Genomic DNA, 115343 nt, shown 5'->3' with positions numbered 1-115343 from the left:
GTGCCTCTCGGTGCTCCTCCTCGGCGTGTGCCCGCGGGGCCGGGCGAGGTGCCCGCCCCGGTTACCGAGCCTGCTCGATGCCCCGGCCCGCACCAAGGGCCGATGGGCGCCGCGCCCGGACCGAACGACCCGCCGCCGACCTGCCATAAGTCCCTTGACCGGGCGGGCTTGATCGTGATCACCGCCGGCCGGCCGGCGAGCGGGAACGACGTCCGTTCCTGTCCCCATCGTGGCCCCTCGCGCGGGGGCCTGCCAGGCCACGCGGTCCCCGGGCGGCGCGGCCGGCCCCGCCCGCGTGGCGCCCGCGGTGCCGCGTCCGGTGTGCGCAGGGGCGGCGGGGCGGGTGCCTCCCGGTGCGCGGAGTGCCGGCGCCGACACGGGGTAACCGGTCCGGGGAGGGCGGGCGGAGGCCCGTCGGCAGGAGGGGAAGCGCATGGCCATCGCCAAGACCGGAGTCCTGGTACTGGATTGCACGGAGCCCGCGCCACTGGCGGACTTCTACGCACAATTCCTCGGCGGAGAAGCACGGATCGGGAACACCCCGGACTACATCGAAGTCGTCGCGGGCGGCCGGGTCCACCTCGCGATCCGGCGCGACCCGGGCGCGGCGCCGGCGAGTTGGCCCCGCCCCGACGACTCACAGCAGGCGCATCTGCACTTCCTCGTCCCGCAGGACGATATGGACGAGGCCGAGCGCGAGGCCGTCGCCCTCGGCGCGCGGCCGCTGCAGACACGCGAGAACCGCGGGCCCTACGACGCCCGCCGCTACTCGGACCCCGCCGGCCACCCCTTTGTGCTGGCCGCGAGCGAGGGACATGCCATGGGGCAGGCGGTCTGAACCGCCGGACGGCCGCGGACCGCGACGGCCCGTAGCGGCACGAGAGCGCGTCCCCGCACCGGCACGGCCCGGCGGATCACCGTTTCGGTGAGCCGCCGGGCCGTGGCCGTATCGCCGGTCCGTCAGGTCAGACGGCGCGCTGCTCCTTGCGGCGGCGCAGCACCAGGATGGTGGCGGTGGCGCCGCCCGCCACCACGGCCGCGCCGATACCGATCGGCAGCAGCTCGGAGTCGGAGGAGTCGCTCGCCGCGGCCGTGGCCTGCATCGCGGGGCCCGGGTCGATCGTCGTGGCGACCGGTGCGACCTGCCGGATCGGGCCGACCGACTTGACCGAGCCGTTGGCGTTGAGGAGCACCTGCTTGTTGTTCGGGTGCCGGAAGTCGAACATGCCGTTCAGCGAGCCCGCCCGGGTGTCGAAGGACGCGTCGCCGATCCGGCCGGTGTGCCAGTTGTTCTCGATGAACTTGATGATCGAGGTCTGCTCGGTCCGGGTGTGGTCGATCTTGTTGACCTTGCTGTACGGGGAGATGACCAGCAGCGGCTGCCGGGTGCCGGGGCCGCAGCGGTCCTGGTAGCCACCGGCGGCCGCGGGGCCCGCCTGGCAGGCCGGGCTGTCGGTGGCCTTGCCGTTGGAGCCGGTGCTGGTGTCCTTGGAGCCGTTGCGCGGGGCGACGAAGGCGTGGTCGTACCAGCCGTCGGAGTCGTCATAGGCGATGACGACTGCGGTGTCCTTCCACTGCGGGGACTGCTGGATGTGGTTGATCTGGTTGACCAGGAAGTGCTGTTCGTCGATCGGGTCGGAGTAGGCGGCGTGCGCGTCCTGGTAGGCGGGGGCCTTGAGGAAGCTGACGGCCGGCAGCTTGCCCGCCTTGAGCACGGCGTCGAAGTCGCTCAGGTCGTAGTTGTGGTTGGCCTGTCCGGCGTGGCCGACCTCGTTGACGCTCTTCGGCGGCAGGTGGTGCGGGTTGGCCGTCGACTTGTAGTACTGGAACGGCGCGTGGTGCGGGCTGTAGTCGACGGACTGCGCTCCCCCGATGTTGGCGTGGGTGGTCCCGCCGCACTTGGCGTAGTGCCCCGAGTCGCCGTCCCACGCGGTGCTGGGCCGGAAGCCGCCCTGGAACCATCCCCAGCTGACGTGCCGGGCGTTGAGAAGGTCACCGATGTTGCGCCCCTGCATCGAGGCGAGCGCGTCCTTGCTGCTGTGGTCCTTGTTGGAGCAGTCGTCGTAGGCCGGGTCCGGGTCCTTGACCATCGTGCCGACGCCCTTGGCGTCCGGCGACTGCACGACGTGCGGATCGGCCGTGGCGGTCTGCTTGGGGTGCTCCGTGCCGGAGGCCGGGTCCGTGGAGATGATGCCGTGCGTCTGCCCGGAGACCAGGTTGATCGCGCCCGGCGAGGAGGGGCCGTAGACCGAGCTGAAGGAGCGGTCGTTGAGGGAGTAGTGCTGGGCGTAGTTCCACATGCCCGTGGCGGTGTTGCCGTCGTAGTAGTCCATCACCAGGCCGGGCTCGCCGTAGAGCCCGCCGGAGCACTTGCCGGAGTCGGTGTTCTCGACGAACTTGTCGGCCTTGCCGCCGTTGTACGCGTACTGCTCGGGCCCGTAGTCGTGGGTCTGGTCGCAGGTCACGGCCTGCTCGGGGGTGAGCCGCTTGGGGGCGTACTGGTTGGGGTTGTGCTTGAGCAGCCCCGCGGTGCGCAGGTTGTCGATGTCCCGGGGAGTGCGCGGCGAGGCGGTGAACTTGGTGCCGTCGGTGTTGGCGGCCTTCGGGTACGTCGCGAAGTAGTGGTCGAACGAGATGTTCTCGTCGAAGAGCACGACCACGTGCTTGATGGGGGTGGCCGTCCGGGAGGCGGCGGTCGGGTCGGCCGCCGCCCAGGCGGGCGCGCCCGCGCCCAGGGCCGCGAGGGCCGCGGCGCCCGTGAGGGCCCCCAGGCTCCGGATCGTTGCTCGTTTTCCCCTACTGGCCATGCTTTTTCACCCTCCGGGCAGGGACGTATCGGTGCTGTACGGCCGGATGTTCGGCCGGTCGGACGGCGGTGCGGCAGAGCCATGATGGCCCGGGAGTGAACACTGGGTCAGGTAACCCAGGCCAAAACTTGACCGGGTGTTGACCCTTCGGGCCAGGAGGCGGCCGCCGGTCATGTCAGCAGCGCCCGCCCGTACCAGTCCGTTTCCCCCTGGACGCCGGGCAGCGCGTAGAAGTATCCGCCCCCGAAGGGCTTGATGTAGTCCGTCAGCGGCTCGCCGGCCAGCCTGCGCTGCACGGTCTCGAACTGGCGGGCCAGATCCTGTTGGTAGCAGCAGAACAGCAGGCCCATGTCGAGGTTGCCGTTGCTGTCCGTCCCGTTGTCGTAGTTGTAGGCGCGGCGCAGGAGGCGCTGGCCGGCGGTGGCGGCGGTCCGCGGATTGGCCAGCCGGATGTGGCTGTCCAGGGGGATCACATCGCCCTTGGGGTCACCGGGGTAGTGCGGGGTGTCGTGTTCGGCGTCGCCGTCCAGGGGTGCCCCGGTCTCCCGGGCGCGGCCGAACATCCGCTCCTGTTCGGTCAGCGACACCCGGTCCCAGAACTCCACCAGCATGCGGATCAGCCGCACCACCTGGTAGCTGCCGCCGACCGCCCAGTCCGGCTCGCCCGCGCCCCGCCCCACCCACACCAGATGGTCCATCTCCCGGGCGGAGCGGGCATCCGGGTTGGCCGTGCCGTCCTTGAACCCCAGGAGGTTGCGGGGCGTCCCCGACGGCCGGGGCGGAGAGGTGAAGCCGTCCAGCCGCCAGCGCACCTGCATCCCGCCGCGGGTGTGCCGGGCGAGGTCCCGCAGGGCGTGCAGCACGGTGTCCGTGTCGTCCGCGCACAGCTGGAGGCTCAGGTCGCCGTGGCACCACTCGGCCCGCAGGTCGTCGTCGGGGAAGGAGGGCATGGTGGTCAGGCGGCGCGGTGCGTGGCCGTGCAGCCCGAACCGGTCGTCGAAGAGGGCCGCCCCCACGCCGACCGTCACCGACAGCGCGCCGGCGGGGACCTGCGGCCCCAGGAGACCCGAGTCGGCGGGCGGGCCGGTGATGCCGACCGGCGCCGGTGCTCCGCCGCCGGTCAGGAAGCGGGCGCGGGCCGTGACGGTCCGCAGCAGGTCGGCCAGTTCGTTGCGGTTCTCGGCGGTCACATCGAACGCCGTGAACGCCGTGACCCGGCGGGGCGGGGCGGTCACCGACGCCTGATGGGTGCCGTGGAACGGGACCGGGAGCGCGGCGTCCGACAGCAGCCCCGGGCCCGGCACGGGCAGCGCTACCGGCCCGCCGTCCGCCGGCCGGGCGTCGGCGGACGCGGTGCCGCCGGCCGCGAGACCGGCACCGGCCAGCGCCGCACCCCGCAGGAATCCCCGTCGACCGACACCGTTCATGCCCTTCACACCGTTCTCCGCGCGTCGCACAGCGTCGCCACCGACGCCAGCCGTTCCACCAGATCTCCGAACACCGCGTTGACGTGCTCCCGCCGGGCACGGTCCAGCCGGTCCGGCGGGGTCCACCGGCCGTCGTGCCGGAAGCCGTCGAGCAGACGACGGGTGCGGTCCAGGTCGTCGTCCAGCTTCCGCAGCCCGGGATAGCGGGTGACCAGCAGCGGGTGCAGCCGGCTGAGGACGGCGCGGGTGCCGTCGATGTTGGCGCGGGCGGTGGCGAGATTGCTGCCGCTGCCGTAGTCGGTCCGCCCGGTCAGCTCGAACTCGACGGTGTTCTCCAGGATTTCGTGCGCCCGCAGGCCGAGGTCCGCCGGGTCCATCCGCTCTTGCGCCCAGTCGTTGCGGAGCGTGCGGACGGTGGCGAGGAGGGCGGCGGCCGGTGCGCGCAGGGAGGCGGCCGGCGCTCCGTGCCACAGTCCGTATTCGATGCGGTGGAAGCCGGTGAACTCCGGGTCGCGGTCGCCGTGCGGCAGACCGGCGCCGGTACCGTTGATCTTCTGGTCCGCGTCGCCGAAGGTGCCGTACGCCGCGCCCAGCCGTTCGTAGGCGAGGTGCGCGGACAGCCAGGCGTTCCGGGCTCCCGCGAGGTCCCCGCGGGCCAGGGCGTCGCGCAGGGTCCCGGTCCGCCCCACGAGGTCGTCCAGGCCGCCCGCGACCCACTTCTGGTACTCCAGCGCCGGGGGAATCAGGTCGTGCTGGGTGAGCGGGGCCGCCGCCGGGCCCGATCGGCCGCCGCCGTCGATCCGGACCGTGGGCCCGGTGACCGCATCGGCGTCGTCCGGCAGGCACATGAAGGCGTAGGACCCCTGCCCCAGCGTGACCCGCAGCCGGCGGGTGGTCCCGGGGCCGATTCCCTCCGTCTCGCCGTAAACCGCCCCGTTCCGCGGGGACTTGAGATACACCTCGGCCGCGGTGCCGGAGGTGTTGTGCAGCTCGAAGACCTGCGTCCCGGGGCGGGGGTGTGCCCAGCCCCGGCCGCAACCGCTCGAGGAGACCTCGACGGCGGTGTGCGGCAGCCCGTCCGCCGCGGTCCGGGCGTCGCCCGCCGCGTCCCCCGGGCCGCCGGCCAGGACCGGCGTCACCAGCAGTCCGCCGGTGAGGAGCGCACCCCCGATGCCCCGCACGCGCGCGGACCGCAGCCATGCGGGGCCGGATCGTGGCACTCCCAGCCTCCCGGGGATCGTTCACAGCACGCGCTCGCGTACCTGACGCAGACGGATCAGGGCCACGGCCCCGGCGGGTCTCCTGCCGTGCCGATGGCAACGCTGCACATGCTATGCAGCGCACGCCGCCCGAACACCCATTCCCCCGAAGAGATGCCAGAACTTCCCCCGTGGTTCACCGGGCCGTCGCCGCACGCGGCCGCCCACGGGGGCGCCGGGCGTACGGACGAGCCGGGCGTATGGACGGGACGGGCGGTGCGGGCCGGGGAATCTGACCGGTCGCACGTCTCCCTACCACCCGATTGGCCCAATGCTCCGGCCATCCGGCCGGGGCGCTGAGCCGCCGGGAATGGCGGGACACGCCGCGTTTCCCGGCCCGCTGCGCCGATCGTGTGGAAAGGCCGCCCGGGGCATCCCTGTGTTTCGATCCTTGGGATGAACGGGCGCTTTTCCGCCCGCGGCCGTGTGCTGCCGTGCACAGGCGCCTTGTGCTGTCTGCGCAGACGGTGAATCCGCTCGTCCCCTTCTCACTTCGGGAGTTCGATATGGAATCCGGCGCCAAGGTCTGGAACTGCCCATTCGACTATGCCGAGGCCCTTGAATTCGACCCCACGCTCAAGCGCCTGCTGACCGAGGAACCGGTGGCCCGTATCCGGCTGCCGTACGGCGAGGGCGAGGCGTGGCTCGTCACCCGGTACGAGGACGTCCGCACGGTGACCACCGACCGGCGCTTCAGCCGCAGCGGTGTCATCGGCCGGGACTTCCCCCGTATGACGCCGGAGCCGATCGTCCAGGACGAGGCGATCAACGTGATGGACCCGCCGGCCAGCAGCCGCCTGCGGAGCCTGGTCTCCAAGGCCTTCGCGCCGCGCCAGGTGGAGCGCATGCGGACCCGCGCCCAGCACGTCGTGGACGAGCTGCTGGACCGGATGACCACGCACGGCTCGCCGGCGGACCTGATGGAGAGCCTGGCCTCTCCGCTGCCGCTGACCACGATCTGCGAGGTGCTGGACATCCCCGAGGCCGACCGCGGCCAGTTGCGCGCCCACGCCCGGACCATGATGAACGTCAGCCTCGACAACCGGGACAAGGCCGTGCGGGCCAAGGCCGATATGCGCGGCTACTTCAAGACGCTGACCGCGAAGCGTCGTCAGCACCCGGGAGACGACCTGATCAGCGCGCTGGCCACCGCGCGTGACGGCGACGAGATCCTGGGCGACCAGGAACTCACCGTCATGGCCATGGTGCTGCTCATCACCGGCCAGGACACCACCACGTATGAGATCGGCAACCTCGCCTACACGCTCCTGACCCGGCCCGCGGAACTGGCCATGCTGCGCTCCCGGCCCGAGATGCTGCCGCGGGCCATGGAGGAGATGCTGCGGTTCATTCCGTTCCGCAAGGGCGTCGGCATCCCCCGGGTCGCCACCGAGGACGTGGAACTGAGCGGGGTGACGATCCGTGCCGGGGACATCGTGCACGTCTCCTATCTGACGGCCAACCGGGATCCGCGGAAGTTCGACCGGCCCGACGAGCTGGATCTGGAACGTGACGGCAAGCCGTCCCACATGACCTTCGGCTGGGGCGGGCATCACTGCCTGGGCGCCCCGCTCGCCTTCACGGAGCTCGAAGTGGCCCTCACGGCCCTGCTGGAGCGCTTCCCCGAGCTGCGCCTGGCAAAGCCGGCCGAGGAAGTGCGCTGGAACACGACCTCGATCTGGCGCTATCCACTGGAGTTGCCGGTCGCCTGGTGACGGCGGCCGGCGCAGCGGAATGCAGATCTCACCCGGCTGGCGTACGGTTACTAGTCGGAAAGATGATCCATCTGCACGGGGAGAGGTCATTCTTCGACTGGCCCGCCAATTCCCTCAAAAGTCGTCAACCCCGGGCCTGTGAGCCCGCCAACGGTTCCCTTGCCCCTTCGATACGGGCATGGCGCCACAGCGGGTTCGCCGGCCGAATACGACTCGCATTCTGCGAGGGAATTCCGCAAAGGCGGTCCCTGGTCTGCAAGGAGTGCATCCCATGGCGGTTCTGTGCAAACCTGCAATCGCGGTCCCTGAATACGTCATCACCCAGGACGACACCCTCGAACTCGCACAACGGCTGCACAAGGATCATTCGCAGCTGAGACTCGTACTCCGGCTCATCGAGCACACCGGTGTCCTCAAACGGCATCTGATCCAGCCGATCGACAAGGTGCTCAAGCACCCGGGTCTCGACGCCCGCAACGCGGTGTACGAGCAGGAAGCCAAGGCCCGTGTCCCCGCCGTGGTGCGCTCGGCCCTCGACCAGGCCGAACTGGAGCCGCAACAGATCGACCTGATCGTCTACGTGTCGTGCACCGGCTTCATGATGCCGCCGCTGAGCGCATGGCTCATCAACACCCTGGGCTTCCGTCCGGAGACCCGGCAGATGCCGATCGCCCAACTCGGCTGTGCCGCGGGAGGCGCCGCGATCAACCGGGCGCACGACTACTGCACGGCCTACCCGGACGCGAATGTGCTGATCGTGGCGTGCGAATTCTGCTCGCTGTGCTACCAGCCCACGGATCTGGGAGTGGGATCGCTGTTGTCCAACGGGCTGTTCGGGGACGCGGTCGCCGCGGCCGTGGTGCGGGGCAACGGTGGCACCGGCGTCAGCCTGGAGCGCAACGGCTCGTACCTGATCCCGAACACCGAGGACTGGATCTCCTACGCCGTGCGCTCCACGGGGTTCCACTTCCAGCTGGACAAGCGCGTGCCCGGCACCATGAAGCCGCTCGCCCCGGCCCTGCGCGCCGTGGCGGAGCAGCACGAATGGAACGCGGGCGACCTGGACTTCTACATCGTCCATGCGGGCGGCCCGCGCATTCTGGACGACCTGTGCCACTTCCTGGACGTGCCGCCGGAGGCGTTCCGGTTCAGCCGCGCGACGCTCACCGAGTACGGCAACATCGCCAGCGCGGTGGTGCTCGACGCCCTGGGCCGGATGTTCGACGAGGCCTCGGCGCTCGACGGTCAGCGTGGTCTGCTGGCGGGCTTCGGGCCCGGCATCACCGCCGAGATCGCCCTCGGCACGTGGACCTCGGCCCCGGTGCCGGCCAGGTGAGCGCGGCGTCTCGGTGCGCCCGGTGGTGTCCCACCGGGCGCACCGAGACGGTCCGCGGCGCCCCGGGGGCCGCGCGCGGGGCCGCAGTGACGGCGGCCGGAAGCACACCAAAATTGGCACATACGTCTCTTTTGCGTTGAATGGGAATATCTTTACAGATATATCGGCACGCTTCATGCAGCGCCGGCGCCCGGTGGCGGGCGGAGCGGGCGCCCGCCCCACGGCGGAGCCCGTGCACCGCGCCCTTCTGCTGCCCCCTGATCACGGGCCGCTCCGGGAGTGGGCCGCAACGCGAGGAGAAGAAGACCATGGCACGTGCAGTGGGTATCGACCTCGGTACGACGAACTCGGTGGTCAGTGTGCTGGAGGGCGGCGAGCCCACGGTCATCACCAACGCCGAGGGCGCCCGGACCACCCCGTCGGTGGTGGGGTTCGCAAAGGGCGGGGATGTGCTGGTGGGCGAGGTCGCCAAGCGACAGGCCGTGACCAACGTGGACCGCACCGCGCGCTCGGTCAAGCGCCACATGGGCGAGGCCGACTGGCGCTTCCCTGAGCACGGCGACATCGACGGCAAGCGCTTCACCGCACAGGAGATCTCCGCGCGGGTACTGCAGAAGCTCAAGCGCGATGCCGAGGAGTACCTGGGCGAGGACGTGACGGATGCCGTCGTGACCGTTCCGGCGTACTTCAATGACGCCCAGCGCACCGCCACCAAGGAGGCCGGGGAGATCGCGGGCCTGAAGGTGCTGCGGATCGTCAACGAGCCGACCGCCGCCGCGCTGGCCTACGGACTCGACAAGGAGAACGACCAGACCATCCTGGTCTTCGACCTCGGTGGCGGCACCTTCGACGTCTCGCTGCTGGAGATCGGTGACGGGGTCGTCGAGGTGAAGGCCACCAACGGCGACACCCATCTGGGCGGCGACGACTGGGACCAGCGGATCGTCGACCACCTGACCAAGCAGTTCAAGAACGCGTACGGCATCGACCTGTCCAAGGACAAGATGGCCACCCAGCGGCTGCGGGAGGCCGCCGAGAAGGCGAAGATCGAGCTGTCCGCGGCGACCGAGACCACGATCAATCTGCCGTATCTGAGCGCCTCGGCCGACGGCCCGCTGCACCTGGACGAGAAGCTCACCCGGTCCCAGTTCGAGCAGCTCACCGCCGACCTGCTGGAGCGCTGCAAATCGCCGTTCCACAATGCGGTGCGGGACGCCGGGATCGAGGTCTCCGACGTCAATCACGTGATCCTGGTCGGCGGCTCGACGCGGATGCCCGCGGTGACCGAGCTGGTCAAGGAGCTGACCGGCAAGGACCCGCACAAGGGCGTCAACCCGGACGAGGTCGTCGCCCTCGGCGCCAGCCTCCAGGCCGGTGTCCTCAAGGGTGAGGTCAAGGACGTCCTCCTGCTGGACGTCACCCCGCTGTCCCTCGGTATCGAGACCAAGGGCGGCATCATGACCAAACTGCTGGAGCGCAACACCACGATCCCCACCAAGCGCTCCGAGATCTTCACGACGGCCGAGGACAACCAGCCGTCCGTGCAGATCCAGGTCTACCAGGGCGAGCGCGAGATCGCGGCGTACAACAAGAAGCTCGGGATGTTCCAGCTGACCGGTCTGCCGCCGGCCCCGCGCGGGGTCCCGCAGATCGAGGTCTCCTTCGACATCGACGCCAACGGCATCATGCACGTCACGGCCAAGGACCTGGGCACCGGCAAGGAGCAGAAGATGACGGTCACCGGCGGCTCCTCGCTGCCGAAGGACGACATCGACCGGATGGTCCGCGACGCCGAGCACCACGCCGAGGAGGACCGCCGCAGGCGGGAGACCGCGGAGACCCGCAACCAGGCCGAGCAGCTCGTCTACCAGACCGAGAAGTTCCTCAAGGACAACGAGGAGAAGGTCCCGGGCGAGATCAAGACCGAGGTCGAGGAGGCCGTCGGCGAGCTCAAGGAGAAGCTCAAGGGCGAGTCCGCCGAGGGCGACAACACCGCCGAGATCCGTACGGCCACCGAGAAGGTCGCCGCCGTCTCGCAGAAGCTGGGCCAGGCCATGTACGCCGACTCCCAGGCGCAGTCCCAGGCCTCCGGGCCGGCCGCCGACGGCTCCGGCGAGGGCGGCCCGGCGGCCGGCGGCGAGCAGGACGATGTCGTCGACGCGGAGATCGTGGACGACGACAAGCAGGAGGGAGGCACCCGATGAACCGCCCGCCCCATGTGCGTGGCCTCGGCCACCCACCGCTGGCGCTCGTCGGACACGGGCCGGAGGAAAGCCCCGGGCCGCTGCCACCCCCTACGGTTGAGGGGGAGGAAGCGTCCGGGCGGGAGTCCGGCCGCCCGTCCGGCGGCGACCGGGACGCCGAGCGGCCGGCACTGCCGGAGGCGGCGCTCCGCGCCGAACTCCGGGAGCGGACGGCCGATCTCCAGCGGCTGAAGGCGGAGTTCGACAACTACCGCAAGCGGGTCCACCGTGACCGCCAGGCCGTCGGGGAGATCGCCGTCGCCAATGTGCTGAGCCGTCTGCTTCCCGTGCTCGACTCCCTGGCCAAGGCCACCGAGCAGGGCGAGGTGACCGGCGGATTCCGGCGCATCGCCGAGTCGCTGCACACCGAACTGGCGGCGCTGGGCCTCCAGCCGGTGGGCACGGCGGGTGCCCCCTTCGACCCGCGGATCCACGAAGCCGTCACCTACACCCTCGACGAGCGGCTCGACCGTGCCCTGTGCACCGAGGTCCTGCGTCAGGGCTACCGGGTCGGCGACCAGCTGCTGCGCCCGGCGCAGGTGGCCGTCGCCGGGCGGCCCCCGGGGCGGCCCGCCGCCACCACAGGGGGCGGCAACCGCCCGGCACCGCACGGGCATTGCAACTGACGGCCCGTCACCCTACCCTTCCGGCACACCCCCACCGCACCGGGGCGCTCGTACGGTTCTCACCTCTACGACGCGTACGCGGTGCAGCGGGGCGGCACGCCGCGAGCCGCGTGCCGGAAGGACCGCCATGTCCGACGAGAGCGCTCGAAGAAACCCCCTCACCCGCCGTACGCTCCTTTCCGGGGCCGCCGCCGCGGGGTTCGCGGCGGCCGCGGGATTACGCCCCGCGTACCGCATTCCCGCGGGCGGCGCCGCGGCCACCCGCACCCCTCCGCCCGACTTTCCCGCCGGCATTCCGCTCGCCCAGCAGGCCTTCCGCAACTGGTCGCTGGAGATCGTGGTCGAGAACGTCTGGACCGCGTCGGCCCGTACGCCCGACGATGTCGTCACCCTCGCGAACTGGGCCCATCAGCACGGCTACCGGCTCCGGGCCCGCGGCAAGGGCCACACCTGGTCGCCGCTGGTGCTGCCCGCCGGGGCCGACACCAGCCGTACGGTCCTTGTCGACACCACCACCCACCTCACGGCGGTCAGTGTGCGCGGCGGCAGCCCCGGCAGCGTCACCGCGCAGACGGGGGCGACCCTCGACACCCTCCTCGCCCGCCTGGAGGAGTCGGGGCTCGGCCTGGCCACCACCACCGCGCCGGGCGATCTCACCCTCGGCGGGGTGCTCGCCATCGGCGGGCACGGCACCGGCGTGCCCACCGCCACCGAGAATCCGCCCGCGGGCTCCGGCTTCGGCACGCTGAGCGCTCTGGTCACCTCGCTCACCGCCGTGGTGTGGAGCGCGGCGGACAGCCGCTATGTCCTCAAGACCTTCGCCCGCAGCGACCCGGACATCCGCGCCTTCCTCGTGCACCTGGGGCGCGCCTTCGTCACCGAGGTGACGATGACCGCCGCGGCCAACACCCGTATCCGCTGCCAGAATTGGTACGACGTGAACGTGGCCACGGTCTTCGCGCCACCCGGCACCGGCGGGCGCACCCTCGGCTCCTACGTGGACCGCACCGGCCGCATCGAGGCCATCTGGTTCCCGTTCACCGATGTGCCGTGGCTGAAGGTGTGGAGCGTGGCACCGGACAAGCCGCTGTTCGCCAAGCAGCTCGACGGGCCCTACGCCTACACCTTCGCCAACCGCGTCACCGAGGACATGTCGAAGCTGCTCGGGCAGATCGCCGCGGGCGGGGGCGACAAGACGCCGGCGTTCACCAAGCTCGCCATGTCCATCGTGGGATCCGGGCTGATCGTCACCGGCACCTGGGACGTCTGGGGCTGGTCGAAGAACAGCCTGCTGTACGTCGAGCCGACGACGCTGCGGATCGTGGAGGCGGGCTGGGCGGTGCTGACGTCCCGGGCGAATGTGCAGCGGGTGGTGCACGAGTTCCACGCCCGCTACCAGAGCCTGCTCACCGCGTACCAGAGCCGCGGTTCCTACCCGGTCAACGGCCCGATCGAGCTGCGTATCACCGGGACGGACCCCATCGACGGACCTCTGCTGTCGCCGGCACGGGTACGCCCGGACCGTCCCGAGTGGGACACCGTGGTGTGGCTCGACTTCGCCACCTATCCCGGTACGCCCGGCGCCGGGCCCTTCTTCCGTGAGCTGGAGCAGTGGATCTGGCAGAACTACACCGGTTCCTATGCGACGGTGCGGCCCGAGTGGTCCAAGGGCTGGGCCTACACGGACGGCGGGCCGTGGACGGACGCCGCCGTGGTGGGCGGCACGGTGCCGGCCGCGTTCGAGGACTGGCGCACGGCCCGGGAGAAACTGAACTCCTACGATCCGGCGCGGGTGTTCTCCAACGCCTTCCTCGACACCCTGCTGCCCTGATGGCGGCTGCCGCTTCCTAGCCGGGGCGGAGGACGAGGGCGGCCCCGGGCCCGGCGGCGGTGCACGGGGCGAAGCCGGAGCCGATGGTGTCCAGGAGTCCGCGCAGCCACCGGGAGTCCTCCGTGGAGGCCGGGCACAGCCGCAGCCGGCGGGACTGCAGCGGGGTGATCCGCAGTTCGCGGAGCCCGCCGGTGTCCGCGTCCAGCGAGACGAGGTACAGCAGCCGCAGGTCGTCCCGGTAGTGCTCATAGCCGGTGATGCCCTCGTAGTCGTCGATGAGGTCGCCGCAGCCGTGGATCACCAGCTTGCCGCGGTAGGCCTCCAGGGCCCGGGGGTGGTGCGAGGAGTGCCCGTGGACGACGTCCACCCCGCCGTCGAGCAGAGCGTGTGCGAAGGCGACCTCGTCGCGGGGCACGTGATAGCCCCAGTTGGGGCCCCAATGGACCGAGGCCACCACGAGGTCGCCCGGCTGCTTGAGCTGCCGTATCCGGTCGTCGATACCGGATGCGGCGGCCCGCGAGGGCCCGGCCACGAAGGCGACGCCGGACCGGTCCCCGGTCGCGGCCCAGCTGCCGGGGATGCCGCTGGAGGGCATCCCGAAGGAGAAGACCAGGACCCGGTGGCCGCCCGCGACGGGGACGATCGCCGGGCGGCTCGCGGCCGCGGCGTCCGCGCCGGCGCCGGCCGTCCGCAGCCCCGCCTCCGCCAGCGTGGCGAGGGTCTCCGCCAGGCCGCGGCGGCCGAAGTCGAGGACGTGGTTGTTGGCGAGTACGCAGACGTCCGGGCGGGCGGCGGCCAGGCACGGGAGGTTCGCCGGGTTCATCCGGTAGTGGATCGCCTTGTCGGGGGCGAACCCGGAGTGCCGGGTGACGCCGGTTTCCAGGTTGAGCACCCGGGCGGCGGGCGCCGCCGCGTCGAGCAGGCGCAGCGCCTCGCCCCACGGCCAGGAGAAGGCGGCCGGTCGGGGCACGGGGCCGTTCGCCACCTCCGCCAGCGCGACATAGTCACGGGCGTCCCGGGTGTAGCCCTCGCGCAGCTCCGGGTCTCCGGGATGCGGCAGGATCTGGTCGACACCGCGGCCGAGCATGACGTCACCGCAGAGGAACAGCGTGAGCACGTCACCGCCCATTCCCCCAGGTTAGGCCCGCACGGGCGGGGTTTCCCGGCGGCCGGGCGGGCGCGTGGCCGGCTGCCCGGTGAAGTGGTGCACATACTCGTGGCGCAGCCGGAATCCGGCGGTCCAGGCGAGGAGCCGGCTGGGGCGGTGGTCGCGGGAGCAGGTCCAGCTCGGGGTGCGGCCGCGGGCGGCGATGTCCCGGCACAGGGCGGTCACACAGGCCAGGGCCAGGCCCCGGCGGCGGTGGTCGGGGGCGGTGAAGCAGGCGATGTCCTCGTAGGCGGTGCCGAGGACGTAGGTACAGGCGACGGCGAGCATCCCGTCCCGGTCGCGGGCCGCCCAGCCGAGCCGGGAGGCGGCGAGCGCGGCCGGGCCGCCCCAGGGGGCATGGATCCACGCCGCGTCCGCGGCGAGCTCGGTGAGCGCCGGTGCGTCCTCGGGCGCCAGCCTGCGCACCGTCACGCCGTGCGGCGGGCGCGGGGCCACCGCCGGGACCTGGTGGACGCAGAGCATCCGCTCCCACGGCAAGATCCGGCCGAAGGCGCTGCCCAGCGCCGGCAGGAAGCGGCCGGCCGCCCGCACGTAGTGGGCGTCGAAGACCGCGAGGGCACCGGGGGCCAGGGCGGCCGGGTCGCCGCGGAGCAGCGCATGGCCGGCGCAGGTCACGGCCACGGTGCGGGGCTCGACGGCGCGGTCGGCCCACCAGCGGCCGGTTCCGGTGGCCCGCACGTGCTCGGCCAGTGCGGCCGTCCCGGGGGCTCCGGCGGTGAACCAGCCGGTGAGCGCGGGGAGTTGGTCCGGGGCGAGTTCGATCACAGGGTTCCTCGGGTGTCGCGGGGCGGCCCGGACAAAACCTCCCCGCCGCTCGGTGAGCCGCCTGCCGCTCTCGGGGGTACCCGGGGGCGGCACCGGCCACCAGGACAGTACGGGAGGATCGGTACATTTCAGACGCTCTCCCTGGCGAGGAGGGGGCGGATACACCGAACGGACCCCACCACCCCCGGGGCGTACGGCCCGCTTCCCCGGACCCGCACTCCCCCAGCCCCGGGAGCCGGTCGTAGCCGCCCGGTCCCGCCCGGTGACCGGCGCAGCTCGGACCTGGACTCCGCTGTGCGGTGTGTCACAGTGGGAGGTGACTCGGCCGCGCGGTCGGTGTGTGCAAGAGAGGGCATGGTCATGTCCCTGGATTCGGACCGTCTTGACGCGGTCACCGCGCACCTCCGGTCCCCTCCTCTGCGACGCGAGGAGTACGAGGACCTCTTCGATCAGGCGCCGGTGATCTTCGCTGCGCTGGGCGGCCCGCAGCATCTGCTGGAGGCGGCCAATCCGGCGTTCTTCGAGGCGATCGGCGGCGACCGCAGCCGCACGGGTGCGCCGCTCGGGGAACTGATCCCGGAGCTGGCTTCGCAGGGCGTCCTCGACCGGCTCGACACGGTGTACCGCACCGGCGTCGTCCACCGGGCCCGCGCCGGACGGCTGGTGCTCGGTGCGCCGGGGGCGGAGCGGGAGGGGTTCTTCGACTTCACGTATGAGCCGCGCCGGGACGCGTCCGGCAGGGTCGACGGGGTGATCGTGATCGCGGTGGAGACCACGTCGCACCACCACGCCCAGCTTCTCGCCGCCGAGCAGCGGATCCTGCTGGAACGCATCGCGCGTGACGCCCCGCTGAGCGAGATCCTGACGGGCATGGCCCTGGCGATCGAGGAGCTGTCGCCGGACATGATCGTCTCGGTGCTGCTCGCCGACGCCGACGGCCGGCATCTGTGGCACGGCACCGGCCCGAGTCTGCCCGACTTCTTCAACGCGTCGGTCGACGGCATCGCCACCGGTGAGCGCGTGGGCTCGTGCGGTACGGCCGCCTACCTGCGCCGACCGGTGATCGTCACCGATATCGCCACCGATCCGCTGTGGGAGGACTACCGCGACCTGGCCTCGCGCGCCGGGGTGGCGGCGTGCTGGTCCACCCCGATCATGGGCGCGGACGGCCGGCTGCTGGGCACCTTCGCGATGTACCACCGCACCCCCAAGGCCCCCGACGAGAAGGACCTGTCCCTCAGCTCGGCGTTCGCCCGTACCGCCGCCCTGGCCATCGAACGCCATCAGGCCACGGAGGCCGGCCGCGCCGCCCAGGACCGGGAGAAGGAGGCCCGGGAGGACCTGGCCTTCGTGCTGGACGCCAGCACCGCCATCACCCGCGAGCCGCACTTCACCGACTGTCTGCAGTGCCTGGCCCGGCTGACCGTGCCGACGCTGGCGCCGCTGTGCACCGTCCATGTGGTGGAGGACGGCCGGACCCGGCGGATCGCGGTCGCCGCCGCCACTCAGGCCGACGAGGACTTCCTCGCCTCCCCCGGCGTACGCGACCGGGTCGACGAGGCGGTGGCGCACGTCCTGGCCTCCGGCAGCACGGAGACCGACGGCGCGGGCGCCGCACCGGCCGCCCGCTCCGGGCTGCCCGGCACCGCCGGGTACGTCTGCGTTCCGCTGGCCACCCGCGGCCGCACCTTCGGCGTGCTGACCCTGCTGGCCACCGGCCGGCCGCTGGACGACCACATCATCGCGCTCGCCGAGGAGCTGGCCAGCCGGGCCGCCGCCAGCGCCGACAACGCCCACCAGTTCTCCGACCGCGTCCAGCTCGCCCGCGAGCTGCAGGCCGGCCTGCTGCCGCCCGAGCTGCCCACGATCCCCGGGGTCGAGCTGGCGGCGTCCTACCACCCGGCCGGCGAAGGGCTCGATGTCGGCGGTGACTTCTACGATGTCTTCCCGCTGCCCGACGACCGCTGGGCGGTGATGATCGGCGATGTGCGCGGCCGTGGCGCGGCCGCCGCCACCACCACCGGGATGGTCCGCCACACCGCGCGCGCCGCCGCACGTCTGCTGCACGACCCGGCGGCCGTGGTCGGCGCCATCAACGACGCGCTGACCGGCAGTTCCATCAGCGCCGACGACTTCGTCTCGCTCGTCTACGGGGAACTGCTGCCCGGCACCTCCCCGCTCACGCTGGAGCTGCTGCGCGCCGGCCATGTCCCCCCGCTCGTCCGCCGCACCGACGGCACCGTGGAACAACTCGCGCAGTCGGGCCTGCTCCTGGGGGTCGCCCCGGAATTCGACGGCTCACCGTGCCGGGTGGAGCTGTATCCGGGCGACAGCCTGGTCCTGGTCACCGACGGCATCACCGAGGCACGCTCGGCCGACGGCGAGTTCTTCGACGAGCACCGGCTGGCCGAGGCCCTCCTGGGGTGCGGCTCCTCCTGCGCCGCCGGTCTCATCGCCGCGGTCAATGCCGCGGTGACCGCCTTCGCGGGCCCCTCCACCCCGGATGACCAGGCCGCTTTGATCCTCACCGCCGTCTGAGCCGGCCCCCGGCACCGGCCGGTGGACGGACCACCCGGCCGCTCCCCCTGCCACGGCGGGCGGAACGTGCCTATTTTGGCCTCATGGACCACGCGCCCCGAGACGACGTCAACGACGCCAACCCCCTGCGCCGGCTCACCCTTGACGAGCTGCGGCTGCGCACGAGCATGAAGTGGCGCACCTACCCGGACGACGTGCTGCCCCTGTGGGTGGCGGAGATGGATGTGCCGCTCGCCGCCCCGGTCGTACGGGCGGTCACCCAGGCGCTGGCGCGCGGCGACACCGGCTACCCGGCGGGGACGGCGTACGCCCGGGCCCTGGCGGACTTCGCCCGGCTGCGCTGGGGCTGGGACGGGCTCGACGTGGCGCGCACCGCGATCGTGCCCGATGTGATGCTGGGCGTCGTGGAGATGCTCAGGCTGGTCACCGGCCCGGGAGACCCGGTGGTGGTCAACTGCCCCGTCTATCCGCCGTTCTACCAGTTCGTGACGCACATGGACCGGCGCGTGGTGGAGGCGCCGCTGGGCGGGGACCTGCGGATCGACTTCGGCGTGCTGGAGGAGGCCTTCCGGCACGCCGTCGCGGACGAGGGCCGGGCCGCGTATCTGCTGTGCAGTCCGCACAATCCCACGGGCACGGTGCACAGCGCCGGGGAGCTGTCCGCGGTGGCGGCGCTGGCGGACCGCTACGGCGTGCGGGTCGTGGCCGATGAGATCCATGCGCCGGTGGTGGCCCTCGACGCCGCCTTCGTGCCCTATCTGAGCGTGCCCGGGGCGGAGCGCGGCCTCTCGCTGATGTCGGCGTCCAAGGCGTGGAACCTGGCCGGCCTCAAGGCCGCACTCGCCCTCGCCGGACCCGCCGCGGCCGGAGACCTGGCCCGCCTTCCGGAGGAGGTCAGCCACGGTCCCAGCCACGTCGGCGTGCTGGCCCACACCGCCGCGCTGCGGGAGGGCGGCGAGTGGCTCGACGCGGTGCGCGGCGGCCTCGACGACAACCGGCGGCTGCTCGCCTCCCTGCTGGCCGAGCGGCTGCCCCAGGTCCGCTACCGGCCGGCCGAGGGAACGTATCTCGCCTGGCTCGACTGCCGGCCGCTCGGCCTCGGCGACGACCCCGCCGCGGTCTTTCTGGAACGGGGCAGAGTGGCCTTCAGCCCCGGTACGCACTTCGGCACGGGCGGCGCCGGTCATCTGCGCCTCAACCTGGCGACCTCCCCCGAACTGCTCACCGAGGCCGTCCGGCGGATGGCTTCGGCGATCGGCTGACGGACCCCGCGACGCCTCCCGTTCCGCCACCGGCCGACGGCCCCTCCGGCACGCGTCGTACGGCGCGCCCCACCCGTCGACCGGCCACCGGGCGCGCCGCGGAACTCCCCGCCCCTCCCCGGCACTTGACAGTCCCACCCAGTGGGACACAGTCTCGTTCACCGGGTTGGTTGAACGCCGCAATTGCTGTCAGTGCGGTACAAGTCCCAGTGACAGGGCCGGAAGTGGCTGGCTAATGTCACCGGGCGAGTCTGCCGCGCAGCATGAACCGGAAGGGCCGAAGGCGACGATGAGCAAGGCAGTGACGCCGGAGTCCGGCCGGGCCTCCGACGGCGGCGTCGGCGCGGGCGAGCGGGCGGCCGGCACGCTGGACCGGGGGCTGGCGATCCTGACCCATGTGGCCCGCCACCGCGGCCTCTCGACCGCGGAGATCGCCCAGGCGCTCGGGCTGACCCGCAGTACGGCCTACCGGCTCGTCGACCGGCTGCAGCAGCAGGGCTGGCTGGCGCAGACACCGGCCACGACCCGGTGGCAGCTGGGGCCGGCCGCGGTACGGCTGGCGTCCGCGGCGGTGGCCTCGACCACCCTGCGGGACGCGGCCGCGCCCGCCCTGCGCAAACTCGGCGAACTCACCCAGGAAACCGTCAGCCTCAGTGTGCCCAACGGTCTGACCATGGTGTTCGTGCACCGTGAGCGCGGCACCCGGCCGGCCACGGTGACCGCGGAGCTGGGCGCGGCCCGCCCGCTGCACTCCACCTCACTGGGCCGCGCCTATCTGGCGGCGCTGCCGCAGCAGAAGCTGGAGGACACCCTGATCGAGCTGGTCCGTGACCCGCTGTCCCCGGTGACCGCGGCCACCGTCTCGGATCTGCATGCCGAGATAGAGCGCACCCGGGAGCGCGGCTGGTCCCAGGACCTGCGGGACTTCGACGAGTCGAGCTGCTGCTGCGGCGCCGCCGTCCACGACCACACCGGGATGCCGGTCGCCTGCGTCAGCGTGGCCGGGGTGGCCGAGCGCATGGGGCCGCTGATACCGGCGTACGGGCCGCTCGTGGCGCAGGTATGCCGTGAACTCTCCTACGATCTCGGCTATCTGCCGCCCGCTTCCTGATATCCCGGGCCGCCGGCCCCGGTGCCGTCGCACACCGCGCCCCGCACCGGGTTGACCAGGCACCCGATCCCCTCCACTTCCGACTCCAGCACATCTCCCGGCCGCAGCGCGCGCGGCGGCCGCATGAAGTCGCCGCAGCCGGCCGGGGTTCCGGTCAGCACCACGTCGCCCGCCCGCAGGGTGAAGAACCGGCTGAGGTAGGCGATCAGCGCGGGGATGCGGAAGACCATGTCGGCCGTCGTACCGTCCTGCACCGTCTCGCCGTTGACCCGGGTACGGATCCGCAATCGGTGCGGGTCGGGGATCTCGTCGGCGGTGACGACCACGGGCCCCAAGGGACAGAAGGTGTCCAGGCCCTTGCCCCGCAGCCACTGCCCGTCGCGCTCCTGCAGATCACGGGCGGAGACGTCGTTGGCGACGGTGTAGCCGAAGACGTACCGCAGCGCGTCCGCCTCGGACACGCAGTGGGCCTCGCCGCCGATGACGACCGCCAACTCGGTCTCCCAGTCGACGCGCTGGGTGAGTTCCGGGTCGAAGACGATCGCCTCGCCGCTGCCGATGACGCTGGAGGAGAGCTTGGGGAAGAGGACGGGCTCGGCGGGCCGGTCCCAGCCCATCTCCACGAGGGTCTGCGGGTAGTTCGGCCCGACGCCGTACAGCGCGCCCGGCCGGTAGGGCAGGGACGGCACCGGGTCCGTTCCTATGGGCAGTTCGCTCCACGACCAGGGCAGGACGCCGCCCTCGATGACCTCCGCCAGGGTGACGGAGGGCGGCGCCAGCCGCCAGGGATGCTGCGACGCGAGCCGGCCGACGAGCCTGCGGCGCCCCTGATGGGTGAGGGTGGCCAGATGCATGGGTGCGCTCCAGGAGGATAGGGCGCCCCGCGGCACGGCGGGGCGCTCTGCTCAGTGGGACGGAGTACCGGACAACGGGGCACCCGGGCCCGGGGCGGCCGGGGCCCCTGCCGCCGGGCAATTCCTCCGCGGCCGGCCGGGGAAGGCGCCGGTCGCGCCGCTCGTGCGGGGCGGGAGAACGCCCAGGACAACGGGCTTTCGGTCCTCGGGGCGGGCACCGCCCGGTCCGTCATACCGGCCCTCGCCGTGTGATCTTCCTTGCCATGGTCCCCTCCTTCAACACCGCGCCGGTTCCCACTGGTTGGGACGTGGGGGCACCTGGTGGGATGTGGTGTGCCGACGGTAAGCGAGACCCTGCGCCGACCGCAATGGCCGACTCCCTTTCGGGGGCGGGACGCCATGGCAGACGCAAGGCACGCCGGCCGCCCGGCGCCCCATGTGCCACTCCGCCGCCCGCGCCCGGCCGGCCACCACCGCGCGGCGGGCGGCCCTTTCCGTCCCCTGTCCGACAACCGTTTTGGACTGCGGGACGTTTCTCCATACGATCCGTCGATGATCACAAGAAAACGGCTGGCGGCCGGGGTGTGCGGCCTGCTCGCCGCGATGACCGTCATGCTTGCCCCCACACCTGCCAGCGCCGGCGAACCGGACGCGAAGGCCTCCCCCAAGGTCGAGTTGACGCTCGATGTCAGCGGCTCGATGCGGGCGCGCGACATCGACGGGCAGAGCCGGATGGCCGCGGCCAAGCAGGCGTTCGACGAGGTGCTGGACGCCGTGCCGGACGACGTCCAGCTCGGCATACGCACCCTCGGTGCCACCTATCGCGGCGAGGACCGGAAGGTCGGCTGCAAGGACACCCGGCAGCTCTACCCGGTCGGGCCGCTCGACCGGACCGAGGCGAAGACCGCGGTGGCGACGCTCAGCCCCACCGGCTGGACGCCCATCGGGCCCGCCCTGCTGGGTGCGGCCGACGACCTCAAGGGCGGTGACGCGAGCCGCAGGATCGTCCTCATCACGGACGGCGAGGACACCTGCGCCCCGCTCGACCCCTGCCAGGTGGCGCGGGACATCGCCGCCAAGGGCATCCATCTCACCGTCGACACCCTCGGGCTGCTGCCGGACGCCAAGACCCGCAACCAGCTGAGCTGCATCGCCGAGGCCACCGGCGGCACCTACACCTCGGTGGAGCACACCAAGCAACTGCGCGACCGTGTGCATCAGTTGGTGGACCGCGCGGCCCATCCGGTGGTCACACCCGTGGCGACCGAGGGGGCGGGGCAGTGCGCCGGCGCCCCCGAGCTCAAGCCCGGCCTCTACAGCGACCGCGAGAAGTTCGCCGAGCACCGCTGGTACCGGGTCGACGTCCGCCCCGGCCAGGAGCTGCGCGCCTCGGTGAGCATCGCCGCCGACCGGGCGGTCAACAACGACTACGGGGTCCTGCTGCGGGCCTCGACCGTGCACGGCCGGGAGGTCGTCCGCGGCGCGGAGGCGGGCGACGGCCGTACGGATGTGATCTCCTCCGGGCTGCGCTATCCGAAGGCACCGAGCGAGGCCACCGGCGACGACGCGCCCGCGACGGAGACCGTCTGTCTGCAGGTCAGCAACTCCTTCTCGGCCCCCGCTTCGGTCAAGACCGACCCCGGACTGCCGGTCGAGCTGACCGTCGATCTGGTGGACGGCCCCTCCGACGCCTCCGACGCCGCCTTCTTCGGGCTCGGCCACGGCTGGTGGCTGCTGATCACGCTGGCCCTGTCCGGGCTGGTGGCCGGTCTGCTGTGGGGCTGGATCTCCCGTTGGCGCGTCACCGTCTGGAGGACCAACTGATGCGTACCGTACGCACCCTGATGACCGCCGTGCTGGCGGGCGCCGCCCTGCTCGGCGCGGCGGGCACCGCCCTCGCCGACAGCCCGTCCCCCTCCGCGAGCAGCAGTGCGGACGGGGAGGCGGCCGCGCCGACCGAGGCCGGCACCTCCTTCCGTACGGCGACCGCCATCAGGCCGGACCAGCCGGCCACGGCCAGCGCCTCCACCGGCGACTACCTCTACTGGGTACTGCCCGTGGACGCGGGTCAGCGCGCCACCGTCAAGGCCAAGGTGACTCTGCCGCAGGCCGCCGCCCGGCACGGTGCGGCCACCTGGCAGCTCGACGTCTATGACGGGCTGCGCCGGCGCCAGGACTGCACCTACGGCGCCCGGACCAGGACCGCCGCACCGGACACCGGCTCCGTCGAGCTGTCCTGCACCCTGCGCACGGTCCGCGCCTGGGCGGAACCGTGGGCGAACGACCCGCTGCCGGGCAGCTACTACATACGGCTGACGGTCGTCGACCTGCCGAAGGACGACCTCGGTCTGCCGGTGCACGCCGAGGTCGACGCGACCACGGCCGACACCGGTGGCGCCCACGCGGTGGACGGCGCGCTCGCCGCGCCTCTGGTGCCCGGCGCCGCGACCGCCGCACCGCAGGACGAGGAGAGCCCGGCCGGACAGTCCGCGGCGGCGGCCGAGCCGGACGGCGGCTGGTCGTCCGGCTGGTGGTCCGACCGCTGGATCTGGACCGCGGTGGGCGGGCTGCTCGCGGCCCTCGCCGGGATCGGCGGCTATCAGCTGACGCGGGGCTCCGGCCGCCCGTCACGGATACCGCCGGGCGCCTGACCGAAAGGGGCGGCCGTGACACGGTCATGGCCGCCCCTCGTGCCGTCAGGGTTCAGCAGTCGCAGCAGCTGCAGCAGTCACAGCAGTCGCAGTTACAGTCGCAGTCGCAGCAGTCACAGTCCTGGCAGCACCCCTCGCGCTTCTTCCGCGACCACGGCCCCTCGTACTCCGCCGCGCAACAGAGCTTGCAGGTGCAGCACAGCCCGATGGCGACCGCACAGCCGGCGAGGAAGCCCCGGGGCTTCTTCGGCTGGTGCGGGAACTGCGGCATCCCGCCGCCCCCGCCGCCCGGGCCTCCCCCGTGGCCGCCGCCCGCACCACCGGGCGGCACCGGGCCGCCGCCGTGCACGTGCTGAGGGCCGTTCAGCTGCTGACCGTGGACGTAGGGGCCACCGGCGGCCGGTACCTGGCCGTACCCGGGCGGGCTGCCGTATCCGTTCCCGTACGGGTTCGGGCCCTGAGCGTTGTACGGCCCCGGCGCTCCGTGCCCCTGGTGGGCGCAGGACGCCGTCCCGAAGGCCCGGTCCACCGACCGGCGCAGCTCATGTACCAGCAGCGCGTGCACCAGCCGGGAGTCGCCGAACTCGACCTCGCGCAGCGCGAGTCGGATGCCGTGCAGCGCGTCGTCACACAGCTTGCGGGCGTGTGCGGGGGTGGCGCCGGTGGCGGTGAGCGGGTTCCAGGCGCCCTCGGCGGCGTCCGCCGCGCGGTCCTCCACGGCGTCGAGGAGGTGGGCCAGCCGTCCGAAGAGCCGGCCCGCCTCGGCCAGCGGGGCGGCATTGCCCGGCCGGCCCGCCAGCACCGCGGTGTGAGCGAACGCGGCCCCGGTGGCCGTCTCGGTCGGTTCGGTGATGACCGTCAGCGGGGTGCCGGGGCCGGCCAGTTCCTCGATGACCGGCTGCCGGTCGACGGCGTCGACGAGCAGCGTGGTGTCGAAGCCGAGGGCGGCACCGGTGCGCGCCCCGGCCCGGTCCCATCCCGCGGCGACCTTGCGGGCGGCGGCGGCCACCGGCCGGCGGCGCAACAGCCCGTTCCGGTCGGCGACATGGTCGCGGATCTTCGCCGAGGCGAGCACCAGGGACACCGACGCCGCCAGGCGGGCGCCCTCCCCCTTCGCCACCGCGGCGGTCCGCATCCCGCGCAGTGGGCAGGGCCCGGCGGTGCGGCGCCGTATCTGAGCGGAGCCGGACTGGGCATCCGTCAGCACGGAGACGATCAGCCCGTCATAGTTCGTGACGACCCGGGCGAACTGGCCGTGGTCGCCGCGCAGGGCGAGACAGAGCCCGCACAGATGAGCCGTCCACTCGGCCCTGAGCCCTTGGGACAGACGATGGGTGCAGGGCCTGACGATGCCGAACACGTGGAAACCCCCGTAAGACGTCGGCTGGAGCGGCCTGCGCCGGTGTGGCGGGCCTGGGTCGACAACGCAAGAGCGTAGCGAGTGCCCCGTTGACCTGGACACACACCCCTGATGTAGAGATCGGGCGCCAGCTGACGGATCGTCATGTCGGCAGCCATGAACCGGCGATGACGCGGTCGCTCCGCCCTGCCAGGGGAGGGCGCGGGCGGAGCGACCGCGGGGGCCCAGGTCCACAGGCAGGCCGGGCCGAGCCGGGAATCGGGGAAAATCCCTCGGCTCACCCCTGAGTACGGACCGTGCCGCGGGTTTGTTCACACGGGTTCCCGATCCGCCGGGGCCGGGGTGCGGGTCTCACTCCACGGCCGGTCCGGTGGCCCCCATTCCCGCATGGGGGCGCATCCGCACGGCGAGGAGGGCGACATCGTCCTCGGCATGCAGCCCGTCGAGGCGGAGCAGCACTTCGTCGAGCACCTGCGCCACGCCGGCCCCGGCGGGCAGCCGCATCCCGGCCAGCCGGGAGAGCGAGACGTCGATGTCCTCGCCGCGCCGCTCCACGAGGCCGTCGGTGAACATCACCAGGGTTTCCGCGGGGGTGAGGCGGCGGGTGAGGAGTTCGTAGCCGCCCACGCCGGTCCCCAGGGGCGGGCCCACGGGAACATGCAGGAGGTCGGTGGTGCCCGCGTGGCCGACGACCACCGGCGGGAGATGGCCCGCGCTGGCGAACGCGGCGCTCCTGCGGGCCGGGTCGAGCCGGGCCAGCAGACAGGTCGCCGGGCGGCGGCTCTCCTGCTCGGCCACGGTGCTGTCGAGCCGGCGCAGCACACGGTGCGGCGGCAGATCGGTCGAGGCGACATAGCCCAGATGGGAACGGTAGGCGTTCATGTCGACCGCGGCGTCGGGCCCGTGGCCCATGACGTCGCCGATGGCCAGCAGGGTGCGCCCGTAGTGGAGTCGTACCGTCTCGAACCAGTCGCCGCCGACCAGGGCGCTGGTGCCGGAGGGCAGATAGCGGGTGGCGAGTTCCAGATTGGGGTGGGGCCGGCCCGGCGCCGTGAGGAGCGCCCGCTGCAGATCCGTCGCCGTGCGCTGGACGACGGCGTGGTGGCGGGCGTGGGCGAGCCGGGCGGCCGCGAATCGCGCCACGGAGTGCACGGTGGCGCTCTCGTGTGCGGTGAATCCGCCGCCGGCGCGGAGCACGAGCAGCACGCCCTGGCGCCGGCCCTGTGCGGTGAGCGGCACGGACAGCGCCTGGACGGTCAGGCCGCCCGGCAGGACCGCCGACGCGGTGACCGGGTGTCCCTCGTCCAGCGCCCGCTGCGCGGGAGAGCCGCCGGACTCCCCGTCCTCGTCCGGGAAGCGGGCCCGGAGCACCTGGACCAGGCCCGCCGTCGCCACCCGGTGCAGTTCCGCCGGGGACGGGGGCCGCTTCCCGGTGCCGTCGTCGGAGAGCAGATCCACCGCGGCGGCGTCGCACAGATGCCGGCACAGGAAGCGGGACAGCTCGGTACAGGTGGTCTGCGCGTCCAGGGTGGTGCCGATCGCCTCGGCGGCTTCCTCCACCGTGTGCAGACGGGCCAGTACGCCCGCCGGATCGGCATCCAGGTCCGACTCCGAGCCGTCCCCGTTCGACACAGGCCACCTCCACGGCGCTGCGGCCCGCCGTGAGCGGGACGCTTCTCCTGCACCCATACCACCAGCTTCCCGGCGGCACGGCCCGCCACGGCGGGCGCGCCGGCCCCCGCGCGAGCCGAGCACCACGGGGCGGCCGAGCACCACGGGCAGACCGGCGGCGGCATGCGGCCCGTGGGAGCCGCCCCGCCGGTCCCCCGGGGCGGTCGTCAGCTGAGGACGCCCGTGCCCAGCAGGCCGAAGAGGAGGACGCCGACCAGGATCCGGTAGACGACGAAGGAGTTGAAGGAGTGCTTGGCCACGAACTTCAGCAGCCAGGAGATCGAGGCGTAGGCGACGACGAAGGAGACGACGGTGCCGATGGCCAGCGGGGCGACGGCGGCGCCGCTGCCGATGGCGTCCTTCAGCTCGTAGATGCCGGCACCGGTGAGGGCCGGGATGCCGAGGAAGAAGGACAGCCGGGTGGCCGCGACTCGTTCGAGGTCGAGGATGAGGGCGGTGGACATGGTCGCGCCGGAGCGGGAGAAGCCCGGGAAGAGAAGGGCGAGGATCTGCGAGCAGCCGACCCACATGGCGTCCTTCAGCGAGGTGTCGTCCTCGCCGCGCTTGTGCCGCCCCATCTGGTCCGCCGCCCACATCACCCCGCTGCCGATGATCAGTGAACCGGCGACCACCCACAGGGACGCGAGCGGGCCCTCGATCAGCGGCTTGGCGGCCAGGCCGACGACGACGATCGGGAGGGTGGCGTAGATCACCCACCAGGCGAACTTGTAGTCGTGGTGGTAGCGCTCCTCGCGGTTGCGCAGCCCCCGGAACCACGCGCCCACGATGCGCACGATGTCCTTGAAGAAGTAGACGAGTGCCGCGGCGATCGCGCCGACCTGGATGACGGCGGAGAAACCGACGACGGCCGTGTTGTCGACGGGGATGCCCATCAGACCCTCGGTGATCTTGAGGTGACCGGTCGAGGAGACCGGGAGGAACTCCGTCACCCCCTCGACGGCTCCGAGGACGACGGCCTGGCCGATGCTGATGGCGCTCATGTGATCCATTTCTGGGAACGGTGCGGACGGTGGACGCGGGTGCGCCGCGGTGAGCCGGGCGTGGGGCGGTGCGGCCGGGTGCGCGCCGGGTACCCGGTGGCATCGGCGTCGTCGGCGATGTTCCCGGCTGGGCCGGGGCGGGCACCGGGGATGTCTCCGGCGTCGCCTGCACACAGGTGTGTCCCGGCACACAGGTCGGTGAGCTGACTGTACTGGGGGTTGCCCCGTCCGGCCGAAAGCACCGGGTCCACGGGCCGCCGCGAAGCCGGTGCGGCGGAGCGGGAGCGGCGGCGCCACGGGCCGGCGGGCGGCTGCGGGGAGAGAAGGGTCACCACGGCGGGCCGGGGTGACGGGCGGCCGCCGGGGTCCGGTGCGGCGGCACGGCGGGCGGCCTGACCGGCGGCGGGCCGGGCGCGCGCAGCTGGGCACACAGCCATGCGGTCAGTCCCTCCCGTAGGGGGCCGGGGTGCGTCCCGCGCCCCGGACGTCTACAGTGCCACCCGGTGGTCTACAACACTGTAGACGAACAGTGCGGCGCACCCCGCCCCGGCCGGCACGGGCTCCTCGTGCTCGGCGGGCGCCACGGGCGGGGAGCCCCTCGGCACGGCGGGCCACCGGCCCCGCATGCTCACCTCCGGAGCACTTCACAGCAACGCCTCGTAGGGTGCCCCACCGTCCGCAACAGCCCACCGGAGGAGCCAGGATGCCGCTCACCATGATCAGTACGGCCATCGCCCCCACCACCACGGCGAGAAGGCCGCGACGGCCCACTGATCACTGGGAGGCCGTGTCGTGACCCTCGCTCCCCGCTCCCTTCCCGCACCGGGCGCCGGCCGCGCCGCGCCCGAACGGCCCGCCGTTCCCGCGCCCGCCACCGCCGGCGCCCCGGGCGACAAGGCGCCGCCCGCCCAGGAAAAGCCGCGTGACGCCTTTTTCGACAATGCGAAATATCTGGCCATCGTGCTGGTGGCCCTCGGCCATGCCTGGGAGCCGCTCTATGCCACCAGCCGGAGCGCGGCCGCGCTGTATATCTTCGTGTACGCCTTCCACATGCCCGCGTTCACCGTTATCTCCGGCTATTTCTCGCGCGGTTTCGATGTGCGCCGCGACCGGCTGCAACGGCTCATCACCGGCGTCGTCGTCCCCTATCTCCTTTTCCAGACGGCCTATGCGCTGTTCCGGTACGCGGCCGGCGACATCCCGAGCTTCTCGGTCAGCCTGGCCGACCCGTGGTTCCTCACCTGGTTCCTGGTCGCCCTGTTCATCTGGCGGCTCACCGCGCCGCTGTGGCGGATCGTGCGGTGGCCGGTGCCCCTGGCCCTCGCGATCGCCGCGGCGGCGTCCGTGTCGGACCTGGGCAGCGACCTGGACCTGCAACGGGTCCTGCAGTTCCTCCCGTTCTTCGTCCTCGGCATGCGCCTGAAGGCGGAGCACTTCCGCCGCCTCCGCTGCCGGCCGGCGCGCCTCGCCGCGGTGCCGGTCTTCGCGGGGGCGCTGGTCTTCGCGTACTGGGCCGTGCCGCGGATGAACGACGCGTGGTTCTACCACACCGACAGCGCACAGAACCTGGGCGTTCCGTGGTGGTGCGGCGTCCTGATGCAACTGGGCATGTTCGCCTGCTCGCTGGTGCTCACGGCCTGCTTCCTGGCCTGGGTGCCGGGCCGCCGGGCGTGGTGCACCGCACTGGGCGCCGGCACCCTCTACGGCTATCTGCTGCACGGCTTCCTCGCCAAGGGCTCGCGCTGGTGGAACTGGTACGACGCCGACTGGATCCACACGCCCTGGGGCGCCGTCGTCGTCACCCTTCTCGCCGGCGCGGTCGTGACGCTGCTGTGCACCCCACCGGTGCAGCGGGTCTTCCGCTTCGCCATGGAGCCGAAGATGCATTGGGCATTCCGGCCCGAACCCCGGCCCGGCGCGCGGGGCCGTACGACATGACCGACGGGAAGGACGCAGCTGAATGACGAGGACCGCTCCCCGCATCCTGGTCGTCGAGGACGACCACGGCCTGCGCGATGTGCTGGCCCGCGGACTGCGCGACGAGGAGTTCGACGTCGTGACCGCCGCCGACGGTGCGGCCGCGCTGCGCACCGTCGACGCGTCGGTGCACACGGTCGTGCTCGATGTCGGGCTGCCGGATTCCGACGGGCGCGACGTCTGCCAGGCGATGCGGGGAGCGGGTCTCACGGTGCCGGTGATCTTCCTTACCGCGCACGACAATCTCACCGACCGGCTCGCCGGTTTCGCCTCCGGAGGCGATGACTACCTCACGAAGCCGTTTCACCTCAGCGAGCTGGTGGCCCGCGTCCGGGCGGTGCTGCGCCGCGGGGGTGGCGACGCCGCCCTCGTCGCCGGCGACGGTGCGCTGCGGCTGGACCCCGTGCGGCACCACCTGACCGTGCACGGGGCGGCGGTCGCCCTGACGCCCACCGAATTCCGGCTGCTGGCCTGCCTCATGGCGGACCCCGGGGCCGTCGTCCGCCGCCGGGCCCTGCTGCGGGCGGGCTGGCCGGAGGGTGCCCAGGTCAGTGACAACACCCTGGACCAGTATCTGTGGCGGTTGCGCCGCAAGCTGCGCGCGGCGGACAGCCCGCAGGGCATCGATACGGTCCGCGGCATCGGCTACCGCTTCGCATGAGGCTCCCCCGGCGCACCCTGCGCGGCCGGCTGGCCCTGATGGCCCTGATCACCGGCGCGGTGTGGGTCGCCGTCCTGACGGCGGCCTTCAACCTGACGCTGGACAAGCGGCTGCACGAGCAGGCGAACGACGTGCTGCGCACCCGGGCGGAGGCCGTGGCGGGCACCGTGGAGGCCCGGCCGGCCGGACGGCTGGCGGTCCATGAGCCCGCCCGGGACCAGGCGCTGGACTCCGGGGTGTGGATCTACCAGGGCCGCCGGATCAGGGAGCAGCCGCCCGGCGCGCCCGGCGCGGTGTGGCGGCGGGCGGATCAACTGGCCGGCGGGCACGAGATGTTCACCGAGACCGGAGCCGGCGACGGGTCCGGCGCGACGCGGCTCTACGCCCTCCCCGTGGCGGCCGCCGACGGCCGCGGGCAGGCCGGCACCGTGGTCACCTCCGTCAGCCTGGAGCCCTACCGCAGCACGGCGGACACCGCCCTGGCCGGTTCCCTGACGCTGGCGGTGCTGCTGCTCGCCACCGTCTACCTCCTGACCCGGCTCGTGGTGCGGCGCGCCCTGCGGCCGGTCGCCGAGATGAGCGACCAGGCCACCCGCTGGAGCGAGGCCGGCGCCCCGGAGCGGTTCGGCGCGGCCGGCCGGCCGGCCGAACTCGCCTCGTTCGCCGCGAGCCTGGACGCCCTGCTGGACCGGCTGGCCGCGGTGCTGCGCCATGAACAGCACCAGGCCGCGGCGCTGTCCCATGAACTGCGCACCCCGCTGGCCCGGATCACCGCGGAAACCGACTGGCTGGCCAGGCGCCCGCGGACCGCGGCCGAGCAGGACACCGCGCACGAGGCCATCGCGCACGCCGCCACGACGATGCGGCAGATCTGTGACTCCCTGCTCTCCGAAGCCCGTACCCGCGGTGCGCAGACCCCCGGCAGCTGCCGCTACCCCGCGCTCGCGGAGGACCTCGCACGGCGCTTCGCGGAGGACCACCCCGACGCACCCGCCGTGGCGGTGACCGGCGATCCGGCGACCGCGGGCGTACCGGCGGCGGTGGCCGAGCGGATCCTGATGCCGCTGCTGGACAACGCCCGCCGGTACGCCGTGCACACGATCACCCTCCGCTGCACGGCCGGCACCGGCCGGGTCACGCTCCACGTCGGCGACGACGGCCCCGGCGTGCCGGAGGAGTTCCGCGGGGCGCTCTTCGAACCGGGCCGGCGCGCCGATCCCGGGGACGGGCACGACGGCGCGGGCCTCGGCCTGGCCCTGGCGCGGCGGCTGGCCCGCGCGGCCGGCGGCGACCTCACGCTGGCCGCCGCCGGCCCCGGCGCACAGTTCGCCGTCACCCTCCCTGCGGGCTGACCTCCTCGCTCGCGGCCACGTCCCGCTTCGTGCGGATGAGGTGGAGGACGAGCCCGAGGATGACGGCCAGGAACAGGACGCTGGTGCCGACGGTGCCCAGGCCCAGGCCGCCGTTCTGCTGCGGCTGGGAGAGGTAGTCACCCATCGAGGCACCGAGCGGCCGGGTCAGCACGTACGCGATCCAGAACGCCCAGACCGTGTGGAAGTCCAGGGTGAAGCGGGCCAGCGCCACCGCGGCGATCAGCGCGGCGAAGACGACCGCGGAGAACCAGTACCCCAGGTCCAGCCGCTCGGCGGTCAGATCGCCCGCCGAGGTGCCGAGCGCGAAGGTGAACAGGATCGCCAGCCAGTAGAAGGCTTCCCGGCGGGGCGTGCGGATGGTGTGGATCGACAGGGTCCGCTCGCTCAGGTACCAGGCGAGGAAGGTCAGGGCGAGCAGGACGGCGAACACCGCCGTCGTCGTCTCCAGCGGCACCCCGAGGTTGTCGGTCAGGTTGTCGCTGATCAGCGTGCCGACCACGCTGATCAGGACCACCGCGAGCCAGTACAGCCCGGCGCGGTAGGCGCGCGCCCGGAACTGGAGGGCCAGGGTGACGGCCAGCAGGGCGGCCATCAGGTACGAGGTGTTGGTCAGGCCCATGCCGAGGTTGTCGTTGAGCAGGTCGGCCGCGGTCTCACCGACCGTGGTGCACAGGACCTTGATCACCCAGAAGAAGACGGTGACCTCGGGGACCTTGTTCAGCATCGGCGGCCGGTGCCGGGTGGGCGGCCCGGCGGGGTGCAGGTGGGTATCCGTTTCGGTACTCATGCCGCCGCACGCTGGCAGGGGCCACCTGAACACCGCCTGACCGGCACACGGCCGCGCTGCCCGGAGTGCCGCGGCGGATAACATCAGTAACTGTGGCGTGGCTCATACCTGTGGTGGCGGCTCCCTTTCGGGCCGGTCGACCGCTTGACATCGACGGGACCGGATTCTTTGCGCGAGGACAGTCGGCCCGATGAGCCCAGGCCACCCGAACCCAGCAGAGGCACCACTCATGGATCCAGCGGCCGCGGCTTCGTCACCCCCTACGGGCATCAGCCTGCGCCAGCTGCTGATGGCGCTGGGCGAGCCCCTGGTGGAGCTGCAGGCCGCGCCCGCCGGGCTGGACGTCGAGATCCGCAGCGTGGCACTGCTCGACCCCGAGGACCCGCCGCGGGCGCACCCCGGTGAGCTGATCCTCGCGATAGGCGCCCGGGGCCGCGCCGCGTTCCCCGCGCTGCGGGTCGGCGGGCGGGACGGCGCCGCCGCCGTCGCGGTGAAGCTGGACGCTCCCGGGCAGGTCGCGGCGCTCAGCGAGACCGCCGTCGAAGCGGGCGTGGCGCTGCTGTCCGTACGGGGCGAGGCCCGCTGGGAACAGGTGGACGCGCTGGCCCGGGCGGCCCTCGAAAGCGCGCCACAGGGACTCCCCGGCGAGGGGCCGGAGGAGGGCGACCTGTTCGCGCTCGCCCAGACCACGGCCATACTCACCGGCGGCATCGTCAGCATCGAGGACACCGCCAACCGCGTGCTGGCCTACTCCCGCTCCACCGACTCCGACGAGGTCGACGATCTGCGGCGGCTGTCCATCCTCGGCTGGCAGGGCCCGGAGGCGTATCTGGCGCGACTGCGGAAGTGGGGGGTCTTCCAGCGGCTGCGCGCCTCCGACGACGTGATCTGCATCGACAGCCACCCGGAGCTGGGGATCCGCCGCCGGCTCGCGGTGGCCATCAGGTCCGGCGAGCGGCAGCTGGGCACGATCTGGGTGCAGGAGGGTTCGACGCCGCTGACCGAGCAGTCGGACCAGGCGCTGCTGGGTGCCGCCCGGGTCGCCGCGCTGCATCTGGTGCGCCGCCGCCGGGAGCTCTCCGCGGATCTGACGCTGACCCGGACGCTGGCGGCCGGGCTCCTGGAGGGCAGCACCGGCCCGCAGCCGCTGGCGAGCCATCTGGCCCTGGACGCCGCCCGCCCGGCCGCCGTCCTGGGCTTTTCGTACGGAACCGCCGAATCCACCGCCCCGGAGCTGACCCGCGCCGAGGTCAGCAATCTGATCTCGGTGCACACCGCGGCCCGGCACCGCAGTGCCCTGGTCACCCAGGTCGACGCACGGATCTACGTCCTGCTGCCGCAGCTGCCGCGCAGCATCGACACCGGCACCCTCCGCGGCTGGGCGCAGGCGATCGTCGAGGCCGCCGGCCGCCATCTGGGCCTGTCGTTGCGGGGTTCCGTCGGCTGTATCGTGCCGGGGCTCGGCGAGGTCCCCGACTCGCGCCGGGAGGCGGACCGGATCCTCGACGCCATGGTGAGCGTCGGCGTCACCACCACGGTCGCCGCGCTGCCGGACATCCAGGCGGAGGTGCTCGTCAGCGAGGTGCTGGCGCTGCTCTGCGCGCACCCCGAGATGCGCGACCCGCGGCTGACCGCCCTGGTCGCCCATGACAGCCGGAACCAGGGGCAGTTGGCGGAATCCGTCCTCGCCTATCTCAACGCGTTCGGCGATGTCCGGGCCGCCGCCGCGGGACTGCATGTGCACCCCAACACGCTGCGCTACCGGATCCGCCGGGCCGAGGAGCTGACCGGCCTCGACCTGAGCCGTCCGGACCAGCGGCTGCTGGCGATGCTCCAGCTGCGGCTGCCGCCCGCCGGCTGAGCCGGGTCAGCCGGCGCGCGGCTCGCCGCGGACCGCGTCCGTCCCGTCCCCCGCCGTGGGCACATGCCCGCAGTCGTCCCCGGCCGGCACCGGCCGGCCGACGAGACCGTGTGCCGGCAGGTCGACGTAGTCGCAGTCGGCGTCGGCCACGACGTGCCGGGGTGGCCCGTCGCCCGGCGGGGACGTCAGATGGGCGGTCACATAGGCCGCGCTCGTCCGGATGACGTCCCGGGTCAGCCCCAGGGGAAGCAGTGAGCGGGTCTCGGCGATCGTCTCGTCCTCGCCGGCCCGCAGCACCACCCGGACGTCGGGCGCCACGGCGTGCGCGGCGACCGCGACGGCGACGTTGTCGAGCTCCTCGGAGCCGACGGCGGCGAGGGCGCACGCCCGCCGCAGCCCGAGCCGCGCCAGTACCTCGCGGTCCTCACCGTGCGCCAGCACCACGGGTATCCCCATCGACCGCGCGAGGCGGAGATGGGGGGTGGTGGGCTCCCGCTCCACGCCGACCACCGGCACCCCCAGCTGACGCAGCGTCTGGCACAGCCGCAGCCCCACCTGCCCCAGCCCCACGACGATGACGTGACCGGCACGGGGCAGCACCCGCGGCCCCAGCACCCCGACCAGCCGCGGGCCGAACAGCCGGTCGACGATGCCCGCGGTCAGCAGCGCGGTGAAGCCCACCGTCACCAGCATCGCCACCCCGGACACCACCTCGTACCCGGGATGGCCGTCGTGCGGCGCGGCCGGCCCCACCCCGGCGACGACCCGGGAGGCCTCCAGGAAGGCGGTGCCGGCCGGCCGGTGGAACACGCTCACCAGCCACGCCCAGTCCAGCGCCAGGACGGCCACCATGCCCAGCAGCCCGATGAGCAGCAGCCGGGCGTCCGCGTCATGGGGCTGCAGCTGCCCGCGCAGCCGTCCCCGCAGCGCCCGCCGCCGGGCCGCCGCGCTCGCCCGCCACGGCGTCTCCACCAGCCGCCCGTGCTGCCGGCGGACCGCCACCGCACCGTGCCCCTCGTGCCGTACGGCCAGCACCTCGGGGTCCACACACAGACCGGCCAGCGTCGGCGCCAGGAGATCGGCCGGGGAGACCGGTACGCACGAGTGCAGCAGCAGCCGCAGCTGCTGCGCCACGGTGCGGTCGAAGACGGTGACGACGAGGCGGGCGCGGTCGCAGACATGGCGGATCGCGAGGGCGTGGCGCAGCGCGGACAGATCGTCGCCCACCAGGACGGCGACTCCGTCGGGCCGTGCGGCCACGGCGCGGCGGAGGTCGCGGTCGTCGGGTGCGGCGAGGTGGTCGACCCGGTGGCCGCTCGCGTCCAGTGCGGCGCAGACCCGGCGCGCCAGCGTGGTCGCCCCGATCACCACGAACCTCTGGCTGAGGGGTACCGGCTCCCGCGGCGGACCCACCGCGGGCTCTGCGGCGGCGGCCGGGGAACTCCCCTCCGGGTGGGCTGCCGCGGGCGCCTGCGGACGCGTCGCCACCGGTGTCTTCGAAGGTGCGGCGCGCGCTTCACCCGGCGTTCCGTCGGCGGACTCCCCGCCGTCGCCCACCACCGGTGGGATGGGGGACGAAGCGGTGGCCGGGGCGGGGGGCGTCTGTCGGGCGGGGGGAAGGGCGGGCATGGGGTCCCCTTGCGCGTCGGTCGGCAGTATGACCGAACTCACGCTAGAGCGGGCACGGCCCCGGGCATCTGTACCGGAGACCAAGGGTTCGCGGGCGGCATTGTCCGCTCGCACCAGTGGCCGCTCAAAGCCCGTCGGAACAAGCCCGGTTGGCTGCTCCCATACCGGGCGGAACGGCGTTTGCCGGTAAGGTGAGCCGCCTTTCCCGCTCCGGCACATTGGCCGGATGGACAGCCCTGGGGAACGAATTTGTCCGTTCTCACAAATACGCCGCGGCGCATCGCCACATACGCTTGCGCAAATCCAATCCGGACGTGATGCGGCTCACCTCTCATCAGGAGGCCGGGCAATAGCGTGGCGGCGCGACAAGCGCCCCCACCCGCGCAGGCATCCGTAGGCCGCGGACCCGCTCGTCGCGCCTTCGAACTTCGTCAGGGCCATGATCGCCACCTGCCAGCACCCGGCCCTGTCGTGCGTCCGGCTACCGAGGCGATCAGCAGTCACCACGTGCATGACCCTCCAACCCGCAATGGATGTCCAGATGACTACATCTCCCTCCAGCCCTGTGGCTGCCCCGCCCGCCCCTCCGGGGAACGGGCAGGCTCCAGAGCAGTCCGGTCTCCAGTCGGGCCTCAAGAACCGCCACCTGTCCATGATCGCCGTGGGTGGGGTCATCGGCGCCGGTCTGTTCGTCGGCTCCGCCTCCGGCATCGCCGCGGCCGGTCCCGGCATCCTGCTGTCGTATGCCCTGGTCGGCGCGCTGGTCGTGTGCGTGATGCGGATGCTCGGCGAGATGGCGGCGGCCAACCCCACCTCCGGCTCCTTCTCCGCCTACGCGGACCGGGCGCTCGGCCGCTGGGCCGGCTTCTCCATCGGCTGGCTGTACTGGTTCTTCTGGGTCGTGGTCCTCGCGGTCGAGGCGACCGCCGGCGCCGCGATCCTGACCAGCTGGGTCCCGGCCGTCCCGCAGTGGGCCTGGGCGCTGATCGTGATGATCGTCCTGACCGCCACCAACCTCGCCTCGGTGGCCTCCTTCGGTGAGTTCGAGTTCTGGTTCGCGGGCATCAAGGTCGTGGCCATCGCCGCCTTCATCGTCCTCGGCGGCCTGGCGATATTCGGCGTGCTGCCCGGCAGCGGCCACGCGGCCACCGGCTTCGGGAACCTCACCTCGCACGGCGGCTTCCTTCCGCACGGGCCCAGCGCGATCCTCACCGGTGTGCTGATGGTCGTCTTCTCCTTCATGGGCAGCGAGATCGTCACCCTCGCCGCCGGTGAGTCCGAGGACCCGGAGCGTGCGGTCACCAAGGCCACCAAGAGCGTGATCTGGCGGGTCGGCATCTTCTACCTCGGCTCGATCCTCGTGGTCGTCTCCCTGCTGCCGTGGAACGACCCCTCGATCGCCAAGCACGGCTCCTACGTCGCGGCGCTGGACTCGATCGGCATCCCGCACGCCGGCCAGATCATGAACGTCATCGTGCTGACCGCCGTGCTGTCCTGCCTCAACTCCGGCCTCTACACCGCCTCCCGGATGGCCTTCTCGCTCGGCCAGCGCGGCGACGCCCCGAAGATCTTCGCCCGGACCAACCTCCGTGGCGTCCCGCAGGCCGCGATCCTGGCCTCGGTCCTCTTCGGCTTCATCGCGGTGGGCTTCAACTACCTGTGGCCGACCACGGTCTTCCAGTTCCTGCTGAACTCCTCGGGCGCGGTCGCGCTCTTCGTCTGGCTGGTCATCTGCTTCTCGCAGCTGCGGATGCGCGGCATCATCCAGCGCGAGAACCCGGAGAAGCTGGTCGTCCGGATGTGGCTGTTCCCGTACCTGACCTGGGCGACGATCGCGATGATCTCGTTCGTGCTGGTCTACATGCTCACCGACGACAGCAAGGGCGGCGGCCGGATCCAGGTGCTGCTGTCGGTGCTCCTCGCGGTGCTGGTGGTCGGGGTCTCGCTGGTCCGCGACCGGATCCGCGTCGCCGCCGAGAAGGCAGCCGTCACCTCCCGCTAGCCGAGAGGGTCCGTGCCGTACGGGCAGAGGTGCGCTTCCCCGCGCCTCTGCCCGTACGGCACGTCGGCACCACCGCACCGGACCGCGTACCCTCATCCGCACCTACGCCCCCGACGCACCAGGGAAGTACGCCGCAGCCATGCCCGCCTTCAGACGCCGCAAAGGCAACCTTCCCCGCCTGGTACCCGAGCTCGACGACGCCCCTCTGGGCCAGGTGCGCAGACGCGTCGAGACCGCCTGGTCCCGCGGTTCGCTGGACACGGCTGTCATGGCCCTGATGGCAAACGTGATCGACGACGCCGGCGAGGACTGGGACCGCAAGGCCCACCGCCTGTCGGTACTCGCGCGGTCCTCGGGACGGTCGCTGCCCGGCATCTGGCGCCAGCACCGCCCGGACCACCACGGCGCCCTGCTGCTCCACGCCTGGTCGGATCTGATCCAGGCCCGGCAGCAGGGCGCCGGCGTCGATCTGGACGTCACCCGCGAGACCTGCCGGCTGGCCGCCGGACTGATACCCGCCGACCCCACGCCGTGGACCCTGCAGCTGGCCGTCCTGCGCCTGGAGCGGCGCCCGTCCACGGAGCTGTCGGCGATCTGGCGCGAGATCAAGGCCCGCGATCCGTGGAACCGTGAGGCACATCTGCAGGCCCTGGGCTATTTGTCGCCGGACGAGTGCGGCTCCAGCGCCATGGTGCTGGATCTGCTCGACGGCATCCGCTCCGCCATGCCCTCCGATGCCCCGGCCGCCGGACTGGAGCTCACCGCGTTCGTGCACAGCCATCAGCGGGCGGTCGCCGGCGGCGGGCTGGCGGCCGTCGGGGCCGGGGAGATCTGGCGCCGCCCCGATGCCGCCAGGGCGCTCGACCATGCCGCGCACTACTGGACGAGCCCGGGATTCCTCACCCACGCGGCGGCCCTGGCCGATCTCAACCTGCTGGCCTACGCGTTGCTCAAGTCCTCCCGGACGGGCGAGGCCGGGACCGTGCTGCGCGCCACCGCGGGCGTGGCGACGCCCTGGCCGTGGAGCCTGGAAGGCGATCCGCTGGAGCGGTACACGCACTACCACGGGCGGTATGCGAGCGAGGACCCCGACGCGGGTTCCGCCAAGCGCGGGGGCCGGCGGCGCTGACCCCCGCGGACCGCGGGACGGTCGGGGGCGGCCGGTAACTCGCCGCCGCTGAGGGGCGCGTACGGGGGCGCGGGGCATATGTGCGAGCGCCTACCCGGAACGGGTGTTTTTGTTGGCTCTTGCGGCGTATCGGGAGTATCCGACCCCCTTCCAGGGGATCCCCTGGCGGAAGAGGGTGGGGAGATCCGCATGCGCGACAGCGTCAGCACAGGCCGCCCGGCGGCACGTGACGGCCGGCGCATGCTGCTGCTCCTGGCGCTGCTGGCCCTGCTGTTCGCCGCGCTGACGCCCTGCTGTGTGCACGGCCCGGCCCTCGATCCCACCGGCTGCCCGCTCCGCGCCGGCTCCCCCGCCGCCTCCACCCCGGCCGAAGGGCCGTGCCTGCCCGCGGGTCCGGTGCTGGCGTCGAACGAGGGCGGGGGCAAGCATCCGGGCAGCGGCGTCCGGCGCCTGTGCGACGCGACGGTCTGTCACCTGCGCCCGCACCTCCCCACCGGCGCCGGCGGCAAGACGCTCGGGGGCTCGCCCGTGACGGCGATCAGCCCGGCCCCGGGGGGCGGCTCCTCCGCGGCGGTCATGACGGCCGCCGCTCCTGCCGCGCCGAAGCGAGCGGCCGTCCTGCGCTGCTGAGCCGGCCAGGTCCCACTCAACTGCCCCCGTTCCCACGGGACATGGGGTGAGTGCGGCCTGCCGTCGTCAGCGTTCAGGACTTCCACCGCAGGAGATGTGGCATGCCCCTCGACGTCTTTGCCGCGCTCGGCGCGCTCGTCCGTGCCGAAGCCAGGCGCACCACTCCGGAGCCCGGGACCGCACCCGCCGGCGAGACCGTACCCCCGTCCCCGGCCAGCCCGGCTCCCCCGCCGGACGACCCGGCGCCGACCGCCCCCGACACCGCGTCCCGCGTCGGCGGCTGCCTGCTGTCCCGGATGCTGCGGAAGCTGGCCGCGCTCTTCCGCTAGTCGGGTCCGGCCCGGTGCCGGGCGGCAGCCACCCGGCAGCGGGCCGGGCCCGGCCCGCGCCACCGTTTGTCCGTCCCTGTGGTGGGCGTGATCCTGGGGGCATGGCCACCATCGCAGGCCCGGACACGGTGTCCGGCTGGGCCGTTCAGCGCCCCGGCCCGGTCGCCTCCGGGCCGCTGGCCGCCGTCCGCCGCCCGGTCCCCGAGCCGGGTCCGGGGGATCTGCTGCTCCGGGTGGAGGCCTGCGGTGTGTGCCGTACGGATCTGCATCTGGCGGAGGGGGATCTGCCGCCGCACCGCCCGTCGACCGTGCCGGGCCATGAGATCGTCGGCCGGGTGACCGCCACCGGCGGTGCGGTGACGCGCTTCCGGGTCGGCGACCGGGCCGGCGGGGCGTGGCTGCGCGGTACCTGCGGGGTCTGCCGGTACTGCCGTGCGGGGCACGAGAACCTCTGCCCCGACTCCCGTTACACCGGCTGGGATGCCGACGGCGGCTTCGCCGGGGCCGCGCTCGTGCCCGCGGACTACGCCTACCCGCTGCCAGAGGACCAGGACGCCACGCTGCTGGCGCCGCTGCTGTGCGCCGGGATCATCGGCTACCGCGCGCTGCGGCGCAGCACTCTGCCCCCGGGCGGCCGGCTCGGCATCTACGGGTTCGGCGCCTCGGCACATCTGGCCGCGCAGGTCGCCCTGGCCGAAGGCGCCACCGTGCATGTCCTGACCCGGTCCCCGCAGGCCCGTGCGCTCGCCCTGGAACTAGGCGCGTCCTCGGCGGGCGGCGCCCACGACCGCCCGCCCGAACCGCTGGACTCGGCGATCCTCTTCGCACCGGTCGGCGAGCTCGTGCCGGTGGCGCTGGAGGCGCTGGACCGTGCGGGGACCCTCGCGGTGGCCGGTATCCACCTCACCGATGTCCCCTCGCTCACATATCAGCGCCATCTCTTCCTCGAGCGCAATCTGTGCAGCGTCACCGCCAATACCCGCCAGGACGGCCGGGAGTTCCTGGCGGCCGCGGCGCGGATCGGCATCCGGGTCACGGTGAGCCGCTATCCGCTGAGCCGCGCCCCGCAGGCGCTCGCGGACCTGGCCGCCGACCGGGTGCGGGGCGCCGCCGTCCTGACACCGGACTGAGCGGGAGCGGGCCGGCGGCCGCTGAGGGGGCGCGCCGTTCCCCGGTCCCCCACCTCGTCCCTTCCCCCGCCGACTAGCTCCCGCCTCCCTGCGTGTCGCACCATGGAGACAAGGCGGTAATTTCCGACTTATCCGATGAGGCGGTGGCGGGGTTGACGCCCTGGCCCCCGAGGGCGGATACGGCGACCGTGGCTTACGACGACAGCTTCCGGCGGACGGAGGCGGTGCAGGCAGTGACCGCACGAGTCCTTGGGTCCACCGGGGCCGAGCTGACCGCCGTCTTCGTGCCGGCCGAAGGGGGCGGCGAGCTCCAGCTGGCCGAGATGGTCGGGGGCTCCGGCGTCCCCTACGGGCTGCCGACGCGCTACCCGCTGTCCGGCACCTCACCGGTCGCCACGGCCTTCCGTACCGGCGTCGCCCTGTGGCTGAGCCCGGCCGAACTCGCGGAGTACGGCACCGCCGGTCCCCCCGAGGCCGCCGGGACGGACCCCTGGAACGGTGCCGGCACCCCACCGGCCGAGGTTTCGCTGGCCGTGCTGCCGCTGGGCGGGGAGACCAAGCGGCTGGGGTGCCTGGTGGTCGTGGAACTGACCGCGGAAGCCTTCGACGCCGACCGCCGGCACCTGCTGGAACTCCACGCCGACCAGGTGGCCGCCGGGCTGGAGGCCGTGGGCGCCCGGGTCATGGCACGGACCGAGCGGCGCTCGCTGCTGGGGCCGGGGCTGGACACCCTGCGTGGCGGTGCCTTCACCCTGCTGCTGCGCACCGGGCGGATGGCGGCGGACCGGCTGGTGCTGGAGCTGTTCGGCATCGCTCCGGAGCAGTTCGACGGGCGGGTGGAGACCCTGCTGGCGCACACCGCACCGGACGATGTGCCCGCCCTGATGTCGATGGTGGAGCCGGGCGGGCTGCCCGTCGCCGGCCAGCAGCTGTCGATCCGTATCCGCCGGACCAACGGCGAGCTGCGCTGGCTGAGCCTGCGCTGCCGGGTGCTGGTCGACACCGACGGCACCCCGGAGCGCATGCTCGGGGTGGTCGCCGACGCCTCATATCTGCGCCCCACCGCCGACGAGGTCTCCATCGTGCAGCGGCTGTCCACCGCGCTGGCCGGCGCCACGACCGTCCGGGACGTCAGCCGGGTGGTGGTCGCCGCGCTGCGGCTGCCGCTGGCGGCCGGCCGGGTGGCGGTGGCCGAGCTGGAGGCGGACCGGCTGGTGGTCTCCGTCCTCGATCCTCCGGAACCCGCGGACTGGCCCGCCGTCTGGCGCGCCGAGTGGCGGTCCGAGTGGCCCGACACGTCGTGCCAGTCCATGCCGACGCTGGAGAGCGTGCTGCGGGCCGGGCATGTGGCCCTGTGGCCGCGCGGGGCCGCCCTCGAACCCGGTCTCGCGGACATCGGGCCGGGCGGCCTCGCCGTCCTGCCGCTGCCGGCCGAGGGCAGGATCGTCGGGGTGTGCCTGCTGGGGTGGGACGAGGAGCACGCCTTCGGGCCGGAGGAACGGTCGCTGCTGACCGCGACCGCCGGCCTGGTGGGCCAGGCCCTGGTCCGCGCCCACGCGCTGGACGCCGGACACGAGCTGGCCACGATGCTCCAGCGCAGTCTGCTGCCCCGCAAGCTGCCGTCGCTGCCCGGAGGGGTGGCCGTCGCCCGCTATCTGCCCGCCACGATGGGGCTCGAAGTGGGCGGCGACTGGTACGACGTCATCCCGCTCGCCGACGGCCATGTCGCGCTCGTCATCGGCGACGTCGAGGGCCACAGCGCCGGCGCCGCCACGATCATGGGCCAGATGCGCACCGCCATCAGGGCCTACGCGGTGGAGGGCCATCCGCCCGACGTGGTGGTCTCGCACGCCAACCGGCTGCTCCTGGGCATGGAGACCGATCTCTTCGCCACCTGCTGCTATGTGGACCTGGACATGGAGGAGGGCATCGCCTGGTTCGTCCGGGCCGGGCATCTGCCGCCCCTGCTGCGGCTGCCCGACGGCAGCACCGAGGCGCTGCGCATCGAGGGCGGGCCGCCGCTGGGGGTGTCCGCGGAGGGGGAATTCCCGCTCACCGAGGTCGGGCTGGCCGCGGGCACCGTGCTCGTCCTGCTCACCGACGGCCTGGCCGAGTCGGCCACCCTCCCCCTCGATGACGGCATCGGCCGGGTGCGGGCGGCGCTAGCGGCGGCCGATCCGGCCGATGCCGGGCGGCTGGCCGATGAGCTGCTCGGCGGTGCCAAGCGGCGCGATGACGACGTGGCGCTGCTGGTGCTGCGCTACGACGGGATGCGGGTCCGCCCCACCCGGGTGCGCTGGGCGGTGTGGCGGCTGCCCGACGCGGTGATGCACGCCCGCCGCTTCACCGCCCGCACCCTGCGCTCCTGGGATGTGACCGAAGAGGTCGATGTGGCCCTGCTGGTGGTGTCCGAACTGGTCACCAACGCCATCGCGCACACCCAGGGAGAGGTCCGGCTGGATCTGACGCTGGCCGCGGACCGGCTGCGGGTCGCGGTGAACGACGCCTCGCCCCGCGCCCCGGTCAAGCCGGCCAGCGTGGACTGGGAGGCGACCGGCGGCCGTGGGCTGCTGCTCGTCGAGGCGATGTCGGCCTCCTGGGGTTCGGTGCCGCTGAGCGGCGGCAAGCAGGTGTGGTGCGAGATCTCCCTGCCGCCGGGCGAACGGCTCGGCGCGGCCGACACGGCGGACGGTGCGGCCGGTGCGGGCGTCCGGGCAGACGGCGAGGAGGTGCGCTGAGGTGCGTGCGCGACGGCGCGGAGCCGGGGTGATCCTGGCCGGGCTGTGCCTGGTCGCGGGGCCGGTCGCGTGCGGGGAGGCCGGCGGGGTGCACGAGCCGGGCGCGCCGCCCGGCGGGGCCGTGCGCATCGGTGTGCTGCTCCCGGACAACACCGCGCGCTCCTACAATTTCGACCGGCCGCTGATCGAGAAGAAGATCCACCGGCTGTGCCACGAGTGCACGGTGGAGACGGTCAGCGCGCAGCACGATGTGGCGACCCAGCAGCAGCAGATGGACGCAATGATCACCAAGCGGGTCGAGGTGCTGGTGCTCGAGGCCGTTGACTCCAAGGCGCTGCGCTCCTCCGTCGACGACGCGCACCGGGCGGGCATCCCCGTCGTCGCCTACGACCGCCTCGTGGAGGGACCGGTCTCGGCGTACGTCTCCTTCGACGGTGCGAAGGTCGGCAAGCTGCAGGGCGAGGCGCTGCTCAAGGCGCTCGGCAGCAAGGCGCACCACGGCCAGATCGTCATGATGAACGGCGCGTCGACGGACCCCAACTCCGCCTGGTTCAAGCGGGGTGCGCTGGCCGCGCTCCAGGGCAAGGTGAAGATCGGCAAGGCCTACGACACCGTCGGCTGGCGGCCGGAGAACGCCAACCTCAACATGTCCGCCGCCATCTCGGCGCTCGGCGCCGACACCATCGACGGGGTTGTCTCCGCCAATGACGGACTCGCCACCGGCATCATCTCCGCCCTGCGGGCCGCCAAGATCAATCCGCTGCCGCCGGTCACCGGGCAGGACGCCGAACTCGCCGCGATTCAGCGCATCGTCAAGGGCGATCAGCTGATGACCGTCTACAAGCCCTTCGCGCCCGAGGCCGACACCGCCGCCGCCATGGCCGTCGCCCTGGGACGCGGCAAGAACTTCGGCACCCTCACCACGCACAAGGTCAACAGCCCCACCACCCGGAACATCCCGTCCGTGCTGCTCACCCCGATCCCGGTGACCGTGCACCACATCAAGGACACCGTGGTCAGGGACGGGATGTACACCATCCAGCAGATCTGCACCCCCAAGTTCGCCGCCGCCTGTCTGCGGGCGGGACTCACCAGGTAAGGCGGGTACCCATGGAGCCCGGCACGCCCCTCCGGCCACCGACGTCGCCGCCGCTGCTGGCGCTGCGCGGGATCTTCAAACGGTTCGGCGCCGTGCAGGCGCTGGCCGATGTCGATCTGGAGGTCCGCGCCGGGCAGGTCGTCGCGCTCGTCGGCGACAACGGCGCGGGCAAGTCCACGCTGATCAAGGTGATCGCCGGGGTGGACGCCGCCGACGAGGGAGTCCTCGAGTGGGACGGGCGGCCCGTCCAGGTCACCCGGCCGCACGAGGCCCAGAACCTGGGCATCGCCACCGTCTACCAGGACCTGGCGCTGTGCGACAACCTCGATGTGGTCGGCAACCTCTTCCTCGGCCGGGAGATCCACCGGCTCGGTGTGCTCGACGAGGTGGAGATGGAACGCCTGACCCTCGATCTGCTCGACACCCTCGCCATCCGGCTGCCCGATGTGCGCCTCCCGGTGGCCTCGCTCTCCGGAGGGCAGCGGCAGACCGTCGCCATCTCCCGCTCGCTGCTCGGCGCGCCCCGCCTGGTGCTGCTCGACGAACCCACCGCGGCGCTGGGCATCGAGCAGACCGCCCAGGTCCTCGACCTCGTGGAGCAGTTGCGCGAACGCGGGCTGGGGGTGCTCCTCATCAGCCACAACATGGGGGACGTCAAGGCCGTCGCGGACTGGATCGCGGTCCTGCGGCTGGGCCGCAACAACGGGTTCTTCGATGTGACGACCACGTCCCACGAGCAGATCATCTCCTCGATCACCGGAGCCACGGACAACGCCGTGACCCGCCGCGCCTCGCACGGGTGGGAGGCGTAGGCGTGAGCCGGACATGGACGCTGCGGAAGCAGAAGCAGGCCGGCGCGCGGGGCGCCGGCGCCGGGGCCGTGACCGAGGCCGACCGGCGGCAGCTCGCGGCCGGGGGCGGGGCCGGCGGCCAGAACCCCCTGGAGATCCTCAAGCGCCGCTTCCACAGCGGCGAGCTGGGCTCGGTGCCGGTCGCCCTCGGACTGGTCGTGGTGTGGATCATCTTCGAGAGCCTCAACGAGAACTTCCTCTCGCCGCGCAACCTGTCCAATCTGAGCGTGGACATCGTCGGCCCCGGCATGATCTCGGTCGGCGTCGTCTTCGTGCTGCTGCTCGGCGAGATCGACCTCTCGGTCGGCTCGGTGAGCGGCCTCGCGGCGGCCGTGTTCGCGGTGCTGAGCGTCAACCACGGCATGCCGGAGGCACCGGCCCTGCTCCTCGCGGTGCTCGGCGGCACGGTGATCGGTGCCGTGCAGGGATTCTTCCTCGCCAAGGTCGGGGTGCCGGCCTTCGTGGTCACGCTCGCCGGCCTGCTGGGCTGGAACGGCCTGATGCTCTACATCCTGGGCGCCAGCGGCACCGTCAATATCGACGAAAACGGTCTGGTCGCCGGGCTGACCAGCCACTACTTCACCAATGTCGCCGCCGCGTACGGGCTGGCGGCGCTCGGCACGGCCTCCTTCTTCCTCGCCTCGTACCACGATGTGCGGCGGCGCCGGGCGGCCGGTGTGCCCGCCCGGCCGATGAGCGAGATCGTGCTGCGCACCGGCGTGCTGGCGGCGATCTCCCTGGCGGCCGCCTGGGTGCTCAACCAGTTCCTGGGGCTCCCGCTGGCCCTGCTGATCTTCCTCGTCATGCTGGTGGGGCTCGACTACGTCCTGCGCCGTACGCCCTACGGCCGCATGATCTTCGCGCTCGGCGGCAGCGTCGAGGCGTCCCGGCGCACCGGTCTCCATGTGAGCCTGGTCCGGATCTCGGTCTTCATGATCTCCGGGACGATGGCGGCGATCGGCGGCCTGTTCCTGGCCTCGCGCGTCACCTCGGCCAGTCAGACGTCCGGCTCGGGCAATCTGCTGATGGACGCCATCGCCGCCGCGGTCATCGGCGGCACCAGCCTGTTCGGCGGCCGGGGCAGGACCTGGTCGGCGCTGCTCGGCGTCCTGGTCATCCAGTCGATCGCCTCCGGGGTGGCCCTGATGGGCATCCAGACCGCCGTTCAGTTCATGATCACGGGCGGTGTGCTGCTCGTCGCCGTGGTCATCGACTCGCTCTCCCGGCGGGCGCAACGGGCGCACGGGCGGGTATGACGCGCCGCCGGGGCGGCGGAGTTTGGGCCGCGACCGGTCACGGAACACCTCAGCCGATGTCCGCGATCCTGCACGCCCTGTCCATCACCGGATCCATGACCTGGGAAATCACCTGGGCGCTGATCCTGGGCTTCGCACTGTCCGCCGTGGTCCAGGCCGTGGTGCACCGCTCCACCGTGGTCGGCCTGCTCGGCGACGACCGTCCCCGCACCCTGGCCATGGCCTCCGCGCTGGGCGCCGCGTCCTCGTCCTGCTCGTACGCCGCGGTGGCGCTGGCCCGGTCCCTGTTCCTGAAGGGGGCGAACTTCACGGCCGCGATGGCGTTCGAGATCGCCTCCACGAACCTGGTGATCGAACTCGGCGTGATCCTGGCGCTGTTGATGGGCTGGCAGTTCACCGCCGCCGAGTTCATCGGCGGACCGGTCATGATCGTGCTGCTGGCCCTGCTGTTCCGCCTCTTCCTGCGGGACGCGCTGCTGCGCCGGGCCCGCCGGCAGGCCGGACGGGGCCTGGCCGGGTCGATGGAGGGGCATGCCGCGATGGACATGTCCGTACGCCGCGGCGGGTCCTTCGCCCGGCGGCTGTTCTCCGCGGAGGGGTACACCTCGACCGCGCACGTCTTCGTCATGGAGTGGGCCGCGATCCTCAAGGACCTGGTGATCGGTCTGCTGATCGCCGGTGCCATCGCCGCCTGGGTCCCGGACAGCTTCTGGCGCGCCTTCTTCTTCGAGGGGCACCCACTGGCCGCGAAGCTGTGGGGGCCGCTGATCGGCCCGCTGGTGGCGATCGCCTCGTTCGTCTGCTCCATCGGCAATGTGCCGCTGGCGGTGGTGCTGTGGAAGGGCGGTATCAGCTTCGGCGGGGTGGTCGCCTTCATCTTCGCCGACCTGCTGATCCTGCCGATCCTGAACATCTACCGGAAGTACTACGGGGCCAGGACGGCCCTCTTCCTGCTGGCCACCTTCTACGCGGCCATCGTGGTGGCGGGCTACTTCGTGGAATTCACCTTCGGCGCCCTGGGGATCATCCCCCGCCAGGCCGACGCCAGGATCCCCATGTCCGGCGTCTCCTGGGACTACACCACCTGGCTGAACATCGCCTTCCTCCTCCTCGCCGCCGCACTGGTCCACCGCTTTGTGCGCACCGGGGGCCGGTCGATGCTCCGCACGATGGGCGGCGCCCCGCCCGACAGCCGGGCGGCGCACCCCGTGCCCGGCGGCAGCGGTCACGGCCGGAACTGACGAAGGGCGGTCCGGTAGGTGACGAAAGTCTCATGACGCGGCGGCCGGGGCCGCGCACCGTGGGGTGTAGGCGCGGACCGACCTAGCGCGCCGGATCGGAACGAGACCATGAAGGATGTCATCACCGCAGGGGTGGACGGTACGCCCGAATCCCTGTCGGCGGTCCTGTGGGCGGCGCGCGAGGCGCAGCTGCGGCAGGCACATCTGCGGCTGCTGCACGCCTGGGTGCTGCTGGCGCCCGAGACGAAGACCCGCCCGCCGGCCGACCGCGACCAGAACTACTGGCCCCACCGGATGATGCACGACGCCGCCGCGGAGGTGCGCTCCCGCTTCCCGGACCTCCCGGTGGAGATGGCGCTGGTGCCCAAGGACCCGCTGGACGCCCTCCGCGAGGCCGCGGAGGTCTCGGACCTGCTGGTCCTGGGCGCCCAGGACCTGGGCCCGGTGTCCCGCTACGCCCTCGGCGAGCTGGGACTGAAGCTGGTGCCGTGCAGCAATGCGCCCACGGTTTTGGTGCACGCCCGGCAGGAGGCCGCGGCGGCGGAGCGGGACAGCGCCGTGCTGGTGGGGCTGAGCCTGCACGACCCGTGTGCGTCGCTGCTCGACTTCGCCTTCGCCACCGCCTCCAGGCGCGGGACCACCCTGCGGGTGCTGCACGGCCGGCACCTGCCCTCGTATGCGTACAACCGCGGCGGAGGGGTGGAGCCGGCCGCCGCCCGGGAGGCGGCGCACGACGCCCACGAGGAGCTGTCCGCGGCGCTGGTCCCCTGGCGGGAGAAGTATCCGGATCTGCCGGTGGACGACCGGGTGGCGATGGAGAGCCCGGCGCCGGCGCTGGTGCACCACTCCGCGGACGCCGAGCTGCTCATCGTCGGCCGCCGGCACCGGCACCGCTACCGGCTGCCCGGGCCGCGGATCGGCCGTGTCGTCCAGTCGGTCGTCCACCGCGCTCCGTGTCCGGTGGCCGTGGTGCCGCACGACATGTCGCCGTCCAGGGGCTGAGACGGCCCGCGGCCGCCACAGGCCGACCCGCTGCGGAAGGCGGATGATGGCGGTGAGGGCGCTGATGCCCGGACCGGCTGCCGGCACAGGCGGCCCCGGTCGCGCCCGTCCGCGGGCTCGGGAGGCGGCGCCCGGGAAGGAAGCGGAGGCAATCCATGGGACACACAGTCGAGTGGCCCGTCCGGCTGTACCTCGTCGAGGAGGACGGACGGACCACGGCGCGCGTGGCGGTCCACACCGGAACCACCACGCTCACCGGCCAGGGCACGGCCCGGTGCAGCCCCGACGACCGTGACGTACCGGAGATCGGCGACGAGCTCGCGGCCGGGCGGGCGATGCGGGACCTCGCCGGGCAGCTGCTGAGGGTGGCCGACAAGGACCTCGAAGGCGTCGGCGCCGCACCGCCGCGGCGTGAGCAGCGCGTCGCCTACGGCTGGACGAGCGCGATGGCGTGAGCCCGGTGCGGGCACCGGCCCCCGCGCGGCCGGCGGCCCGCCCGCGGAAGGAGTCGGCCATGTCGGAGGCGACCAGCACCGACCTGTACGAGGTGACCATGGCCCTGTCGTATCTGCGCGAGGGCATGACACAGCCGGCGACCTTCAGCTGCTTCGTGCGGGCGCTGCCACCGGAGCGGGGCTTTCTGATCGCCGCCGGTGCCGAGACGGTCCTCGATTTCCTCTCCGGCTTCCACCTCGGACACGAGGATGTCGAGGTGTTCGCCGAGGCGCTGCAACGGCCGGCGAAGGAGCTGGCGCCGCTGCTGGACATGCGCTTCACCGGCGAGGTCCGGGCGGTGCCGGAGGGGCGGGTGGTGCTGGCGGGTGAGCCGCTGCTGGAGATCACCGCCCCGCTGCCGCAGGCGCAGCTCGTGGAGACCTTCGTGCTCAACCACCTCAGCCATCAGACGACGATCGCCTCGAAGTGCGTGCGCTGTGTGATCGCCGCGCAGGGGCGGGACCTCGTGGACTTCTCGCTGCGCCGCACCCACGGGACCGCGGCCGCCCACCAGGTGGCCCGGCTGGGCGCCATGACCGGTTTCGCGGGCACCAGCAATGTGGCGGCGGCGCACGCCGAGGACCTGACGGCGGTGGGCACGATGGCGCACTCCTACGTCGAGGCGTTCGAGGACGAGGAAGCGGCCTTCACCGCGTTCGCGCTGTGCCACCCCGGTCCGGTGACCCTGCTCGTGGACACCTACGACACCGAGTCCGGCGTCGCGGCGGCGGCACGGGTGCTCAACGCGCTGGGGCGCGGCGACGGGTCGGCCATCCGGCTGGACAGCGGTGACCTCGCGGAACTCGCCTGCCGGGCCCGCGCGATCCTGGACAACGCGGGGCTTCCCCAGGTGCGCATCGTCGCCAGCGGCGGGCTGGACGAATACGCCGTGCACGACCTGAGACGTGCGGGGGCGCCGGTCGATGTCTACGCGGTGGGTACCCGCGTCGGGGTGAGCGCGGACGCCCCCTCCCTGGACTCGGCGTACAAGCTGGTCGCCTACGACGGGCGCCCGGTGATGAAGCTGTCCGCGGCGAAGCTCACCGCCCCGGGCCGTAAGCAGATCTTCCGCCGCCCCGGCTGCCACGATGTGATCGCCCTGGCCGACGAGCCGCTCCCGGCCGGGAGTTCACCGCTGCTGGAGACGCTGATGCGCGACGGGCGGCGCAGCACGGCGCGCGGCCGGCTCGACGACGCCCGGCGGCGCGTCGTGGCCGATGTCGCGGAGCTGCCCGCCACCGCCCGGTACATCCGGGCGCCGCACGCCGCGCGGGCGAAGATGTCGAAGCGGCTCGCCACCCTGACCGAGCGCGTCCGGCGGCGGATCGAGCGGGAGGTGCTGGCCCCGTTCGGCACGCACGCCTGAGTCCTTGGGGGCATTTCCCGTAACGTCGTGGCATGGCGGACAAGCGCGGCAACGGTTCCGGGAAGCTGTCACGGTCGCTCTACGAGCGGGAGCTCCACCGGCTCCAGACCGAACTGGTCACACTCCAGGAGTGGGTACGCGGCGAGGGGGCCCGGCTGGTCGTGGTCTTCGAGGGGCGGGACGCGGCCGGCAAGGGAAGCACCATCAAGCGGGTGACGGAGTACCTCAATCCCCGGGTCGCCCGGATCGTGGCACTGCCGCGCCCCACCGAGCGGGAGCGCACCCAGTGGTACTTCCAGCGTTATGCGGAACACCTTCCGGCGGCGGGCGAGATGGTGCTGTTCGACCGCAGTTGGTACAACCGGGCCGGTGTCGAGCGGGTCATGGGGTTCTGCACACCGGCCGAGCACCAGCGGTTTCTGCGCCAGTGCCCGGTCTTCGAGCGGATGCTGGTGGAGGACGGGATCCTGCTGCGCAAGTACTGGTTCTCGGTGAGTGACGAGGTGCAGGAGCAGCGTTTCCGGCGCCGGCTGGAGGACCCGGCACGGCGCTGGAAGCTCTCCCCCATGGACCTTGAGTCGCTGACCCGCTGGGAGGAGTATTCGCGGGCCAAGGACGAGATGTTCGTCCACACGGACATCGCGGAGTCACCCTGGTACGTCGTCGAGAGCGACGACAAGCGGCGGGCCCGGCTGAACATGATCGCCCATCTGCTGTCGAGCGTGCCGTATCACGAGATCGCCCTGCCGGCGCTGGACATCCCGGCGCGGCCTGCGGCCACCGGCTATCAGCGGCCGCCCCGGGACCTCCAGACGTATGTGCCCGATCACGCGGCCCGGCTGGAGCCGTGAGGCGCGGGCGTCACGGGTGCTGGGGTACGACCGCCACGGGGCACTCGGCATGACACAGCGCGTGGTGCGCGACCCGGCCGGGCTGGACCCCGAAGTGGCCGTGGCGGCGCTGTACCCCCACCACCAGCAGATCCGCGGCGGCGGCGCGGTGCACCAGCACCTTGTGGGCCGGTCCCTCGACGGTGGCGCGGCGCACCCGCACCGCCGGATGCTCCCTGGCCGCTTCCGCCAGTGCCTCGTCCAGCAGCTCCGCCGCCCGCTCCTCCTGGGCGTGCCGGGGGCTCCCGGCGGGCAGCGAGGCGTCGTCGGTCCCGTGGACGGGGAGCGGCCAGGCGCAGACGGCCAGGAGGGTGCAGTGGCGGGCCTCGGCCTCGCGGAAGGCGAAGCGGACGGCCGTGGCGGCCGCGGCCGGGTCGTCGACCCCGAGGAGGATGCGCCCGTGCGTGCCCGCCAGTCCGGCGGCGTCACCGCGCACCACGATCACCGGGCACTTGGCGCGCGCCGCGACCGCCAGGCCGACCGACCCGAGCAGCAGTCCGGTGAACTCGCCGTGCCCCCGTGAGCCCAGGACCAGCGCCGACGCGTGGAGTGCCTCGTTGAGCAGGGTGGTGACCGGATCGCCGGCCAGCACCTCGGCGGTGATCTTGAGCTCCGCGTTCCGCAGGCGGGCGTGCTCGGCGGCGGAGGCCACCACGGCCTCCTCGAAGATCTGCTCGCCGGGGCGTTCCGGGTCCTGTGCGGGCGCGGCGCCCTCGTAGTGCTCCCAGCTGGAGGCGTGCACGATGCGCAGCGGGAGCCCGTGGCGGACCGCCTCGTCCACCGCCCAGTCCAGTGACCGGAAGGCGGAGTCGGATCCGTCGAGCCCCACGACCAGCGGATGCCCCATCGCCGCCACTTCCTTCCCGGCATCGGCGAAGACGTTGTGCGTACTGCCACGGTCGCACCGTGCTCCGCGGTGTGCAGGGTCCGGCCGGGCTGCGGCGCCCGGTGCGCCGCTTCCCGAATGGCCCCCGTCGAGGGCCGTTCGGCCCCTGCTGGCGGCCGTGCGCGGCATGCCACAGTCGGGGCAGATGCAGGGGGTGCGTGATGACTCTCAGCGCATTGCTCCGGCCGTGGCGGCGCGGTCCGCTGCGCCGGCGGTCGGATGTGGCGGAGGCCTGGCTGGCGCTGGTCACCGGCGTGCTGATCGTGGTGGGCGCACCGGCCGCCGGACTCGCGGCCGGCCACGCGGTGGACGCCGGCGCGGCCCAGCAGCAACAGGGCCGGCACACCGTCGCGGCGGTGCTGACCGAGGACCCGCCGGCCCGCATCGGGGTGGACCTCACCGGTGGCCTCGGCACCCGCACCCACGCCACGGTGCGCTGGACGGCCGCCGACGGCCGGGCCCGGACGGGGCCGACGGCGGTGGCACCGGACCTGCGGGCCGGCGACCGGACGGCCGTCTGGCTCGACCGCCACGGGACGCTGATCCGCGACCCCGTCACACCGGGCCGGGCCTCCGGCGAGAGCATCGCGGTCGGCACCGTGACCGGGACCTCGGCCGGTCTGCTGCTCTTCGGCGCCGAGCGCGCCGGCCACGCCCTGCTGAACCGCCGGCGCTATGCCCAGTGGGAGCGGGAGTGGGCGGCCGAGGACCCCCGGTGGGGGCAGCCGGCGGCTTGACGCACGGCGGATCCGCCGCCGGGGACGGTTCCGGGGCCGCATGCGGCGCGCCCCCGGCCGGTAGCCGTGGTGCCATGGAAGGGACACTCCGACGAACGGAAAGTCACCATGACCGGTGCGCCGTCCCTGGCAGCGCCGCTGCGCTCGCTGCGGGCCGTGGTCTTCGACACCGACGGGGTCATCACCGACTCCGCCGCCGTGCACGCCGCGGCCTGGAAGGACGCCTTCGACGCGTGTCTGTCGGCCGCGGGCGGGCAGCGCCCCTTCGACCCGGTGGATGACTACCTGCGGTATGTCGACGGCCGCACGCGGGAGGACGGGGCGGCGGAGTTCCTGCGTGCGCGGGGCCTCGAACTGCCGCTCGGCGACGTGCACGACGCCCCGGGCACGGCCACCGTCCGCGCCGTCGCGGCCCGTAAGGACGAGCTGTTCACCGCGCGGCTGCACACCCGTCCCCTCGCCACCTGGCCCGGCACCGTGCGCCTGCTGCACGCGCTGCGGGACCTCGGGGTGCCGTGCGCCGCGGTCTCCGCGTCCCGCCATGCCACCGAGCTGCTCACCGCGGCCGAGGTGCGCCCGCTCTTCCACGCCGTGGTGGACGGCAACGAGGCGCACCGGCTGGGGCTGCCGGGCAAACCGGACCCGGCGCTCTTCATGGAGGCGGCCCGCCGGCTCGGGGTCCCGGCCCACGACACCGCCGTGGTGGAGGACGCCCTGGCCGGGGTCGAGGCCGGCCGCCGCGGTGGTTTCGGGCTGGTGGTGGGCGTGGACCGGACGGCCGGACCGCACAGCGCCGCCGCGCTGCGCCGGCGCGGCGCCGATGTGGTGGTGTCCGACCCCGGCGAGCTGCTGCTGCCCGGGGAGGGCGGATGACGCGCGCCTGGACCTGGTCGTACGAGGGGTACGACGCGGGCACCGAGCGGCTGCGTGAATCGCTCTGCGCGCTCGGCAACGGCTACTTCGCCACCCGCGGCGCGGCGTCCGAGGTGCTCGGCGGCCCGGCGCACTACCCGGGCACCTACGCCGCCGGCTGCTACAACCGCCTCACCTCCACCGTCGACGGCCACACCGTCGAGAACGAGGACATGGTCAATCTGCCCAACTGGCTCCCGCTGCGCTACCGGATCTGCCCCGCCGGCTCGGCCCCCGGCCCCTGGCTCTCCCCCGACCACCCCTTTCTGACGGAGCACCGGCAGACCCTGGACCTGCGGCACGGCACCCTGACCCGCTGGTCGGCCTACGAGGACGAGGCCGGACGGCGCCTGTGCGTGGAACAGGGCCGCCTGGTGCACATGGGGGATCCCCATCTGGCCGCGATGCGCACCTGTTTCACCGCGCACGGCTGGTCGGGGGCGGTGGAGGTGGAGTCGGGGATCGACGGCGCGGTCCGCAACGCCGGTATCGCGCGCTACCGCGCGCTGGCCGACCAGCACCTGACGGGCTGGGAGACCGGTGACGAGCGGCCGGACACGGTGTGGCTGACCTGCCGGACCCTCGACTCGGACATCCGGATCGCGCTGGCCGCCCGGACCCGCGCCTCCGCCGGCCGCGACGGGATGCCCCGGCCGCAGCTGTCCGCCCTGCGCGCCTTCCACTCGCTGGTGCTGCCGGTCACCGCCGGCACCCCCGCGGTCGTGGAGAAGACGGTGGCGCTGTACACCTCCCGCGACCCGGCGATCGACAGCCCGCTGCACGCGGCGGTGGACGGGGTGGCCCTGGCCCCGCATTTCCGGCAGCTGCGGGCGTCGCACCGCCGCGCCTGGGACAACCTGTGGCGCCAGGCCCGGCTGGAGGTTCCCGGGGAGGCCGGCGGCATCCTGCGGCTGCACCTCTTCCATCTGCTGCAGACCCTCTCCCCGCACACCGCGGAGCTGGACGTCGGGGTGCCGGCCCGAGGTCTGCACGGTGAGGCCTACCGCGGGCACGTCTTCTGGGACGAGCTGTTCGTGCTGCCGTTCTTGAACCTGCACCTGCCGCAGGTCTCCCGTGCCCTGCTCGACTACCGCTACCGCCGGCTGCCCGCCGCCTGCCATGCGGCAGGGGAGGCCGGCCGCGCCGGGGCGATGTACCCCTGGCAGAGCGCCGGTGACGGCCGGGAGGAGACCCAGCAGTTCCATCTCAACCCGCGTTCGGGGCACTGGCTGCCCGACCGCTCCCGGCTCCAGCACCACGTCGGATCGGCGATCGCCTACAACGTGTGGCAGTACGGACAGGCCAGCGGCGACACGGAGTTCCTGCACACCAGGGGCGCGGAGATGCTCGTGCAGATCGCCCGCTTCTGGGCGTCGGCCGCGGACTGGGACGCCGCCCTCGGCCGGTACCGGATCCGCGGGGTCGTCGGTCCCGACGAGTACCACGACGCCTATCCGGGAGCCGCCGAGGCGGGGGTGGACGACAACGCCTACACCAACGTCACCGCGGCCTGGGTGCTGTTGCGCGCCCGCGAACTGTGCCACACGCTTCCCGAGGCCACACAGCGGCAGCTGTCCGAGCGTCTCCAGCTCGCCCCGGAGGAGCCCGAGCGCTGGGACGACATCGCCCACCGGCTCCATGTGCCCTACCACCGCGGCGTGATCAGCCAGTTCGCCGGGTACGAGGAGCTCGCCGAGCTCGACTGGGCGGACTACCGGCGGCGCTACGGGGACATCCGACGGCTGGACCGGATCCTGGAGGCGGAGGGCGACACGGTCAACCGCTATCAGGCCTCCAAACAGGCCGATGTGCTGATGCTGGGCTATCTGTTCTCGCCGGCCGAACTCGCCTCGGTGTTCCGGCTGCTGGGCTGTCCGCTCGACGACGACATCTGGCACGCCACCGTCGACCACTATCTGCACCGCACCAGCCACGGCTCCACGCTCAGCGCCCTGGTCCACGCCTGGGTCCTGGCCCGGGTCCACCGTCCGGATGCCTGGACGTACTGCGAGGAGGCGCTGACCGGGGACGTGGCGGACGTCCAGGGCGGCACCACCGCGGAGGGCATCCACCTGGGGGCGATGGCCGGCACCCTGGATTTCGTCCAGCGCGGCATGACCGGCCTGGAGACCCGCGACCAGGCCCTGTGGCTCGACCCGGCACCGCTGCCCGAGCTGTCGAAATTCGGGGTGCGCATCCGCTACCGCCGCCACTGGGACATCGATCTGCGCATCCGTGCCGAGCAGGTGCGGATCGCGGTACCGGCCTCCGAGAACGCCCCGGTGCGGGTGAGACTGCGCGAGCGCTCCTTCGCGCTGGCCCCCGGCACGTCCCGCCGGCTCGACCTGCCCGAGGATCCCTGACGCGGGGCCGGCCGGCCCCGCGGGTGGCGTGCAGGGCACGGCTCGTGCGGCGGACGAGCCGTGCCACCGCCGGGCGTGGGGCGCCGTCAGCGTCGCAGCGGACCCTCACAGCTGAAGTCCGCGCTGCCGGCCCGGCCCGAGGACCAGATGTCGGTGGGCCCGAAGAAGCAGTTCATGTCGGTGAAGTTGTTCCCGGCGGGCTTGGTGCGTTCGAGGATGAAGTAGTCGACGGTGCCGGCCATGTCCTTGAAGACCTGGTCGGAGCTGCCGGAGTTGTTGAGGTTGGCGGTGATCCGGCCGGTGCACAGGAAGCGGCCCATGCCGGGGTCGCCCTCGTCCTTGCAGGTGGGTGTGTTGGCGGTGGCGGCGGCGAAGGCGCTGCGGACCTCGTCGGGGGTGGCGAACTTCAGCGAGGCGTTCGGGGTGAACGTCGTGTTCGGCACATAGAGGTCGTCGAGGTGGGCGATCTGGGTGTCGAGGAAGGCGTTGTACTCCTGCTGGAGTCCCGCGTCGGCTCCCATGCGGTTGCGCCAGGCGTCGAACGCGGCCGGGTCGTTGTCCCGCAGATGCCGGTACATCTCCTGGAGCAGCGCCGGGTGCGCGCGCCACAGGAACTCGAAGAACGTCCCGGCGTAGGAGTAGAACCTGAAGCCGTCCTTGTCGTAGGTCGCGTGCAGCATCTGGTCGATGGTCATGCGGGGGGTGCCGCCGGAGGTGTCCGCGATGATGTCGCGGACGAGGGACTTGCGCACGGCGATGCCCTGGTCGCGGGTCGAGCCGTCGAAGAACTCGGCGCTGCCCTCGTCCATGGCGGTGGTGCGGTCGCCCTCGTACCAGGGGCCCTCACCGAAGAAGCCGGGTACGGCGAAGCGGCCGTTGAGGTAGTGGACGTACTCGTGCCGGAAGAGTTCTTCGAGGGTGAGGGTGGAGTCCTGGGGGACGCGGCGCTGGTAGGTGTAGAAGGTCGCGCCCTGCTCTATGTAGACGCCGCCGTTGTTGGTGCCCATGCCGGTGAGCAGCGGGTGGTAGACCTCGTAGTCGTGGCGTGAGGCGTACAGCACGATGGTGAGCGTGGTGTTGGGGTCGCCGGCCAGCGGCGTCTCGGTGCCGATCACCCGGTGGAACTGCGCCTTGACCTGCTTGGACGCATAGTAGAGCTGGTCGACGACGGAGCGGTCGAGGGCGGTGCGGACCTTGATGCCGCCGTTGTCGTAGGTGTACGTGTGCGGGAAGATCCGCTTTTCGATGTCCTCCTTGCACACGTGGTACGGCTGGCAGGCGTTGAAGTAGGTCAGCCAGCTCGCGACCTTGGCCCAGGGCTCGCTGCCGTCGCCGAAGTTCTGGACGGTGGTGCCGAGGAGCGTGCCGAGGTCGGCGATGATGGCCCGCTTGAGGGAGGCGATCTCACCGAAGCGGCCGTACTCCCCGAGCGCATCGCGGACGACCCAGGCGTTGGGCGTGTCCTTGAGGTGGGTGTACTGGGCGAAGGCCTTGAAGGCGGCCCGGTATCCGGGGTCGGTGGCGGCCGCGTACTGGAACGCGGTGTCCTTGTTGCCGGGGTAGACCCCCAGGTAGTTCACGGAGAGCGCGGCGAGGGCGGCGTTGCCCCAGGACTGGTCCTTCTGGGTGGCGGTGTGCGCCGGGTCCATGGTGGCCAGGACCCGCTGGATCAGGTCGAGTTGATGCTGCCGCAGCCCCGGGGCGCTGGCGGCGTACAGGGCTTCGCGCAGGGTGTCGGCGTTGGTGCGGGTGACGTCGAAGGTGTGGGCCGCGCCGCCGAAGGCGTCGACCGCGCGCCGTACGGCGTCGACGGTGGGGGCGTCGGTGGTGTCGATCTCGTCGTGCGAGAAGTCCTGGTAGGCCACCGCGTGCAGATACGTGAACATCTCGTACAGATGGCTGGTGTTCTTGCCGTCGTGGGCGGCGGCCAGGCCGCTGATGCGGTGTGCCACGGCCTGGACGTGGGCGTCGGACATGACGGGGATCAGCCGGGGGTCCCAGGTCCACAGGAGGCTGCGCAGGCAGTCGTCGGCGGTGACGGCCGGGTCGGCGAGGAAGTCCGCGAACTGCTCGGGGCTCAGGCCGGTGATGCCGTCGAGGGTGCAGGGGGCGACCGCGGATCTCCCCCGGTGCGGCGCGGTGGGCGGCTTGGTCTGCGGTCCCGGGATGCCGCCCTTGCCGACGAGGGAGCGGGGCGCCGGCGCGGGCGCGGCGAAGAACTCGGGTGTTCTGGCCAGGCGTTGGACCTGGTCGAAGGGGTTGGCGGAGGCCACCGACGGCCGGGGTGCGGCCGGCTGCGCCTGGTGCGACCGTGCGGGGACGACGGACGGGTGGGGTGCGGCGGCCCGGGCCGGCTGGACGGTGGGCAGGGCGAGGGTCGCCGCGAGGCTCGCGGCCAACAGGAAGCTGCGCGGCAGACGCGAAGGGGGCACCTGAACCTCCGGAAGGGGGTGGGGGGTTGGGTGGAGGTCGAGGCCGTGGCCTTCACTCCACAAGGTGTGACCCATAACATAGTAATGTGAAATTGCACTGACAAGGCTTCAGGAACTTTCTTTCCCGGAGGTGTCCACATGACCTTGGAACACACCCAACTCCACACCGGCAGCCACGACTTGCCGGTTTCGGGCGCCCTCGCCGACTTCATGACCGGCGGATGGGCCACGCCCCCGCCCCCGGACGGCACCCGCGTCCCCGGCTTCGCGCACTTCGCCGGCCGCCGGGCCCGCCTCGCCGCGCGCTTCCCCGGCGAGCGACTGCTCGTGCCCGCCGGGGAGTTGCGGGTCCGCTCCCACGACTGCGACCACCGCTTCCGGCCGCACAGCGCGTACGCCTGGCTGACCGGGCTGACCGGCGAGGACCAGCCGGGCCATGTCCTGGTGCTGGAACCGGACGGCGAGGCGGTGCTCCATCTGCGGCCGCGGCCCCCGCGGGACGCCGGCGGCGCGTTCTACCGGGACCGCAAGTACGGCGAGTTCTGGGTGGGCCGCCGCCCCGATCTGGCCGAGGCCGAACGCCTCACCGGCCTGCGCTGTGCGCATCTGGACGACCTGGCCCGTCACGGCTCCGCCCGGAACGCGGCCCACGACGCCGAACTCGCCACCGTGCTGAGCGAGTTGCGGCTGGAGAAGGACCCCTGGGAGGTGGCGCAGCTACAGCAGGCCGTCGACCACACCGTCACCGGCTTCGAGGACGTCGTACGGTCCCTCCCCGCAGCCCTGCGCCACCCGCGCGGCGAACGCTGGATCGAGGGCGTCTTCCAGCTGCGCGCCCGCGCCGAGGGCAACGGCACCGGCTACGAGACCATCGCGGCCGCCGGCGCCCACGCCTGCGTGCTCCACTGGATCCGCAACGACGGCCCGCTCGACCCGGAGCAGTTGCTGCTGCTCGACGCGGGGGTGGAGACCGACGCGCTGTACACCGCCGATGTCACCCGCACCCTGCCGCTCTCCGGGCGCTTCTCCCCCGTGCAGCGCCGGGTGTACGAGCTGGTGCTCACCGCGCAGGACGCGGGGATCGCCGCCCTCAAGCCGGGCGCCAGCTTCCGCGACTTCCACCGGGCCTGCTCGGGCGTCCTGGCCGAGGGCCTGGCCGAATGGGGGGTGCTGCGCATCCCGGCGGCACAGGCGCTCGCGGCCGACAGCGGCCTGTACCGGCGTTACACCCTGTGCAGTTCCGGCCATATGCTCGGGCTCGATGTCCACGACTGCGGCCGGGCCCGCGCCGAGCAGTATCTCGACGGTGTCCTGACGGAGGGGCAGGTCCTCACGGTCGAACCGGGGCTCTATCTCCAGCCCGACGACGAGACCCTGCCGCGGGAACTGCGCGGCATCGGGGTCCGTATCGAGGACGATCTGGTGATCACGGCGGACGGTGCCCGGCTGATGTCGGGCGCACTGCCGCGCACCGCCGACGGGGTGGAGGAGTGGATGGACGGGCTGCTGACCGGAAGCGTCTGACCCGGGGGCCGCGCCCCGCCCCGGTCAGCCCTGGCGGACGCGCCGCTCGCCCTGAGGGCGCGGCAGCAGCGGTTCCTCGCGTGCCCGTGCCCACAGTGAGCGGACATGGCCGAGGTGGCGGGCCATACAGGCCTCGGCCGCCTCGGCATCGCCGGTCAGCATCACGTCGAGGAGTTCCCCGTGCTCCTCGGCGGAGGGCAGCAGCTGGTCGCGCTCGTCGAGGCGGGTGAGGCCGTAGAGGCGGGAGCGTTTGCGCAGTTCGCCGACCGTCTCGACGAGGCGCTCGTTGCCGCTGAGGCCGAGCAGCGCGAGATGGAAGCGGCGGTCGGCCTCCAGATAGCCGATCAGGTCGTGGGCGCGGGCGGCGGCGACGATCTCCAGGGCGGCCGGGCGGAGGGCTTCGAGCTGGTCCCGGCCGGCGGTGCGGGTGACCTGGCCGATGACCGGGACCTCGATCAGCGCACGGATCTCGGTGTACTGATCGAGGTCGCGCTCGCTCACCTCGGTGATCCGGAAGCCCTTGTTGCGCACCGGTTCGACCAGGCCCTCCCGGGCCAGATCGAGCATCGCCTCACGCACCGGGGTGGCGGAGACCCCGAAGTCCGCGGCGAGGCCCGGGGCCGAGTAGACCGATCCCGGGCGGAGTTCGCCCGCTATCAGGGCCGCACGCAGCTGATGGGCGACCTGATCGCGGAGTCGCTCCTGCGCGGTGATCAGGCTGCGGTGCTTGAGTTCACCCATCGTGGTCCTCCGAGTTGCTGCGGAGTGCCAGCGTACAATGTCACGTTGCGCGAACTGCCTGGTGGCGGCGGCCGGTCCGCCGCCCCGGCCGGGCGGCACTCAGAGCAGGAACCCCGCGGGGAACGGGTCGGACGGATCGAGGAAGTACTGCGCGGTGCCGGTCACCCAGGCCCGTCCGGTGACGGTGGGGACGACGGCCGGCCGCCCGCCGACCGTGGTCCGTGCCACGAGCCGGCCGGTGAACTCCGTCCCGATGAAGGACTCGTTGACGAAGTCCTGGCCCAGGAAGAGGTCCCCGCGGGCATGCAGCTGCGCCATCCGCGCGGAGGTGCCGGTGCCGCAGGGTGAGCGGTCGAACCAGCCGGGATGGATGGCCATCGCGTGCCGGGAGCGGGTGGCGCTGGATCCCGGTGCGGCGAAGTAGACGTGCTTGAGGCCGCCGATCCGCTCGTCCTCGGGATGGACCGGCCGGTCGGTGGTGTTCACGGCGTCCATGAGGGCGAGTCCGGCGGCCAGGATGTCGTTCTTGCGGTCCCGGTCGAAGGGCAGCCCGACGCTGTCCAGCGGCAGGATGGCGTAGAAGTTGCCGCCGTAGGCGAGGTCATAGCTGAGCGTGCCGTAGCCGGGGACGGTGACCTTGCGGTCGAGTCCGGCGCAGAACGCGGGCACGTTGGTGAGGGTGACGGCCGTCGCCGCCCCGTCCGTGACCTGTACCTCGGCGGTGACGAGTCCGGCCGGGGTGTCGAGGCGCACCGTGGTCACCGGCTCGCACACCTCCACCATGCCGGTCTCGACGAGGACGGTGGCCACCCCGATCGTGCCGTGTCCGCACATCGGCAGATAGCCGGACACCTCGATGAACAGCACACCCCAGTCGGCGTCGGGACGGGCCGGCGGCTGGAGTATCGCCCCGCTCATGGCGGCATGGCCGCGCGGCTCGTACATCAGCAGCGTCCGGATGTCGTCGCGGTGTTCGGCCAGGTGCAGCCGGCGCTCGGCCATGGTGGCGCCGGGGAGGGTGCCGACGCCACCGGTGATGACGCGGGTGGGCATGCCCTCGGTGTGGGAGTCGACGGCGTGGAAGACATGGCGGGTGCGCATGGGGGGTCCTCTCAGTGGTGGCCGTCGGCGAGGAGCTTCTCGGTGGCGGCGCGCAGCTGGGCCGACTGCCCGGCGGGCAGCGGGAAGCGGGGCGGGCGGGTCGGTCCGCCGCGGTGTCCGGCGAGGTCCATCGAGAGCTTGATCGCCTGCACGAATTCGGGCTTGGAGTCCCAGCGCAGCAGCGGGTGCAGGGCGCGGTAGAGCGGCAGCGCGGTGTCGAGGTCCTGGGCGACGGCGGCCCGGTAGAGGGCGCCGCAGGCCTCCGGCAGCGCGTTGGGATAGCCCGCGACCCAGCCGACGGCGCCGGCGAGGGCCAGTTCGAGCAGGACGTCGTCGGCCCCGATCAACAGGTCGAGTTCCGGGGCGACTTCGGCGATCTCGTACGCCCTGCGCACATCTCCGCTGAATTCCTTGACGGCGACGATGCTGCCGTCGGCGTGCAGCTCGGCGAGGAGGCGCGGGGTGAGGTCGACCTTGGTGTCGAAGGGGTTGTTGTAGGCGACGACGGGCAGACCGACCGCGGCCACCTCGGCGAAGTGGGCGCGGACCGCTGCCGCATCGGCACGGTAGGCGTTGGGCGGCAGCAGCAGGACGGAGCCGGCGCCCGCCTCGGCGGCCTGCTCGGCCCAGCGGCACGCGGCGGCACTGTCGTACGCGGAGACGCCCGGCATCACCCGCTCGCCCGCACCGCCGGCGGCCGCAACGGCGGTCCGCACGACACGGGCGCGCTCGTCGTCGGTCAGCGTCTGGTACTCGCCGAGGGAGCCGTTGGGGACGACGCCGTCACAGCCGGCCGCGAGCAGCCGGGCGACCTGGGCGGCGTAGGCGTCGTGGTCGACGGAGAGCTCGTCACGGGAGAGGCGGGAGGGGCGAGGGGAGTGGGAGGGGCGGAAGGGGAGGGTGGTGGCGACCATGATGCCGTGCCAGGGACGGGTACGGAGGACCATGTGCTGTCTCCTTCTATGAGGTGTGACATTTTACTGAGCTGTAGCGGATTGCCAAGGCCGTCGGCACGAACTACCGGTCTTCGCGGGCGAGTTCCCCCAGCGTGACAGGACAGGCGAGCAGCCGGCGGCCGGCCGCGGGCTCGCTCTCCCCCGCGAGGTGCGCCACGGCGGGACCGCACACCCGGCTCTGGCACCAGCCCATTCCGGCGCGGGTGAGCAGTTTGACGGTACGGGTGTCGCGGGCCCCGAGTCCGCCGACGGCCTCCCGGATTTGTCCGGCCGTGACCTCCTCGCAGCGGCAGACCTCGGTGTCCGCGCCCAGCCAGTCGGACCAGCCGGCCCGCGGCGCATGGGCGGCGGCCATGACCCCGGCGAACCGCCGCAAACGGTCCCGGCGCCGCCGCAGCACCCCGCCGACGGCCCGCCGCGCGATGTCGTACGCCGCCACCTCGCCCTCGGTCAGCGCGAGTTCGACACCTCCCACGCCCCCGGTCTCGCCGGCGGCCCAGACTCCGTCGACCGAGGTCCGCTGCCGGCCGTCGAGCACCAGCGCGGCGGTGCCGTCGGGAGTGCGGCGGGTCGCACAGCCCAGCGCGGTCGCCAGGTCCAGCTGCGGTACGAGTCCGTGCCCGACGGCGAGCGCGTCGCACGGGATGCGCAGCCCGGTCCCGGCGACCGGCCGCCAGTCCCGGTCGAGCCGGGTCAGCGTGACGGCCTCGACCCGGTCGGTGCCGTGCACGGCGGTGATCGCACTGTGGGTGCGCAGGCGGACGCCGTACCGGCGCAGGGTGACGGCGTGGCCGGCCCCTTCCGCGAGCTTGCGCGGGTTGGCGGCGAGCGTGCGCGGCACCCGGGCGTATCCGGCGTAGCCACCCGCCTCGACGACCACCGGCACCCTGGCCCCGGCAGCGGCCAGCGACCCGGCGACGGCGAGCAGCAGCGGCCCGCTGCCCGCGACCACGATCCGCCGCCCCGGCACCACCAGCCCCGCCTTCAGCATGGCCTGCGCACCGCCTGCGCCCACGACGCCGGGCACGGTCCAGCCGGGGAAGGGCAGTTGGCGCTCGTAGGCGCCGGTGGCGAGGAGCACTTTGTGCGCGGCCACCTCGGCCCGCGCCCCGGCCCCGTCGGGCCCGGTCGCCGCGTGCACGGCCCAGTGCGCCGCCTCCCGGGTGACGGCCCAGACGTGGTGCTCGGTGTAGTGGTGGATCCGGCCGGCCGCCCGGTGCGCGTCCAGCCGTCCGGCGCGCCGGGCGAACGCGCCCCAGGAGTGGTGCAGGGCCTGCGGGCGGGCCGCGCCCAGCCCGGCGGCCGGCTGCCGGTAGAACTGTCCGCCCGGCCGGGCGGCGGCATCGACCAGCGCGACGGTCAGCCCGAGGTCGGCGGCGGTGACGGCAGCGGCGAGCCCGGCCGGCCCCGCGCCGATGACGGCGAGATCATGGGTGTCAGACGGTGAGATCGGCACGCCCGTGTCCCTCCTGGGTGGTGATCGCGTCCCCCGGCCGGGCCGGCACCAGACAAGCCCGTTGATTGGGGGTGCCGTTGACGGTCGCCAGGCAGTCGAAACAGGAGCCGATCCCGCAGAACGCACCCCGCGCCCGGCCGCCCCGGCGCGTGGTCCGCCAGGAGAGCACCCCCGCGGCCCAGAGCGCGGCCGCGATGCTCTGCCCGGGCAGCGCCGACAGCGCCCGCCCGTCGAGCGTGATCTCGAAGGCCGGCCCTGGCGCGGCCCGTACGAGAGCGGCGGGGGTGGGGCGGGGGCGTCGGGGCTGGGGCCGGGGTCGAGGTCGGGGTCGGTTCATGCCGGGCTCCGGTGGGCGGGGTGACGGCGGCGGGGTGGGGATGCGGCGGGGCAGCGTATGGCGCGGCTCGGTTCATGCCGACTCATACCGACTCCGTCCCTTCGGTGAAGCGGTCCGGGCGGAACGGCCGGGCGTCCAGCGGGCCGGCGGTGTCCGTCAGCGCGGCGGCGATCAGCAGGCCCGTGGCCGGGGCGAGGCCGATGCCCGCGCCCTCGTGGCCGCAGGCGTGCAGCAGGCCCGGGGCGCGCGGGTCGGGGCCGATCGCCGGGAGGTGGTCCGGAAGGTAGGGACGGAAGCCCTGGTACGTACGGATCACCCGGACCTCCGCCAGGACGGGGAACAGGGCCGCCGCCTGGGCGGCGAGCCGGCGCAGTACGCCGGCCGAGAGCGTGCGGGCGAAGCCGACGCGTTCGCGGCTGGCGCCGATGAGCACCGGGCCTGCCGGGGTGCCCTCGACGACGGCGGAGGTCTGGAGCGCGGCCGAGCCGCTGGCCACGTCGGCGACATAGTCCGCGGCATACACCTTGCGGCGCACGACACGCGGCAACGCCTCGGTGACCAGCACATATCCGCGGCGCGGCAGGACAGGGACGGTCACCCCCGCGAGCGAGGCCAGCCGGCCGGCCCAGGTGCCGGTGGCATTCACGACGGCGGGGGCGAGGAGGTCGCCGCGCGGCGTACGGACGCCGCGGACCGCTCCGCCGGGCCCGCGCAGCACGGCCGTGACCTCGGCCCCCAGATGCAGTCGGGCGCCGGAGGCACGCAGCAGGTGGGCGGCGGCCAGCGCGGGCTGGACCTGCGCGTCCTGCGGATAGAGCACGCCGCCGGCGAGGCCGGGGGCCAGGTGGGGTTCGAGGTCCCGCAGCCGGTCGCCCGGGACGTCCGTGCTCTCCACCCCCTCTGCGCTCTGCGCCGCGCGGAAGGCACGCAGGGACGTCAGACCGGGCTCGTCGGCGGCGACGACCAGTCCGCCCTTCGTCTCGTACTCGATCTCCGGCGGGAGTTCGGCGGCCAGATCGCGCCACAGACCGGTGGAGAGCAGCGCGAGGGCGAGTTCCGGGCCCGGCTCCTTGTCGGAGACCAGCAGGTTCCCCTCGCCGGCGCCGGTGGTGCCGCCCGCGACGGGTCCGCGGTCGACCACGGCGACGGAGAGACCGGCACGGCCGGCGTAGAAGGCGCAGGCGGCGCCGACCACACCGGCCCCGACGATCACCACGTCCGGAGCGTCCAGAAGGCGTCTGTGTCTCGTGGGCACGTCAGTAATATGTCACACAACACACGCTGCGAAAAGGGTACTTCGTACACCTCCGCCGCGGACGGCCCGAGCCTGCCCCGCCGAACAAGATCTTGCCGTGGCCTCCCGCACGCGGATGCCTGCTCCACACTCCCCCACATCGCTGCGATTTGCCGGCTCTTGAGGTCGATTGGGCCGCTTGCCCCACCACTTGAGCAACCTTGGTGAGGACACTGTGACGATGAGCGCGCTGAACCACCGTCAGAGATATGACTAAACTTTGTTGAATCAGATCCCACCCTTGACGAACTTTCAGCAGCGGAGGACCACTGACGGTCAGGGAGAGGCACCCCGTGAACGCCCCATCCGAGTCGGACGTTCACCCCCGGCCATAAGACCCGTCACCACCAACTCCGTTCCGCCCCACGCCGTTTGTCCGTCGCCGCTCGATCAACCGCCGCTCGATCAACCGCTGCTCGATCAACCGCTGCTCGATCAACCGCCGCTCCGTCCACCACTCCGTCCACCGCCACTTCGTCCACCGGTCGCGACTCCGGTCACCGCCCTTCTGTTCCTCCTTCTCCACACCATCGCTGCACTGTTTTACGGGGGATTGCCGCCATGTCGCTCATGCTGCCGGACTGGCTCGAGTGGGTCCTTGAAATGCTCGGCTACGACTGGCCAACCGGCGACGAGGACAAGATGAGCGAATCCGCCGACACCTGGCGGGAGTTCGCGCACGCCGTGGAGCAGCTGCAGTCCGAGGGCGTCACCGCCGCCGGCAATGTGCTGTCCGCCAACTCCGGCGACAGCATCGACGGCTTCAACGCGACCTGGGGAAAGTTCTCCGGCAACGGTTCCGGCTACCTCGACGACGCCCGTTCCGCCGCGGAGGTCATCGCGTTAGCTCTGGACGCCGGTTCCGGAGTCATCGTCGGGATGAAGGTCGCGGTGATCGCCCAACTCGCGATCCTCGCCGCGGAGATCATCGCCGCCCAGGCCGCGGCCCCCTTCACCTTCGGCCTGTCCGAGGTCGCCGCGGCGGGCGCCACCCAGGCCACCCGGCTGATCGTGCGCCGCATCCTGAAGGAAGCCCGCGAGGCCCTGGTCGAGGCCATCGTCGAGACGGTCAAGGAGCCCGCCGTGTCCGCGCTGGAGGCCATGGCCTCCGACGCCATCGCGCAGGGCGTGAACATGAACTTCGGGGCGCAGAACGGCTTCGACGTCGGGCGCAGCGCGCATGCCGGTGCCGAAGCCGGTGCGGACGCGCTGAAGAACTCCGGCCAGACCTTCGCCGAGTCCCTGCGTGACGGCGCGGGGGCCCGGGCGGGCCACCACGTCAACAACGGTCTCGATCACGCTGCCGGACGCGGCGGGAGTGACCACGGCGGCGAGGACAGCGGGGGAAGCGGCGGGAGCTCCAGCGAGTCGAGTGAATCAAGTGAGTCAAGCAGCTCTGGTGAGTCAAGTGGCTCCGGTGACTCCGGTAACTCTGGCGGCGAGGGCAGCTCCGGGAACGGCGGCAGCTCCGGGAGCGAGGGCAACTCCGGGGGCGGTGACCGTTCCGGGAGTGGGTCCAGCGGTGGCGGGTCCAGCACCGACAGCGGGTCCGGGTCCGGGTCCGGGTCCGGGTCCGGAGACTCCAGCGGCGGTGGACACGGCTCGGGGGACGGCAGCGGTAGCGGCGGAAGCAGCGGCTCCGGCAGCTCGTCGCACGTGCCCCGCCCCCTGAGCGACTCCGGCGCGAACACCGGCTCCGGAAACGACACCTCCACCACACCCGACGGCTCCACCGCGGGTACGGACGGCAGCCACAGCTCTCCCTCCGCGCATCCGCTGCCGCCCCCGGACCAGCGTTCGCCTTTCGACGCCGGCTACCAGGGCGGCCATGACAGCCCGTACGGGTCGGCCACGGACTCCGGCACCAGCCTCGACACCGGCACCACACATGACCCGGGGGCCGCCTCCCACTCGGGGCCCGCTCCCGACTCGGGGACCACGCCCGACTCGGGTGGCACCGGCCCGGACCATCCCCGCCCGGACACGGACTCAGCGGGCACCCAGCCCACCCCTGACAACACCCCGGACTCCGCTCGACCTGACTCGGCACATCCGGACTCCACACGTCCGGACACCGACCCGGTCGGCACCCACCCCACGCCGGACCACACACCCGACTCCGCACGCCCCGACCCGGTGAGCACCCAGCCGACGGCCGACGGCGCCCCGGACCACGCCCGCCCCGACACGGAGCCCTTCAGCACGCACCCCACCCCGGCCGCGCCGACCCCCGACGCCGCATCGGCTCCCGACCCGGCCCCCGCTCACGACTCGTCACCGGCTCATGACTCCGGTCCGGCTCACGACTCCGGCCTGGCTCACGACCCCGGTCCGGCCGCCGACCATTCATTCGGCGACCAGTCCAACTCCGGCAAACCCGAGGGCACTTCACACCAGGAAACGGGTCAGTCGTCGCAGCCGTCGCAGCCGTCGCCCTCCCCCGACCCCGTTGCCGGTAACCCGCCCACCAACACCGACACCTCCCCCTACGGCGACAGCGCGCACAGCGGCTCCCAGGGCGGAGACGGCTCCGGCTCCGACTCCGGCTCCCACAACGGGGACAACTCCGGTGCCGGCACCGGCGGGCGTTCCGCAACGCCGCACGTGAGCGTGCCCTCCCAGGGCGCCCCGGTGCAGCACTCACCCTCCTCCGGTCCGTCCGTCCAGCACCGCGATCCCTCCCCCGGCGACCCCACGCCGCACGCCGGCGACGACGACACCACCGTCACCACCCAGTCCGCCGACACCATGACCGCGCCCCCGCCCACCCAGCACCCGGCGGACCCCGGTAACACTCATCAGCCCGCTGCCACCCCCGGCTCCTCGCAGTCGCCGCAGCACACCCCGCCAGGCACCGCCCCGGTCATGGGAGCTCCCACCGTGCCCACCCAGGGCGGTGGCCACACCCCCACCGGCGCCCCGCCCCGTGGCGGAACACCCCAGAGCCCCGGCTCGGGCTCCGGCTCCTCCCACCAGCGCCCGGACGGCTCCCGGCCCGGCCGGCACATCCCGCCGCAGCGCACCCAGGACCGCCCCGCCTACACCCCACGTCCCGACACCCAGCACGGGCGCCCGGATCCGCGTCTGCCACGCCCCGACGCCAACCGTCCGGGCACCAACCAGCCGCCCAACGACCGCCCGCACAACGGCACTCCGGCCCACGACGGTCCTGACAGCGACCGCTCTGACAACGGTCGTCCGGACAGCAACCCTCCGGGCAACACCCCTCCGGGCAACAGCCGTCCGGGCAACGACCACCCGGGCAACGAGGGCGCCGGCAACGATCACCCCAAGGAATCCAACGGCCCGACGGACCAGCATTCCGACGGGACGTCCGACCCCACTCCCGCCTCCGAAACCCGCAACCGCGAGCACCCGGGCGGTCTCGAAGGTCCCACCGACGAGCATCAGCAGCGGGTCGAGGACTCGATCCCCCGGGACGAGAACGGCGAGCCGCAGCGCCACCCCGACCCGGACGACGGCAACTGGCTCGACTCCATCAACCACCCCGGCCCCGACGCGCCGGGCCGCAACAACAACTGCGTCGACTCCGCGCTGGCCGCCGCCGACACCTACTCCGGCAACCCCACCGCCGCCGCCCACCGCACCCCCGACCTCAACCCCGACGGCACCCCCTCCGACCGCGGCGAGACCAACGGCCGCGACCGCATCGAGAACACCCTCGGCAGCCGCTTCCACGACTACGGCAACGGCCGCGACGCCTTCCACCGCCTGGAAAACGACCTCCACAACTCCGGCCACGGCTCCCAGGCCGTCATCATCACCCAGGACCGCAACGGCCGCGCCCACGCCTGGAACGTCGTCAACCACCACGGCACCCTCACCTACGTCGACGCCCAAACCGGACAGCGCAGCAACACACCCCTCCACGACGGCGACAACGGCGTCCACGCCATCCCGCTCGATCCCCACCGCCGCCCCGTCCAGGACGGTGCACGCCACGACGACTCCCGCCACGACAACGGCTCCGGTCCCGACCGGGACGGCCACGGCGAGCGCCGGCCGGCCGCGGAACCCGCCGGATCGGACGGGAAGAAGCGCGCGCGTTCTCCCGAGGACATGGAGATCGACGACGGGGACCCCACCAAGCGGCCGAGGCGGGACGAGGCGGATGCGTCCGAGGAGTCGTCCGATGTCGACATGCCCGATGCCGACCGCGACGATCACGACCCGGACGGCGAACGCCAACCGCCCTCCGACCCCGACAACGACCACGACAGCCACGACAGCGACAGCGACAGCGACGAATATGACGGCCGGCTTCGTGACGAGCCGGACACCACCCCGTTCACCGCGGCCCGAGGCCAGGAACTGGTCGACTCCCAGCCGCAGGACTGGGACGACAGCGATCTGGGACGCATGGTCGAGCGCGCGCGGCTGGACCACGACTACTTCCATCAGTACGCGGTGCCCGGCTCCGCCGCCGACCAGCACTCGGGACAGAACAACTTCGGCCTCGCGCCGTCCGCCAACTACGCGGCATTCCGCTATGTCATAGAGCCGGGCTCCACCGAATATGTGATGCTGGCGCGCAGCTTCGGGACCAGCGGAAATGTCACCAAGGTCGACGACCAGCCCTGGACGGGAAAGTCGAAGCACTCCGAACGTGCCGCGGTCGAATACATGCAGCACATGCAGTCCACACTCCCCGACGGTCAGCGCATCCGGGTCACCGAGGTCTACACGGAACGCGCCCCCTGTGCGCAGAAGGGCTGCGCCTCCCTGATGTACCGCGTCTTCGGCAAGGTGCCGACGACGCACACCCTGCCGCACCCCGACGACGGCACGGGTTCGCGGGAAATGCGGAACCACCTCAACGACCTCAAGCGGCGGCGTGGCGAGATCCTGGGGGACGACACCCGCCACCACGCCGCGGGCCGGGCTCCGGCGGACGCCCCTGACAGCCCCGCGCCGTCGGATGACGAGTAAGGTTGCGCACCATGGAATTTCGCCTGGTAGGCCGCTCAAGCGCCGCACATTCGCTGGTCTCGTGGCTCTCCTCGGAGGCACCTGACGACCATGTGCGCATCGTCACGGGCGATGCCGGCTGCGGTAAGAGCTGGCTGATGGCCTGGCTGGCCATGGCGGCCGACGCGGACGCCCGGGCGTTCGTCGATCCGTCCGTCGCGCCGCCCGTGCCGCCCAACGCCTTCGACCTCGTACTGGAGACACGGGGCCGCACGCAGCGCGAGATCCAGGCGGAGATCGAGCAGGCGCTGCTGCCGGGCAGTGCGCCCGACGGCCCTTTCCCGGCCGGGATGTGGCTCCCCACGCCCTCGTTGTACCGGGCGGCCAAGCGCCGTGGCACCCCGTTCACGGTGGCGCTGCTGGACACCGCGCTGGCCGGCCGTACGTCGCTGAGCCGGGTGCCCGACCAGCTGACCGAGGACGTGCTGCTGCCGCTGGTGCAGCCGGGCGGTGTGACCCGCAAGCGGCTGGACAACGGCGCCGAACCGGTCCGGATCCTGCTCGACCTGCCGAGGGCACAGGCCGAACGCCTGGTGCGGCGGGCCAAGTTGCCCGCGCACGCCCTGATCGATCTGGACAGTGCCGCCTTCGCGCCGGACCGCACCGCGTTCCGCGCGTGGGTCCGTGATCTGGTGTCCGTGGCGGGCTCCGCCTACGAGGGGGAGGACGCCGCGGCCGACGCCGCCGCCGACGCCGTCACCGCCAGTGCCTGGCCCAACTTCCTGCTCGCGGAAACGCTGTCCATGGACCTGCGGGCGCGGGAAGAGCCCTGGGTCCCGGACGCGTCGGCGCCGCTGCCGACGTCGCTGGAGGACGCCTGGCGCTTTTACCTGTCCTCCTTCGGGGAGGCCGCCGACGAGGTGGGGCTGGCGCTCACCCCGGTGGTGCTGGCCGAGGGCGACGCGGGGATGCCCGTCTCGCTCGCCGCGCGTGCGGTCTCGGCGCTCAGCGGCCGGCCGACGTCCGAAGAAGCGCTCACCCGGGTCGTGGCCGCGACGACCGCCTACATCGCGGAGGAGTTCGTCACGACGGGCCCAGAGGAGTTCGTCACGACCGGCCCCGACAACGCACCTGCCGCCCGGCCCGGCACGGAATCCCCGGAGCCCCGCACGGAATCCCCCTCGGGCCCCGGCCGGGTGCGCCATCTGCGGCTGCGTGACACCGCTCTGGCCGCCGCGGCCCGCAGGTCCTACGGGGCCGCGCTCCCCGAGCTGCAACGGAAGGTCGCCACGGCGCTCGCCCCCCGTGCGGTGCTCACGGAGGCGGAACGCGCTGCTGCCGGAGCGGAACCGCTCTCGCCGGAGGCCCGCTATGTGCTGGGGCCCGGTCTGGCTCATGCGGCCGCGGGGGGCGTGCTCGACGACGTCCTCGCCGATCCCGCCCTGGCGTTCCTCGTGGATCTGCCGTCCTTCGACGATGCGGACGGCCACGCCGGCCGGTCGCCGCGGCCGGACCTGCGGGCCCGTCGGCGCGCCCTCGGGCAGGCCTCGCGGCTCTACGTGGGGCCGCGCACCGGTCATGTGTCGGAGCACGCCTCGCGTCTGGGGCTCACCGCGTCGGTCTGTGGCGACCACGAGTTGGCGGACTGGCTGCTGCGGGCCGGAGTCCCCCGGATCTGGCGCACCCTCTGGTCGCACTGGCGGCCGCTGGGTGCTTTCGAGCCCGCGGAGTTCGACGGCGCATGGCCCGGCCCGGTCGGGCTGCACGGCTGGCGCAGCGTCGAGGGCGGGCAGCAGTTCTGTACCCGCAGTGAGCTGAGCGGGCGCTACCAGTGGTGGACGCTCGCGGACGGGACGCCCGTGGGGGAATCGTCCACGGAGCCGCCGGACGTGTCCGAGGAACCGTCCAAGAGCGGTGGTGCGGCTGCCGGGCCGATGGAAGTCGTGCTGGACGAACTCGACGCATGGGTCGGGGTGCGGCCGGCCGGCGAGGAGTCCCCCGACGCCACGGCGCTGGTGTGCCCCGAAGGGCACGTGGGCGAGGTCCATCCGCTGCCCTCGGAGCGTGCGTTGCTGCTCGGACGCAGCGGGATGATGCTCATCGAGGTCGCGCAGGGCCGGCCGGGAGAGCGGGCGCTGCCGCCGCGTCCGCGCGCGCTCTCGTCGTGGTGGAGCGTGGACGACGCGCTCTACGGGGGCGGCGAGCTGACCCCTGAGCTGCTGGCACCGCTGTTCTCCGTGGTCGGCCGGCCGGTCCGGGCCGATCCGGAACGACTCGGTCCGCTGGCCTCGCTCCCGGACACCGCGCGGCTGCTCACCGAGGTCGGCCTGCCGGCCGCCGAGTTCTGGTTCGAGGGTCTGGACCGGTTCGTGCCCACGCTGCCGCGCACCGGCGGCGGGGACGGCGACGCCGACGGGCACGCCGCGAGTGACCGTGTGGCGGCCTCCGTCCTCGGCTACGTGGGCGACGACAGCACCCAACTCTGCGTCGAGCACGGCACCGGGCGCGTCATGCTCGCCAACGGCGGGGCGTTCGTCTGCCTGGTGAACAGCTCGCTGGATGCGTTTCTGCGCTGCTGGACGGTCGCGCTGAAGGCCGTCGTCGCCTCGAACGGCCGGGACGAGAAGGAGGAGCGGGAGTTCCGGGACCACGTGCTGCGCCGGCTCGGCCGTATCGATCCCGCGTGTACACGCCGGCCGGTGAAGGGCTCGCTGACCACGATGTGGCCGCAGCTCGTCAGTGACAGCACGTACCTTCTCGAATAGCGCGCACGGGCGGTCGCCGGCCGGCGAGGGCTGCACGACCACGGGTAAAAGGGACTCTTGCAGATGAGCAGCAATCACACGAACGCCGGCGGGGCCCCGCTGGGCACCGGCCTCGGGTACACCGCGGTGTGCCGGTACCGCGACGGCGAGGGCGCGGAGCACACGCAACTGGCCCGCAGCGGTCCGGGACGCCCGCACCCCGAATGGCAGTTGGCCGACCACCTCGCGCAGTCGGGCATCCGTCCCGAGGACGTGCTGGAGCTCTACACCGAATTGCAGGCGTGCGCGCTGCCCGGCGGAAATTGTGCCGCGCTGATCTCCCGCTCCTGGCCACGGGTGCAGGTCAGCCACACCGTGGATTACGGCACGGACGCCCGGTCCCGGGCCAAGGGCCAGGAGAAGCTGTATGAGCACGCCGCCGGCCTGGCCCGGCGTGAGGGGAAGCCGCTCGCCGCCCGGCCCGGCCGGCTGCCTCTGCCGCCCCGGCCGGAGGGTGCGGCGGCCGCGGTGTCCGCCGATCCCGCCGCGGCCCGCGGCGAGGTGCTCGACGCGTTCGGCGCGCAGGCCGTCCTGCGGCGCGGCGCGGAGGAGCTCGCGGACACCGCGCTGCCCGCGTCCGCGGTCGATGCCCTCACCCGGACCGGGCTGCCGTCCGAGTTCGCGCCCTTCTTCCGGATGGCGCCCACGTCTCCGGCCGCGGTGGATCTGCCGGCCTGGGCCGAGCAGAGTGGCGACCCCCTCAAGCCGCACCTCAAGGAGTTCTACGACTCCTACGACTACCTCCGGATCGGCGAGGACTTCGGGCGGGAAATCTGCGTCGAGCCGGAGACGGGCAAGGTGTGGGCCGTCGAACTCCGTTCGGGCTGGGCGTCGTTCGTCAATTCCGACCTGCAGTCCTTCGCCCGCTGTCTCGCCCTGTTGAAGCAGCGCTGGGCACCGCGGCGCGGGCTGAGCCCGGCCGCCGCCGCCCAGGACACCGCACGCTTCCAGCAGGATCTGGCCGTGCTCGACCCCCAGAGCCTGTCCGGGCCCGCCCGCTGGTGGGCCATGATCGTGGAACAGATGTGGGACGGGTTGCTCTGACCGAGGGCGGACGGGGTCCCGGCCCCACGCCCCCCAAGGTGCGGAATTCGTTGATTCGCGAGATCGCGACAACGGATTCCCGCGTGATCTGGCACAGGCGAGCATGGGATCAGTAGAATCCGGAGCCAGGGCTGGGTGCCCCGGTAGTCGGCGGGTCCCTGGGGGGCCGCGCCGCCGTGGTGGTGCCCCAGCCCGTCACCCGCACCCCTCGGAAGGGCCGTGATGACCTCCCCCTCGCCCGGCCGGACGCTGCCGGAGACCGCGCGCACCCGTCACCGCCGGCTGCGTGAGCAGGGCAGCCTCGACCGTGCCGCACTCGATGACGTACTGGCCGCCGGCTTTCTGTGCCACCTCGGTGTGCTCGTGGACGGCACGCCGATGGTGGTACCCACGGTCTACGGCGCGGACGGCGACACGCTGTACTTCCACGGGTCGGTCGCCAGTCGCAGCCTGACCGCCTCGCCCGGCGCGGGCGTGTGTGTCACGGTGACGCATGTCGACGGGCTGGTGCTGGCCCGCTCCGTGTTCGAGCACGGGGTCAACTACCGCAGCGCGATGGTGTTCGGCACGCCCCGCCCGGTCACCGACCCGGAGGAGAAGCTCGCCGGTCTGCGCTGTCTGACCGAACAGGCGGCGCCGGGCCAGTGGGACTACGCCCGGCGCCCGAGCCGCAAGGAGCTCGCCGCCACGGCGCTGCTCGCCCTCTCCCTCGACGAGGCGTCCGTGAAGATCCGGACGGGACCGCCGGACGACGGCGACGGCGCGGACGCCGAACTCGGCCTGTGGGCCGGTGTACTGCCCCTGCACACCGCCTGGGGTCCACTCGAACCGGACCCCGCACTCCCCGCGGACCTCGCGCCTCCGGCGCATCTCGCCGGCCGCGCCGCGTCCCCGGCCGGCCGCCCCGGACCGGGCGCCCCCGTCTGACCCGCCCGGCCGTGTCTCCCGGCGGCAGCACCGGACATGACACGGCCGCGGTCCTCTAGCGTGGAGGAATGGACGAGACCGGAGCGTCGCAGACACCGCCGGGCGACGACGAGGCCGCCTTTCCGGCCTACCACGCGGGGCGGTGCGGCGGGCTCGCGGAGCTCGACGCGCAGCTGATCCGGTGCCGGGCCTGCCCCCGGCTGGTGGCCTGGCGCGAGCAGACCGGCGCACAGCCACGTGCGGCCTTCCGGGACTGGGAGTACTGGGCGCGCCCCGTCCCGGGGTTCGGGCCGCCGGACGCGGCACTGGCCGTCGTCGGGCTGGCGCCGGCCGCGCACGGCGGCAACCGCACCGGCCGGATGTTCACCGGGGACGCCTCCGGCGACTTCCTGTTCGCGGCGCTGCATGCCGTCGGCCTCGCCTCCCGGCCCACCGCGACGCACCGCGGCGATGGCCTGGAGCTGTACGGGGTACGGGTCACCTCGCCGGTCCACTGCGCTCCGCCGGAGAACAAGCCGACGCCCGACGAGCGCCGCACCTGCCGGCCATGGCTGGCGGCGGAGCTGGAACTCCTCAGCCCCCACCTGCGTGCGGTCCTGGTGCTGGGCGCCTTCGGCTGGCAGGCGCTGCTGCCCGTACTCGGCGAGGCGGGGTGGCCGCTGCCGCGTCCCCGGCCCGCGTTCGGCCACGGCGTGCGGCTGCCCCTGCCGGCGACGCGGAGCCGGCGGGAACTGCAGGTGCTGGGGAGCTACCACCCCAGCCAGCGCAATACGTTCACCGGCCGGCTCACCTTCGACATGCTCGTCGAACTGCTCGCGCGGGCCGCCGGACTCGCGGGGCTGGAGCATCGGGGCGGCTGAGGGCCCACCGGGTCCGGGCGCCGTGGGACCGCCGGGCGGTGGCCGCCGGACGCCGGCGGCGGGAAGCGCCCGGCCGGGCTTCCGGCCCGCCCCGTCACCGCGCGCCGTAGACCGGTCCGGGCTCCTCGGCGGCGGCCAGCAGCCGGCGGGCGGCCTCGCCCGCCCCGGCCGGCGTCCAGCGGCTCCCCCGGTCCTCGGTGGGACCGGGGCGCCAGCCCTCCATCACCGTGATCCGGCCCCCCTCGGCCTCGAAGACCCGGCCGGTGACGCCGGCGCAGTCGGCGGAGGACAGCCAGACCACCAGCGGGGAGACGTTCTCCGGGGCCATCGCGTCGAACTCCCCGTCGGCCGGGGCCGCCATCGTCGCGGCGAAGGTCCTCTCGGTCATCCGGGTGCGGGCGGCCGGCGCGAGGGCGTTGATCTGGACGCCGTAGCGGGCCATTTCGGCGGCGGCGACGAGGGTGAGGCCGATGATGCCGGCCTTGGCGGCGGAGTAGTTGCCCTGCCCGACGCTGCCGAGCAGCCCGGCGCCCGACGCGGTGTTGATGACGCGGGCGGCGGGAGTGCGGCCGGACTTGGCCTCGGCCCGCCAGTGCGCCGCGGCGTGCCGCAGCGGGAGGAAGTGGCCCTTGAGGTGGACGCGGATGACGGCGTCCCAGTCGTCCTCGTCGAGGTTGACGAGCATCCGGTCGCGCAGGAACCCGGCGTTGTTCACGAGGGTGTCGAGCCGGCCGAAGGTGTCGAGGGCGGTGGCGACCAGGGAGGCGGCGCCGTCGGTGGTGGTGATGTCGCCGCTGTGGGCGACGGCCCGGCCGCCGTGCGCGTGGATCTCGTCGGCGACCCGCTGGGCCGGGCCGGCCGAGGCGCCGGCGCCGTCGGCGGCCACCCCGAGGTCGTTCACCACGACCTGGGCGCCCTCCGCGGCGAGGGCCAGCGCATGGGCCCGGCCCAGGCCGCGGCCGGCTCCGGTGACGACGGCGACCCGTCCGGCGCAGATTCCGGTCATCTCAGTTCTCCTTGGCGGCTTCGGTACCGGTGAGGGGGCTCGTCGTCGGGGGGCCGGTCGGCTGCCGGGGCGGGCCGGCTCCCGTGGTGGTGGGGTGGTTGACGGTGGCCGCGTCGAGGAAGGCGGGGCGCTCTCCGCCGCCGTGGACGAGCAGGCTGGCGCCGGTCAGATAGGCGGCGCGGTCGGAGGCGAGAAAGACGCAAGCGTCGCCGATCTCGGCGGGTTCGGCGAGCCGGCCGGCCGGGACGGTGGCGCCGACCGCGGCGATGCCCGCCTCGTCCCCGTAGTGCAGGGCGGCCAGTTCGGTGCGCACCATGCCGAGGACGAGGGTGTTGACGCGGATCCGGGGGGCCCATTCGACGGCCATGGAGCGGGCGAGGTTCTCCAGCCCCGCCTTGGCCGCGCCGTAGGCGGCGGTGCCGGGCGACGGGCGGGTGCCGCTGACGCTGCCGATCATGATGACCGCACCCCCGGCCGGCTGCTGCCGCATCACCTCGTACGCGGCGAGCGAGGCGGTCAGCGGCGCGAGGAGGTTGAGGGCGACGACCCGGGCGTGCCGGGCGGCGTCCGTCTGGCCGAGCAGCCCGTAGGGCGTGCCGCCGGCATTGTTCACCAGGCAGTCCAGCCGGCCGTGCGCCGCCGCGACGCGGGTGAAGAACTCCTGGACGGCGTCGGGTTCGCGCAGGTCGAGGGGGTGGAAACGGGCGCTGCGGCCGGCCGCCGTGACGGGGCTGTCCGGTGGCCGGCGGGCGCAGATCACGACGTCGGAGCCGGCCCGCAGGAAGGCGCGGGCGATGCCGGCGCCGACGCCCCGGGTGCCGCCGGTGACCACGGCGAGCTGTCCGGACAGATCGAGGGTCAGGCTCACTCGGCACCCTCCCGCAGCGCGCGGTCCGCTGCTAACTTCGCTACCTAACAAACGCTTGGTGGAAAGGTAGCTGATCCGCCCATGGGTGTCTCCACCTCCAGGCCGGACCACGGCATCGCCGTGGTCACCGTCGACTTCCCTCCGGTCAACGCCCTTCCCGTGCGGGGCTGGTACGACCTCGCCGACGCCGTACGGGCCGCCGGCCACGACCCGGACATCCGCTGTGTCGTCCTCGCCGCCGAGGGCCGCGGCTTCAACGCCGGCGTCGACATCAAGGAGCTGCAGCGCGACTCCGCCGCCGGCGGCCACGGTGCCCTGGTCGGGGTCAACCGCGGCTGCGCCGAGGCGTTTTCGGCGGTCTACGCGTGCGAGGTCCCCGTCGTCGCGGCGGTGCACGGCTTCTGTCTGGGCGGCGGCATCGGGCTGGCCGGGAACGCGGACGCGATCGTGGCGAGCGAGGAGGCCACCTTCGGGCTGCCGGAGCTGGACCGCGGTGCGCTCGGCGCGGCCACCCATCTGGCCCGACTCGTGCCGCAGCATTTGATGCGCGCGCTCTACTACACCTCGCGCACCGCCTCCGCCGCCGAACTCCTTGCGCACGGCTCGGTGTGGAAGGTCGTGCCGCGCGCCGGGCTGCGCCGCGCCGCGCTGGATCTGGCACGGGAGATCGCCCGGAAGGACGGCGCGCTCCTGCGCCTCGCCAAGGCCGCGATCAACGGCATCGACCCCGTGGACGTGCACCGCAGTTACCGCTTCGAGCAGGGCTTCACCTTCGAGGCGAACCTCAGCGGCGTCGCCGACCGCGTCCGCGACACCTTCGGCGCACCGGCCGGCGCACCGACGAAGGAAGGCTGACCGTGACCGACAAGACCATGACGCCCGAGGACGTCGTCTCCCGGCTGCGCAGCGGGATGACCCTGGGCATCGGCGGCTGGGGCGCACGCCGTAAGCCGATGGCGCTGGTGCGGGCGCTGCTGCGCTCCGACCTCACCGATCTGACCGTGATCTCCTACGGCGGTCCCGACGTCGGACTGCTCGCCGCCGCGGGCCGGATCCGCAGGCTCGTCGCGGCGTTCGTGACCCTCGACTCGATCCCCCTGGAGCCGCACTACCGCGCGGCGCGCCAGCGTGGCGCGTTCGAGCTGACGGAGATCGACGAGGCGATGTTCCTGTGGGGCCTGACCGCCGCCGCCCACCGGCTGCCCTTCCTCCCCGTACGGGCCGGTCTCGGCTCGGACGTCATGCGGGTCAACCCGGGCCTGCGGACGGTGACATCACCGTACGAGGACGGGGAGACCTTCGTCGCCGTGCCGGCGCTGCGGATGGACGCGGCGCTGGTCCATCTCGACCGCGCCGACCGGCTCGGGAACGGCCAGTACCTGGGCCCCGACCCGTACTTCGACGACCTGTTCTGCGAGGCCGCGGACCGGGCCTATGTCTCCTGCGAGCGGCTCGTGGACGACTTCGCCACGGCCGCCCCGCAGACCCTCCTGGTCAGCCGGCACACGGTGGCCGGAGTGGTCGAGACCCCGAACGGGGCGCACTTCACCTCCTGCGTCCCCGATCACGACCGTGACGAGGCCTTCCAGAAGCTGTACGCGACCACGCCCTGGCCGCAGTTCGCCGAGCGGTTCCTGTCCGGGGACGAGAAGGCGTATCAGTCGGCCGTCCGGACCTGGCACGAGGAGCAGCAGTGAGCCCGACCACCACGGCCACCCGCGCCGAGTTCTGCGTGATCGCCTGCGCCGAGGCCTGGCGCGACAACGGGGAGGTGCTCGCCAGCCCGATGGGCCTGATCCCGTCGCTCGGTGCCCGGCTCGCCCGGCGGACCTTCTCCCCCGATCTGCTGCTGACCGACGGGGAGGCGATGCTCGTGGGCCCGGACGGGACGGCCGAGGGCTGGCTGCCCTACCGCCGGCACCTGGCCATGGTGACCGGCGGGAAGCGGCACGTGATGATGGGCGCGAGCCAGCTCGACCGCTTCGGCAACCAGAACATCTCGTGCATCGGCGACTGGCACCGGCCCTCCCGCCAGCTCCTCGGTGTGCGCGGCGCGCCCGTCAACACCCTGAACAATCCGGTGAGTTACTGGGTGCCGAAGCATTCGGCACGGGTCTTCGTCGAGCGGGTCGACATGATCTGCGGGGTCGGATACGACAGCGCGGCCGCCGCCGGCCCGTCCGCGACCCGCTACCACCGCATCCCGCGGGTCGTCTCCCACCTCGGGGTCTTCGACTTCGAGACCCCGGACCACACCATGCGGCTGGTCTCCGTGCATCCGGGAGTGACGGCCGGGCAGGTCCAGGAGGCCACCGGCTTCCCGCTCGCGCTGCCCATCGAGGTGCCGTACACCCGCGAGCCCACTGCGGCGGAGCTCCGGCTGATCCGTACGGAGCTCGATCCGGAGGGGCTGCGGGACCGCGAGGTGCCGCAGGGATGACGGACGACCGGATCGAGAACGACCGGATCGAGACCCCATTGACCCGGCTCGTCGGGGTACGCCACCCCCTTGTGCAGACCGGCATGGGGTGGGTGGCCGGGCCCCGGCTGGTGTCGGCCGCGGCCGAGGCGGGCGCCCTGGGGATCCTGGCGTCGGCCACCATGACCGTCGGGCAGCTGCGGGCGGCGGTCCGCGAGGTCGCGTCCCGTACGGAGGCACCCTTCGGGGTCAATCTGCGGGCGGACGCGGCCGATGCGGGTGAGCGGGTGCGGATCATCGTGGAGGAGGGCGTACGGGTGGCCTCGTTCGCCCTGGCTCCCTCCCGTGAGCTGATCGCCCGGCTCAAGGACGCGGGCGTCGTCGTCATCCCCTCGGTCGGGGCCCGCCGCCATGCCGAGAAGGTCGCGGCCTGGGGGGCGGACGCGGTCGTCGTGCAGGGCGGCGAGGGCGGCGGGCACACCGGGAGCGTCGCCACGAGCGTGCTGCTGCCGCAGGTGGTGGACGCGGTCGACATCCCGGTGATCGCCGCGGGCGGCTTCTTCGACGGCCGGGGCCTGGTCGCGGCGCTGGCCTACGGTGCGGCCGGGATCGCCATGGGGACCCGCTTCCTGCTGACATCGGACAGCACCGTGCCGCCGGCCGTACAGGCCCGCTATCTGGCGGCCGCCGTCGGCGACATCACGGTCACCACGAAGGTGGACGGGCTGCCGCACCGGATGCTGCGCAGCGAGCTGGTCGAGGCGCTGGAGCGCTCCGGGCGCACCGCCGCGCTGTGGCACGCGGTGCGCCGGGCCGCCTCGTTCCGGAAGCTGTCCGGCCTGAGCTGGGCGCAGATGATCCGGGACGGTCTGGCGATGAAGCACGGCAGGGACCTCACCTGGAGCCAGGTCCTGCTCGCGGCCAACACCCCCGTGCTGCTGCGGGCGTCGATGGTCGAGGGCCGTACGGACCTGGGGGTGATGGCCTCCGGGCAGGTCGCGGGGGTGATCGGGGATCTGCCGTCCTGCGCGGAACTCGTGGACCGGATCATGTCCGAGGCGCGCGCGACGCTGGCCACGCTGCCGGATCCGCCGTCCTGATGGTGCGTCAGAGCCGCTCGATGATGGTGACGTTGGCCTGCCCGCCGCCCTCACACATGGTCTGGAGACCGAACCGGCCGCCGGTGCGCTCGAGTTCGTGCAGCAGCGTCGTCATCAGCCGGACACCGGTCGCGCCGAGCGGGTGGCCCAGGGCGATGGCGCCGCCGTTGACATTGACCCGCTCCGGGTCGGCGCCGGTCTCCTCGATCCAGGCCAGGACCACCGGCGCGAAGGCCTCGTTGATCTCGACCAGATCGATGTCGCCGATCGACATGCCCGCCTTCTTCAGCGCGTACGCGGTCGCCGGGATCGGTGCGGACAGCATCCGGATCGGGTCCTCGCCGCGCACCGACAGATGGTGGATACGGGCCCGCGGGGTCAGGCCGTGCGCGGCCACCGCCCGCCCGGAGGCCAGGAGCAGGGCGGCCGCGCCGTCGGAGACCTGGGAGGAGACCGCCGCGGTCAGCCGGCCGCCCGGGACGACCGGCGGCAGGGCGGCCATCCTCGCAAGGGAGGTGCCGCGGCGCGGGCCCTCGTCGGCGGTGACCTCCCCGCAGGCGACGGTCTCCCGGTCGAAGCGGCCCTCGTCGAGCGCGCGGACGGCCCGCCGGTGCGAGCGGAGCGCGAACTCCTCCATGTCGGCGCGGGAGAGGTGCCACTCGTCGGCGATGAGTTCGGCGCCGTGGAACTGGTCGACGGGCGCGTCCCCGTAGCGCTCCCGCCAGCCCGTGGAGCCGGCGAACGGGCCGTCGGTCAGCCCCAGCGGTTCGGCGGCCCGGCGGCTCGCGAAGGCGATCGGGATCTGCGACATATTCTGCACCCCGCCCGCGACGACCAGGTCCTGGGTGCCGGACAGCACGGCCTGGGCCGCGAAGTGCACGGCCTGCTGGGAGGAGCCGCACTGGCGGTCGACGGTGACCCCCGGCACGTGGTCGGGCAGCCCGGCGGCCAGCCAGCAGGTCCGGGCGATGTCGCCGGCCTGCGGCCCCACCGCGTCCAGACAGCCGAAGACGACATCCTCGACGGCGGCCGGATCGACGCCGCTGCGCGCCATCAGCGCGGTCAGCACATGGGCGCCCAGATCGGCGGGGTGGACGGCCGACAGTCCGCCGCCCCGCTTCCCGACCGGCGTACGGACCGCTTCGATGACATAGGCCTCGGACATGGTGGTCTCCCTGTTCAGATTCTGCGGAGCCGGCGGCCGGCCGCGCAAGGCCCGGCCGGCCGGCGCTCCCCGTCTCAGGCGCGCTGGGAGCTGACGGACACCGTCTCCCCGGTCAGGTACGAGGCGTAGTCGCAGGCCAGGAAGACGATGACATTGGCGATCTCCCAGGGCTCGGCGTAGCGGCCGAACGCCTCCCGCTCGGTCAGTTCGGCCAGCAGCTCGGGGGTGGTCACCTTCACCAGATGCGGGTGCATGGCGAGGCTGGGCGCGACCGCGTTGACGCGTACGCCGTACCCGGCGGCCTCCATGGCGGCGCAGCGGGTCAGTGCCATCACTCCGGCCTTGGCCGCGGCGTAGTGGGCCTGGCCGCGCTGGGCGCGCCAGCCGACGACGGAGGCGTTGTTGACGATCACGCCGCCGCGGCCGGCCGCCCGCATCCGGCGCAGGGCGCCCCGGGTGCAGCGGAAGGTGCCGTTCAGGGTGGTGTCGAGGACCGCGCCCCACTGCTCGTCGGTCATCTCGACGAGGTCGGCGGTGCCCCCGAGCCCGGCGTTGTTGACCACGATGTCGAGGCGGCCGTGGCGCTCCTCGGCCAGCGCCAGCAGGGCGCCCACCTGGTCCTCGTCGGTGACATCGCACGGCAGGGACGCCACCTGGCCGGCGCCGAACTCCTCGGCGAGCGCCTCGGTGCTCTCCGTCAGGCGGCGCGCGTGGCGGTCGCCGAGGACGACCCGGGCGCCCTCCTCCAGGAATCTGCGGGCGGTGGCGCCGCCGATGCCGGCGCCGGCGGCCGCGGTGATGACGGCGGTCCGGCCGTGGAGCAGCCGGTGGCCGGGCACGTAGGGGGGCGAGGTCATGCGCGAGCCTCCTGGGGCGGGCCGGGTGCGGGCCCGGCGAGGGCGTGCCGCCGGGCCCCGGGGAGCGTGGCGGCCCTCGCCCGGGAGCTCTCGGCGGCGGGGGCCTCGACGCTGTTCCTGACGGTACGTTAATCTACCAAACACTTGTTAGGGAAGGAGTGCGGATGCCCGCTGCCCACGACGACGAGCCCCTGCCCGGCGCACGCCACGCACCACCCGCCGCCCTCCCCCGCCACGCACCACCCGCCCCCCTCTCCCCTCACGGACCGCGCGCCCGCACCGTGCCGCGGCCGTCCGGCGGACGGGCGGCGGTGTGATGGACCTCGAATTCACCGCCGCGGAGCGGGAGTTCCGGGCCGAGGCCCGGTCCTGGCTGGCCCGCCACGTCCCCGACGCGCCGCTGCCGTCGCTGGAGACCGCCGAGGGGTTCGCCGCCCACCGGGAATGGGAACGCCGGCTCTCCGCGGACCGCTGGTCGGCCGTCTCCTGGCCCGAGGAGCACGGCGGCCGCGGCGCCTCGCTCCTCCAGTGGCTGATCTTCGAGGAGGAGTATTACGCGGCGGGCGCCCCCGGGCGGGTCAGCCAGAACGGCATCCACCTCCTCGCCCCGACACTCTTCGCGCACGGCACCGACGAACAGCGCGCCCGCCTCCTCGGCCCGATGGCACGCGGCGAGGTCATCTGGGCGCAGGCCTGGTCGGAGCCGGAGGCGGGGTCGGATCTGGCGTCGCTGCGCTCCAGAGCCGTACGGGCCGCCGGCGGCTGGCGCTTGAGCGGGCAGAAGACCTGGTCGTCCCGGGCCGCCTTCGCCGACCGGGCCTTCGGGCTGTTCCGCAGCGATCCGCACACCCCCCGGCCGCACCAGGGCCTGACGTATCTCATGTTCCCGTTGGACGCACCGGGCGTGACGGTACGTCCCCTGGGCCGGCTGGACGGCAAGCCCGCGTTCGCCGAACTCTTCCTCGACGAGGTGTTCGTGCCCGACGCGGACGTCATCGGCGAGCCGGGGCAGGGCTGGCGGGCCGCGATGAGCACCGCCGGCAACGAGCGCGGCCTGACGCTGCGCAGCCCGGGCCGCTTCACCGCGGCCGCCGAGCGGCTGGCCGCGCTGTGGCGTGCGGCCCCCGAAGCGGTCGCCGGGCCGCTGACCGACCGGGTCGCCGACGCGGTGATCGGCGCCCGCGCCTACCAGTTGTTCGGCTACGCCCAGGCCTCCCGGCTCACCGCCGGGGACGACGGCACGCCCGCCCGTACACCGCCGGGAGCGGGCGATCTCGGCGCCGCCTCCAGCCTGAACAAGGTCTTCTGGTCCGAGCTGGACATCGCCCTGCACGAGACCGCCCTGGACCTGCTCGGCCACTCCGGCATGCTCACCGATGACGCCGGGGAGGCGCCCGCGCAGGGGCGTTGGGCCGAGGGCTACACCTTCTCCCTCGCCGGGCCGATCTACGCCGGCACCAACGAGATCCAGCGCGACCTCATCGCCGAGCGGCTGCTCGGCCTGCCGAAGGGACGCCGGTGATGCGGTTCCTCCTGAGCGCCGAGCAGCGGGAGTTCGCCCGCGCGCTGGACGGCATGCTGACGGCGTCGGACACACCGGCCGTGGCACGGGCCTGGGCGGAGGGGGACCACAAGCCGGGTCGCGCGCTGTGGGCGCGGCTCGCCGAGTCGGGCGTGTTCGGGCTCGCGGTGTCCGCGCGGTACGGCGGGATGGGACTGCTGCCCGCTGAACTCACCGTCGCTTTTCATGAGTTGGGGCGCCACGTGGTGCCGGGGCCGCTGGTGGAGACGGTGGCGGCGGCCGCGTTCCTGGAGCGCCTCGGTGCGGGGGCCGCAGCCGGGGAGTGGCTGCCGCGGATCGCCGCGGGCGAGGCCGTCGTCAGCCTGTGCGCCGACGGCCCGTACGCCCTGGACGCGGATGCCGCCGACGCCGTCCTGGTCGTCGAGGGCGACACGGTGCGCCGCGCCGAGGGCCATGGCCCCGTGCAAACCTCCCTCGACCCGGCCCGGCGGCTGTTCCGCCCGCTCGGCGGGGCGGTGTTCGCCCACGGCCCGGAGGTGACCGCGGCCGCCGCACACGCCCTGGACCTCGCGCGGCTCACCACCGCCGCACAGTCCCTCGGCCTGGGCCGCGCCCTGCTGGCGCAGACGGTCTCCCACGTCACGCGGCGCACCCAGTTCGGGGTGCCGATCGGCTCCTTCCAGGCGGTCAAGCACCGGCTCGCCGACACCCTCATCGCGCTGGAGTTCGCCCAGCCGCTCGTCCACGGGGCGGCGCTGGCGCTGGTCGCGGGCGCGCCGTCGGCCGGCCGGGAGGTGGCCGCGGCGAAGGTGGCGGCGGGCGAGGCCGGTCACGCGGCGGCGCGGACGGCACTGCAGCTGCACGGCGCCCTCGGATACACCGAGGAGCCGGCCCTCTCCCTGTGGATCCGCAAGGCCCGCCCGCTGCGCGACGCCTGGGGAACACCGGCCGACTGCCGCCGCCGCGTCCTGGCCGCCTGACCGGGCCGGGCCTCGGGCGCCGGGCCGCTGCCGGGCGGCTACGGCCGCCGGCCGTCCCGCTCGTCGAGATCGGCGAGCATCGCATCGGCCAGATCCCGCTCCGCGGCGTAGTACCGCTGCGACCACTTCAGGACGAGCGAGGGATGGGCCCAGGCCTCCCCGGTGCGGGCGTCCGCCCCGTCCACCTCGGCGCGCCGGCGCATGGTCTCCGCGTACTCCCGGTGCCGGCCCAGCACTTCACGCATCCGGTCGGCCTCCAGCAGATGGCCGAGCCACAGCCGCAGCATCACCCCGTGCTTGAGGACGGGAGGTTCCACGGGCGCCTCGCGCGCCCAGTGGCGGACCGCCGTCATCCCCTCATCGGTGATCACATAGACCCGTTTGTCGCGGTGGCCGGTCTCCTGGGCGACGCTCCGCGCGCTGACGTAGCCGGCCTTCTCCAGGCGCTTCAGCTCGCCGTAGATCTGACTGAAGGACGGGCTCCAGTAGAAGAAGCGCAGCGACCGGTCCGACCATTTCTTGAGGTCGTAGCCGGACAGTTCGTCACCGAAGGAGAGCAGTCCGAGCACCGCCCAGCCGGTCGCCGGCAGTGCCGGTTGCTCCGCCTCGCCGGTCTTCTCCGCATCCGCCCGCTTCTGCGTCACGGTCGGCAGTGTACGGTCACCACCCGTCCGGCACCGGAGCGGACTTCGCCAACTCCCCTTTGCCGGCGCGGGGCCGAGTGGCCCGGGGCCCGCGCCCGAGCCCGCACGACGGAGGGCGGGCGGGCGGGCGACGGCCGGACGGGTCCGCCGGACGAGCCACCGCGTATGACGTCGGCGCACGGGACGGGCAGCCGAACGACCGAGCCCCGGCCCGGCACCCGCCGCTCCCCCGGTCCGGCCGCCCGCACGGTGCAAAGCCGGACCCGCTGGCCAATAGTGGAAAGGTGAACCCGCAGCAGGGGACCTCCCCGCCGTCCGGTCCGCGGCGTCCGGCCGGCGGACCCGTCCGGGCACTGCTGCGCAGACTGCGCTACCTGCGGGAGCACGGCGCACACGGCCTGCGCGCACACCGCTCGGTGGTCGGCAACGCCGTCCGGGTGACGGCCGCCTCCTGCGTCGCCTTCTACCTCTGCCGCTATGCGTTCGACCTGACCGCGATGTCCGTGTACGCCACCTTCACCGTGGTGTCGCTCGGTGCGCTCGCCCGGATCCCCGGGTCGGGGCGGCAGCGCGCCGCGACCACCCTCATGGCGATCCCCGCCGGGCTCGTGCTCATCACGCTGGGCACCCTGCTCGCCGTGCAGACCTGGTCGGCCGTCCTCGGCATGCTCGTCATCGGCTTCATGGTGGCGTACGCGGGCACCACCGGACCGCGGATCGCCGGGGCGGCCCCCGGCATGCAGCTGCTCTACATCCTGCCGTGCTTCCCGCCGTACGCCCCGCAGGATCTGGTCCAGCGGCTGACCGGTTTCCTGCTGGGCGCGGTCCTGCTCGCACTGGCGCAGCGGTTCCTGATGCCGGAACCGCGGACCCCGCCCTTCCGCCGGCTGCTGGCCGATGCCGCCGACGCCGCCGCGGCCCTGGCCGACCACCACGGCGGGCCCACTCCCGTGCAGGCGCTGACCCGGGCCCACCGGGCCGGGGAGGCGCTCCGGCCGTCCGGTGTGCCGCCCGCCGACATGCCCGCCTCCCCCACCCTCACCCACAAGGCCATGGCGCACGCCGCCGAGGCCGTCCGCACACTGCTGGCCCGGCTGGACACCCTGCACACCGCGACCGGGCCGCACCGCACGTACCACCCGGAGACGGTCGCCCTGCTCCGGCGCATCAGCGCCGCCGCGCGCGGCACGGCGGAGGCACTGCGCCGGGGCAAGCGGCTGCGGCCCGGCGAGGGGCCCTCGGCCGCGGCCCTGCAGGAGGAGCTGACCCCCGTCCGCGCCCACCGGGCGGTGGCCACCCTGGACCGGCTGGGCGCCGACGACCGGCTGGTCTATCTGCGCCGCCGGTCACAGGTGGTGCAGGCCGCCGACTGCGCCGTGGTCCTCGTGCTGGCCACCCGGCTGCTGCTCGGCGACCGGACCGTCGACCGGAGCCCGGCCGGCCACAGCTTCGCGTACGCGCGGGTGCACGTCACCCGGCTGTGGTGGCAGCGGCTGACCCTCCACCTCACCCCCCGCTCGGTGATCTTTCAGAACGCATGCCGGTTCGCGCTGGGCCTGGCCGCGGCGCGGGCCATCGCCGGGGTCCTGGACCTGCAACACGGCTTCTGGGTGCTGCTGGCGACGCTCACCCTCACCCGCACCACCACCCTGGAGACCTGGTCGGCGGTGCGGCAGGCGCTGCTGGGCACCCTGGTCGGCGCGGTGCTGGCCGCCGGGCTGCTGGTGGTGGTCCACGACCGGGACACGGTGTACGCGGTGATCCTGCCGCTGGTCATGCTGCTGGCGTTCACCGCGGGGCCGCTGCGCGGGCTGGCCTGGGCGCAGGGCGGGTTCACACTGGTGGTGGCCACGCTGTTCGCACAGGTCACCCCCTCCACCTGGCAGCTGGCCCCGGTGCGGCTGGTGGATGTGCTGGTCGGCAGCGTCATCGGGCTGGCCTGCGGTCTGGTGGCCTGGCCGCGGGGCGCGGGCCGCGAGGTGCGCCGGAGCATGGCGGCCCTGTGTTCGGCCATCGCCGATGCCATCGGCCAGACCACCACGGAGGTCGTCGAACGCGTCGGCAGCACCGACATCTTCGCCGTCAACCGGGCCCTGATCCTCGCCCGGGAGAGCCTGGCCCAGTACCAGTGCGAGCCGCGGGAGGATCCCGCCGGGCAGCCGGACTGGCCCGCGGTGCTGGTCGCCGGGGCGGAGGCGCGGCGCGGCGGGCGGCTGCTGCCCGGCCGGCCCGGCCGGATCGTGCCGCACGAGGTCGGCGCCTGGCTGCGGCACGCGGCCGACAGTACGGCGGCCGACTACCGCGCCCTCGCCGACCGCCTCTGCGCCGACCACGATGCGCCCCACGACCAGCCCCAACCCCTCGACATCCGCGCCCTGTTGGCGCTCACCCCGCCCGTGCCGCACCACGGCCCGGACCAGGCGCGCCGCGCGGTCTCCGCCGCCCTCCTCCTCGACTCGGTGATCTGGCTCGATGCGCTCAGCAACGATCTGAGCCGCATCCACCGGGAGATGTGAGGCCGGTTCCGTGCGCCGCGGGGCGGGTGCCGTTCCCCGGCTCCGGCCCGGTCCGGGTGCGGACGGGGGTGTTGCCCCTGATCCTGAAGCAGTGGAGCCGTGTTGTCAGCTGTGGCGTCGCGTCTCCCGGGCGACCGCCAGGGCAGGGCCCACCGCACAAGGAACCCGGCAAGGCAGCAGGCCGCGGGAGCGCCGCGGCAGCGGAACGGACGCACATGAGCAATGGATTCATGGGTCCGGAGGGTTACGGCCCGGACTCTTTCGGTGACTTCCTCGCGCGCTTCTTCGGCGGTGGACCGTCCACGAACGGCGAGGGCGGCAAACCCGCGCCACCGCAGGCCGATATCGCCCGCATGATGAGCGGTCCCGCCCGGGACCTGGTGACCTCCGCAGCCGCTTACGCCGCCGAGCACGGCAGCCCGGAACTCGGCACCGAGCACCTGCTGCGGGCCGCCCTCGGCGCCGAACCGACCCGCAGCATGCTCCGGCAGTCGGGGGCCGACCCCGACGCGCTGGCCGCCGAGATCGACCGCAGCGCCGGTACGGGGCCCAAGCAGCGCAGCGTGGCGGTCACCCCCGCGGTCAAGCGGGCGCTGCTGGGGGCGCACGAGCTGGCGCGGGACAACGGGGCCTCGTACATCGGCCCGGAGCATGTGCTGGACGCCCTCGCGGCGAACCTGGACTCGGCCGCCGGGCGCATTCTGAACCTCGCCCACTTCGATCCGCAGGCCACCCCGCAGGGCGGCCACGGGCCGCAGCACACCGGAGCCGAGCACGGCGCCGCACCGAAGCACGACACCCCGACCCTCGACAAATACAGCCGCGATCTGACCGACCTGGCCCGGGCGGGCCGGATCGACCCGGTCATCGGCCGCGCGGAGCAGATCGAGCAGACCATCGAGGTGCTCTCCCGGCGGGGCAAGAACAACCCCGTGCTGGTCGGTGACGCCGGAGTCGGCAAGACCGCGATCGTCGAGGGCCTGGCCCAGCGCCTCGCCGACGGGGACGTCCCCGAGACCCTGGCCGGCCGGCGCGTCGTCGCCCTGGATCTGACGGCCGTCGTCGCCGGCACCCGCTACCGCGGTGACTTCGAGGAGCGGATGAACGCCATCATCGAGGAGGTCCGGGCGCACCCCGGCTCGCTGATCGTCTTCATCGACGAGCTGCACACGGTCGTCGGCGCCGGCGGGGGCAGCGGGGACGGCGGTTCCCTGGAGGCCAGCAATATGCTCAAGCCCGCCCTGGCACGCGGGGAGCTGCACGTCATCGGGGCCACCACCCTGGAGGAGTACCGGCGGCACATCGAGAAGGACGCCGCGCTCGCCCGCCGTTTCCAGCCCATCCTGGTGCCCGAGCCGAGCGTCTCCGACACGGTGGAGATCCTGCGCGGTCTCCAGGACCGTTACGAAGCCCACCACCAGGTCCGCTACACCAACGAGGCGCTGCTCGCCGCGGTCGAGCTCGCCGACCGCTACATCGCCCACCGGTTCCTCCCCGACAAGGCGATCGACCTGATCGACCAGGCGGGCGCCCGGGTGCGGCTGCGTTCGGGCGCCGCGGCCACCGACGTACGCGAGCTGGAGCGCGAGGTGGAGCAGCTGGCCAGGGACAAGGACCAGGCGGTGGCCGCGGAGCAGTACGAACGGGCCACCGAGCTGCGCGACCGGATCGCCGAACTCACCACGCGGATCGGGGCCGAGCGGGGGGAGCCGCCGAGCGACGGCCGGATCGTCAAGGTCGGCGCCGAGGACATCGCCGAGATCGTGTCGCGGCAGACCGGTGTGCCCGTGAGCAGCCTGACCCAGGAGGAGAAGGAGCGGCTGCTGGGCCTGGAGGGGCAGCTGCATACCCGTGTGATCGGGCAGGACGACGCCGTCACGGCCGTCTCCGAGGCGATCCTTCGGTCGCGGGCCGGCCTGGCCGACCCGAACCGTCCGATCGGCAGCTTCCTCTTCCTCGGCCCGACCGGCGTGGGCAAGACCGAACTGGCCCGCGCGCTCGCCGAGTCGCTGTTCGGCAGCGAGGAGCGCATGGTGCGGCTGGACATGAGCGAGTATCAGGAGCGGCACACCGTCAGCCGGCTGGTCGGTGCTCCCCCCGGATACGTCGGCCATGAGGACGCGGGCCAGCTGACCGAGGCGGTGCGCCACCACCCCTATTCGCTGCTGCTGCTCGACGAGGTGGAAAAGGCGCACCCCGATGTCTTCAACATGCTGCTGCAGGTCCTCGACGACGGGCATCTGACCGACTCCCAGGGCCGCACGGTCGACTTCAAGAACACCGTCATCGTGATGACCAGCAACCTCGGCTCCGATGCGCTCAGCGGCAGCCGCGGCGTGCTCGGCTTCGGCCCGGACGCCTCCGGGGCGGAGGCCGGCGACGGCGCGCGGGAACGGGCGCTGGGCTCGCTGCGCGACCACTTCCGCCCGGAGTTCCTCAACCGCCTCGACGAGATCATCGTCTTCCGCCGGCTCACCGATGACCAGCTGCGCCAGATCACCGGTCTGCTGCTCGACGGGACCAGCCGCAGACTGCACGCCCAGGACATCTCCATCGAGTTCACCCCCGGCGCCGTGGACTGGCTCACCCACCGCGGCCACCAGCCCGAATACGGGGCCCGGCCGCTGCGCCGCACCATCCAGCGGGAGGTCGACAACGCGCTCTCCCGGCTGCTGCTCGACGGCGCGCTGTCGGCCGGGGACGAGGTCCACGTCGAGGTCAAGGACAACGAGCTGGCGTTCCGTACCGGAGTGAAGAAGTAGGAGGCCCGGTGCGAGCGCTGGGGCCGCGTGACACCTCGCCCGGCCGCAACGAGACGCCGGAGGAGCGATCCGACCGGCGGTGGACCGAGCTGCTCCAGGAGGTGCGGGTCATCCAGACCGGTGTGCAGATCCTCTTCGGCTTTCTGCTGACCGTCGTCTTCACCCCGCGCTTCGCCACGCTCGAACCGGCCGACAAGGCCATTTACGTGACGACGGTGCTGCTCGGCGCGGCCACCACGGGCGCGCTGGTCGGCACGGTGACCTTCCACCGGCTGGTCGCCGGACACCGGCTCAAGTCCGAGACGGTGCTGTGGGCCTCACGCCTGGCCCTGGTCGGGATCGTCCTCCTGCTGGCGACGGTCACCTCCGCGCTGCTGCTGATCCTGCGCATCGCGATGCACAACTCCGCCGTCCCCTGGGTCGTCGCGGGGCTGGTCGGCTGGTTCATGATCTGCTGGTTCGCGCTGCCGGCGTGGATCCTGCACCGGTACTCGTCCAAGGACTGAGCGGGCGGCACGGGCCGGGCCCCGCCATGCGCTGCCACGGGCGCGGGCCGGGCCCCGGTCAGGGTCCCGGCCCGCGCCCGTGCCGGCCGTTGCGCCGTGGGCGCTCACGCACCCGCGGCGGCCTGGCCGACGCGGCGCGGCCGGCTCAGCAGCGCGGCGCCCGCGAGGCCGGCACTGGCGATCGCCAGTGCCACGGCGAGCATCTCGGGCCACATGCCGGTGTCGCCCAGGCCACTGCCCAGCGGGGCGAAGACTCCGGCCCGGGACAGCGCGTGCAGGGCGATGATGATCATTGCCCCGGCGGCACACGCCGTCCAGACCAGGGCGGTGTCACGCATCACCAGCAGCCCGGCCAGCATCAGATAGATGACGGCGATGGCCATCGAGAGTCCGGCCACCGCGGGAGCGCCCTGCAGATGCGAGGCGTTCACCGGCAGATGACCCAGCCCGCACAGCGCGAGGGCCGCGGCCGCCGGCCAGCGCAGCACGGACCGCAGCACGCCGGGGACCGCGTAGCCCGGCTGGCGGGGCGACTCGGCCGGGGTGGACCACGGGCCGCCCTGCGGCATGCCGGCCGTCCGCTGTGCCCACGGCGGGCGGTTCGGCTGCGGGGGGTGGAGCGGGTTCTCGCGCTGTCCGGGGGCGATCGGCTGGCCGTCGCGGCCCAGGGGGCGGACGTCGGGGTCGAGAAGGTGCATGGACGCGGTGGGCTCCGGTTCGCCGTACCCACCCGGGCCGCCGGAGCCGCCGTGGCCACCGGGACCGGGCGGGAAGTGGTCGGCCATGGGGTAGCCCTCGCCGCCGGCCTTCGTACGGTCGAACAGCTCGATCAGCTGGGCGACCTCCTCGACGGATCTGTCGGTGGCCACCGCGCGCAGTGCGTCATTGCTCGATTCCGCGGTGTGCGGAGTGGCTCGGAGCATGTCGAAGAGCGCGGCGACCTCGCTCACGGGACGGGAAATGACCGCCATGCGCAGCGCTTCATCGCCGGGGTTGGGAACGTCGCCACTGCGCTTGAGCAGTTCCACGAGGGCGGCGACTTCCTCCAAGGGCCGATTGGTGACTGCCTCCCACAAAAGGGTGCGGGCGGAGTTTTTCTCAGGGGTCATGGGCGGAAAGTGCTCGCCGGTTCCTGTCGAGGACAGTTCGGCGTCGCCCCCACAAAGAGCTGGTTCGGATGACATGGAGGGACTCCACTGAACGAGGGGGAGCGTCAAACACCAGAAGCGCTGACGCTCGGCGGACTGTGCGCGTGCTGTGATTCAGCCAACGTCCCTACGGGCCGCCCCCGCCATTCAGGAAGGCCATCCGGTGGAGACACGCCGGGACGCCCGGGCGTGCCGCGGTTCCCGGCCGCGGACCGGCGGGCCCGGCCGGGTACGCGGAGCCCGCCCGGACCGGCCCGGCGGCGCGGGTACACCCGCCCCTCCGCCGGTGCGCCCAACGGCGGTACCTCCGTCCTCACGGAGGGTGACTCGTCGGGGTTGCTGCGGGCTGCCGGGCCTGATTCGCTGGTAATGCAGCTCTCCCACCCCGTCCAAGGAGAGATCATGAGCCCTAGCGGAGAATCTCGCGGACGAATCCAGCAGATGCGCGACAAGGCCCAGGAATTGCAGGCGGCAGCGGAACGCGCCGGCGATCCCGAGGAGCGCAAGCGGCTCCAGGAGAAGGCACGCAGGCTGGCGTCCCAGAGCGAGCAGGAAAGCGGAATGGCCAGCGGAGACATCTACCCCGCCGAGTGAGGCCAGGACGGCCTCGCCGGACAGCGGACCGGAAACGGACCGCATACAGCGGACGGGACACGGCCTCGCGCCGTGTCCCGTCCGCTGCATTCCACCGTATTCCGCTGTCTTCCGTCCGGGGCGGGGCGGGGCGGTCCGTCCGGTGCGGCCCCCGGCCGGTCAGCCCTGCTTCTTGACGAATTCGGTGGTGTAGGTCTTCTTCAGGTCGACCGTGGCGTTCTTGAGGTTGGGGTTGAAGGCCTTCAGCACCCGCTCCACGGTCGCCGGGCCGTCGGCCGGCATCACCCCGTCCTTGGTGAACATCGGCAGGGTGTCCTTGATGGCCTGGGCGTACAGCTTCTTGCCGCCCTGGGCGTAGTCGGCCGGCATCTTGGCGGCGATCTGCTCGGCGGTGTGGGTGGACATCCACTTGAGGGTCTTCACGAAGGCGCGGGCCAGCTTGTGCACGGTCTCCTTGTGGCTGTTCGCCCAGTCGGTGTTCATGTACAGGCTGGAGGAGGGGTAGGGCCCGCCGAGCGCCTTCCGGGAGCCCTCCGGGGTGCGCATGTCCAGCAGGACCTTGCCGAGGTTCTTGTCCACGAGCTGCGCGACCGTCGGGTCCGTCGTCATCCCCCCCTGGATCGAGCCCTGCTGGAGGGCCGAGAGGAAGGTCTGGCCGGCGCCGACCGCCACCGGGGTGAACTCGTTGGTCTGCACCCCGTTCTTCACCGCGAGGTACTTGGTCAGGAAGTCGGTGGACGAGCCGAGGCCGGTGACACCGAGCTTCTTGCCCTTGAAGTCCTTGGGCGAGGTGAGGTCGCCGGCCGCCTTGTTCGACACCACCTCGACCTCACCGGGGGCGTGCGCGAGCTGCACCACCGATTCCACCTGCTTGCCCTTGACCTGGAGATCGAGGGTGTGGTCGTAGAAGCCGACGACGCCCTGGACGTCACCGGAGACGAGCGAGGTGGTGGCCTGCACACCGGCCGGTTCGGTGAGCAGGGTGACGTGGAGGCCCTCGTCCTGGAAGTAGCCGAGCTGCTGAGTGAGTCTGGCCGGCAGATAGATGACCTTGTCGAGGCCGCCCACCATGATCTTGATCTTGCCGTTGTTGTCGTCGGAGCCGGCGGCCGAGGAGCCGCCGCACGCGGTGAGCGTGGTCAGGGTGAAGGTGGCGGCGGCCACGGCGGCCGAGATCTTCAGTGCAGTGCGCATGGTCACGTCCTTGTGAGGGGCAGGCAAGAAGGAGCAGGTGGGCGGGTCAGCGGCCGTCGCCGGCGTCGGCCGGCTTCCAGCGGAAGAGCCGACGTTCGAGGAAGGCGAGCAGCCCCTCGGCGAGCAGGGCGACCACGGCGAGGATCAGCATGGCGGCGTACACCCCGGACGCGTTGAAAGTGCCCTGGGACGCCGCGACCAGCAGGCCCAGGCCCTTGGTCGCGCCGATGTACTCGCCGACGATCGCGCCGATGAGCGCGAAGCCGAAGCTGACGTGCAGGCTGGTGAAGATCCATGAGGTGGCGGAGGGGATCACCACCTGGAGGGTGACCTGGCGGTTGCTCGCACCGAGGATCCGGGAGTTGGCGACCAGGTCGCGGTCGACCTCCCGTGCGCCCTGGAAGGCGTTGAAGAAGACCGGGAAGAAGACCAGGACGACGGCCGAGGCGACCTTGGAGGCCGGTCCCAGGCCGAACCAGATGAGGAAGATGGGGGCCAGGACGATCCGCGGGAGGGCGTTGAGCACCTTGATGTACGGGCCGAGCACATCGGCGAGGAAGCGGATCCGGCCCAGCGTGATCCCCAGCACCACCCCGCCGAGGACGCCGATGACCCAGCCGAGGAGCGCCTCGTAGAGCGTGTACCAGACCTGCTCCCACAGCGAGCCCTGCGGAGTGCCGTGCAGCGCCCACTGGACCGTCTGGTCCCAGATCTTCGAGGGCATCGAGAAGTTGAAGGGGTCGATGACGGCGGCGCGGGCCAGCCCCTCCCACAGTCCGATCAGCCCGACCAGCAGCAGCACCCGGGCGCCGTACACCAGGAACGTGTGGTTGCGGGCGGCGCGCGCCCTGGCCTGCGAACGGTCGCTGCGGCCCGGCGCGGTGCGGGACGCGGCCGGGGTGACGGTCTCAGGCGACATGTGCGGCACCCCTTTCGCGGGTGATCCGGACCTCTTCGCCGAGCGAGGACCAGATCTCCCGGTAGATCTCCAGGAACCGCGGCTCCAGCCGGATCGACTCGACCTTGCGGGGGCGCGGCAGATCGACCGCGAAGACCTCCTTGACGGTCGCCGGGCCGGCGGTCATGACCACGACCTTGTCGGCGAGGGCGATGGACTCCTCCAGGTCGTGGGTGACGAAGACGACGGAGGCGCCGGTCCCCGACCACAGCTCCAGCAGTTCGTCCGACATCAGCGCCCGGGTCTGCACATCGAGGGCGGAGAACGGCTCGTCCATGAGGAGGAGTTCGGGGTCGTTGACGAAGGTCGCGGCGAGGGCGACGCGCTTGCGCTGCCCGCCGGAGAGCTGATGCGGATAGCGGTCCTCGAAGGACGCCAGTCCGACCCGGGCGAGCCAGTCCCGCGCCCGCTCCTTGGCCTCGGTCTTGGGGACGCCGCGGAACCGCGGGCCGGCCATCACGTTCGACAGCACCGTGCGCCAGGGGAAGACCGCGTCCTGCTGGAAGACGAACCCGATCTTGTCCCCGATGCCCCGGACCGGCTCACCGGCGACCAGCACCTCGCCCTCGGTCGGCTCCTCCAGCCCGCTGACCAGGGTCAGCGTGGTGGACTTTCCGCAGCCGGTGGGGCCGACGACCGCGACGAACTCACCGCGTTCGACGACCAGGTCCAGATCCCGTACGGCAGTGTGCAGCGCCCCCGAGGGAGTCCGGAATGCCTTGCTCGTACCCCGCAGCTCGATAGCGGGGCTCGTATGCCTGTTCATGAGCCGGGAGGCTAGGAGTGACCGGGGCCACAGCGGCAGCCTTATGGGCGCAAGCCGCCTTTCTGCGCGCAGACCCTGTTGTGCTCATTTTGCGCACGCTAGAACAGCTACGTCTTTATCAAGGGGTGCGCAATCGCGCAGGCACGGCTTACCGTGCGGGCACCGCGAGATAAACGGGAAGTGTCGGTTCCGCGAGGCAGCGGAGGGCCGGAGACGAGGGAGGCCCCATGCGCATCCGCCGGCCGCGCCGTGTCTTTGCACAGGTGCTCACCGCGCAAGTCACCCTCACGACCGGGGTCATGGTGCTCGCCACCGGCCTGTTCCTCGCCCCGCTCAGCTCCCAGCTGGACGATCAGGCGATGCGCCGCGCGCTGTCCATCGCCCAGACCACCGCCGCCGATCCGGACCTCGCCCGGGAGCTGGCCACCACCGCGCCGGACGCCCACGGGCCGGTGCAGGCCGACGCCGAGCGGATCCGCAAGGCGACCGGGGCGCTGTACATCGTCGTGCTGGACACCCGCGGAGTGCGCTGGTCGCACACCCACACCGCGGAGATCGGCCGGCACGTCTCCACCGACCCCAGCCGCACCCTGGCGGGCCGGCAGGTACGGCAGATCGACACCGGGACGCTGGGGCGGTCGGCCCGCGCCAAGGTGCCGCTGCGCGACGACGGCGGCCGGATCGTCGGCGCGGTGTCGGTCGGGATCGCCTACGACAGCGTGCACAGCCGGCTGCTGGGCACCCTCCCCGCGGTGCTGCGGTACGCGGGCGCGGCACTGGCCGTCGGCGTACTGGCCGCGCTGGTGCTCGCCCGCGGGCTCCGGCGCCGTACGCACGGGGTGGCGTTCGCCGACATCTCCGCGCTGCTCGACGAGCGGGAGGCGATGCTGCACGGCATCCGTGAAGGGGTGGTCGCCTTCGACCGGCACGGCCGGATCCGGCTGGTCAATGACGAGGCCGGGCGGCTGCTGGGCCTGGACGGGCGGGCCGCGGGGCGGCCGCTGGACGAGGTGCTGGCGCCGGGCCGGACGACGGATGTGCTGGCCGGGCGGGTGGCCGGCGCGGATCTGCTGGCCGTCAGCGGCGGGCGGGTGCTGGTCGCCAACCGGATGCCGACGCCGGACGGCGGGGCGGTGGTGACCCTGCGCGACCGCACCGAGCTGGAGCTGCTGGGCCGTGAACTGGACGGCACCCAGGGGCTGTTGGACGCGCTGCGGGCGCAGGACCACGAGCACGCCAACCAGCTGCACACGCTGCGCGGGCTGCTGGAACTGGGCCGGCACGACACGGCGGTGGACTTCGTCACCGAAGTGACCAGCGCACACCGGGCGTCCGCGGAGCAGATCGCGGAGCGGGTGCACGACCCGCTGCTCTCCGCGCTGCTCGTCGGCAAGGCGGCCGTCGCGGCCGAACGCGGAGTGCCGCTGCGGGTCTCGCCCGCGACGCTGCTGCCCGATGCCGTCGTCGACCCGCGCGATCTGGTGACCGTGCTGGGCAATCTCATCGACAACGCGCTGGACGCCGCCGCCGGGCACCGCCGTGCCGAGCCGTTCGTCGAGGTGGAGCTGCGGGCCGAGGGCAGCACGGCCGTGCTGCGGGTCTCGGACACGGGAGCGGGGGTACCGCCCGGGCTGCGGGAGCGGATCTTCGCCGAGGGCTGGTCCACCAAGGCCGCCCCGCCGGCTCCCGGGGACCGCTCGCCCGGGCGCCCGGTGGCTTTCCACCGCGGCCGGGGCATCGGCCTCGCGCTGGTGCGCCGGCTCGCCGAGCGCTACGGCGGGATGGCCCGGGTGACCGCGCGGGCGGGCGGCGGCGCGGTCTTCACCGTCGTTCTGCCCGAGGCCCTCACCCCGCCGCCCGGCGCCCCGGACCGTCCGCTCACGGCCGCGGGAGAGCCCAGATGAGCGGCGTGCCGGGCACGCGCCGGGGCGGCCGCGCGAGGACCCGTGCAGGAGCACCGCAACGAAGGGCCCTGATGAGCGGAGCGTGCTGATGATCGAGGTCCTGGTGGTGGACGACGACTTCCACGTCGCCGAGATCAATGCCGCCTATGTGGCCCAGGTGCCCGGCTTCCGGGTCGCCGGCCGCGCCCACACGGCTGCCCAGGCCCTGGCCACCCTGGAGCGCACCCGGATCGATCTGGTGCTGCTGGACCACTATCTGCCGGACGAGACGGGGCTGGCCCTGGTGCGGCGGCTGCGGCAGCTCGGCCACCGCACCGACGTGATCATGGTGACGGCGGCGCGGGACGTCGCCACGGTCCAGGAGGCGATGCGCTGTGGCGCGCTGCAGTATCTCGTCAAGCCGTTCGGCTTCTCCGGGCTGCGGGCGAAGCTGGAGGGCTATGCGGCGCTGCGCCGGACCGTGGCGGGAGTGGGCGGCCGCGGCGAGGCCGGCCAGGAGCAGGTCGACCGGATCTTCGGCGCCTTCCGGGCGGCCGACTCCCCGCACACCGAGCTCCCCAAGGGCCACTCGGCGGCGACCGTCGAACTGATCCGCCAGGTCCTGGACGAGGCCGGGCACCCGCTGTCCGCCCACGAGGTCGCCGCCCGCGCCGGCGTCAGCCGCTCCACGGCCCAGCGCTATCTGAAGCATCTCGAACGCAGCGGCCACATCACCCTGACCCTCAAATACGGCGACACCGGACGCCCCGAACACCGCTACCGGTGGGCCCGCGCCCACTGAATCCACCACGGCCGGCCGCCGTGCGCGAAGGCCCGCTCCGGGACCGGCCGGGCACGTGATCTGTGCCCGACCCCTTGACAGCTCCCCCGGCCGGATCCGACGATCCCGGGGTGAACCTGTCAGACAGCCAGACAGCTGGCGGCACCCCTCGGCGGATCAGTGCCATGGAAGCGGTGCTCCATCATTTGCGCGACGCCATCGAACGCGGCGACTACGCGGTCGGCGACAAGCTCCCGTCGGAGGCGGAGCTGTGCCGGCGGCTGGAAGTGAGCCGGCCGGTGCTCCGCGAGGCGCTGCGCGCGCTCCAGACGATGGGGCTGACGGTCTCACGTACCGGCAAGGGCACCTTCGTCGTCTCCGACGGCGCGGCGGCCGACCCGACCTTCGGCGACTACACGGCGAGTGACCTGCTGGAGGTGCGCCGTCATGTGGAGATCCCGGTGGCCGGGTACGCGGCCGTACGCCGCACCCCGGAGGACCTCGATCACCTGACGCATCTGCTGGAGCGGATGGAGCAGGAGACCGACACCACCGCGTGGGTGGCGATGGACACCCTCTTCCACCTCGCCGTCGCCCAGGCGGCCCGCAATCCGGTCTTCCGCAGGGTCATCGAGGAGATCCGCGATGCGCTGGCCCGCCAGTCGGCCTTCCTCAATGAGCTGGGCGGACGGCGCGAGCAGTCCAACCGGGAACACCGGGCGATCGTCGAGGCCCTCGTCGACAGCTCCGAACAGGACGCCGTGGACGCCATGGCGCACCACCTGGCACGCGTCGAGACGACGCTGACCACCATCGTGCGGCCACCACACCGCACGGCCCCCTCCACGGAAGACGAGGATCACGCGTGAGCGAGCGACCCCTCCGGCAGGCGGAACGGCAGCAACGACAAGAGATACCGGACGCCCCACAGCGACCGGCGGGCGGGCATGTGGACGCCGGCGACGCCGGTTACCAGAAGTCCCTCAAGTCCCGGCACGTCAACATGATCGCGATCGGTGGGGCCATCGGTACCGGGCTCTTCCTGGGCGCGGGCGGCCGGCTCGCCGACGCCGGGCCCTCGCTGGCCGTGGCGTACGCGCTCTGCGGGCTCTTCGCCTTCCTCGTGGTGCGCGCCCTGGGCGAGCTGGTGCTGCACCGGCCGTCCTCCGGTGCGTTCGTGTCCTACGCCCGTGAATTCCTCGGCGAGAAGGGGGCGTTCGTCGCGGGCTGGATGTACTTCCTGAACTGGGCGACCACCGGGGTCGCCGACATCACGGCGGTGGCCACCTATACGCACTACTGGGGCATGTTCTCCCACGTACCCCAGTGGGTGATCGCGCTGATAGCCCTCGCGGTGGTGCTGACCGTGAACCTCATCTCCGTGAAGATCTTCGGTGAGATGGAGTTCTGGTTCGCGATCGTCAAGGTCGGTGCGCTGGTCGCCTTCATGCTGATCGGCATCTTCCTGCTGGTCACCCAGCACCCGGTCGGCGGCCACTCCCCCGGGCCCGCGCTGATCGCCGACCACGGCGGGATCTTCCCGACCGGGAGCCTGGCGATGCTGCTGGTGATCCAGGGCGTGGTGTTCGCCTATGCCTCGGTGGAGCTGGTGGGCGTCGCGGCGGGCGAGACCGCCGAGCCGGAGAAGGTCCTGCCCGGGGCGATCAACTCGATCATGTGGCGGGTGGGCATCTTCTACGTCGGCTCGGTGGTCCTGCTGTCGATGCTGCTGCCCTGGAGCTCCTACTCCGCCGGCGAGAGCCCCTTCGTCACCGTGCTGTCCCGTCTCGGGATACCGGCCGCCGGCGGCGTGATGAACCTCGTCGTGCTCACCGCCGCGATGTCCAGCCTCAACTCCGGCCTCTACTCCACCGGACGCATTCTGCGGTCGATGGCGATGTCCGGCTCCGCGCCGAGGTTCACCGGCCTGATGAGCCGCAGCCAGGTCCCGTACGGCGGCATCCTGCTCACCTCGGGGATCTGCGTCCTGGGCGTGGGCCTCAACTATGTCGTGCCGAGCGACGCGTTCGAGATCGTGCTGAACTTCGCGGCGCTCGGCATCCTCAGCACCTGGGCGATGATCATGATCTGTCATCTGCTCTTCTGGCGGAAGACCCGGGCCGGGGAGCTCGTTCGCCCCGGCTACCGGCTGCCCGGCTCGCCGTGGACCGAGAGCGTGACGCTGGCCTTCCTCGCCCTCGTCCTGGTGCTGATGTGGGCCGACGACGGGGCGGGCCGGGCCACCGTGCTCTCGATCCCGCTGATCGTGGCGGCACTGGTCGGCGGCTGGTTCTTGGTACGCGGCCGGGTCGGCACCCTGCGGGACGCGGCGCGGCGCGAAAGCGGCGCGCCGGCGGCCGCCGGCACCGGGCCCATCCCGCACCCCCGCCCGGACGACAACCCCAACAGCAGCGAATCCAGCGAGAGTTGATGATGAGTCAGAGCATGATCCGGCCGCTCCGCACCCCGGGCGACGCGCCCGCGGTCCGCGAACCGGCACACGTACCCGTCGCGCAGGTGGTGCGCGGAGGGATGATCGAGGGCGTCCACCACGGCTCGGTCGTGGTCCTGGCGGCCGACGGGAGCGTGGCGTTCCAGGCCGGCGACATCGAGGTGGCCTGCTACCCGCGCTCGGCGCTGAAGCCGCTCCAGGCGGTCGGACTGCTGCGCGCGGGGCTGCCGCCGCTGGAGGAGGAGTTGCTGGCGCTGGTCGCGGCCAGCCACTCCGGTGAGGAACGCCATCTGGCCGGCGCCCGGCGCATCCTGGCCGCCGCGGAACTGACCGAGGACGACCTGCGCAACGTCCCCGACCTGCCGTACGACCCGGCCGTCCGCGACGAGTGGCTCCGGCGTGGCCTCGGCCCCTCCCGCCTCGCGCAGAACTGCTCGGGCAAGCACGCCGCCATGCTGCTGACGGCCCGTACCCGGGGCTGGCGGCTGGACGACTACCTCGACCCCGGGCACCCCCTCCAGCAAGAACTCGCTGCGGCCGTCGAGGACCTCACCGGCCAGCGCATCGCCCGGACCACCGTCGACGGCTGCGGCGCCCCGCTGTTCTCGGTCTCCCTGCACGGGCTGACCCGGGCCGCCGCCCGGCTGGCGACGGCGGCGCCCGGCACCGACGAGGGCCGGGTCGCCGAGGCGATGCGGGCACACCCGGAGATGGTCTCCGGCAGCACCCGCGACGTCGCCCGCCTGGTGCGTGCGGTGCCCGGCCTGCTCGCCAAGGACGGCTTCGAGGGGGTGCAGATCGCGGCGCTGCCGGACGGCCGGGCGGTCGGCGTGAAGATAGCCGACGGCGCCGACCGGGCCCGGATGCCGGTGGCGGCGGCGGCCCTGGCCCGCTGCGGCGTCGATCCCGGCGTCCTCGCCGCCTTCACCACCGCTCCCGTCCTGGGAGGCGGCGCACCGGTCGGAGCACTCCGGGCGGTGCACACCCCGGCGGCCCCCCTCTCCTGAACACCCCCACCTCTGCCCCTCTTTCTCCCCTCCCTCCCTCCCCTCCGCACAAAGGACCCTCAGCACCATGACTGCCGCCGGCCACCGCCGCGAACACGACCTCCTCGGCGACCGCGAGATACCGGCCGAGGCGTACTGGGGCGTGCACACCCTGCGCGCCAGGGAGAACTTCCCCATCACCGGTACGCCGATCGCCGCCTACCCGCATCTGATCAACGCGCTCGCCGCCGTCAAGGAAGCCGCGGCCCGGGCCAACGAGGACCTCGGACTGCTGGACCGGGAGCGGGCCGATGCCATCGCCGCCGCCTGCCGGGAGATCCGGGACGGTGGCCGGCTGCACGACCAGTTCATCGTCGACGTCATCCAGGGCGGTGCCGGCACCTCGACGAACATGAACGCCAACGAGGTGATCGCCAACCGGGCGCTGGAGATCCTCGGCCACGACAAGGGTGACTACGGCCATCTGCACCCCAATGAGCACGTCAACCTCAGCCAGTCGACCAACGACGTCTACCCGACGGCGGTGAACGTCGCCACGATCATCGCGGTACGGGAACTGCTCGACTCGATGGCCCTCCTGCGCGCGGCCTTCGCGGCCAAGGCCGAGGAGTTCCGCGACGTCCTCAAGATGGGGCGCACCCAGCTCCAGGACGCGGTGCCGATGACCCTGGGCCAGGAGTTCTCGGCCTACGCGGTGATGCTGGAGGAGGACCAGAGCCGGCTCGCGGAGGCCGTCCTGCTCATCCACGAGATCAACCTCGGCGCCACCGCCATCGGCACCGGTCTCAACGCCCCCAAGGGCTACGCCGAGGCGGCCCGTGACCACCTGGCCACCCTCACCGGACTGCCCCTGGTCACCGCCGCCAACCTCGTCGAGGCCACCCAGGACTGCGGCGCCTTCGTCCACCTCTCGGGTGTCCTCAAGCGCATCGCCGTCAAGCTCTCCAAGAGCTGCAACGACCTGCGGCTGCTTTCCTCCGGGCCGCGCGCGGGCCTCGCGGAGATCAATCTGCCGCCGGTACAGGCCGGTTCGAGCATCATGCCCGGGAAGGTCAACCCGGTGATCCCGGAGGTCGTCAACCAGGTCGCCTTCGAGGTCATCGGCAACGACGTCACCATCACCATGGCCGCCGAGGCGGGCCAGCTCCAGCTCAACGCGTTCGAGCCGGTCATCCTGCACTCCCTCTCGGAGAGCATCACCCATCTCGGAGCCGCCTGCCGCACCCTCGCCGAGCGCTGCGTGACGGGCATCACCGCCAACACCGAGACGCTGCTCGCGAGTGTGCAGAACTCCATCGGCCTGGTCACCGCCCTCAACCCGCACATCGGCTACACCGCCGCCACCGCCATCGCCAAGGAGGCCCTCGCCACCGGCCGCGGCGTCGCCGAACTGGTCCTGGAGCAGGGCCTGCTCCCGGCCGACCGGCTCGCGGCCCTGCTGCGGCCGGAGGAAATCGCGGGAACCGGGGCGTCCGGCACGTCCGCCGCCACGGCATAGCGGGGACGGGCAAGGTCCTGCCCGCCGTGAACGTGAGGGGCCCGGCTCATGAGCGAGCCGGGCCCCTCAGGCAGGGCCCCTCACGGCAGGGCGCCTCAGGTCCAACAGCCCCTCACCCGTGGGCCGGTGACTGGACCTCACCCACCGCCACCGGGGCAGGTACGTCCCATCCGGCGGGCTTGTTCCAGCCCCGCCACTCCTCCCACCAGCAGTCCCCGGAGGCGATCAGCGCCTCGACCTCCCGGGCCGCCGCCCGGACCGAAGCCGCCTCCTCCGCGGTGAAGCCCCCGCTGCGCTCGCGCTCCTCGAAGTCCGCCACGTCCTTCCAGCGATACGGGGAGCCGTCGCCCGGTATCCACAGATCCAGTTCCTGATCCAGGGTGTCGTAGCCCGCTTCGGTACGCCGCATCGGTTCCTGGAAGTTCACGTACCACCCGTCGAAGGCGGTCCCCGACCAGCGAGCCCAGACGGCATACCCGTCCCCGGCACGCTGCAACTGCAGCACTCCGTCGGACTGCCAGTACGGCTCGAAGGCCGCCCACGGATGGATGCCCCAACGGAAGTCCCCGCTGCCGAACGTCAGTTGCGTCCCCTTGTGCAGGTACGTGGCGAGGGTGACCCCGTCGTCCGCGGCCACCTGTACGGGATAGACGATCCACTCCCGGCCGTCGAGGATCTCTCGTCGGACGATCACTTCACCCTGGGAAAACAAACGGCTCATGAGAACGTGTCGGTCCTTCTCGCATTGATCGAATAGCCCGGCCGGCCAGTATGCCCCGGCCGCCGACGGTCATCTCTTCGCTCTCCTCGGGGGTGGTCGGTTCAGCCGTTCGTCGCCGCCCCGTGCCGTCGGTCGTGACGGGCAAGGGCGAGGTGATGGGCGGTGCGGAGCAGGTCGCGGAGCGCCGTGGCGGTGCGCGGGCCCGGATTCACCACGGCGAGCCACCCGGCGCAGCCGTAGACGGGGTGGGCCAGCACGGTATCGATGACGCCGGGGTCCTCGTCGGCCGCCGGTTCACATGGCGCGTGGCCGGTCCAGTGGCGGAAGGACTCCTTCCCGGCGGCGACATTGACGCGGAACGTGTCGGGGCGGTCCAGGCGCGACCTCCCGTCGCCCGGGTAGTTCTTCGTCACGATCGTCGCGAACGGTTGGGTCGCTGCCGGCACGACACCGTCGGGAGCGGAGAAGAAGAAGGTGTCCCCCCAACTGATCTCCGGTGAGCCGTCGTCGGGTCCCGGTGTGACGGCCAGGACCCCACCGAGGTCTTCCACGAAGCTGATGATCTCGTCGATGGTCATGTGCTCAAGTGTTTCCTTAAGGTGCTTGTGGAGACTTCACGCCGGAAGAGGGAGGAGTCTGCGGTGTCCACCCTCAAGTCGGTGGTGATGCGGACCGTCGATGTCGCGCGACGTGCCGGGTACTCCGTTCAACAGGTGCGCAATCTCGAACGCGACGGTGTGCTGCCGCCGGCGACGCGCACCGCCGCGGGCTACCGGCGCTACGGAGAGCTCCACCTGCAGTCCGCGCTCGCCTACCGGGCCCTCGCGGCCGGCACGGGCCCGGTGGAGGCCAAGCGGATCGTTCGCGCCGTCCATACCTGCCCGGTCCCGGAGGCTCTCGCCCTCCTTGACGCGGCACACGCCCGGCTCCACCGCGAGCGGACGGACCTCGCACTCGCCAGGGAGGCCGCCGCGGCGATCTCCGCCGAACCGCTCGGAGACGTACGCCCCTCGGATGCGATGAGCGTCGCCGAACTTGCCGCCGCGCTGGGAGTGCGTCCCTCGACACTGCGGCACTGGGACGCCGAGGGCCTCGTCGTCCCCGACCGGCGCTCGGCGCACGGCACGCGACGCTATTCCCCCGCCCACGCCCGGGACGCCCGGATCGTCCACCAACTACGCACCGCCGGCTACCGCATCGACGCGCTCCGGACGTTGCTGCCCGCACTGCGGCGCGGGCAGCGGTCGGACGACATCGCAGCCGCACTCGCGGCCCGGGACGCGAGCGTCGCGGCTCGCTCCCGTGCCCTCCTCGACGCCGCCGCCGCACTCGGTGCGGTCCTCGCCGCGGCTCGGACGTGAGGCCCGGACCCCACATCACGCCCCTACGTGCCCGCAGGCCGGGTCATGGCCGGGTGTGGTCCGCGAGCGCCGCCGCGGTGGCGCGTACGAAGGCCTGCGGGTTGTCCAGCATGATGTTGTGCCCGCAGTCCGGGACCGCGACGACGGACACGCCTGCTGCGGTGAGCGCGTCGGCGCCCGGGAGCGGACCGTCGGCCTCGGGCAGCAGGAAGCTGCGCGGAATCGTGAGGTCCAGCAGGAGTTCGCGCAGGGTGGGAACGGTCCCGCGGATGAGGTGGGTGGCGCTGCGGTGCAGGGCTTCCCGGCCGGCGAGGCGCATCGTGGACCACCAGTGGGGGCCGACCCGGTCACGGACCTCTTCCCAGCCGCCGGCCAGGAACTCCGGCTCGGAGTACGCGGCGATACCGCTGCTGCCGCCGGAGCCGGGGGTACGCGGGATCGGGTCGAGGTTGGCGTCGACCAGGACCAGGCGGGAGACCAGGTGGGGGTGGCGGGCGGCCAGGACGATCGCCACGGAACCGCCCATGCTGTGCGCGATCAGCTCGGCACCGGTGACGCCCGCCGCAACGAGGGCCGCGGCGAGGGCGTCGGCGTGCGCTTCCAGGGTGTGGTCGAAGCCCGTCGGCCGGTCGCTGAGGCCGTGCCCGAGCAGGTCGATCAGCAGCGAACGGTGGCCGGCCAGCGCAGGGTGGACCGCAATCTCGGCGAAGTAGGCCGGCGAGGTCGCCCCCAGGCCGTGCACATAGACGCGGGACGGCTCCCGTCCCGGGAACTCCACCCAGCGGATCCGGTCGCCGTCGGCCGTCACAGTGGCGGTACGCACAGTCTGCTCCCCCTGCAGTCACCCTCGTTGGTGGCGACGAGAGGAGCCACGGGAGCGGAGCGCCTCACCGCCGGGTCCCGCCGCGGCCCCTGCCCAGGTGCGCGCACCCGGCCTCGGCCGGGCCCGCGTCACCCCCACCGCCCGTCGTGCTGCCCCCTGTTCAGGAGGCGATGCGTGAGGCGGCTCAGACCGTGCCGGCGGCCCGCCGGTCGCGGCGCTGCTTGAGATGGCCCGCGGCGGCCAGCGCCGCTGCCACGACGGCCGTGCCGGCGAGCTGCTGACGGCCCTCGGTGCCGGCGGACATGACGGCGAAGACGCCGAGGATGGCGGCCAGCGCCAGCCAGGTCAGATACGGGAAGCCCCACATCCGCACCGAGAGCAGCTCGGGTTGCTCGAGCTCCAGACGGCGGCGCATCTTCAGCTGGGTGAGGCAGACGATGGACCAGACGACCAGCACCGAGCAGCCCGCGATGTTCAGCAGCCAGGCGAACACCGTGGTCGGCCAGATGATGCCGGCGATGACGGCCGCGAAGCCGAACACACAGGACGCCAGCACGGCGGCCGCCGGCACGCCCCGGGTGACCCGGCTCAGGAGGCGCGGCCCCTGGCCGCGGCTGACGAGGGAGAACGCCATCCGCGACGAGCCGTAGATGTTGGCGTTCATCGCGGAGAGCAGCGCCACCAGCACCACGATCTGCATGATCGTGCCGGCGGCCGGGATGCCGAGCCGGTCGAGCACGGTGACGTAGGGGCCCTCCGTGGCGACCTTCGGGTTGTTCCACGGCACCAGGGTGACGACCACGGCCATGGAGCCGATGTAGAACACGGCGATACGCCAGACGGCGGTCCGCACGGCGCGGGCCACGTTCCGGCTCGGGTGGTCGGACTCGGCCGCCGCGATGGTGACGGTCTCCAGACCGGCGAACCCGGAAATGGTGGTCAGCAGCCCGGCGGCGAGTCCGGCGGCACCGGTCGGGAAGAAGCCGCCGTGGCCGGTGAGATGGCTGGTGCCGGGTGCGTCGCCGAACACCCCGAGGATGCCGAGCACGCCCAGCACCAGGAAGGCGACGATCGCGGTGACCTTGACGGCGGAGAACCAGAACTCGAACTCGCCGAAGTTCTTGACCGCGGTCAGATTGCTGGCGCAGAAGAACACCATGAAGATCGCCACCCAGCCGTAGGCGGGGAGGAACGGCACCCAGCCGTGCATGATCGTGCCGGCCGCGGTGGCCTCGGCTGCCACGCCGGCGCAGAGCATCAGCCAGTACATCCAGCCCGAGGTGGCCCCGGCCCACGAGCCGAGTTCGTCCTCGGCATGCACCGAGAACGAGCCGGTGGAGGGCCGGGCCGCGGACATCTCGCCGAGCATCCGCATGATCAGCATGACCAGCGCGCCGGTACCCACGAAGAGGAGGACGATGGCCGGCCCGGCCGCGGCGATGCCGACGCCGGAGCCCACGAAGAGGCCCGCGCCGATGACCCCGCCGAGCGCGATCATTGACAGATGGCGCTGCTTGAGGCCGTGCGACAGCACGGCTTCGCCGTTCTGCACGGCCTGCGGGGCGCCCTGGGGTGACGGGGTGTGTGTCCGACTCATGGTCGTGCCTGTTCATTACGTGAGACGTTCGGTGAGCCCCAAGAGTGTGAAGGGGCACGGAACCCACAGGACGTGAACGCCCGCTATTCGGACGTTTCCGGCACACATGGTGAAGTGGCTGTCACGCAGTGAAGGGGCCGCGGGAAGCCCCGGCGCCCGCTGCGCCGCTCAGCGGCCCGAGGCAGGGGCGTACTGGCTGAGCAGCAGCGCGATGTCGTCCGTCCGGTGCGGGGACCGCCGGGCATCCCGCAGAAGACGGTCGGCCAGCTCCTCCAGGGAATCCGCGCGCGCATGGGCCAGCGTGGTGCGCAGCCGGTCGATGCCGGCGGTGATGTCCGACCCGCGCCGCTCCACCAGCCCGTCCGTGTACAGCGCCACGATCGAGCCGGGCGGCAAGTGCAGTGCGCATTCCGGGTAGCCGGCCGTCTCCGCCACCCCGAGCAGCGGTCCGCACGGCAGGTCCAGCGCCTCGGTATCTCCGCCGGGCCGGCGCAAGAGCGGCGGGCAGTGTCCCGCGAGGACCAGGCGGGCGGCCCCTGAGCCGGCGTCGAGGCGGACGTAGCAGCAGCTGGCGAGAGGCCCGGGGTCCAGGTCGAGAAGCAGCCGGTTGGTCCGGGAGATCACCTCACCCGGCTGCTGGCCCGCAGTGGCGAACGCCCGTACCGCGCTGCGCAGTTGCCCCATGACGGCCGCGGCGGCGACGTTGTGCCCCTCGACGTCCCCGACGATGAGCGCGACCCCGTCACGGGTGGGGATGACGTCGTACCAGTCGCCGCCGATGTCCATGCCGCGCGTCCCCGGGAGATAGCGGCCGGCGACCCGGACGTCGGACAGCGTGGGCAGCCGGTGCGGGAGCAGGGCGTCCTGCAGGCCGTGCGCGACGGCGAATTCGGCGTCATAGAGCCTGGCGCGTTGCAGCGCATGGCCGATCACCCCGCCCAACGCGGTGAGGAGGTCCCGCTCGCCGTCCGGGAACCGGTGGGCGTCGTCGAAGCCGAGGACGCAGGCGCCGACGGGGCGGCTGGAGGCGATGAGCGGCAGGAACGCCCAGGAAAGGGAGGCGCTCGGATGGAGCCCGGGATAGGCCCGCGCGAACTCCTGCCGTGACTCGATGAACAGCGGGGCCCCGGCGAGCAGCGCATCCGACACCGGCACGCCGGGACGGAGCGGCGAGCCCTCGAACCGGTCGAGAAAGCCCGTGGGGTAGCCGCGCTGCGACAGCAGCTGCCAGCGGCGCTCGGTCACGAGGTACAGCGCCATCCGCTGGCCGCCGAAAGCGGGCAGGAGCTGTTCGGCGACGACATCACACACCTCGTGGGCGGTGACCGCCTCGGTCAGCGCACTGCCGAGCTGGAGCACCCGGTAGAGAGTGCCCAGGCGAGGGGCGGGCGGCGACGGCGCGCCGACCGCCGCTTCCTCGGCGACCGCCGACCCCGGTTCGGCATCGGCCGGGACCGGCCCCGTGACGCGGGCCGCCCAGCCCGTCATGCCGCGCGAGCCCGGGTGGAGGGAGAACACCAGCCACTGGTCGGGCGGCCGGCGGGCGAGGAAGGAGACGGGCTGCTGGGAGACCATGGTGGCCCGGTACCGGTCCTCGTAGGCGGGGTCGGCCAGCCACGGCAGGACGTCCCAGGGGCGCCGGCCGAGCAGGTCGTCGTGCCGGACCCGCAGCAGCTGCTCCAGGCCGTGGTTGGCGTAGGTGACACGCCCGTCCGGGGCGAGGGCGAAGAAGCCGTCCGCGAGCCGTTCGATCGCCTCGACGGCGGCCATTCCGGCTCCGGCGTCGAGGACGGCGCCCATCAGGTGCGCGCGTGTGCGCCGGTCGTCGGGAGCGTCCGGCACCCGGCCCCACAACTCGACGGTGCGGTGACCGCTGCCGTCCCGTATCCGCAGGGCGTGCGCCAGGACATGGCCCTCCTCGACCGCGGTACGGGCGGCGGACCGCAGCCCGGGCAGGCCCGCGTCGTCGATCTTGGCGGCCAGGGTGGCCGCCTGCCCGTCGAACTCGGCGGGGGCGATGCCGAAGATCGCGCAGAGTTCGTCGTCCGCCACGAGGGCCCCGCTGTCGAGGTCCCAGTCGAAGAGCCCCACCCGTACAGCGGGGGCGGGCCGCGCCGGGACCACCACCGGGGCGGCTCCCGCGTCGCTCTCGCCCAGCGCGCCGCGTGCGCGCAGCTCGGCGAGCGAGGCACCGAGGCGGTCGGCCGTGGCACGCAGCCGACGCCGCTGGGCTTTCGACAGCCCTTCCGTGTCGGGTCCGGCCGCCCACACCACGGCCATCGACCCGAAGACCGAATCACCCGCTCTCACCTGCACGGAAGCGGATCCGAACGAGTAGGGCAACGCCATGGCGAGCTGCGGAAACCGCCGCATGGTCTCCTCGGCTCCGGCCAGATGGACCGTCCGCCCGGACCGGTACGCCACCGCCACCGGGATGGCACTGCTCACCGGAATCCGCCGCCAGCCACCGAGCAGCGAGGGCGGCGTCCCGGACACCGCACTGAGCACCAGCGAACGACGGTCCGGCGAGATCAGGAACACGCTTCCCGCATGCGCCCCGGTCACCTCGACAGCTCTGGCAACGGCACCGAGCAGAGCATCGTCACGCTCCGGGGCACCACCGGGGCGCACCGTACCCAACGGCTGCACACTCGTCTCCGAACCACTGGGTGGCATGGCACCTTCCAGGGCGGCTGGACTCCCTTTCGCTCCCGTTTGTCCATTTTAAGCGTCGGCCGCGTACGCCGAAGAGCGCCGCACCACGCGCGACCGAGCGGGCGGCCGACCCCCTCGATACCCACCCCATGCAAAGAGCACTGAATTATAAGAATGTGCCGCTTGCGGGTACCAAATAGGGCTAAACCTTTACACACCAGTAATTGCCCTAACACATGGCTAATGTCCGAACTCTCCGACCGCGCTCCTTCTCTTCCTGTGCACATCCAGATCTCCCGGGTCCTCCCCGGGGGCGTCGGAGCAAGGAGGAGCGATGGCAGGGCGGCGACGGCGGAAGCGCGCGAGCACATCCGGGTGGCGGGTCCGGTGGGGGCGGCTGATAGCCGTGGTGGTCGCCTGCGTGCTGGTCGCGGGTGCCGCGTTGGGCTACTGGCTCTACGACCAGGCCGTCAACGGGGTGCGGACCTCGGACGCACTGGGCGACAAGGACGCCCGCTCGGCCAACGGGAGCCAGAACATCCTGCTGATGGGCCTGGACAGCCGCAAGGACCTCAACGGCAATCCGCTGCCGAAGAAGCTCTTGGAGCAACTGCACGCCGGAGCCAGCAGCAACGTCGGCGGCTACAACACCAACACCCTGATCCTGGTGCACATCCCGGGCGACGGAAGCCGGGCCACGGGGCTGTCGGTGCCGCGTGACGACCTCGTCGACGTCCCGGGGTTCGGCAAGCAGAAGATCAAGGAGGCGTACGGACTCGCCAAGGCGCGGGAGGAGGACAGGCTCGCGGCGCAGGGGGTGAAGGACCACGCCGAACTGGAGAGCAAGGGCCGGGAAGCCGGCCGCCGCACCGAGATCCAGACCGTGCGCACCTTCCTGGGTGTGCCCATCGACCACTTCGCCGAGGTCAACCTTGCCGGGTTCTACGACCTGGCCCAGGCGCTGGACGGCGTGGACGTGTGCCTCAAGCATCCGACGAAGGACAAGAACTCCGGCGCCGACTTCCCGGCCGGCCGCCAGACGCTCAACGCCCGGCAGTCCCTGGCCTTCGTGCGCCAGCGGATGAACCTGCCCCGAGGCGACCTCGACCGCACCCGCCGGCAGCAGGCCTTCCTGCTGTCCGCCGTCCACAAACTCGAGACCAGCGGCACGCTCGACAAGATTGGGCGCGCCTACTCGCTGCTCGACGCCGCCAAGCGCGACATCGTGATCGACAAGGGCTGGGCCCTGACGGACGCCGCCGAGCAGATGAAGAAGCTGGCGGGCGGCAACGTGAGCTTCCAGACACTGAAGATCGAAAGGTTCGGTACCTACCGGCAGGAATCCGTAAATGTCGTCGACCCGGCAGCGGTCCGCCGGGAAGTGCAGGAACTGCTGCGCCCCGCCCCCTCCCCGCGTCCCTCGTCCCCGCCGGACGGACGACCGTCGCCCGCTGCCCCGTCACCCCGGTCGGACTCGGGTGACGCGAAGTCGCTGGGCGGCGACGGCGTGCCCTGCGTCGACTGACGCAGCCTTCGCCGGCGCAGCACCACCCGGCTCCCCGCCGCGCCCTCACGTAAGGAGGAAGAGGATGAAGCGGCCACGGCACCACTCACTCGTCCGGTCGGGACGTGCCACCGGCCGTCGCATCCCGCTGTGCGCCCTGGACGCCACCATGGGCGCGATCTCCACCGGACGCGCGTTCTTCTTCCGCGAACGCCTGGACGGCACGGCAATGCGGGCCTCACTGGCGAGAGTGCTGATGTCCTATCCGTTGTTGAGCGGCCGTGCGGAGAGGGACGCGAACGGCGTCCTGCACGTGCTGTGCGATGACTCCGGCGTGCACTTCGAGGAAGAGAACTCCGCGCTCGGCGCGGGAGATTGCCCGCCGGCCCCGGGCGGGCCGCCGCTGCGCGCCTTCCTGCCGAGGGCCTCGGTCGTCCGGCTCGTGGGGCAGGGCGTCCCCCTGCTCGCGGTGAAGCTCACACATCTGGCCTCGGGGGGAACGGTCCTGGGGGTGCACATGAAACACGTGCTGGCGGACGGGCCGGCCTATATGCGGTTCCTGCTGGACTGGGCCGCCGAACACCGCGGTCTTCCCCCTCACCCACCGTGCCACGACCGCCGCCTGCTCGACGGTCTCGCGGACGGCGCCCCGCTTCAGGCGAGGGACCACAACAGCCGCTTC

At 72.8% G+C, this 115343-nt stretch carries 91 protein-coding genes (1 of these 91 only partly in view); 58 read left to right on the top strand and 33 right to left on the bottom strand.

Features of this window, described 5'->3' with window-relative positions; translation table 11 throughout:
* Positions 1–433 precede the first annotated feature (433 nt).
* Positions 434–838: a VOC family protein gene (locus OIU81_RS33595; RefSeq protein ID WP_329153905.1), complete on the top strand. Its 405-nt coding sequence runs from the start codon at positions 434–436 to the stop codon at positions 836–838.
* 127 nt (positions 839–965) lie between these two features.
* On the opposite strand, the gene OIU81_RS33590 is transcribed toward OIU81_RS33595, so the two are convergent.
* The 3 genes from OIU81_RS33590 to OIU81_RS33580 form a co-directional block, all read right to left on the bottom strand.
* Positions 966–2807 carry a phospholipase C gene (locus OIU81_RS33590; protein WP_329153903.1) on the bottom strand — a complete coding sequence of 614 codons (1842 nt, stop codon included), beginning with the start codon at positions 2805–2807 and terminating at the stop codon, positions 966–968.
* Positions 2808–2977: 170 nt separating this feature from the next.
* Positions 2978–4234 carry an iron uptake transporter deferrochelatase/peroxidase subunit gene (gene efeB / locus OIU81_RS33585; protein ID WP_329153902.1) on the bottom strand — a complete coding sequence of 419 codons (1257 nt, stop codon included), beginning with the start codon at positions 4232–4234 and terminating at the stop codon, positions 2978–2980.
* A 5-nt stretch (positions 4235–4239) separates the two neighbouring features.
* Positions 4240–5454: an EfeM/EfeO family lipoprotein gene (locus OIU81_RS33580; protein WP_329153900.1), complete on the bottom strand. Its 1215-nt coding sequence runs from the start codon at positions 5452–5454 to the stop codon at positions 4240–4242.
* Positions 5455–5999: 545 nt separating this feature from the next.
* On the opposite strand from OIU81_RS33580, the gene OIU81_RS33575 reads away from it, so the two are divergent.
* From OIU81_RS33575 to OIU81_RS33555, 5 genes are all read left to right on the top strand, one after another.
* Positions 6000–7208: a cytochrome P450 gene (locus tag OIU81_RS33575; protein WP_329153898.1), complete on the top strand. Its 1209-nt coding sequence runs from the start codon at positions 6000–6002 to the stop codon at positions 7206–7208.
* Between the two features lie 271 nt (positions 7209–7479).
* Positions 7480–8544 (top strand): type III polyketide synthase, encoded by a 1065-nt coding sequence (locus tag OIU81_RS33570; RefSeq protein WP_329153896.1) that lies wholly within the window; start codon positions 7480–7482, stop codon positions 8542–8544.
* Between the two features lie 308 nt (positions 8545–8852).
* Positions 8853–10748 carry a molecular chaperone DnaK gene (gene dnaK, locus OIU81_RS33565; RefSeq protein WP_329153894.1) on the top strand — a complete coding sequence of 632 codons (1896 nt, stop codon included), beginning with the start codon at positions 8853–8855 and terminating at the stop codon, positions 10746–10748.
* On the top strand, positions 10745–11413 hold the full coding sequence (grpE, locus tag OIU81_RS33560) for a nucleotide exchange factor GrpE (protein WP_329153892.1): 669 nt from the start codon (positions 10745–10747) through the stop codon (positions 11411–11413). Before dnaK ends, grpE begins: the two co-directional genes overlap by 4 nt.
* A gap of 127 nt (positions 11414–11540) precedes the next feature.
* On the top strand, positions 11541–13244 hold the full coding sequence (locus OIU81_RS33555) for a cholesterol oxidase substrate-binding domain-containing protein (RefSeq protein ID WP_329153891.1): 1704 nt from the start codon (positions 11541–11543) through the stop codon (positions 13242–13244).
* Positions 13245–13260: 16 nt separating this feature from the next.
* On the opposite strand, the gene OIU81_RS33550 is transcribed toward OIU81_RS33555, so the two are convergent.
* Both OIU81_RS33550 and OIU81_RS33545 read right to left on the bottom strand, forming a co-directional pair.
* Positions 13261–14373, bottom strand: a complete 1113-nt coding sequence (locus tag OIU81_RS33550) for a CapA family protein (protein ID WP_329153889.1) — start codon at positions 14371–14373, stop codon at positions 13261–13263.
* Positions 14374–14382: 9 nt separating this feature from the next.
* On the bottom strand, positions 14383–15177 hold the full coding sequence (locus OIU81_RS33545; RefSeq protein ID WP_329153888.1) for a GNAT family N-acetyltransferase: 795 nt from the start codon (positions 15175–15177) through the stop codon (positions 14383–14385).
* 360 nt (positions 15178–15537) lie between these two features.
* Here OIU81_RS33545 and OIU81_RS33540 point away from each other — a divergent pair, with 360 nt between their 5' ends.
* The 3 genes from OIU81_RS33540 to OIU81_RS33530 all read left to right on the top strand — a co-directional run bounded on the left by OIU81_RS33540 (position 15538) and on the right by OIU81_RS33530 (position 20088).
* The gene (locus tag OIU81_RS33540; RefSeq protein ID WP_329153886.1) at positions 15538–17715 is read left to right on the top strand and encodes a SpoIIE family protein phosphatase; all 2178 of its coding nucleotides are present in this window, start codon (positions 15538–15540) and stop codon (positions 17713–17715) included.
* Between the two features lie 83 nt (positions 17716–17798).
* On the top strand, positions 17799–18977 hold the full coding sequence (locus tag OIU81_RS33535) for a MalY/PatB family protein (RefSeq protein WP_329153884.1): 1179 nt from the start codon (positions 17799–17801) through the stop codon (positions 18975–18977).
* Between the two features lie 289 nt (positions 18978–19266).
* Positions 19267–20088: an IclR family transcriptional regulator gene (locus OIU81_RS33530; RefSeq protein ID WP_329153882.1), complete on the top strand. Its 822-nt coding sequence runs from the start codon at positions 19267–19269 to the stop codon at positions 20086–20088.
* On the opposite strand, the gene OIU81_RS33525 is transcribed toward OIU81_RS33530, so the two are convergent.
* A complete protein-coding gene (locus OIU81_RS33525) occupies positions 20067–20942 on the bottom strand; it encodes a fumarylacetoacetate hydrolase family protein (protein ID WP_329153879.1) in 876 nt (291 codons plus the stop codon). The genes OIU81_RS33530 and OIU81_RS33525 overlap by 22 nt on opposite strands.
* 552 nt (positions 20943–21494) lie before the next feature.
* On the opposite strand from OIU81_RS33525, the gene OIU81_RS33520 reads away from it, so the two are divergent.
* Together OIU81_RS33520 and OIU81_RS33515 are read left to right on the top strand one after the other, a co-directional pair.
* Entirely contained in the window at positions 21495–22766 is a 1272-nt protein-coding gene (locus OIU81_RS33520) for a VWA domain-containing protein (protein WP_329153878.1), read from the top strand.
* Entirely contained in the window at positions 22766–23593 is an 828-nt protein-coding gene (locus OIU81_RS33515) for a hypothetical protein (protein ID WP_329153877.1), read from the top strand. Before OIU81_RS33520 ends, OIU81_RS33515 begins: the two co-directional genes overlap by 1 nt.
* Before the next feature lie 52 nt (positions 23594–23645).
* Here the strand turns inward: OIU81_RS33515 and OIU81_RS33510 are convergent, their stop codons facing one another.
* The 3 genes from OIU81_RS33510 to OIU81_RS33500 all read right to left on the bottom strand — a co-directional run bounded on the left by OIU81_RS33510 (position 23646) and on the right by OIU81_RS33500 (position 27625).
* Positions 23646–24953 carry a DUF5685 family protein gene (locus OIU81_RS33510; RefSeq protein WP_329153875.1) on the bottom strand — a complete coding sequence of 436 codons (1308 nt, stop codon included), beginning with the start codon at positions 24951–24953 and terminating at the stop codon, positions 23646–23648.
* 351 nt (positions 24954–25304) lie between these two features.
* Positions 25305–26585 (bottom strand): PP2C family protein-serine/threonine phosphatase, encoded by a 1281-nt coding sequence (locus OIU81_RS33505; RefSeq protein WP_329153873.1) that lies wholly within the window; start codon positions 26583–26585, stop codon positions 25305–25307.
* A gap of 206 nt (positions 26586–26791) precedes the next feature.
* Complete coding sequence (locus OIU81_RS33500) at positions 26792–27625, bottom strand: undecaprenyl-diphosphate phosphatase (protein WP_329153871.1); 834 nt, start codon at positions 27623–27625, stop codon at positions 26792–26794.
* Between the two features lie 792 nt (positions 27626–28417).
* On the opposite strand from OIU81_RS33500, the gene OIU81_RS33495 reads away from it, so the two are divergent.
* The 3 genes from OIU81_RS33495 to OIU81_RS33485 are packed head-to-tail and all read left to right on the top strand — an operon-like array spanning position 28418 to position 31615.
* Positions 28418–29563, top strand: coding sequence for an acyltransferase family protein (locus OIU81_RS33495; RefSeq protein WP_329153870.1), 1146 nt, complete (start codon positions 28418–28420; stop codon positions 29561–29563).
* A gap of 22 nt (positions 29564–29585) precedes the next feature.
* Positions 29586–30263, top strand: coding sequence for a response regulator transcription factor (locus OIU81_RS33490; protein WP_329153869.1), 678 nt, complete (start codon positions 29586–29588; stop codon positions 30261–30263).
* The gene (locus OIU81_RS33485; protein WP_329153867.1) at positions 30260–31615 is read left to right on the top strand and encodes an ATP-binding protein; all 1356 of its coding nucleotides are present in this window, start codon (positions 30260–30262) and stop codon (positions 31613–31615) included. The genes OIU81_RS33490 and OIU81_RS33485 overlap by 4 nt, the downstream gene beginning before the upstream one ends.
* Here OIU81_RS33485 and OIU81_RS33480 read toward each other — a convergent pair.
* A complete protein-coding gene (locus OIU81_RS33480; RefSeq protein WP_329153866.1) occupies positions 31596–32423 on the bottom strand; it encodes a COG4705 family protein in 828 nt (275 codons plus the stop codon). The two genes, OIU81_RS33485 and OIU81_RS33480, sit on opposite strands and share 20 nt — an antisense overlap.
* A 229-nt stretch (positions 32424–32652) precedes the next feature.
* Here OIU81_RS33480 and OIU81_RS33475 point away from each other — a divergent pair, with 229 nt between their 5' ends.
* Positions 32653–34284 carry a helix-turn-helix domain-containing protein gene (locus OIU81_RS33475; RefSeq protein ID WP_329153865.1) on the top strand — a complete coding sequence of 544 codons (1632 nt, stop codon included), beginning with the start codon at positions 32653–32655 and terminating at the stop codon, positions 34282–34284.
* Between the two features lie 6 nt (positions 34285–34290).
* On the opposite strand, the gene OIU81_RS33470 is transcribed toward OIU81_RS33475, so the two are convergent.
* Positions 34291–35913: an NAD-binding protein gene (locus OIU81_RS33470; protein ID WP_329153864.1), complete on the bottom strand. Its 1623-nt coding sequence runs from the start codon at positions 35911–35913 to the stop codon at positions 34291–34293.
* A 541-nt stretch (positions 35914–36454) separates the two neighbouring features.
* Between OIU81_RS33470 and OIU81_RS33465 the strand changes: the two genes are divergently transcribed.
* From OIU81_RS33465 to ppk2, 14 genes are all read left to right on the top strand, one after another.
* Positions 36455–37915, top strand: coding sequence for an amino acid permease (locus tag OIU81_RS33465; RefSeq protein WP_329153863.1), 1461 nt, complete (start codon positions 36455–36457; stop codon positions 37913–37915).
* Between the two features lie 139 nt (positions 37916–38054).
* The gene (locus OIU81_RS33460) at positions 38055–39044 is read left to right on the top strand and encodes a hypothetical protein (RefSeq protein ID WP_329153862.1); all 990 of its coding nucleotides are present in this window, start codon (positions 38055–38057) and stop codon (positions 39042–39044) included.
* 189 nt (positions 39045–39233) lie between these two features.
* A complete protein-coding gene (locus OIU81_RS33455; protein WP_329153860.1) occupies positions 39234–39674 on the top strand; it encodes a hypothetical protein in 441 nt (146 codons plus the stop codon).
* 101 nt (positions 39675–39775) lie between these two features.
* A complete protein-coding gene (locus OIU81_RS33450; RefSeq protein WP_329153859.1) occupies positions 39776–40003 on the top strand; it encodes a hypothetical protein in 228 nt (75 codons plus the stop codon).
* Between the two features lie 101 nt (positions 40004–40104).
* Positions 40105–41133 (top strand): zinc-dependent alcohol dehydrogenase family protein, encoded by a 1029-nt coding sequence (locus tag OIU81_RS33445; RefSeq protein WP_329153858.1) that lies wholly within the window; start codon positions 40105–40107, stop codon positions 41131–41133.
* A gap of 188 nt (positions 41134–41321) precedes the next feature.
* Positions 41322–43871 carry a SpoIIE family protein phosphatase gene (locus OIU81_RS33440; RefSeq protein ID WP_443074083.1) on the top strand — a complete coding sequence of 850 codons (2550 nt, stop codon included), beginning with the start codon at positions 41322–41324 and terminating at the stop codon, positions 43869–43871.
* A 1-nt stretch (position 43872) separates the two neighbouring features.
* Positions 43873–44970, top strand: coding sequence for a sugar ABC transporter substrate-binding protein (locus OIU81_RS33435; RefSeq protein WP_329153856.1), 1098 nt, complete (start codon positions 43873–43875; stop codon positions 44968–44970).
* A gap of 11 nt (positions 44971–44981) precedes the next feature.
* Entirely contained in the window at positions 44982–45782 is an 801-nt protein-coding gene (locus tag OIU81_RS33430) for an ATP-binding cassette domain-containing protein (RefSeq protein ID WP_329153854.1), read from the top strand.
* Positions 45783–45784: 2 nt separating this feature from the next.
* Positions 45785–47077, top strand: a complete 1293-nt coding sequence (locus OIU81_RS33425; RefSeq protein WP_443074082.1) for a sugar ABC transporter permease — start codon at positions 45785–45787, stop codon at positions 47075–47077.
* Positions 47078–47133: 56 nt separating this feature from the next.
* A complete protein-coding gene (locus OIU81_RS33420; RefSeq protein ID WP_329153852.1) occupies positions 47134–48318 on the top strand; it encodes a permease in 1185 nt (394 codons plus the stop codon).
* A 108-nt stretch (positions 48319–48426) separates the two neighbouring features.
* Entirely contained in the window at positions 48427–49320 is an 894-nt protein-coding gene (locus OIU81_RS33415; RefSeq protein ID WP_329153850.1) for a universal stress protein, read from the top strand.
* Between the two features lie 155 nt (positions 49321–49475).
* Positions 49476–49775, top strand: a complete 300-nt coding sequence (locus OIU81_RS33410) for a dsRBD fold-containing protein (RefSeq protein WP_329153847.1) — start codon at positions 49476–49478, stop codon at positions 49773–49775.
* A 59-nt stretch (positions 49776–49834) separates the two neighbouring features.
* Positions 49835–51181 carry a nicotinate phosphoribosyltransferase gene (locus OIU81_RS33405; protein ID WP_329153845.1) on the top strand — a complete coding sequence of 449 codons (1347 nt, stop codon included), beginning with the start codon at positions 49835–49837 and terminating at the stop codon, positions 51179–51181.
* A 32-nt stretch (positions 51182–51213) separates the two neighbouring features.
* Complete coding sequence (gene ppk2, locus OIU81_RS33400; protein ID WP_329153844.1) at positions 51214–52032, top strand: polyphosphate kinase 2; 819 nt, start codon at positions 51214–51216, stop codon at positions 52030–52032.
* A 10-nt stretch (positions 52033–52042) separates the two neighbouring features.
* Here the strand turns inward: ppk2 and OIU81_RS33395 are convergent, their stop codons facing one another.
* The gene (locus OIU81_RS33395; RefSeq protein ID WP_329153843.1) at positions 52043–52918 is read right to left on the bottom strand and encodes a universal stress protein; all 876 of its coding nucleotides are present in this window, start codon (positions 52916–52918) and stop codon (positions 52043–52045) included.
* A gap of 200 nt (positions 52919–53118) precedes the next feature.
* On the opposite strand from OIU81_RS33395, the gene OIU81_RS33390 reads away from it, so the two are divergent.
* From OIU81_RS33390 to OIU81_RS33380, 3 genes are all read left to right on the top strand, one after another.
* Positions 53119–53694, top strand: a complete 576-nt coding sequence (locus tag OIU81_RS33390) for an Rv1733c family protein (protein ID WP_329153841.1) — start codon at positions 53119–53121, stop codon at positions 53692–53694.
* Positions 53695–53802: 108 nt separating this feature from the next.
* Positions 53803–54567, top strand: a complete 765-nt coding sequence (locus tag OIU81_RS33385; RefSeq protein ID WP_329153839.1) for an HAD family hydrolase — start codon at positions 53803–53805, stop codon at positions 54565–54567.
* Complete coding sequence (locus OIU81_RS33380) at positions 54564–56969, top strand: glycoside hydrolase family 65 protein (protein WP_329153838.1); 2406 nt, start codon at positions 54564–54566, stop codon at positions 56967–56969. The genes OIU81_RS33385 and OIU81_RS33380 overlap by 4 nt, the downstream gene beginning before the upstream one ends.
* 86 nt (positions 56970–57055) lie before the next feature.
* Here OIU81_RS33380 and OIU81_RS33375 read toward each other — a convergent pair whose 3' ends face one another.
* Complete coding sequence (locus tag OIU81_RS33375) at positions 57056–59401, bottom strand: collagenase (protein ID WP_329153837.1); 2346 nt, start codon at positions 59399–59401, stop codon at positions 57056–57058.
* A gap of 138 nt (positions 59402–59539) precedes the next feature.
* Here OIU81_RS33375 and OIU81_RS33370 point away from each other — a divergent pair, with 138 nt between their 5' ends.
* The gene (locus OIU81_RS33370) at positions 59540–60925 is read left to right on the top strand and encodes an aminopeptidase P family protein (protein WP_329153835.1); all 1386 of its coding nucleotides are present in this window, start codon (positions 59540–59542) and stop codon (positions 60923–60925) included.
* A 24-nt stretch (positions 60926–60949) separates the two neighbouring features.
* On the opposite strand, the gene OIU81_RS33365 is transcribed toward OIU81_RS33370, so the two are convergent.
* The 6 genes from OIU81_RS33365 to OIU81_RS33340 form a co-directional block, all read right to left on the bottom strand.
* Positions 60950–61666, bottom strand: coding sequence for a GntR family transcriptional regulator (locus tag OIU81_RS33365; protein ID WP_329153833.1), 717 nt, complete (start codon positions 61664–61666; stop codon positions 60950–60952).
* Between the two features lie 99 nt (positions 61667–61765).
* Positions 61766–62767, bottom strand: a complete 1002-nt coding sequence (locus OIU81_RS33360; RefSeq protein ID WP_329153831.1) for a proline racemase family protein — start codon at positions 62765–62767, stop codon at positions 61766–61768.
* Between the two features lie 11 nt (positions 62768–62778).
* A complete protein-coding gene (locus OIU81_RS33355; protein WP_329153829.1) occupies positions 62779–63714 on the bottom strand; it encodes a dihydrodipicolinate synthase family protein in 936 nt (311 codons plus the stop codon).
* A gap of 70 nt (positions 63715–63784) precedes the next feature.
* Positions 63785–65179 (bottom strand): FAD/NAD(P)-dependent oxidoreductase, encoded by a 1395-nt coding sequence (locus OIU81_RS33350; protein ID WP_329153827.1) that lies wholly within the window; start codon positions 65177–65179, stop codon positions 63785–63787.
* Positions 65160–65516 (bottom strand): (2Fe-2S)-binding protein, encoded by a 357-nt coding sequence (locus OIU81_RS33345; RefSeq protein ID WP_329153826.1) that lies wholly within the window; start codon positions 65514–65516, stop codon positions 65160–65162. Before OIU81_RS33345 ends, OIU81_RS33350 begins: the two co-directional genes overlap by 20 nt.
* 82 nt (positions 65517–65598) lie before the next feature.
* Positions 65599–66771 carry an NAD(P)/FAD-dependent oxidoreductase gene (locus tag OIU81_RS33340; protein WP_329153825.1) on the bottom strand — a complete coding sequence of 391 codons (1173 nt, stop codon included), beginning with the start codon at positions 66769–66771 and terminating at the stop codon, positions 65599–65601.
* A 600-nt stretch (positions 66772–67371) separates the two neighbouring features.
* Here OIU81_RS33340 and OIU81_RS33335 point away from each other — a divergent pair.
* From OIU81_RS33335 to OIU81_RS33315, 5 genes are all read left to right on the top strand, one after another.
* Complete coding sequence (locus OIU81_RS33335) at positions 67372–71760, top strand: toxin glutamine deamidase domain-containing protein (protein WP_329153824.1); 4389 nt, start codon at positions 67372–67374, stop codon at positions 71758–71760.
* Between the two features lie 11 nt (positions 71761–71771).
* Entirely contained in the window at positions 71772–74504 is a 2733-nt protein-coding gene (locus OIU81_RS33330; RefSeq protein ID WP_329153823.1) for an SUKH-4 family immunity protein, read from the top strand.
* Between the two features lie 63 nt (positions 74505–74567).
* A complete protein-coding gene (locus tag OIU81_RS33325) occupies positions 74568–75587 on the top strand; it encodes an SUKH-4 family immunity protein (RefSeq protein ID WP_329153821.1) in 1020 nt (339 codons plus the stop codon).
* Positions 75588–75809: 222 nt separating this feature from the next.
* A complete protein-coding gene (locus tag OIU81_RS33320) occupies positions 75810–76514 on the top strand; it encodes a pyridoxamine 5'-phosphate oxidase family protein (RefSeq protein WP_329153820.1) in 705 nt (234 codons plus the stop codon).
* Positions 76515–76582: 68 nt separating this feature from the next.
* Complete coding sequence (locus tag OIU81_RS33315) at positions 76583–77374, top strand: uracil-DNA glycosylase (protein WP_329153818.1); 792 nt, start codon at positions 76583–76585, stop codon at positions 77372–77374.
* A gap of 94 nt (positions 77375–77468) precedes the next feature.
* On the opposite strand, the gene OIU81_RS33310 is transcribed toward OIU81_RS33315, so the two are convergent.
* Together OIU81_RS33310 and OIU81_RS33305 are read right to left on the bottom strand one after the other, a co-directional pair.
* Entirely contained in the window at positions 77469–78380 is a 912-nt protein-coding gene (locus tag OIU81_RS33310; RefSeq protein WP_329153817.1) for an SDR family oxidoreductase, read from the bottom strand.
* 1 nt (position 78381) lies between these two features.
* A complete protein-coding gene (locus OIU81_RS33305; RefSeq protein ID WP_329153814.1) occupies positions 78382–79248 on the bottom strand; it encodes an SDR family oxidoreductase in 867 nt (288 codons plus the stop codon).
* An 81-nt stretch (positions 79249–79329) separates the two neighbouring features.
* On the opposite strand from OIU81_RS33305, the gene OIU81_RS33300 reads away from it, so the two are divergent.
* Genes OIU81_RS33300 through OIU81_RS33285 form a run of 4 tightly spaced genes read left to right on the top strand, consistent with a single transcriptional unit; the run spans position 79330 to position 82767 of the window.
* Positions 79330–80103: an enoyl-CoA hydratase family protein gene (locus tag OIU81_RS33300; protein WP_329153812.1), complete on the top strand. Its 774-nt coding sequence runs from the start codon at positions 79330–79332 to the stop codon at positions 80101–80103.
* A 2-nt stretch (positions 80104–80105) separates the two neighbouring features.
* Positions 80106–80945 carry a CoA transferase subunit A gene (locus OIU81_RS33295; protein ID WP_329153809.1) on the top strand — a complete coding sequence of 280 codons (840 nt, stop codon included), beginning with the start codon at positions 80106–80108 and terminating at the stop codon, positions 80943–80945.
* Positions 80942–81688: a CoA-transferase subunit beta gene (locus OIU81_RS33290; protein WP_329153807.1), complete on the top strand. Its 747-nt coding sequence runs from the start codon at positions 80942–80944 to the stop codon at positions 81686–81688. The genes OIU81_RS33295 and OIU81_RS33290 overlap by 4 nt, the downstream gene beginning before the upstream one ends.
* Positions 81685–82767, top strand: a complete 1083-nt coding sequence (locus tag OIU81_RS33285) for an NAD(P)H-dependent flavin oxidoreductase (protein ID WP_329153806.1) — start codon at positions 81685–81687, stop codon at positions 82765–82767. The genes OIU81_RS33290 and OIU81_RS33285 overlap by 4 nt, the downstream gene beginning before the upstream one ends.
* Before the next feature lie 7 nt (positions 82768–82774).
* On the opposite strand, the gene OIU81_RS33280 is transcribed toward OIU81_RS33285, so the two are convergent.
* Both OIU81_RS33280 and OIU81_RS33275 read right to left on the bottom strand, forming a co-directional pair.
* Positions 82775–83932: an acetyl-CoA C-acetyltransferase gene (locus tag OIU81_RS33280; protein ID WP_329153805.1), complete on the bottom strand. Its 1158-nt coding sequence runs from the start codon at positions 83930–83932 to the stop codon at positions 82775–82777.
* 74 nt (positions 83933–84006) lie between these two features.
* Positions 84007–84789, bottom strand: a complete 783-nt coding sequence (locus OIU81_RS33275; RefSeq protein ID WP_329153803.1) for an SDR family oxidoreductase — start codon at positions 84787–84789, stop codon at positions 84007–84009.
* A 164-nt stretch (positions 84790–84953) separates the two neighbouring features.
* Here OIU81_RS33275 and OIU81_RS33270 point away from each other — a divergent pair, with 164 nt between their 5' ends.
* The 3 genes from OIU81_RS33270 to OIU81_RS33260 are packed head-to-tail and all read left to right on the top strand — an operon-like array spanning position 84954 to position 87291.
* Positions 84954–85106 (top strand): hypothetical protein, encoded by a 153-nt coding sequence (locus OIU81_RS33270; protein WP_329331492.1) that lies wholly within the window; start codon positions 84954–84956, stop codon positions 85104–85106.
* Entirely contained in the window at positions 85106–86311 is a 1206-nt protein-coding gene (locus tag OIU81_RS33265) for an acyl-CoA dehydrogenase family protein (RefSeq protein ID WP_329153802.1), read from the top strand. The genes OIU81_RS33270 and OIU81_RS33265 overlap by 1 nt, the downstream gene beginning before the upstream one ends.
* Positions 86311–87291 carry an acyl-CoA dehydrogenase family protein gene (locus OIU81_RS33260; RefSeq protein ID WP_329155534.1) on the top strand — a complete coding sequence of 327 codons (981 nt, stop codon included), beginning with the start codon at positions 86311–86313 and terminating at the stop codon, positions 87289–87291. Before OIU81_RS33265 ends, OIU81_RS33260 begins: the two co-directional genes overlap by 1 nt.
* A 38-nt stretch (positions 87292–87329) precedes the next feature.
* Here OIU81_RS33260 and OIU81_RS33255 read toward each other — a convergent pair whose 3' ends face one another.
* Complete coding sequence (locus OIU81_RS33255) at positions 87330–87935, bottom strand: PadR family transcriptional regulator (RefSeq protein WP_329153800.1); 606 nt, start codon at positions 87933–87935, stop codon at positions 87330–87332.
* 284 nt (positions 87936–88219) lie between these two features.
* Between OIU81_RS33255 and OIU81_RS33250 the strand changes: the two genes are divergently transcribed.
* From OIU81_RS33250 to OIU81_RS33240, 3 genes are all read left to right on the top strand, one after another.
* The gene (locus OIU81_RS33250; RefSeq protein ID WP_329153799.1) at positions 88220–90451 is read left to right on the top strand and encodes an FUSC family protein; all 2232 of its coding nucleotides are present in this window, start codon (positions 88220–88222) and stop codon (positions 90449–90451) included.
* A 215-nt stretch (positions 90452–90666) separates the two neighbouring features.
* On the top strand, positions 90667–93213 hold the full coding sequence (locus OIU81_RS33245) for an ATP-dependent Clp protease ATP-binding subunit (RefSeq protein WP_329153798.1): 2547 nt from the start codon (positions 90667–90669) through the stop codon (positions 93211–93213).
* 8 nt (positions 93214–93221) lie between these two features.
* The gene (locus OIU81_RS33240) at positions 93222–93719 is read left to right on the top strand and encodes a DUF6328 family protein (protein ID WP_329153797.1); all 498 of its coding nucleotides are present in this window, start codon (positions 93222–93224) and stop codon (positions 93717–93719) included.
* Positions 93720–93823: 104 nt separating this feature from the next.
* On the opposite strand, the gene OIU81_RS33235 is transcribed toward OIU81_RS33240, so the two are convergent.
* Positions 93824–94828, bottom strand: coding sequence for a hypothetical protein (locus tag OIU81_RS33235; RefSeq protein ID WP_329153795.1), 1005 nt, complete (start codon positions 94826–94828; stop codon positions 93824–93826).
* Positions 94829–95269: 441 nt separating this feature from the next.
* On the opposite strand from OIU81_RS33235, the gene OIU81_RS33230 reads away from it, so the two are divergent.
* A complete protein-coding gene (locus OIU81_RS33230; protein WP_189095244.1) occupies positions 95270–95461 on the top strand; it encodes a DUF6381 family protein in 192 nt (63 codons plus the stop codon).
* A 159-nt stretch (positions 95462–95620) separates the two neighbouring features.
* Here OIU81_RS33230 and OIU81_RS33225 read toward each other — a convergent pair whose 3' ends face one another.
* The 3 genes from OIU81_RS33225 to OIU81_RS33215 are packed head-to-tail and all read right to left on the bottom strand — an operon-like array spanning position 95621 to position 98379.
* Positions 95621–96655 (bottom strand): ABC transporter substrate-binding protein, encoded by a 1035-nt coding sequence (locus tag OIU81_RS33225; RefSeq protein WP_329153793.1) that lies wholly within the window; start codon positions 96653–96655, stop codon positions 95621–95623.
* A 46-nt stretch (positions 96656–96701) separates the two neighbouring features.
* Positions 96702–97574 (bottom strand): ABC transporter permease, encoded by an 873-nt coding sequence (locus tag OIU81_RS33220; RefSeq protein ID WP_329153791.1) that lies wholly within the window; start codon positions 97572–97574, stop codon positions 96702–96704.
* Complete coding sequence (locus tag OIU81_RS33215; RefSeq protein WP_329153789.1) at positions 97564–98379, bottom strand: ABC transporter ATP-binding protein; 816 nt, start codon at positions 98377–98379, stop codon at positions 97564–97566. Before OIU81_RS33215 ends, OIU81_RS33220 begins: the two co-directional genes overlap by 11 nt.
* Before the next feature lie 227 nt (positions 98380–98606).
* Between OIU81_RS33215 and OIU81_RS33210 the strand changes: the two genes are divergently transcribed.
* The 6 genes from OIU81_RS33210 (at position 98607) to aspA (ending at position 106000) form a co-directional block, all read left to right on the top strand.
* Positions 98607–100283, top strand: a complete 1677-nt coding sequence (locus tag OIU81_RS33210; protein ID WP_329153786.1) for a sensor histidine kinase — start codon at positions 98607–98609, stop codon at positions 100281–100283.
* Positions 100284–100371: 88 nt separating this feature from the next.
* Positions 100372–101064, top strand: a complete 693-nt coding sequence (locus OIU81_RS33205; RefSeq protein WP_329155533.1) for a response regulator — start codon at positions 100372–100374, stop codon at positions 101062–101064.
* A gap of 110 nt (positions 101065–101174) precedes the next feature.
* Positions 101175–101912, top strand: a complete 738-nt coding sequence (locus OIU81_RS33200; RefSeq protein ID WP_329153784.1) for a FadR/GntR family transcriptional regulator — start codon at positions 101175–101177, stop codon at positions 101910–101912.
* Complete coding sequence (locus OIU81_RS33195) at positions 101909–103474, top strand: amino acid permease (protein WP_443074081.1); 1566 nt, start codon at positions 101909–101911, stop codon at positions 103472–103474. Before OIU81_RS33200 ends, OIU81_RS33195 begins: the two co-directional genes overlap by 4 nt.
* 14 nt (positions 103475–103488) lie before the next feature.
* Complete coding sequence (locus OIU81_RS33190; RefSeq protein ID WP_329153782.1) at positions 103489–104502, top strand: asparaginase; 1014 nt, start codon at positions 103489–103491, stop codon at positions 104500–104502.
* 67 nt (positions 104503–104569) lie between these two features.
* On the top strand, positions 104570–106000 hold the full coding sequence (aspA, locus tag OIU81_RS33185; RefSeq protein WP_329153781.1) for an aspartate ammonia-lyase: 1431 nt from the start codon (positions 104570–104572) through the stop codon (positions 105998–106000).
* A gap of 112 nt (positions 106001–106112) precedes the next feature.
* Here aspA and OIU81_RS33180 read toward each other — a convergent pair whose 3' ends face one another.
* The gene (locus OIU81_RS33180) at positions 106113–106721 is read right to left on the bottom strand and encodes a DUF402 domain-containing protein (RefSeq protein WP_329153780.1); all 609 of its coding nucleotides are present in this window, start codon (positions 106719–106721) and stop codon (positions 106113–106115) included.
* Between the two features lie 101 nt (positions 106722–106822).
* On the bottom strand, positions 106823–107299 hold the full coding sequence (locus OIU81_RS33175) for a DUF6194 family protein (RefSeq protein ID WP_329153778.1): 477 nt from the start codon (positions 107297–107299) through the stop codon (positions 106823–106825).
* A 63-nt stretch (positions 107300–107362) separates the two neighbouring features.
* Here OIU81_RS33175 and OIU81_RS33170 point away from each other — a divergent pair, with 63 nt between their 5' ends.
* On the top strand, positions 107363–108082 hold the full coding sequence (locus OIU81_RS33170) for a MerR family transcriptional regulator (RefSeq protein WP_329153777.1): 720 nt from the start codon (positions 107363–107365) through the stop codon (positions 108080–108082).
* Between the two features lie 43 nt (positions 108083–108125).
* On the opposite strand, the gene OIU81_RS33165 is transcribed toward OIU81_RS33170, so the two are convergent.
* From OIU81_RS33165 to OIU81_RS33155, 3 genes are all read right to left on the bottom strand, one after another.
* Positions 108126–108905, bottom strand: a complete 780-nt coding sequence (locus OIU81_RS33165) for an alpha/beta fold hydrolase (protein WP_329153775.1) — start codon at positions 108903–108905, stop codon at positions 108126–108128.
* A gap of 184 nt (positions 108906–109089) precedes the next feature.
* Positions 109090–110502 (bottom strand): amino acid permease, encoded by a 1413-nt coding sequence (locus tag OIU81_RS33160; protein ID WP_329153773.1) that lies wholly within the window; start codon positions 110500–110502, stop codon positions 109090–109092.
* Positions 110503–110670: 168 nt separating this feature from the next.
* Entirely contained in the window at positions 110671–113178 is a 2508-nt protein-coding gene (locus OIU81_RS33155) for a SpoIIE family protein phosphatase (RefSeq protein ID WP_329153771.1), read from the bottom strand.
* A gap of 313 nt (positions 113179–113491) precedes the next feature.
* Here OIU81_RS33155 and OIU81_RS33150 point away from each other — a divergent pair, with 313 nt between their 5' ends.
* Both OIU81_RS33150 and OIU81_RS33145 read left to right on the top strand, forming a co-directional pair.
* Complete coding sequence (locus OIU81_RS33150; RefSeq protein ID WP_329153770.1) at positions 113492–114682, top strand: LCP family protein; 1191 nt, start codon at positions 113492–113494, stop codon at positions 114680–114682.
* A gap of 64 nt (positions 114683–114746) precedes the next feature.
* A protein-coding gene (locus OIU81_RS33145; RefSeq protein WP_329153768.1) for an acyltransferase crosses the window boundary here: on the top strand, positions 114747–115343 show its beginning. Its footprint extends 729 nt past the window's final position; only the first 597 of its 1326 coding nucleotides appear in the window; it begins with the start codon at positions 114747–114749; its stop codon lies beyond the right edge, outside the window.

It is taken from the genome of Streptomyces sp. NBC_01454 (genome assembly GCF_036227565.1).
Taxonomy (GTDB): Bacteria; Actinomycetota; Actinomycetes; order Streptomycetales; family Streptomycetaceae; genus Streptomyces.
Note: the sequence above shows the minus strand (reverse complement) of the source record. Positions and strands in the feature narration are given on the sequence as shown.

Excerpts from the sequence above, each read along its gene's own strand:
- OIU81_RS33595 (WP_329153905.1), top strand. The coding sequence starts at position 434 with ATGGCCATCGCCAAGACCGGAGTCCTGGTACTGGATTGCACGGAGCCC.
- OIU81_RS33590 (WP_329153903.1), bottom strand. The coding sequence starts at position 2,807 with ATGGCCAGTAGGGGAAAACGAGCAACGATCCGGAGCCTGGGGGCCCTC.
- efeB (WP_329153902.1), bottom strand. The coding sequence starts at position 4,234 with ATGAACGGTGTCGGTCGACGGGGATTCCTGCGGGGTGCGGCGCTGGCC.
- OIU81_RS33575 (WP_329153898.1), top strand. The coding sequence starts at position 6,000 with ATGGAATCCGGCGCCAAGGTCTGGAACTGCCCATTCGACTATGCCGAG.
- OIU81_RS33570 (WP_329153896.1), top strand. The coding sequence starts at position 7,480 with ATGGCGGTTCTGTGCAAACCTGCAATCGCGGTCCCTGAATACGTCATC.
- dnaK (WP_329153894.1), top strand. The coding sequence starts at position 8,853 with ATGGCACGTGCAGTGGGTATCGACCTCGGTACGACGAACTCGGTGGTC.
- grpE (WP_329153892.1), top strand. The coding sequence starts at position 10,745 with ATGAACCGCCCGCCCCATGTGCGTGGCCTCGGCCACCCACCGCTGGCG.
- OIU81_RS33555 (WP_329153891.1), top strand. The coding sequence starts at position 11,541 with ATGTCCGACGAGAGCGCTCGAAGAAACCCCCTCACCCGCCGTACGCTC.
- OIU81_RS33550 (WP_329153889.1), bottom strand. The coding sequence starts at position 14,373 with ATGGGCGGTGACGTGCTCACGCTGTTCCTCTGCGGTGACGTCATGCTC.
- OIU81_RS33540 (WP_329153886.1), top strand. The coding sequence starts at position 15,538 with ATGTCCCTGGATTCGGACCGTCTTGACGCGGTCACCGCGCACCTCCGG.
- OIU81_RS33535 (WP_329153884.1), top strand. The coding sequence starts at position 17,799 with ATGGACCACGCGCCCCGAGACGACGTCAACGACGCCAACCCCCTGCGC.
- OIU81_RS33530 (WP_329153882.1), top strand. The coding sequence starts at position 19,267 with ATGAGCAAGGCAGTGACGCCGGAGTCCGGCCGGGCCTCCGACGGCGGC.
- OIU81_RS33525 (WP_329153879.1), bottom strand. The coding sequence starts at position 20,942 with ATGCATCTGGCCACCCTCACCCATCAGGGGCGCCGCAGGCTCGTCGGC.
- OIU81_RS33520 (WP_329153878.1), top strand. The coding sequence starts at position 21,495 with ATGATCACAAGAAAACGGCTGGCGGCCGGGGTGTGCGGCCTGCTCGCC.
- OIU81_RS33515 (WP_329153877.1), top strand. The coding sequence starts at position 22,766 with ATGCGTACCGTACGCACCCTGATGACCGCCGTGCTGGCGGGCGCCGCC.
- OIU81_RS33500 (WP_329153871.1), bottom strand. The coding sequence starts at position 27,625 with ATGAGCGCCATCAGCATCGGCCAGGCCGTCGTCCTCGGAGCCGTCGAG.
- OIU81_RS33490 (WP_329153869.1), top strand. The coding sequence starts at position 29,586 with ATGACGAGGACCGCTCCCCGCATCCTGGTCGTCGAGGACGACCACGGC.
- OIU81_RS33485 (WP_329153867.1), top strand. The coding sequence starts at position 30,260 with ATGAGGCTCCCCCGGCGCACCCTGCGCGGCCGGCTGGCCCTGATGGCC.
- OIU81_RS33480 (WP_329153866.1), bottom strand. The coding sequence starts at position 32,423 with ATGAGTACCGAAACGGATACCCACCTGCACCCCGCCGGGCCGCCCACC.
- OIU81_RS33475 (WP_329153865.1), top strand. The coding sequence starts at position 32,653 with ATGGATCCAGCGGCCGCGGCTTCGTCACCCCCTACGGGCATCAGCCTG.
- OIU81_RS33470 (WP_329153864.1), bottom strand. The coding sequence starts at position 35,913 with ATGCCCGCCCTTCCCCCCGCCCGACAGACGCCCCCCGCCCCGGCCACC.
- OIU81_RS33465 (WP_329153863.1), top strand. The coding sequence starts at position 36,455 with ATGACTACATCTCCCTCCAGCCCTGTGGCTGCCCCGCCCGCCCCTCCG.
- OIU81_RS33460 (WP_329153862.1), top strand. The coding sequence starts at position 38,055 with ATGCCCGCCTTCAGACGCCGCAAAGGCAACCTTCCCCGCCTGGTACCC.
- OIU81_RS33455 (WP_329153860.1), top strand. The coding sequence starts at position 39,234 with ATGCGCGACAGCGTCAGCACAGGCCGCCCGGCGGCACGTGACGGCCGG.
- OIU81_RS33450 (WP_329153859.1), top strand. The coding sequence starts at position 39,776 with ATGCCCCTCGACGTCTTTGCCGCGCTCGGCGCGCTCGTCCGTGCCGAA.
- OIU81_RS33445 (WP_329153858.1), top strand. The coding sequence starts at position 40,105 with ATGGCCACCATCGCAGGCCCGGACACGGTGTCCGGCTGGGCCGTTCAG.
- OIU81_RS33430 (WP_329153854.1), top strand. The coding sequence starts at position 44,982 with ATGGAGCCCGGCACGCCCCTCCGGCCACCGACGTCGCCGCCGCTGCTG.
- OIU81_RS33420 (WP_329153852.1), top strand. The coding sequence starts at position 47,134 with ATGTCCGCGATCCTGCACGCCCTGTCCATCACCGGATCCATGACCTGG.
- OIU81_RS33415 (WP_329153850.1), top strand. The coding sequence starts at position 48,427 with ATGAAGGATGTCATCACCGCAGGGGTGGACGGTACGCCCGAATCCCTG.
- OIU81_RS33410 (WP_329153847.1), top strand. The coding sequence starts at position 49,476 with ATGGGACACACAGTCGAGTGGCCCGTCCGGCTGTACCTCGTCGAGGAG.
- OIU81_RS33405 (WP_329153845.1), top strand. The coding sequence starts at position 49,835 with ATGTCGGAGGCGACCAGCACCGACCTGTACGAGGTGACCATGGCCCTG.
- ppk2 (WP_329153844.1), top strand. The coding sequence starts at position 51,214 with ATGGCGGACAAGCGCGGCAACGGTTCCGGGAAGCTGTCACGGTCGCTC.
- OIU81_RS33395 (WP_329153843.1), bottom strand. The coding sequence starts at position 52,918 with ATGGGGCATCCGCTGGTCGTGGGGCTCGACGGATCCGACTCCGCCTTC.
- OIU81_RS33390 (WP_329153841.1), top strand. The coding sequence starts at position 53,119 with ATGACTCTCAGCGCATTGCTCCGGCCGTGGCGGCGCGGTCCGCTGCGC.
- OIU81_RS33385 (WP_329153839.1), top strand. The coding sequence starts at position 53,803 with ATGACCGGTGCGCCGTCCCTGGCAGCGCCGCTGCGCTCGCTGCGGGCC.
- OIU81_RS33380 (WP_329153838.1), top strand. The coding sequence starts at position 54,564 with ATGACGCGCGCCTGGACCTGGTCGTACGAGGGGTACGACGCGGGCACC.
- OIU81_RS33370 (WP_329153835.1), top strand. The coding sequence starts at position 59,540 with ATGACCTTGGAACACACCCAACTCCACACCGGCAGCCACGACTTGCCG.
- OIU81_RS33365 (WP_329153833.1), bottom strand. The coding sequence starts at position 61,666 with ATGGGTGAACTCAAGCACCGCAGCCTGATCACCGCGCAGGAGCGACTC.
- OIU81_RS33360 (WP_329153831.1), bottom strand. The coding sequence starts at position 62,767 with ATGCGCACCCGCCATGTCTTCCACGCCGTCGACTCCCACACCGAGGGC.
- OIU81_RS33355 (WP_329153829.1), bottom strand. The coding sequence starts at position 63,714 with ATGGTCCTCCGTACCCGTCCCTGGCACGGCATCATGGTCGCCACCACC.
- OIU81_RS33345 (WP_329153826.1), bottom strand. The coding sequence starts at position 65,516 with ATGAACCGACCCCGACCTCGACCCCGGCCCCAGCCCCGACGCCCCCGC.
- OIU81_RS33335 (WP_329153824.1), top strand. The coding sequence starts at position 67,372 with ATGTCGCTCATGCTGCCGGACTGGCTCGAGTGGGTCCTTGAAATGCTC.
- OIU81_RS33330 (WP_329153823.1), top strand. The coding sequence starts at position 71,772 with ATGGAATTTCGCCTGGTAGGCCGCTCAAGCGCCGCACATTCGCTGGTC.
- OIU81_RS33325 (WP_329153821.1), top strand. The coding sequence starts at position 74,568 with ATGAGCAGCAATCACACGAACGCCGGCGGGGCCCCGCTGGGCACCGGC.
- OIU81_RS33320 (WP_329153820.1), top strand. The coding sequence starts at position 75,810 with ATGACCTCCCCCTCGCCCGGCCGGACGCTGCCGGAGACCGCGCGCACC.
- OIU81_RS33315 (WP_329153818.1), top strand. The coding sequence starts at position 76,583 with ATGGACGAGACCGGAGCGTCGCAGACACCGCCGGGCGACGACGAGGCC.
- OIU81_RS33310 (WP_329153817.1), bottom strand. The coding sequence starts at position 78,380 with ATGACCGGAATCTGCGCCGGACGGGTCGCCGTCGTCACCGGAGCCGGC.
- OIU81_RS33300 (WP_329153812.1), top strand. The coding sequence starts at position 79,330 with ATGGGTGTCTCCACCTCCAGGCCGGACCACGGCATCGCCGTGGTCACC.
- OIU81_RS33285 (WP_329153806.1), top strand. The coding sequence starts at position 81,685 with ATGACGGACGACCGGATCGAGAACGACCGGATCGAGACCCCATTGACC.
- OIU81_RS33280 (WP_329153805.1), bottom strand. The coding sequence starts at position 83,932 with ATGTCCGAGGCCTATGTCATCGAAGCGGTCCGTACGCCGGTCGGGAAG.
- OIU81_RS33275 (WP_329153803.1), bottom strand. The coding sequence starts at position 84,789 with ATGACCTCGCCCCCCTACGTGCCCGGCCACCGGCTGCTCCACGGCCGG.
- OIU81_RS33270 (WP_329331492.1), top strand. The coding sequence starts at position 84,954 with ATGCCCGCTGCCCACGACGACGAGCCCCTGCCCGGCGCACGCCACGCA.
- OIU81_RS33265 (WP_329153802.1), top strand. The coding sequence starts at position 85,106 with ATGGACCTCGAATTCACCGCCGCGGAGCGGGAGTTCCGGGCCGAGGCC.
- OIU81_RS33260 (WP_329155534.1), top strand. The coding sequence starts at position 86,311 with ATGCGGTTCCTCCTGAGCGCCGAGCAGCGGGAGTTCGCCCGCGCGCTG.
- OIU81_RS33245 (WP_329153798.1), top strand. The coding sequence starts at position 90,667 with ATGAGCAATGGATTCATGGGTCCGGAGGGTTACGGCCCGGACTCTTTC.
- OIU81_RS33235 (WP_329153795.1), bottom strand. The coding sequence starts at position 94,828 with ATGACCCCTGAGAAAAACTCCGCCCGCACCCTTTTGTGGGAGGCAGTC.
- OIU81_RS33230 (WP_189095244.1), top strand. The coding sequence starts at position 95,270 with ATGAGCCCTAGCGGAGAATCTCGCGGACGAATCCAGCAGATGCGCGAC.
- OIU81_RS33225 (WP_329153793.1), bottom strand. The coding sequence starts at position 96,655 with ATGCGCACTGCACTGAAGATCTCGGCCGCCGTGGCCGCCGCCACCTTC.
- OIU81_RS33220 (WP_329153791.1), bottom strand. The coding sequence starts at position 97,574 with ATGTCGCCTGAGACCGTCACCCCGGCCGCGTCCCGCACCGCGCCGGGC.
- OIU81_RS33215 (WP_329153789.1), bottom strand. The coding sequence starts at position 98,379 with ATGAACAGGCATACGAGCCCCGCTATCGAGCTGCGGGGTACGAGCAAG.
- OIU81_RS33210 (WP_329153786.1), top strand. The coding sequence starts at position 98,607 with ATGCGCATCCGCCGGCCGCGCCGTGTCTTTGCACAGGTGCTCACCGCG.
- OIU81_RS33205 (WP_329155533.1), top strand. The coding sequence starts at position 100,372 with ATGATCGAGGTCCTGGTGGTGGACGACGACTTCCACGTCGCCGAGATC.
- OIU81_RS33190 (WP_329153782.1), top strand. The coding sequence starts at position 103,489 with ATGATCCGGCCGCTCCGCACCCCGGGCGACGCGCCCGCGGTCCGCGAA.
- aspA (WP_329153781.1), top strand. The coding sequence starts at position 104,570 with ATGACTGCCGCCGGCCACCGCCGCGAACACGACCTCCTCGGCGACCGC.
- OIU81_RS33180 (WP_329153780.1), bottom strand. The coding sequence starts at position 106,721 with ATGAGCCGTTTGTTTTCCCAGGGTGAAGTGATCGTCCGACGAGAGATC.
- OIU81_RS33175 (WP_329153778.1), bottom strand. The coding sequence starts at position 107,299 with ATGACCATCGACGAGATCATCAGCTTCGTGGAAGACCTCGGTGGGGTC.
- OIU81_RS33160 (WP_329153773.1), bottom strand. The coding sequence starts at position 110,502 with ATGAGTCGGACACACACCCCGTCACCCCAGGGCGCCCCGCAGGCCGTG.
- OIU81_RS33155 (WP_329153771.1), bottom strand. The coding sequence starts at position 113,178 with ATGCCACCCAGTGGTTCGGAGACGAGTGTGCAGCCGTTGGGTACGGTG.
- OIU81_RS33150 (WP_329153770.1), top strand. The coding sequence starts at position 113,492 with ATGGCAGGGCGGCGACGGCGGAAGCGCGCGAGCACATCCGGGTGGCGG.